Here is a 113,451-nt window from a genome sequence, read left to right on the forward strand (position 1 = left end):
TCAGGTCCATATCATTCTGGGCCACCATAGCGCCGATCTGCTGATCCCCGCCCAGCGGGCCTGACATGTAGCGGTGAATTTTCAGGTTTGTAGCTTCCATAATCCGCTGCCCTGTAGTTCCGGTCGAATACAGCTGATGGTCCTTGAACACACGCTCGTATGCGGTTACGAAGTTCACCATTTCGTCCTTTTTGCGGTCATGGGCAATGAATGATATTTTTAACATATTCGTCTCTCCCCAATCAGATGTATGCGTACGATTTGTTTTTCTTCCGCTTTTGCCAAAATTTAATCAATAAAGTGTTCAAATCCGTAGACAAGCCCCGTATGGCCCATTACTTTCTCAATTGCGAGCCTCACACCAGGCATATAACCCGCACGTTCATAGGAGTCGTGACGGATTTTGAGGCATTGCCCATAACCGCCGAATACGACTTCCTGCTGGGCAAATACGCCCGGCAGCCGCATACTGTGAATGCGGAAGCCTTGATAATACCCGCCCCGCGCTCCCTCGATTGTCTCTTCTTCGGCCGGATTGCCTTGGCGAAGCTCCTCACGGTTCTGTGCAATCAGCTCCGCCGTTTTGATCGCAGTTCCGGAAGGCGCATCCAGCTTGTGGTCACCATGAGTCTCGATAATCTCCAGATGAGGAAAAAATTTGGCTGCCTGGGCAGCAAACTTCATCATCAGGATGACGCCGATCGAGAAATTGGGGGCAATCAGGCCGCCGATGCCGCGAAGCTGGCACTGCTTGTCCAGCTCTTCGATTTGCTCCGGCGTAAAGCCAGTGGTCCCCATGACCGGCCTGACGCCAAGCTCGATGGCCAGCGCAGTATGGGCATACGCCGATTGAGGTGCGGTAAAGTCCACCATCACATCGGACTGGCTTTCCCTAAGAGCTCTTTCAAGGTCTGCGGTTATGTTGATTCCCGCTTCCGGCAGACCCACCAGCAGACCTGCATCCATTCCCGTATGGGAACGGTTCACGGCGGCAGCCAGCTCCAGCCCTTCATCCTGAAGTACCAGCTTCAGAACCTCCCGGCCCATTCTTCCTCCGGCGCCAACGACTGCTACTCTGATCTTATCAGTCATGAAAACAACTCCTTATGCTGCGAAAATGGCAGTCTATTTCTGTGAATCCCGGTAATTTTTTTTGCGTCCCAGCAGCTCCAGCTGCAATTCTATAAGCTGCCCTTCCTGCGGCAAAAGATCTATCGCTTCCCCTACGGCTGCCAGAGCCTCGTCGAACTGGTTGAGCTCGCTATGCGCAAGGGCCAATAGAACATAGGCATCCGCGCACAGCGGATCCAGCTTTACCGCTTCATGAAGCATATCTATCGCCTTTGCACGCGTCTGATCCTCTGGCGTGCCGCCGCCGGACAGCATTCTCCGCACTTCCCCGGTCAGACGCTTGGCTTCAAGAGAGTTCAGGTGAAGCTTATACTCATCCTGTCCCGGTGCCAGCTTGACAGCATATTTTGCATGCTCCAAAGCCTGATCCAGGCGGCTGCTGCGCGCATAGGTAATAGAGCAGCGGTAGCGGTAATCCGCATTGTCGGGCTCGGCTGCGATTGCCTGCTCAAACCAACGGATAGCCTCTTCAAAATCGTTGCTCAAGATACTGAAATATGCTTTCTGGACATATTCTTCCGCCTTCAAGATGCTGCACCTCCGTGCGATACCCCGTTTGGTACAGCATATGTATGGACTGCCTAATCGGTGTCCTTCCTGGTCCAGCGGTCTGCATCCCGCGTATTGAATTTATGCATGATCTTGTTATGGGCTTCCGTCAGATCAATGCCCAGTGAATTGGCAAAGCAGATGGTAATAAAAAGAATATCCCCAAGCTCCAGTTCAATGGAATTGTCAGCCTCGTCTTTCTTCTTGGGCTTCTCGCCGAAGGAATGATTGACCTCACGGGCCAGTTCGCCGACCTCCTCCGACATTCTTGCCAGCATGGCCAACGGGCTGAAGTATCCTTCCTTGAATTGCGATATGTATTGATCGACTTCACGCTGGAGCTCAGCAAGCGTCTTTTCCATAAAAAGCCTTTCCCCTTTATTGTGAAGGTTTATTCATATGTTATCGTAAAGGAACTTTGAAAACAAATATTTTTTAATCGTCTCGGAACAAGGTATACTAGGGGAAGATTGCCAATGGGATTCATGCTAAACAAAAACTACGATTGCTGCGAGGGGTAACATTGAAAACGTTTAATTTCGGCTTTCAACTTAAACAAATCATTCCAATCCTGCTGGGAACCGCAGTGTATGCGTTCGGTTTGCTTTATTTTATTATTCCCAACCAGTTGATGGAAGGAGGCGTAACAGGCGTCACTGTCCTGCTCAATTACGCTTTCTCCATTCCGCCTTCACTTTCCACTCTCGTGTTGAATATCCCCTTATTCCTGCTTGGGTGGAAAATACTAGGTGGACGCCAGATTATATATACAGGTGTCGGCATCGGGGCTTTAACTTTTTTTCTGTGGCTGTTTGAAAAGCTGATTGATTCGGGCTGGATCGAACCGTTCGCCACGGAGCATGATTTTATTCTGGCGGCGCTTTATGCCGGAGTCACGCTTGGAGCCGGTCTTGGCATCGTATTTCGCTTCGGCGGCACCACCGGGGGTTCGGACATCATTGCTCGAATCCTCAACCGCAGATTCGGCTGGAGCATGGGACAGATTCTTCTCGGCATCGATATTCTTATTATCGGCCTGTCCCTGCTGTATATCCCGAAGGAAAAAATCCTCTATACTCTGGTCGCAGTGTTTATCGCCTCCAAGATGATCGATTTTATTCAGGAGGGGGCATATTCGGCAAGGGCCTTCATGATCATCAGCGATTACGCCCAACAGATCGCAGAGATCGTGACGAGGGACATGGACCGGGGCGTGACGATCATCCCGGCCATCGGCGCTTATTCCAAACAGGCCAAATATGTGGCTTATTGCGTTGTATCCAGACAGGAAATGCGCCGGCTTCATCAGATTGTTAAATCCGTCGATCCCAAAGCTTTTGTCATTATCAACGACGTGCACGACGTTCATGGCGAGGGCTTTCGTGAGGAGTAGACGCTCCGAGAACGAAGCATTCCTCCAATCGCTGTTGACCCTTCGGGCCAAAGGCGAACGCTACGCTTTTCCGGAATCGCTTCGTCCCCTCTGCTGCTGCGTGCATATCTGCCAAGCTCCTGCGATAAAATCACCTTGTGCCATATAGCAAAAGCGAAAGAAAAGAGCAAAGCATGGGTGGACATCTGACCACCCATACTTGCTCTTTTCTTTCAATATGCGCCTTTGAGCCTAAACAGGCGCGCAACTCAGCGGGCAGGCGGAAAAAAACTGTGCTCCCCACGGTACTTCCGGATAGCGGCATAAACCAGGGCTGCCAAAATAACGCATCCGATCAGCCACTCCAGAGCTTCATCATCCGCTGCCAGCATGAACGGGCCAAAGGCGGCAGCATCCTTCTCGCGGCCGAACAATACGTTCAGCGTTTCGCGTCCGGCGGTAAGAGCGGACTTTACGGCAGCCGGGTCGGTGTTGGGATTCCCGCCAGCTCCTTTAACAAAGGATAACCATGAATCGGTCCTGTTCACGGAGGACGGCGGCATGCTGATGATCACAGCCGGCCTGATCGTATCATAATGATCCTGCAGCCTTGCTACAGCTGCGGCAAATCCTGAAGCGCTTCCTTTGGCGAACTGGTTCTCCGCTTCTTTTAAATCTTCATATAATATTTTGTAATACTGCTGCCACAGCGGCTCCTTTGGATGGGCGAGCACATCCGCCGCCAGCCGCAAGCCCGCGGCAGCTTGAATGACGCCCTCAGGGGACATTCCTGCTGCGTTCACTGCTTCCTGAACGTCCAGAATGGCTCCGGAAAAGGCATGAATACCTTCCACAGACATGGCCTTCTGAACGTTTCCGCTGCCGAACAGCTGTACGACCTCTGCAAGACGGCGGCGCACTTCTATGATATTTCCTTCCTTGGCATGCTTATACAAAGCAGCCGCTGCCTGATCAAGGGCAAGCTGCTGTTTCTGATCGGCGGTTTGTGCCGGGGCCGCTTCATACGCACCGTAAACCGCCTGCGGGAGCAAGGCAAACAGAAGCGCCGCACACAGCAGCGCCCGGATGGTACCGGCAACACCGTTCATTGGACATCCCTCCTACCCTATCTGTATGGCACGGACGGATAGCCTAGAACTGAAAGAGGTTATTCAAAAAGTCAACTTTTGATCACGAAGTAAATCAGGAAGCGGACTCGACATCGAATCTTGAATTCAGCCGGGCCTAAGCGGATGCTTCCGAAGCATGTTTCCTGCGGAAACATTTCAGGTGCTCACGTACCCAAACGTACGCTCCGCTCCTCAGTCCCTAGCTTTATTCAACCTTCTCGGTGCTGAAAACCTGACTTTTTGAACTTGCACTGAAAGCTGAGAAGCGGCTACCGAAAGTCAGTTGCCGGTGGCCCGCCTTCGTGACAGGGCCATTACCAGCCAGCAGGCTGCAGCGCTGGCCAGGGTAAGAGCTACCGTAAAATTGCGGACGGCAGGCACATCGTCAAACAGCTCGCGCGGCAGCCAGGGATTGATCCCATAGGTATAATCCATCAGATCGTTCAGCAGCGTCCACAAGAGAGCGACGGTCAAACCTGCGGATCGCACTGCAAAAAAGCGGATATATACCAATGCTTCCACCGCCATAATCGTATGGGAAGCCACAAGCATCCAATCAAGCGGACCGATAGTTCCCCCTTGTGACGCTCCGGCGAAGATGATGGCTGAAGCCCAAATCCCGTACTTTACACTGGTTACGACAGCCAGTCCCTCAACCAAATGTCTAAGAACCGTCCAGCCCCTGCTGACAGGGGGGAACAGCAGAAACAGCAAAGCAATGGTAAAAAACAAGCTTGCTGTGGGACTGTCGGGAACGAAGACAATCAGCCAATGAGGATAGTGCTCCCACGTATACGCAAGCTGGTCATCGTACCACACATAACCTCCCACGGTCCCCAACAGATTGCACCAGAAGAGCAGCCACAAAAAATAGCGGTTTAACAGCAGCTCTCTGCTCCACAAAAAGGTTATGGACAAATTACATCAGGCCTCCAGTCACTCAAGCGGTGTACGAATTGATCTATGTACCAAAAGAAACCTAACCGCATGAGCGATCAGGTTTCATAACCACTTTATTTTACTGTGACTGGCCCCGAATCGCAAGCACATGGCTGCGGCGGCCATTAAGTCAGCGTTTTCAGTTCATCCGTAAGAGATCGGAAAGCTACCTCATCCTTGGAAGCAAGCGCCTCGTCAATTTCGCGGTACAGCTTATCGCTTTTGTATTTGCGCAATGCTTCATCCAGCACCAACTCCGCCGACAGACCAAGCATGACTTCATAAGTAACCTTCATTTTATCCATAGGATGCACCTCCAAACAAGGGTTCTCAAGTGTTTTTAAGATATCAGAAAGTATAAACTTCCTGGAATAAGCCTCCTGATATCTCAAGAAAAACTTCCGCTAAACGCGGTCTGTCTTCTGTGGATTACGTCGATAGACGTTTTTCTTATATTCTCTGCCTTTTGCCACATAGTTTAACGTCGTGTCAGACATCCGCTTCAAATCGGACTCCGTTAATTCTCTTACAACTTTTGCCGGAGTTCCCACCGAAAGCGTGTAGGGAGGAATACGGGTATTTTCGGTGACCAGCGATCCTGCTCCTATTAAAGCATATTCACCGATATCCGCGCCGTTCAGTACAATAGCCCCCATTCCAATCAATGTGCCCCTGCCGATAGAGCAGCCATGAATAATGGCTCCATGGCCGACAGATACGTCCTCAGACACGATCAGCGGCTGGTTGGTATTGACATGACCGATGACCCCATCCTGAATGTTGCTGCGGTCGCCAATCGTAATTGGCGCCATATCACCGCGCAGAACGGCATTGAACCATATCGAGCAATCCTCACCGATCGTAACATCACCGATAATTTGTACTCCTTCAGCGGTATAAACCGACGGATGAAGCGAAGGCCATTTCCCCTGATAAGCGATCATATTGAATCCACCCTTTTCGTTTTGGGTGTGATTCTAGCAATGTGCCGCACCATTGTCAAACCTTCTTTTGTCCTGTCCCGCCTGACGGGCTGCAGAAGCCCGCCGTCTTCATGCCCCATGCCGTCATCTGCAAAACGGTTCCGGTTACCGGGTGTTCACCCACGCGCAGCATCCCGAAATGCATGAGCATGCGGATGATTCTTTTATCAAAGACGGCTTCAGGGCTGTCGTAGTAAAAAGGCTTGATGAATGGTCCGATTTGTTCAAACAAGGAAGGCTGTGGTACCCAGGATTTTGCGCAAACGGAGGTCCAATATATGAGAGATGATATATTGGGAACCGCCCCTTTATACAGTCTTAACCAAAACCTGAATAACTGTATCAGCTCTTCCTCTGTCGGACTTTCAAGCGCTTCCTCCCCTTTTGACGTCAATACGAGGGGGCCGTTTGCTTCAGCGATCCACTTGCGGTAAAAGGCGTAATCATACAGCAGGGCCAAACGGTCCGGGTAGTGTTTGAAAAATCGCCCGTAGCCGAAACGCCAGCCTCCTTTACCGAGCAGAGGTTCAGCAACATGCAGATGCTCCATCAGTTGCTGCTGGTTGCGGCGGTACATTACGCCTTCCGGGTTCAGTACAATCTCGTGGGAGCCAATGAAGCGCAGCATCAGCTTTAAATCATCCCCGAGCAGATGCCCCTCGTCTCTGTACACCGCAGGCTCGTCCGTGCTTTCGATCATTTCCCGCATATGCTGTCCGGTCACTTCACTCAGACGCTGTTTTAAATCGGCAGGCACCTGAAACAGATACCGGGTATGATGTGTGGAGCCGTTGAACAGCCAGCCTGCGCTACGAAGACGTGTGACGATTTCCCGCGGCGTAATGTCCGCATCATCATCCAGAGCGTGTCTGGCGGCCGCGATCAGCTCTTCCATGCTGAAATATGGCCGTTCATCAAAAAGCAGCGTGTTCAGAAACCTGCGGTACGGCAGTGGCAAAGTACGCACCTGCTGTTCAAAAAATTCGCGCTGCCCCAGCTTTGTGAGAATGCCTTGAATTAATTCATGCTTGGAGTTCGGTTTACATTCGCATTCATAGTGGCTGGCAATCCTATTCAGTTGGCCGATGTCGGCATAAGTAAGCATATCCGCCAGATTCATGGGTTCATCGCCCCGCCGCCCTTCTGATGGGTTTCTGCCAAACTCCGGTAATTCTTGAGCTGTCTAAAATCATCTTTGACGGATTGCAGGCTTTCTAAACCTAAATTTATCCATAAAACCCGAAGTCCAAAAAAAGGGGATGCCCCCGCAGCAGAAAAAATCCGCTTTGGGGCACCCCCGATCATTCAAACACCTGTAAAGAAAATCAGTTTGCCATTTATCTTTAAAGAAGGTGCTTGGTGCAGTTATAAAGTACAGGAGACCATTCGATATCCTGCCTCTCCAGAATCGTCAGTGAAAGATTGCCGATTCTTTCGGTATGCTTGTCCTCATAGAGCGCTGTGAACAGCTGGGCAAGAAAAGCCCCGTGGGAGACCACGAGCAAATTGCGGTCACGGTTCTCTTCCCACACGGCCTTCAAAAATTCCAACCCTCTCTGTCGCATCGCCTCTTCATTTTCCTGGCCCAGCTCCAGCAGATGCCAGTCTGCGCCCCATCTGCTTTCCCGCTCCGCCTGGGTAAGTCCCTCAACCTGGCCGAAAGACCTTTCATTCAGACGGACATCCGGCTCCAGCAGCTCGATCCCCAGCATGGAAGCGATAATTTCTCCCGTCTCCCGCGCGCGGGACAAACCGCTCGTCACCACCGCATCCCATTGATACGACTCCTGCTGCAGGCGGGCGCCGAGCAGTCTTGCCTGCTTCCGGCCTTCCTCATTTAAAGGAATATCGCTCTGGCCCTGAATTCTCCCGAGCACATTCCAATCCGTCAAGCCATGTCTGATCAATCCTAACAGCATGCTCTTCCCTCACGTTCCCGTTTCTTGTAGTCTTTGGTGCGGGTCTATCTCTTTTATCTTCTTACCCGGTGCACCCATCCGATGGACAGCAGCGCCAGAGCTACCGCAAGAAAGGACAATACCATCCAATATTGCGGATAGGCCGGAACAATATTTCCGATCAGCGGCTCCATAATACCGTATGTCGGCTCCGGAATAACCACCTGAAAGCTATCAGACACAGAATCCGACCCTGCCACTCCCGTCGGCAGTATCCCTGATTGCTGTGCTCCGATCGAAGCGTGACCATGGCTTTTCCCCGCCGGGCTGCTGCTCATCGTCAAAACCAAAAAACTGCATAGAAACACGGCCAGGAAACCAGCGATCCAAGCCGAAATGGTTTTTCGCAACGCCGGACTGATACGGGAGCGGCGGTTTTCACCCGGCACAAGCCAGGGTGACTCTGCATAGATCCGCTCCATTACCCGGCGGTTGACGTTCTCCGCCTGTTCTTCTGTCACCTCATCGGAAATTTGAAGCATAGCTGAGCGGCTTAGCTGCAAGCCCGACCATTCCGCCGAACAGCGCTCGCAGTGCGCATTATGGTCTTCCACCATTTTGCGCCGCGGGTCTTGTTCGGGCAGATCATTCAAAACACCGAACAATTCCTTAGCCTCTCTGCATTTCATCGGCTGTTCATTCCTTCCCTTTCCTCAAATAGCGGCTCATAAAGATAAGGTTCCAACTGATTTTTTACACTTGAGCGGGCCCGGAACAAAAGCGACTTGACGGCGCTCACCGTCTGTCCGAGCACCTTGGCAATCTCCTGGTAATCCAGCTGGTCATATTCCCGCAGAATTAACGCGGAGCGCTGCTTTTCCGGCAGATTCTTGATCGCCTCACGCACCATTTCAACCTGCTCCGTCCTTAATATCGCCTGCTCCGGAATGGCATCCGGAGGAGCGATTGGCGTATACCCGCTTTCCTCGAGCGGCACGCTGCCGCTGCGCTGCTTGCGCAGCTCGCTTAGCACCGTATTCCGCGCAATGGTATACAACCAGGTTGAGAAAGAAGCGTCCACTTCCCGAAAGGAGTGAAGGCTGCGATATGCCTTGTAAAAGGTTTCCGAGCATAAATCCTCGGCCATCATTTCAAGCCCGGAGCTTTTTAACATGTGGTACACGAAAGCCAGAATCTTCCGCTGATACCTTCTCATTAAATGTGAGTATAATTCAACATTCCCCTGCTTAATTTCCTGAATCAACTGGGAATCCGTCATCATCCGAGTGAGACCCTCCTCGCCCATGTGCCTCTTCCCCGTTCGACTCTCTTAGTATGTATTACCGAACAGGTTTATAAAAGTTGCGCTCTCTTGTCTCTACGCGCCAAATAAATTAAAGCTTCCGTCTATGTTCAAAATTCACCTCACCCATTGTACCATATATTAGCTGTAATCTAAAAGTTCCAAAATGGTTCACCCATTTGAAATAAAAAAAAGACCACTCAGGCCAGAACCCAAGTGGTTACTACTATGTTGCAAGTAGTGCAGTTAAAGGATAGGAGTGGAGAGAAACCATACTGTACTTTAAGTATATGTATCCGTTTTCATTTTGTCAACGGTTTTTTTAAAGCGTTTTCTTTTTTTATGAAAAAACAGCCGGACTGCAGCTGCAAGCGCTGCAGTCCGGCTATTTCACTTCGTTTAAACAACCACATGGTAGCGCTGCTCGCTGAGCAGCTTCTTTGCTTTCTCCCAATCCTCTTCCTGTCTGAACGACAGCCTCAGAATGCCCGGCACATCCTCTCTGCTCTCGATAATCTGCATATTGCTGAGGTTGATGCGGTGATCGCCAAGCTGGGTAGCGATTTGACCGATAATGCCGGGCGTGTCCGGAACATCGATATACAGGTCGAATAATGGAGTGATCATTCCCTTGCGCCGTTCAGGAAGCTCGCTGCGAAACGCGCCGGCCGCCCTGAACTCGTCCGCGATGCCTTCCCCGTCCCGTTCCACCAGCAGACGGGTAAAACGCTCAATCTGCTGATTCCATTCCTGCAGCAGATTCAGCAGCACATCGCGGTTGCTGAGCAGAATATCGCGCCATACAATCGGGTCGCTGGACGCAATGCGCGTTATGTCTCTGAAGCCGCCCGCGGCAAGCACGCGGTAGAGGCCGTTCTCTTCATTATGCGTGCGCACCTGATTTACCAGGGAAGCGGCGATAATATGCGGGAGATGGCTGATCGCCCCCACAATATCGTCATGCATTCCCGGCTCCACCCTTACAACCTGTGCACCGGTATACTTCAGCAGCTTCTCAAGCGAATGGCATACTCCTTCGGGAACTCCTGCCGCCGGAGACAGCACATAATAGGCGTTTTCGAATAAAACGGCTGACGCGGCCGTAATGCCCGAGCGCTCCGAGCCTGCCATGGGATGCCCGCCGATAAAATATACGCCGTCCCATTGAATCTGCTTCGCGAGCGAGGTAATGGACTGCTTTGTGCTTCCCACATCGCTGATGATACAGCCTTTTTTCAGCGGAAGCTTGCTCAGCAGCAGCAGGTAGTGCTCAAGCTGCCCTACAGGCACGCACAAAAATATAAAATCGGCGTCCAGCGCCGCTTCCTCGACGGACAAAGTCGCGGAGTCGACGACTCCGCGGCTGACCATCGGTTCCAATAATTCCGGTAGATGGGCGTGGCCCACGACCGAGATCCCCGGTTTGCCTTTAAAGCAAAGCGCGAGCGACCCTCCGATCAGGCCCACCCCGAATATAGCAATTTTCATGAATATCGTTCCTATCCGCGTTATTAAGGCTGCACCTGCGCCTTTTCCAGGCCCAGCACCTGTTCAAGCGCGCTGATGAAAATTTCGTTCTGTGACTGGGAACCGACGGTTACGCGTATGTAGGTCGGATACTTCTCAAATCCTGCGCGAACAATGACCCCTTTTTGCAGAAGCGATTGGAACACTTCTTTGCAAGGCCGGCCGGCATCAACCAAAATAAAGTTCCCGTGCGCCGGAAAAGCGGCAAGGCCCAGTCTCTTGAATTCTTTTTGCAAATATTCAATGCCTGCGGCGTTTTTGGCCTGGCATTCCTTCACAAAGGCCTGATCCCCGAGCGCTGCAACAGCAGCGGCCTGACCGATCCGCGACGTGTTGAAAGGCTCGCGCACCTGGTTAATCAGACGAATTACCTCCGGCTGGGCGATTCCATAGCCGACCCGCAGGGAAGCGATGCCGTAAATTTTGGAGAAGGTGCGCAGCACAACCAGATTACTGAATCTGGACAGCAACGGGATACTGTTCGGATACGAGTTGTCTGTAACGTATTCGAAATAGGCTTCATCCAGAACAACCATAACATGACCCGGAACCCGGTCCAGGAAAGTGGTCAGCTTTTCCTCCGATACAATGGTGCCTGTCGGATTATTCGGATTGCATACCCAGATTATTTTTGTCTTGTCATTGACATGGGAGAGCATGGCGCTCAGATCATGCGTCCCATCCACAAGCGGAACCTCGACTGAGACGGCGCCTTCAATATCCGCATTGCTTTTGTAAACCGAGAAGGTCTGGTCAGCCATAATATTCTCGTCTCCAGGCATCAGGAAGGCTCTTGCAATCAGCGCGATGATCTCGTCCGAGCCGCAGCCGAAAATAATCTGATCCTCCTGCACGCCCGCATGACGCGCGAGCGCCTTGGTCAGCTCTACGGCGCTTCCGTCCGGATAGAGGCTCAAGTTGGATAGTTCCGCCTGAATGGCCTCCTTGACTGCTGGAGAGCTCCCGTACGGATTTTCATTGGATGCCAGCTTGATGACTTGATCCAATCCGAGCTCGCGCTTGACCTCCTCGATCGGTTTGCCTGGCTGGTACACCGGCAAATTGCCAATTTGCGGTTTAGGCTGCACAGCCCTCGCCTCCTTGTCTGCTAAATAGGTTATGCCCTTAATTGTGCCACAAAGCTGCGAATTTGCAACAATCCCTCCTGGCGGCGGGAAGGGTCCTCCAACAGCGGAATCGCCTCTTCCACCTGGCGCACAATCGCGCTGCCTACAACAACGCCGTCGCAAATCCGCGAGAAGCGCTTAACCTGTTCGCCGTTGGAAATTCCGAAGCCGATAGCAACAGGAAGATCCGTATGGCGCTTTACGCTTTCGATAAACTGCTCTACACCTTCAAAAAAGGAAGCTCTTTCCCCCGTTACTCCCAGAGAGGAAACGCAGTATATAAAACCGCGCGCGTTCCGCACAATCCGCTCGATGCGCGTATCCGAGGTCGGCGCGACGAGCGGCACGAGATTTACGCCGGCCTGCTCCGCCAGCCGTCCAAGCTCCTCGGCTTCTTCAACCGGCAGGTCAGGGATGATGATACCGCTGATGCCATGCTGCTGCAAAGCGGCAAAGAACGTCTCCATTCCCATTTGCAGCACCGGATTGTAATACGTGAAGAGAATAAAAGGCATCTGCACCCCGGCTTCCCTTGCCTTATCCGCCGCCTCCAGACAGGTGCGGATGGTAATCCGGTTCTTCAAAGCCCGCTCCGAGGCACGCTGAATGACCGGCCCGTCCGCCAGCGGGTCAGAGTACGGAACGCCCAGCTCCAGCATATCCGCGCCGGCTTCCTCCAGCTCGCGGATGATATCCACCGTCGTCTCCACATCCGGATCGCCGACCGTCAAAAAGGGAATCAGTGCCGTCTTTTTTTCCTCACGGAGGCGATTAAACGTTGCATCCATCAAGTTCACGACTGCTCGCCTCCCGTGTATTTCATAATCGACTCCACGTCCTTGTCTCCACGTCCGGACAGACAGATCACGATAACATCATCCTTGGACATGCCGGGAGCCATTTTGACCACTTCAGCCACCGCATGGGAAGACTCCAGGGCAGGCAGTATGCCTTCCGTTTTGCACAGCAGTTGCAGTGCATCCAGCGCCTCGGCATCGGTAATGGGCACATATTTGGCCCGCTGAATATCCTTCAGGTAAGAATGCTCCGGACCGACGCCCGGATAATCAAGGCCCGCCGAAATGGAATGAGCCGGCTGCACCTGCCCGTACTCGTCCTGCAGCAGATAGCTCATGGAGCCCTGGAAGACGCCGTGCGTGCCCTTGCTCATCGTTGCCGCATGCAGGTCGGTATCCATGCCCTTGCCCGCCGCTTCAACACCGACCAGAGCCACTTCCTTATCGTCGATAAAAGGATAGAACATGCCGATAGCGTTGCTGCCGCCGCCAATGGCCGCGACGACGACATCCGGCAGCCGTCCTTCGCTCTCGAGAATCTGCCGCCGGGTCTCGTCCCCGATCACACGCTGGAAATTGCGGACGATCATCGGGTACGGATGCGGACCTACCGCAGAACCGAGAATGTAGAACGTATCATGCACATGGCTGACCCAGTAGCGTAACGCCTCGTTACCGGCATCTTTCAGCGTTCTGGACCCTGAGGTTACAGGGATCACCTCCGCTCCGAGCAGCTTCATGCGGAACACGTTCAGCTGCTGGCGGACTGTGTCCTCCTCGCCCATGAAGACCTTGCATTCCAATCCCAGCAAGGCGGCTACCGTAGCGGTGGCAACACCGTGCTGCCCCGCGCCTGTCTCGGCGATGACCTTATGCTTGCCTATTCTTTTGGCAAGCAGTCCCTGACCCAGCGCATTGTTGATTTTGTGCGCCCCCGTATGGTTCAAATCCTCGCGCTTCAGATATATTTTTGCTCCGCCCAGATGCTTCGTGAGCCGCTCTGCATAATAAAGGGGTGTCTCCCTGCCGGAGTACTGCTTCAGCAGATAGTTCAACTCTTCATTAAATTCCGGATCGTCCGCATATTTCCGGTAGGATTCCTCCAGCTCGATCAGAGCGTTCATCAGTGTCTCAGGTACGAATCGTCCCCCGAAAACGCCGAAACGGCCGTTATGATCAGGCAGTTGTGCCATGACGCTTCACCCTTTCCACGAATGCTGTAATTTTTGCTATGTCTTTGACACCGTCCGTCTCCACACCACTGGATACGTCGAGTCCCTCCGGGCCATAGACCGATATGAGATCGCCCGCGTTGTTGGGGGTGAGACCGCCTGCAATAAATAAAGGAATGCCGTGCTTCCCCGCACGCTCTTGATATGCAGGGATGGCCGCCCAGGCGAAGGTGTGGCCAGTTCCTCCCCCGTAGCGGGGATCATAGGTGTCCAGCAGGAAAGCATCAACGTACCCTCCATAGGGGTTCAGCCGCTCAGCACCAGCTGCTGCATCATCAGCACCTCCCTGAACCGGAAGCGCCTTGATCACCGATGTTCCGAACCGTTCCTTGACAGAAGCGCAGAAAGCAGGGCTTTCCTGGCCGTGAAGCTGGATCACATCCAGCGGAGCCAGGTTCATGACCTCCTGCAGCTGATCGATGTCCGGGTTGACAAACACGCCAACGCTGCGGGGGCGGCGGTCCGTTTTCCAATCCCCAAGCACCTTTATAAGCTCAGCCGCCTGCTCCGGGTCGATGCGGCGCTTGCTCTTCGCAAATACAAATCCGATATAGTCGATATTTAAATGTACCATCGATTTTAGCACTTCAACGCTTTGAAGTCCACAAATTTTTACTGCTGTTTCCGACACCGAGCTGTCCCTCCTCTCTTCCTGCACGCATCGTAAATCTTGCTATATTCAGCCTTCCATCAAATGATGGACGGCCTGGCCTACGTCCTGCTGCCGCATCAGATATTCACCGACAAGCACGCCCTTTGCCCCTTTGCTGTACAGATACTCAATATCCTGCGGACCGGCAATGCCGCTCTCGCTGATCAGCGTGACGCCTTCTGTGACCAGCTCAGCCAGCTCCTCCGTTGTCTGCAGACGCGTCTCAAACGTCTTGAGATCACGGTTATTGACACCGATCAAGGTTGCTCCAAGCTCAAGCACCATTTCCATTTCCGCCCTGTCATGCACTTCCACCAGCGCATCCAGCCCCGTTTCACGAGCAGCGTTCAGGAAACGGCGCATGCGCTCCTTATCCAGGATGGCGGCGATGAGCAACACGGCATCCGCTCCAAGGAGGCGGGCTTCGTAAATTTGTGTTTCGTCGATGACGAAATCCTTCCGCAGCAGCGGAAGTCCGACCGTCTGTCTGATTTCCCGCAAATAATCAGGACTTCCCTGAAAATAATCCACATCCGTCAGCACCGAAATACAGTCCGCCCCCGCAGCCTCATAGGCACGGGCGATCTGGACCGGGTCGAAGTCAGGCCGGATCAGTCCCTTGGAGGGAGACGCCTTTTTCACCTCAGCAATCAGCCCCAGCCCCCGTTTGGGACGATTGGCCAGCGCATCCTCGAAGCCGCGCGCCGGCGGCATATCCGCTATCTTACGCTCCGCTTCAAGAAGGGAAAAACGCTCTTTCAGCGCAGAAGTTTCCTTTTGCTTCGTGACCACAATTTTATCAAGATACATATTCATATTCCCCCGTTGCCTGAATTAACTGATCCAGCTTCTCCAGCGCCCTGCCTGAATCAATCGCCTTTGCCGCTCGGTGAACTCCTTCCTGGAGTGAAGAAGCCCTGCCTGCCACATAGATGCAGGCGCCCGCATTTGCTAATACGACATCCCTGTAAGGCCCCTTTTCGCCGTTCAGAATTCTGCGGATGATGTACGCGTTGTCTGAGGCGTCCCCGCCGAGCACATGCTCAAGCGAATGGCTGCGCAGGCCCAAATCCGAAGGGGTGATTTCATAAGTTGTTACCGCTCCGTCCTTCAGCTCGGACACCGTTGTCGATCCCGAAATGCTGATTTCGTCCAGCCCCTCGGCGCTGCTGACGACCAGCGCGCGCTTGGATCCCAGCTGGTTCAGCACCGATGCGATGACTTCCGTCTTGCTGTTATCATAGATGCCGAGCAGCTGGCGGTCGGCCCCCGCCGGATTGGTAAGCGGGCCCAGCATGTTGAATACGGTGCGGACCCCCAATTCACGGCGCGGCGCGGCTGCGTATTTCATGGAAGGATGATACACCTGCGCGAATAGGAAGCAGATTCCAATTCTGTCCAGACAGTGTCTCGCCTGCTCTCCGGTCAAATGTATATTGACCCCCAAAGCCTCCAGCACGTCGGCGCTGCCCGCCCGTCCACTGGCGGAGCGGTTGCCGTGCTTGGCAACCCGAACCGATTCCGCAGCGGCAATGATGGCCGATATTGTGGAAATATTGAATTTATGAATGCCCGAGCCCCCGGTGCCGCAGGTATCCAGCAGTTGCTCGCCGCTGACGGCTATCTTGCCTGCATAGCTGCGCATCGCCTCCGCAAAGCCCGTAATTTCCTCAACCGTCTCGCCTTTCATACGCAGCGCCGCCAGCAGACCCCCGATTTGCGCCGGTGTCGCTTCGCCGGTCATAATGCGTTCCATGATAGCACGCGCCTCTGAACGGGACAAATCCGCTCCCTGCAATACCTGATTCAGTCCTGCCTGTATTAGATGCTGTCGTTCCACTGGTTTTCCTCCTTATCGTCCACAAAATTCTGATGGCCAGCCGATCCTGCTCATTATCGGGAGCTATACAGATAATCCTGGTTCAGGACATCGCTGTCCCGCTTCGGCTGTGCGAACATGGATTCTGCCGTACGGATCGCCTTCAGCATAGCTTTGGCTTTATTGACCGTCTCCTGATACTCGTTTTCCGCTACAGAATCCCAGACGATACCTGCTCCGGCCTGGACATAAGCACGGCCTTTTCTGAACACGATTGTCCGGATCGTAATGCAGGAGTCCATATTTCCGGAAAAGCCAAGATAGCCGATCGCGCCTGCATACGCGCCGCGCGCTTCCCGTTCAAGCTCGGCGATAATTTCCATCGCCCGCAGCTTCGGCGCTCCCGATACCGTCCCCGCAGGAAGACAGGACAGGAAGGCGTCGAAGAAATCTTTATCCTCGGCCAGATGCCCGGAGACGTTGGAGACGATATGCATCACATGCGAATAACGCTCAATTTCCATGAACGAGTCGCATTTAACCGACCCGAACTCGGAGACGCGGCCAAGATCATTGCGGCCCAAATCCACGAGCATGAGATGCTCGGCCCGCTCCTTCTCATCCTGCAGCAGCTCCTCCGCCAAGGCCCGGTCCTCGGCTTCACTGGCCCCGCGCGGACGCGTACCCGCGATCGGTCTCGTCTCGACCCGCCCATTCTCCACCTTCACCAAGGCCTCGGGAGATGTGCCCACGATGATTTCTTCGTCCATTTTCAAATAATACATGTAGGGCGACGGATTCATGGTACGAAGGGTCCGATACACCTGCAGCGGCGATACCTCCGTGTCAATGTGAAAACGCTGGGACAGCACCACCTGAAAAATATCCCCGGCCCGGATGTAGTCCTTCGCCTGTTCTACATTGCTGATGAACTGCTCCTTTGTCAGGTTGGAGTGGATTTCTCCAAGCTCAACATCACCAGGCACGGTGGCCGCACCGCCAAAATCTCCCGCTACCGGTTCCCGTAGCCGCTCGGCCATCACCTCCAGCTTCCGCTCTACCCCGGCGTAGGCAAGTCTGATCTCCTCATCTGAAGCTCCCTGGCGCACATGGACATTGCCCACGAGCATCATCTGCTGCTTGACATGATCAAAGACGATAATCTGATCACAGAACATAAAGCGGATATCGTCCATATTCAGGTCGTCGACGGCATGCTCCGGCAGCTTCTCATAATATTGGAGTAAATCATAACCGAAAAAACCGATGGCGCCGCCTGTAAAAGGTGGCATATCCTCAAGGCGCGGACTGCGGTAGCCGCGCAGCAGAGCTTTCAGGGATTCCACCGGCTTCCCTTCCAGCACCCGCTTCTCTCCGTTCTGTTCAAGGGTAATCCGCCCCTTTTTGCCGGAAATCATAAGAAAAGGATCTGTCCCGATAAAAGAATAGCGGGCCCACTGTGCCCCTCCTTCCACGCTTTCCAGCAGAAAGGCTCTGTCTCTGTCCGCGCAGCGGCGGAAAATCCGGATCGGTGTTTCCATATCTGCAAGTACCTTCTTGTATACCGGAATCAGATTGAATTCAGCGGACATGGAAATCACTTGTTCAACATTCGGGGTTAACATGGGCTCACTTCCTCTCAAGTTTGGGAGCAGAATGAACTAAAATCAAAAAAGCCTCTACCGGCCGGTAGAGGCTTGATCATCATTGAAATAATAAGAATGCTGCCATATGTACGGTATCCAGATACCGTGTACACGAAAGAAACTTCCCGCTGCAGAGCAACTCGTGCTTTCGCAAGCAGAATTTTCCCTGCGCCAAAGAAAATATGCCTATGCTCCTCTCTAGGGCAAAACAGCACACTGTTTCTTTCTGTCTTATGCATATGGACTCGGCTCTAATCTGCACTCTTCTCAATCTCAACTCAAACTCACTCTACTCTGGCTCATCTACTGAAACCACTATATCCTATTTGCATGCATCTGGCAACCTTGAAGTTGGTTACACATCCGACCGGGAGGCAGCCGCCAAATCGGGACGCAGCACCTGGGCTCCGTTCAAATACACATGCTTCATCTCATGCTGCGATTTTTCTGTGTTCACCTGCACCAGCAGCCGGATGCACTTGGCCAGACCGCCTTCGACGTCAATTTCGACCGCACACATCAGCGGCACCAGTTCCCAGCCTTCCAGTCGGCGGATTGCCTTGGCGGGAAAGGTGGCATCCAGGTCCTGAGTCATCGTAATCCAGATATTCGATATATATTCCGGGTCCAGATCGTTCCGCTTCACAATCTCGGACAGCAGCTGCGCGGTAGCTTCAAGAATTTCCTGCTCATCATTTTGCGTGACGGTTGTCGCCCCGCGGATTCCTCGGTTGTACACGGCTTACACCTCCTCCTTCAGCTGTTCCACGATTTCCCTGACAAGGGAGGCTGGAATGTCCTTCCGAATCTCCACCTGTCCGATGGAAAGGGGCACTACAAACGTGATGCTGCCCTCTTTAAACTTCTTGTCATGCATCATCGCGCTCATTATGGCATCGGTCTCCAGCTCATGGGGCAGAACGACCGGAAGGCGCAGCGACTGCAGCATGGCTCTCGTTTCTTGCACAAGGGACGGATCCGCGCCAAGACGGACGCCAAGCATGGCGGAGCCGACCATGCCGATAGAAATCGCTTCACCGTGCAAAAACGTGCCATAACCGGCAATCGCCTCGATCGCGTGGCCGATGGTATGCCCGAGATTCAAAATCGCGCGAAGTCCGTTCTCCTTCTCATCCTGGGATACAACCTTCGCTTTCACCGCACAGCCCATCTCCAGTCCATACTCCAGCACTTCAGGCTCAAGCGCAAGCAGCCTTTCCGCATTTTTCTGGCACCAGCGGGCAAAGTCGGCATCCCAGATCAAGCCATGCTTGAGCATTTCCGCCAGGCCCGCGGATACCTCACGCGGAGGCAGCGTAAGCAGAGTATCCACATCATACAAAACTAACTCCGGCTGGTGGAAAGCACCAATCATATTTTTCGCCAGGGGATGGTTAATGCCTACTTTGCCGCCGACACTGCTGTCATGGGCAAGAATCGTGGTCGGGACCTGTACGAAGCGGATGCCGCGCATATAACTTGCCGCTGCAAAACCCGCAAGATCCCCGACAACCCCGCCGCCCAGCGCAATGATGGAGGAGCTTCTATCCAGACCGCCTTCTATGGCGGCTGTGATGACCTCTTCATACACGGACAAAGATTTGGACTTTTCCCCCGCTTCCACCATAAATGAAAGCATTTTGTACCCTGCACTTGCGAGACTCTCGGTCAATTTGTGCAAATAAAGCGGCGCCGAATTGCCGTCGCTTATAATCAAATGAGGGCTCTTCTTGGATAGTCCGCGCTGTTCAAAATAGACCCCCGCCTGCGCCAGCAGATCCTGCCCGATATAAATCGGGTAGGATCTTTCGCCCAGCTCAACAGTCAATGTGCCCATAGTCAGTACCTTTCCAGCTGCGCCTGGTAGGCTTCCATGTTGGCACGGATTTCCTCAATGGAATCCCCGCCGAACTTCTCAAGCAGCGCCTTCGCAATTTCCCATGCGACCACATGCTCCATGACCACGCTGGCAGCCGGCACAGCGCAGGCGTCCGAACGTTCTACCTGAGCCGTGAACGCTTCTTTTGTGTCTATATCCACGCTCTGGAGCGGTTTGTACAGTGTAGGAATCGGCTTCATGACTCCGCGCACGACCACCGGCATTCCGTTCGTCATACCGCCTTCAAAGCCGCCGAGGCGGTTCGTCCGGCGGTGATAACCGCGCTCCTCTGTATACAGAATCTCGTCATGTACCTGGGAGCCGCGCAGCTTGCCCGCTTCAAAGCCGATGCCGATTTCCACACCCTTGAAGGCGTTGATGGACATCACCCCTTGGGCAATTCGTCCATCCAGCTTGCGGTCATACTGCACATGGCTGCCGAGGCCGATTGGCACACCTTCCACAATGCATTCCACGATGCCGCCGACGGAATCTCCTTCCTTTTTGATCTCGTCGATATAAGCTTCCATTTTCTTCTCAGTCTCCGGATCGGTTACACGAACGGAAGATGCCTCGGTTACGGCGATCAGCTCGTCAATCGGCATTTCCTTGTAAGGAGCCTCGATTTCCCCGATACGGATGACCTGTCCGGCCACCTTGATCCCGAATTCGGCCAGCAGCTGGCGGGCCAGCGCACCGCAGGCGACACGAATCGCCGTTTCCCGGGCGCTTGAGCGTTCCAGCACATTGCGCAGATCCTTCAGATTGTATTTCAACCCGCCGTTCAGGTCCGCATGACCGGGACGCGGACGATGCACCCGCCGCTTCTCCTCATCAGTGCCCTCGATCGGCTCAATGTTCATAATGTTCCGCCAGTGCGTCCAGTCCTTGTTCTCTACGACAATGGCGACAGGCGCTCCTGTAGTATATCCGTGCCGTACACCACCAACGATATTGGCCGTATCTGTCTCAATCTGCATCCGGCGTCCGCGGCCGTAGCCTTTCTGGCGTCTGTGCAGCTGAAAATTAATTTCCTCAAAATTCAAGCGCAAATTGCTTGGCAGACCCTCCACAATAGCCGTCAATTGGGGTCCGTGCGTTTCCCCTGCTGTTAAGTAGCGTAAACTCATGCTGCGTTCCCCCTTTAAACTGTTAAACTGCGCATCGCTAAAATCCGTTAACTCATTATAGTACAGGGTATGCACTTTGACAAGAAATGCACTTGTTATGCAAAAAAAATCACCCCTCCCTCCAGTTGCTGGAAAAGAGGCGTGATTCGCATTCGGCATTACGATTTTTTGCGGTAAAAAAACGTCTCCGTCGCTTCAAGATGATACTGCCCCGGCGAGAAAATCTGCTCTGTGCTGCCTACGAACAGCACTCCTCCCGGACGGAGGCTTGCCGCAAACTTGTGATACAGCTGATGCTTTGCTTCTTCAGTAAAATAGATCATGACATTTCTGCAAATAATCAGATCATACCCATTCTCGAACTTGTCCAGCAGCAGGTTCTGCTTCTGGAAGCGGATCGCCCGCTTGAGCCGCTCATCGACCCGGAACATCTGTCCGTCTTGCTTGAAATACTTGTCGGCCACGTCCTTGGGCACATCCTTCAGCGAACGCTCCAGATATCTGCCCTCTTTGGCTTTGGCCAAGGCGCCTTCATCGAGATCCGATGCCAGAATGGTGCAGTCCCCCAGAATGCCTTTGCCGTCAAGCACCATCGCCAGACTGTACGGCTCCTCGCCGGTGGAGCATGCCGCGCTCCACAGCTTCAGCTTGCGATTATTTGCCAGCAGGCCGGGAAGGACAATATCCCTGAGCACCTCCCAGCGATTGGGGTTGCGCCAGAATTCCGATACATTGATCGTCATGCGGTCCAGAAATTCATAAAACAGCGTCTTTTCCTTCATCATGGCGTCATAAAACGAAACAAAGCTGGTAAACCCGTTCTTGTTGCGGAGTGTCGTTAGCCGGCGCTTCATCTGCGCTTCCTTGTATTGTGCGAGATCAATGCCTGTGCTGTCTTTGATGCTGCGGATAAATGCGCTATAGTCAGGGTCCGGCTGACCGTGTTCCAGCTCACTCATGATACCATTCCTTTGTGCAATAAGTTTTGCTTAGATCCAGGCCGCCACGCTTTTATCGTATTGAACCTCTTCATCAGGACCAAAAAAGTTGGCAATCTCCCGTTCGGCACTTTGAGGCGAGTCTGAACCGTGAATCAGGTTAAAAGGGGTGTGCGCGGCAAAGTCTCCCCGAATCGTACCGGGAAGCGCTTCACTGACCGACGTTTTGCCGATCAAAGTGCGCGAAAGAGTGATAATGTCATCCCCCTCCCAAACCATGGCGAGAACCGGTCCGGATGTAATGAAATTGACCAGATTTTCGAAAAAGGGTTTTCCCTTATGCTCCTCATAGTGTCGTTCGGCCTGCTCCCGGGTGACTTGCACAAACTTGGCGGCCGTTAATTTGAAGCCTTTGTCTTCCAGACGGCTGATAATTCTGCCGATCAGTCCGCGCTGAACACCGTCAGGTTTTACCATCAAAAACGTACGATCCATTGGCTCACTCCCTATCGCAAATACAGTTTTGGCTAGATCAACGATATTTTAACAGAAAGTTTGCAAACGTTTAAGGAATTTTTGTCACACCGAGCCCTTTTCCGGAGCATATAGGTATCCTCAGTAGGAACGGCGGGTTACGAAATGAGCAATGTCGCGCAGCGTTTTTTTGGTTTTGACCTCAGGCAGAAGATCAAGTGAATCTAAAGCTTTCTTAATATATCGGTCGGCAAGATTTTCCGCTTTAGCGATTCCATCACTTTTTTTAATCAGCTCGATGGCTGCACGCGGACTATGCCTATCTTCACACTCCCGGATCAAACTGATTTCCGCAAGCAGGGCTTCGCGCAATTCCGGCTGCTGCATGGCGTAAATAACGGGAAGCGTAATATTTCCCTGTCTCATATCGCTGCCTGGAGGTTTTCCGATCTGTTTTTCCGTGCCCAGCAAATCCAGGATATCGTCATGGATCTGAAAAGCCATTCCTACATTGTAGCCGAATGAATAGAGCAGGGAACTTATGTGCCCCGGGGCATCCGCCGCCATCGCCCCTAGCTCGCAGCTGACCGCAATGAGCAATGCCGTCTTGCGCCGGATACGAAGAAGATAATTGCGCACACTCTGATCAACATTAAAAAAGTCGCGGATCTGCTCCATCTCGCCTATGGACATCTGTACCAGCGCTTTGGACAGCACATGATGAATGGCTGGATTCGGGAGCTCTGCCACAATACTCAGCGCCCGTGCATATATGTAATCACCGGTATACATTGCAATCCGGTTGTCCCATTTCGATTTTACGGTCGGCTGCCCGCGCCGTGTCTCGGCATCGTCAATCACATCATCATGAACGAGTGAGGCCGAGTGTATCAATTCAAGCGGGACGGCGACCCGCTTGAGCTTGTGCAGATCATATTCCCCAAACTTCCCGCCAAGCAGGACAAATACAGGCCGCAGCCGCTTGCCCCCTGCCTTGAGCAGGTGCAGCGAAGTATCGTTAATCAATTCTTCCCGGCTGTCGATGCTGCGGTACAGCTCATCCTCTATGAAGTTCATATCCTTCTTCAGCAACCCGAATAGTTCCAATCGATTCATTCCTTCACCCGTGTCAGCGTATTGTCACTCCAGATTTGCAGTTTAATCTCGTGCTGCAGCAGGCCCAATTCATGAGCATATTTAAAGTACAACTCAAGACCCTGCTGCTGCCTCATTCCGAAATCATAACATAAATTTGAAAAATATCCGTGCCAATAATGCTCACTGCCTCCGATTTCCCGCACAGCCTGGTTGATGAGCGGCGTCAAGTTGCTGCGGCTGCGCTCCTTGCTTGATCGGAAGGCTTGTACAATTTCGCTGATCGCCTCCGGATCGGAAGCGGCCGCCTCGCGGCGCACAGCCCAGACGGCAAAAGTCATGCTGAAACCGGTCCACTGTTTCCACAGCTGGCCGAGATCTGTTACATAATACCCCTCGTTCTCCCAGGAAGCCTTGATCGCATGGTCTCCGATCAGCAAGCCGGCGTCGGCACGCTGCATCATTTCCGTCAAATCCGGCTCGCACGTGAAGTATTCCGGTTTTCCCTTCAAAAATTTCTCAACGAGAATTTTGAGCAAATTGACCGACGTTGCGGATGTATTGGTCAGGGCGATGGTGCCGTTGACCGCTTTTTCAAGCGGCTCGCGCGAAAACAGTAAAATCGATTTCACGGGACCGTCCGCGCTGACGGACAGATCCGGCAGCAGCATAAAGTGATCCGAGCCCTGCGCATAAGCGAAGGAAGACATTGCGCTGACCTCCAGACCTCCGTCCAGCATACGCCGGTTCAGCAAGGCCGGAACTTCTGTGACCATTTCTACAGAATGCTGTAACTGCTCCGGATGAAAATAATGAAAAACGGGCCAGGCGTTTGTATATTTAATTTTACCCACCCGTGTGGTGCGGCTGATCTCCGTCTCCATTTGTATCCCCCCATCTCGTAAACAGATGATGTTCAATTCGAAGGCTGTCAAGCACTTTGCCCACGAGAAACAACACGATGTCTTCCAGACTGCGCGGCTTGAAATAGAAAGCCGGCATGGCCGGTATGATTTTGACGCCCAGTTGCGCCAGCTTGAGCATATTTTCCAGATGGATCGCATGCAGCGGCGTTTCCCGGGGGACCAGCACGAGCGGCCGCCCTTCCTTCAGCATGACATCCGCCGCCCGGGCCATCAAATTGTCCGAGGAACCGTGGGCTACAGCAGACAGTGTTCCCATAGAACAGGGCATGATAATCATACCCTCCGCCAAATAAGAGCCGCTGGCAATCGTAGCCCCGATGTCCGTAACCGGATGGTAGACAAGAGAACCGGGACGGTCTCCGAACTTGTCGTTCAGTATGCCTTCCCGGTCAGTAACATTCCAGTCCAATTCTTCTTTCAGCACCCGCCATCCTGCGTTCGACACCACGAGATGAACCTCGAAGCCCATCGACAGCAGAACCTCTGTAAGCCTTACACCGTATATGGAGCCGCTGGCCCCTGTAATTCCGACGACAATACGTTTCCCGGCATAATAAGTCATACGTAATGGCGCACCACCAAATCAATAAGAGTGAACACGAAAACGACGATGCTTAAAATGCTGTTCATATTGAAAAAGGCGGTCTGCAAACGGCTGAGGTCGTTCGGTGTTACAATATAGTGCTCATAGAACAGTATGATATATGAAATTATCATTCCGGCCAAATACCACCAGCTCAGATCAGCCGCGAAGAACAGCAGGATAAACCCGATCGCCGTAATCACATGAAACGCGCGGGCAATTTTCAGCGCTCTGGCCACGCCAAAGCGGGCCGGAATGGAATATACGCCTTCTTTTTGATCAAAATCAACGTCCTGACAAGCGTAAATAATATCAAAACCGGCTGTCCAGAATACAATCGTAATGTACAGCACCAAAGCCGCCGTATCAAATCTTCCCGTTACTGCGATCCAGCCCCCTAACGGGGCAAGACCGAGGGTCAGGCCCAGCACAATGTGGCAAAGCCACGTGAAACGCTTCGTGTAAGAGTAAAAAACAAGCATAAAAAGTGCGACTGGAAACAGCTTAAGCGCGAGCGGGTTCAAATGGTAGGACGCCCAGAAAAGAAGGGCGAGACAGACAATTATAAAAATGATAACCTCCGACGACTTAAGCAGCCCCGCCGGAATCGCTCTGGATGCCGTCCGGGGATTTTTGCCATCAATCACCCGGTCAATCATGCGGTTAAAGCCGAAAGCGGCGCTGCGCGCCCCGAACATGGCCAGCAGAATCCAGCCGATTTCCGCCCAGGTAGGCAGCGCCCCATTGACCATGAAGGACCCGAGAATAGCCCCCATAAAAGCAAATGGAAGAGCAAATAAAGTATGCTCGATCTTGATCATTTCCGAAAAAACAACGATTTTCCTAATCATGCTGACTCTCCTTGACTCCAATATGCAGTGCTGCAATGCCCCCGGTAAGGGAATAGGCCGTTACATTCTGCAGTCCCGTCTCCCGGAAAATGCCGGCCAGCTCCTCCCTTCCCGGAAAAAGCGCCAACGAGTCCGGGAGCCATTTGTACTGCTCATATCGTTTGGCGAACAATTTGCCAAGCCTCGGCAAAATCTGTTCAAAATAAAAATAGTAAATGCCTTTAAACGGCTGCCAGGTCGGCTTGGACAGCTCCAGGCAGACGACCCGCCCGCCCGGCTTGACGACCCGCTGCATCTCCTGCAGGACTCGCCGCAAATCCGGCACATTGCGCAAGCCGAAGCCGATGGTTGCATAATCAAACGTATTGTCCGCAAACGGCAGCTCCATGGCATTGCCCTGCACGAGCGTAATCTGGCTTTGTCTTCCTTCCTGCCCGATTTTTTTCTTGCCGACTTCAAGCATGTTTTGGCTAAAATCAAGGCCGTGGATGTGCCCTGTTTCACTTGCACGGGCCATCGCCAGCGTCCAGTCGCATGTGCCGCAGCAAAGGTCGATGGCGGTATCTCCCTTTTGCACATTCATCTTCTTCATCGTAAAACTGCGCCACGCCTTGTGCCTGCGCAGGCTCAGGATGTCATTCATCACGTCGTATTTGCCTGCGATACTCTCAAATACCTCATGCACAAACTGTTCCTTCGGCCGGGCTTCACCTGATTTCATTCATTTCACCTAACCTTCCCTTACGGCAGTCCCGGGCGTATGGATGAGACGCAGGAAGGGCTCTGTCATCCGTCCGAACTCTTCCCGGTCCCTGTCGTCCGCTTCCGACAGAATTCCCCGAATCCGTCCGAGCACAGCATCCAGCTTGTCCAGCAGCAAGTCGCCTACCTTGTATTTCAGCAGCAGCTGGCGCCATGACTTGCCGTCAAGCGTTTCATTCAGCAGCAGATCCTTCTCCTCCGCCGTTCCTTTCTCCAGCAGCCTCCAGAAGGCAAAACTGAATCTGGAACGCTCGGCCGCTTCCAGCCTCGTTAATTCCTCTGCCAGCGTGTCGCACAGGCTGAATTCCTGGAGCAGGCTTTCCCACAGCTTCCGGTCAGACTCGCCAATCCATGGAGTGAAGGAAAGGAAAAGCCTCTTCTTCACGACCGCCATCCCGTTCAAATATTCCTGAGGCGGCATGAGAAGCTTGCACATGCTGCGGTACATGCTCATCTTGCTCTCATTCACATCACAGACCGCTTTGCTCAGAATCGAGACAGCATCGATACTTCCGGCCTGGGCGAGCAGCTGGTAAAAACGCCCGCTAAAATAATCTCCGGCAAGCACCTTGAGCTGCCTGGATCTCATTTTGGACGGGCTGGGCATTTCCTTTGCGGTATCGATCATATCATGGGTATCAAGCCCCATTTGTACCAATGATGTAGCAAGCGGGTACAATTCATCCCGGCCATTCTTCTGCTCGCCGCTCCGGTTGAGGAACGCAAACAGCAGACGGGCGCGGCTGTCAGGAAATGACGGCATGTCCGTGTGCTGCAGTATCATGTCGTATTCCACATATTTTTTTGCCAATTGGGGTACGCGATACGATTTCATCCTTAGCCTCCGAGCCTTTACTAAACTGTCCAATTAACTTATTGCAATACCGCCTATTATAACATAAATCACGTGGACAAGCGACTTAAGGAGCATTAAAGATTTCCTGTGTCTGCCTTTTCAGGCCGGCGGCTCGACATGGTAGCGAGTACGCCACAACTTCGTATCCGAAATACGGAACTGGCTTTTCAGCTCTTCCGGCAATTCGGGCTCTGACCAGCCTCGAAGCGCGCGCAGCGCCTCAGCCGGCCATTCATCACGCCTGATGTCCGCCGCAATAAGCAAATACCTTTTTCCGGTCCAGGGATCCTCCGCCACGATTCTGAGCAGCAGCTGCTGCACATTGCTCGTCCCGTAAAAACAGTAGCTTGCGGCTTCCGCTATATTTTCGTACACCATTGAAGGGGCCGCCGCAGTTTCCGGCATTTTCAAGTCGAGAGTCAACACCGTCTCCTTCCAGCTCACCTTGGCGATGGGCATACTCAACGAAAGCCCATTCAGCTGGTCAACCAGATTATATTCGTTCAGCTCCATCCGCGGCTGTGGCAGCAGCACAGCCCTCGTGTATTCCGCTCTGCCTGCAAAATGGTCGAGCTGCTGCAGGGCGGGAAGAAGCGCGGCCGCGCCAACCGTCAGCAGCAGCGCCCCGGCGAAAACCGTCAACCGTTTCATGACTTGTTGCCCCCTCCGCTCCTTGCCGGCTTATTTTGTCCAAGACAAGGCCTCATACCACATTGTACAACGAAAAAAAGCAGGCTATGCCTGCTTTTTCACTCTTCCGTATCTATAACGCCGTGCTTTGTCATGACAAGAGCCTTGCCACGTACCTTGATGCCGGAGGTATGCTCCGTGAACTGCACGATCAGAATCTCGCCTTTGTCGAGCTTTTCAGAGTGGTGCAGCTTTGTATCATGGCCACGAGTCAGACCGAACACCTGGCATCCGCTGCTCTTGGCTTTAATCACGACATAATCGGCACTGCCGGTTCCTTCTTCCATAACGAGTCCCTCCCGATTTCAATACCTTCATGATGCAGAAGCGCTCCTGTTTTGTCAACCTGGTGCTCAAAATTCACTTTCACATCTGAAAACGAAAGGCCGTGAATGGGATTCACGGCCTTGTCGTGCAACAATGGAAATATGTAAGAAATCTTATTTAATTCCGTCTTTGAGCGCTTTACCTGGTCTGAAAGCCGGGATTTTGCTCGCAGGGATTTCGATTTCTTCACCAGTTTGCGGGTTGCGTCCTTTACGTGCGGAACGTTCACGGACTTCAAAGTTGCCGAAGCCGACGAGTTGTACCTTGTCTCCGGATTGGAGAGCTTCGGAAATCGCGTCGAAAATCGCGTCAACCGCTTTGGTAGCATCCTTCTTGGACAGCTCCGCTTTCTCGGACACCTGATTGATCAAGTCTGTTTTGTTCATTGCCTATTCACCTCCTGAACCTAGTATGTTTTTAGAGTAATATTATCTCTTTCCGTTTTGCCATCAAATATACGTATAACCGCTTATTTTTCATCAGCATCGCCGTTCCTGCCCGCTATGCATGGCATTTCCGACGCGGAACAAGGTTTATAGTAATACATGCCAGCAACAATTTCAAGCCCGGCGGCGATTCAGCACGTAAAATGTGACGGAAAGCGCCAAAACAAGCACAATTCCCTTGATTATGTCGTGAGCGAAATACTGCACGTTCATCATCGTCAGGCCGTTCACGAGCACACCGATCAGAATGGAGCCCACGAAGGTGCCGATTACGTTCGGCTTGCCAGCCCCAAGCACGGAAAATCCTACAAATACGGCGGCTACCGCTTCCATCAGCAACGGAGCGCCCGCATCAATCTGTCCTGAGCCGACGCGCGAAGCATACAAAATGCCGGCAATGGCGGCAAACAGCCCTGAAGCGACATAGGCAAGCGTCCGTACCTTCTTCACCCTGATCCCGGACAGTCTGGCTGCCTCTTCGTTACCACCGGTGACATACATTTGCCGGCCGTATCTGGTATACGTCAAAAAGACATGCACAAGAATAACCGCAGCGATCAGCAGCACAACAGAGAACGGCAGCCCGAACCACCGGCCCTGGCCAAGCAGTAGGAATGAGGTTGGCATTTCACCCGGTGCTTTGGTCCCGTCCGGAAACTGCATATGATTATAGATTGTATAACCCTGCGCATAGGTCTTATGCACCCCGCTGACGATGTACATCACAGCCAAAGTAGCCAGCAGATCGGGAATCCTGAGCTTGACGATCATAAACGCATTCACAAGCCCGATGACAGCACCGATGGCCAGCGATGCCAAAATCACGATATACACCGGCTGCTCATACCAGATCATGAGAGAGGCGGAAGCAACGGTTGTAAGGGAGACCGTCGAGCCTACGGAGAGATCAAAGCCATCCACGATGAGCGACAGGGTCACCCCGATGGCCACAAAGGTAACGATCGCAATCGAACCCAGAATATCGGTCAGGTTATCATAAGTAAAAAAGTATGGCAATGTCAGCGAAAAGTATGCGATTACTCCTATAATGACGACTACAGCCCCATACCGGAACAGCAAATTCAACAATTTATCCTTCATGTCTTACATCCTCTCCACCGCTTGCGTACAACAGCAGCCTCTCCTGATCGGCTTCCCCGCGCGCAAACTCTTTAACGATAACACCGTCATACATGACCGCGATGCGGTCCCCGATTCCCAGCCCTTCCGCTAACTCGCACGTCAGGTAGATGACGGCTTTCCCCTTTGCCGCAAGCTCGCCGATCAGACGGAAAATATCACTTTTGGCTCCGATATCGACACCCTTGGTAGGCTCGTCAAATACGAATACTTCCGCTCCGGAGTTCAGCCATTTCCCGATGGCGATCTTTTGCTGGTTGCCTCCGCTCAGGTATTTGGCCTCCTGCCGGACGGAGGCGGCCTTGATGCGCAGCGCAGATACGAGCTGCTCGGCATGTTCCCGCTCCCTTCTGCCGTTGACGAAACCGAGCGTGCTCAGCTTGTCCAGTAGCGGCAGGCTCAGGTTGCGTTCCACGGACTCCTCGATCAGAATTCCCTGCTTGCGCCTCTCTTCGGGAACGGAGACAATGCCCTGGGCCACTCCGTCCGCCGGCTGCTTCATTTGAACGGCCTTGCCGTGCAGAAGCACAGTCCCTCCTTCCGGCCTGTCCGCTCCAGTCAGCAGCCGGGACAGCTCCGTCTTGCCCGCGCCTACCAGCCCCACGATGGCTAACACTTCACCGCTCCGGGCGTACAGATCCACACCACGCACTCTCGTTCCGCGCCGGAGAGCACGGGTCTCAATTACGATTTCACCCTGCTCGGCCTCCACCTTCGGGAATTCCTCGGCAAACGTTTTGCCAAGCATATGCGTCACGATACCGGCCGCATCAATGGATGCCGCTTCACCGGTAAATACGCGGGTGCCGTCCCGCATTACCGTTACCCGGTCGCAATGCTCCGTTACTTCGGGCAGCCGGTGTGTGATCAAAATGCAGGCGACACCGTCCCGCTTTAATTGATGGACCGTTTCAAACAAACGATTCGTTTCTTCCTGGCTGAGCGGAGCCGTCGGCTCGTCAAAAATGATGACATTTGCCTTTTGGATCAGAATGCGGGCGATCAGCACCATCTGCTTTTCGGCAAGCGTCAGATCCGCAACTTTTGCACGGACATCGATGTCCGCTTTCAGCCGGTTCAACGCTTCCCTTGCCTGAAGGCGCATGCGCGGTCCTCCCGCCCACAGTCCTCCGCCTGGGGTGGAAAGGGTGTCCAGCATAATATTTTCGGCAACAGTCAATTGGGGGACAAGCGCAGAGTCAACCTCCTGGTACACGCAATGGATACCTGCTTTTTTGGCTTCCGCCGGGGAGCCGATTCGCAGCTCGCTGCCGTTCGCATGGATGCTTCCGCTGTCCGGGCTATATGCGCCTGCTAAAATTTTCATCAAGGTGCTTTTGCCGGCCCCGTTCGCTCCTAGCAAAGCATGAATTTCCCCGCCTGATACGGTAAGATCGACATCACGGAGCGCGGCCACCCCCGCAAAGGATTTACAGATGCCGCTCATTTCCAGCCTGTAGGCACCTGAATTCATGGATTTTCCTCCTCACACAACGGAAAGGCGCGCCTTTAGCGCGCCTCCTGTTCATTCTTGAACTGTCAGACCAGTTACTTTGACGTTTCGTATTCTGCCATCCAGTCTTTCTTCCCCTGCTCGCTTTGTCCCCAGCCCTTAACATACTGGGAAAGCTCAGCCGTGGAAATTTGCTGGTCAGGCAGGGAATCGCGGTGTACATAAACCGGCTCCAGCACCACGTTAGCCTCCGGTTCATCGCCATGCAGCTTCTGGTAGGCATAACGCACCTGAACACGTCCGATATCCGTCGGATCGACCGCTGCTGAAGCTACCCATGGGCTGGCCGGATCCTGAATCATCTGCAAATCCTCGTCGCTCATATCGATACCATATACCTTGATTTCATCTCTGCCGGCCTGCTGGATCGCCCGCGCAGCCCCTTTGGCAAATTCATCCCAGGCTGCCCACACCGCCGTAATTTCACCCTTCGGATACTGCTTCAGGACAGCTTCCATTTTGGCCTGTGTATCCAGGGCCGGATTTTGCGCGCTGCCAAAGGAGGCGATCTCCTCGATCCCGGGATTTTCCTCCATAAACTTGGCATAAGACTGCTGGCGTCTTTCCATCGGTGCAAATCCTGCGACCCATATTTTTACGATCTTTCCTTTGCCGTTCAGATCTTTCTTCATCTGTTCCAGCGTAAGCTCCGCCATTTTTTGATCATCCTGGGAAAGGACCGTCGCCCCCGGCACATTAACTGCCGCGTCAAACACGACGACCGGAATGCCGCGCTCCACTGCTTTCTTCAAGCCCGGCTCGAGCAGCGAGTCGCCATGGTCTGTCAAAATGGCGTCAAAATGCTGGTTAACCGCGCTTTCAACCAGGGAGGCCATCTTCGCTTTATCGTTATCGGCTACGAATTTTGTAAGCGTACCGCCAAACTTCTTCACTTCCTCTTCCACGCCCTGTACGTATTGCTGCGAGAAAGTTCCTGTATTGAATTCCATGATCAGGGCAATCCGCTTGCCGCGCAGGTCACCACCGGCTGCAGCGGTACTCTGCTGGCCGCCCTTCGCCTCCTGCTCCGGAAGCTGGACACCGCATGCGCTCAGAAATAGGGCCATGACTGCCAGTACGGATACCATCCACATCGTTTTGGATGCTTTCAATTTCATTCTCTCTGTTCCCCCTCAAGTATGTACAACCTTTTAAATTTGATTATTAATATAGCGCGTTAAACCGACTATGTAAATAGGTTTTATGATTTTTCTTGTCACGCTTGTATACCGAATAGCTGCAAACAAAAAAACCGCAAAGAGTTCAACTCTTCACGGTTTTTCATATACGGGCATATATTACAAGATGATGGCGATCAGGCCGCCGGAGCCTTCATTAATGATACGACCCAGGGTTTCCTGCAGCTTGTAGCGGGCATTGTCCGGCATCATGGCAATTTTGCCCTGAATGCCTTCCCTTACGATCGAATGAAGCGATCTGCCGAAGATGTCGGATTCCCAAATCTTGATCGGATCGTTCTCGAAATCCTGCATCAGATAACGGACCAACTCTTCGCTTTGCTTCTCCGTGCCGATGATCGGAGCGAACTCGGATTCGACATCCACCCGGATCATGTGGATTGATGGAGCCGTCGCTTTCAGGCGGACACCGAAACGGGAGCCCTGGCGGATCAGCTGCGGTTCATCCAGCGCCATTTCAGCCAGCGAAGGAGCGGCTATACCATAACCAGTCGTCTTGACCATTTCCAGCGCTTCCGCAAACCGGTCGTATTCCCGCTTTGCATGGGCGAACTCCTGCATCATCTGCAGCAGATGGTCTTTGCCGCGGATTTCCACCCCGACCACTTCCACGAGGATTTGGTCATACAGCTCGTCAGGCGCATACAGGTCTATTTCGGCCACTCCCTGGCCCATATTCATACCGCTGAGCCCGGCGCGTTCAATAAAGTCATACTCCATGAACTGGCCGACCACCCTGTCCACATCCCGCAGCCTGCGGATATCTTTGACCGTATCTCTGACCGAATTTTCATAGTTCGTACGCAGCCAGTGCCGCTCATTCAGCACCATAACCCAGCTGGGCAGATTGACATTGACTTCGTGAACAGGAAATTCGTACAGCACCTCTCTCAGCACGCCGGTAACATCCTCTTCCGTCATCGTCGAGGCGCTGAGTGTCATCACCGGAATATCATATTTGGCGGCAAGCTCATTGCGCAGCTCAAGCGCTTCCTCGCTGCGCGGCCGGGTGGAGTTAATCACGATGACAAACGGCTTCCCGACCTCCTTAAGCTCCTCAATGACCCGCTCTTCAGCCTCTACATACGAACTGCGCGGGATTTCCGCAATCGTACCGTCAGTCGTCACCACCACGCCCAGCGTGGAGTGCTCCTGAATTACTTTGCGCGTGCCGATTTCAGCCGCTTCCTGGAAAGGGATCGGCTCTTCGAACCATGGCGTCGAAATCATGCGGGGACCGTTTTCGTCCTCATATCCTTTGGCGCCGTCCACGGCATATCCGACACAGTCCACCAGTCTGACATTCACGTCAAGCCCCTCGGCCACCTTGATTTGCACCGCATTGTTTGGTACAAATTTCGGCTCTGTCGTCATGATCGTTTTGCCGGCCGCACTTTGCGGCAGTTCATCGGTGGCCCGCAGCCGTTCAGCTTCGCTGGTAATGTTGGGAAGCACAATGGTTTCCATAAAACGCTTGATGAATGTGGATTTTCCCGTGCGGACTGCACCGACGACTCCCAGATAAATATCTCCCCCGGTGCGCTCGGCAATGTCTTTAAAAATGTCTACTTTCTCCAATGAAATCCCCTCCTCAAAAGTCTCCGAAGGAACAATGCTGCAAGAGCATCCGCTTCGTGTTCAATCAGAAGATTTGATCCCCTGCTGCGGCAGAGCAAGCACGGAAGTCGTCCGCCGCCGAGCATTCCGGCACGGTTCATGTGCTGATCGAATCGGCGTGAGCGGTCTGCACGCGTACATGAATTTGGACTGGTATCATATTATGTATATGCCCTCACGAATATGACTGCATCTATTCTATTGCATCTGGAATGGAAGAATCCCTGTTCGAATGCCCGGGCCGTTACCACAATGTATATGCTGCTTTCCGGCTGCCCATGCCTACCGGAAATGCAAAAAACCGCCCTTGGCGGTTTTGCAATGGTTTATAATTTCAGTTGTTTACCAGAGATCCTCCTCGGCCTGCCGTTCCAATTGCCGCCGTACAGCCGCCTTCAATGGGTCTTCAGGCACAGTGACTTTCGTATTCCCTGTGACCCTGGCCTGGCAGGACAGACGTGTTCCCTTTGCCAGCAGGGGCCCAAGCTTGCGATCCTCCGCGACCGTCGGCAGAGTCATTCCGGCATCTGCGGGATCCACCGTAATCTTGCACATCAGGCATGATGCCTTGCCGGCACAGCGGGTCGGTATGTAAATACCGGCTTTACGAGCAGCTTCAAGCACGGTCGTACCGGTGCGGACAGCTGTTTTCTTTCCGGCCGGAAGAAACACAACTTCATGATTCATACCGTCTTCCTCCCTTGGCCTCGATTTGCTGCCCGGCAATGATATCAGCGGTCCATGGCAGCAGAGCAGCCATCCGGCTTAAATGACTGTCTGACCAGACGTTGGTCTGCAGCAGTCTGCTCACCAGTGGTGCATGAAGGTCCGGACAACCATTCATCACCTGTGCGATGGCTTCATAACGGTCAGGCCTGTCCCGCAGCAGATTGAACATGAGCTCATGGCTTAGCGGAGTAAGCTGCAATTGCTTATCCTCCAGCTCCATAATCGGGGCATGCTCCTGCAGAACATGCTCAACCTCCAGCCTGTACATAGAGCCTCCAGCCATGATTTCAAAGCCCCCAACCAGCTCAAGGCGCAGCACGCCTACCCGGTAATGGCTAAGGAGTGATGTATAAGGGCCGCTGCAATTCAGCTCCTGCCCGTCCTCCGGGGCACCTGGAGCAGCCATGTGCAGCTGTTTGGCAGCAGTAATGTCGGCATACACATCAATATCATTCGGCTGCCGTTCCAATTTCACCTGCTGCAACAGCAGGGAGCAGCTTCCTCCCAGCAGCCATACCGGCCCAAGCCCTGTCCAGGCCTTGGATACATCAAGCAGTGCTGCAGCAAGCACCGGTATATTACGGAGCAGTTCCGACCCCTTTATGATGTTCAAAGCCGTTGCTCCTTTCCCCGCTTTGCCGATCGCCTTGGGAAAAAAGCCCACAAACCTGTCCGGTTTGCGGGCTGAACGAAAAGACAAAACGGCCGTTTATTTCTTAATCATCATCTTCATCAACCCCTCCAGACTGGAAGGATTCATGCCGCTTTTCTTGACCGCAGACACAATGTCCCTGACTGTATCTTCCGACACAGGGATATTGGCCATGGCGGACACTTGTTTGATCAACTGGCGAAGCTTTGCTTCACTTTGCAATGTCTCCGGTTTCACGGTACTGGCCAGTTTTTTGACGGCATTCTCGGATATCGATTTACCGCTTTTTTTGTTGATCGCGTTCAGTGCGTCCTTAGGAAAATTCTTGCTCACTGTCTCCCCTCCTCCGGCAATGCTCCATTCAGTGTATGAATGCCGGAAGTAAAAGGTGAGTATTCTAGGAATGCCATTGCTCCCATGTTTTTAAAGGCATAACTTCCATCTCCGTTTTTGGATCACGCCCCATGAGCGCCTCCACCGCACTGCGTACGTCCTTCTGTTCAAACAACACCTTGTACAGCTGCTCCGCAATGGGCATTTGCACGTTCAGCTTGCGGGACATGGCATAGGCGGCTTTCGTTGTCCGAATTCCCTCAACCACCATGCCCATCGCATCCAGCACCTGATCCAATGGCTGCCCCTGGCCGAGCAGCGAGCCTGCGCGCCAATTTCTGCTGTGCTTGCTTGTGGCCGTTACGACCAGGTCTCCGATGCCCGCAAGCCCGGCAAACGTCAGCGGGTTGGCCCCCATGTCTACGCCTGCTCTTGTAATCTCGGCCAGTCCGCGTGTCAGCAGGGCCGCTTTGGCGTTATCGCCAAAACCAAGACCGTCGGACATGCCTGCTCCTAGGGCAATGATGTTCTTGAGCGCCCCCGCCAGCTCCACGCCAACCTGGTCACGGTTCGTATAAACCCTGAAGTAGGAATTCATAAACAGGTCCCGGGCAGCCTCCGCGCCGTGATCATCCTGAGACGCAACGACAACGGTCGTCGGGCATTTGCGGACAACCTCTTCCGCATGGCTGGGGCCGGACAGCACTACAATTTGACCTTCCGGGCAGCCGAGCTCCTCCGCGATCACGGTCGACATCCGCTTCAGACTCTCGGTCTCAAACCCCTTGGTAGCATGCACAACGATCATACCATCCCTGTAGAACGGCTTGAAATCCGCGCATACCTGCCGCATGGCCGCAGAAGGAGCAACAATAATGACCGCTTTCGCATTCTCGGCCGCCTTGCTCATTTCCGTGACCGCTGCAATGCGGGGAGACAGCTCTGCGCCGGGCAAATACCGGCTGTTCGTGTGCCGTGTATTGATCTCTTCGGCCTGTCCCGCATTACGGGTCCAGATCGCCACCTCATGCCCGTTGTTCGCCAGCACCGAAGCAAGGGCCGTTCCCCAGCTGCCGGCGACCAGTACAGCAACCTTCTCAGCCAAGTCGATCTCCTCCCTTGGAGCCCAGTCTGTTCTCTTTGCCCTGAATCAGCTTGCGAATATTCGATCTATGCCTCCATACAGCGAATACGCAAATGATCAGGCTGCTCCAGAATAGCGGCCACGAATAACCCAGGACAAGAATCATCCATGGTGTCAGAATGACAAAAATTAACGAGCCAAGCGACACGTAACGTGTAATTACAATAGATAAAATAGCGATAATTCCGGCAATAAGCGCCGGGAAGAAGCAGAGTGTGGCAAGCACACCGATGGCCGTGGCGATGCCCTTTCCACCGCGGAAATGAAAATAGAGCGGCCAGTTATGACCGGCGATGGCGGCGATGCCGGCCAGGGCAGCAGTCCATTGCGAACCGCCTCCCAGCCAGTAGCCGAGCCATACGGCTGCAATGCCCTTGCACACATCAAGCAGCAGCACCATAATAGCCGGACCTTTGCCCAAAACGCGCAGCGTGTTGGTCGCCCCCGCATTGCCGCTGCCGTGCTGCCTTACATCTACACCCTTCATAAAACGTCCGATCAAAACACTAAAGCTGACCGAGCCCAAAAGATAGCTGAGCACTACGGCTGCAATCTGTAGAATCAAGCTGCTCTCCCCTAACCTTCATCAGACTTGTGCCGGGTAAATATGCGAATCGGTGTTCCCTCAAAATTGAAAGCGGCACGAATTTTGTTCTCCAGATATCTCTCATAGGAGAAGTGCATCAATTCCGGATCATTGACAAACACCACCATCGTCGGAGGCTTCACCGCCACCTGTGTCGCATAATTAATGCGCAGTCTGCGCCCTTTATCCGTAGGCGGAGGATTGATGGCAACTGCATCGGACACTACGTCATTCAGCAGATGTGTCTGCACTCTCATCGCATGCTGCTGCGATACATGCTGAACGACGGGAAGCAGCTTGTGCAGGCGCTGTTTCGTTTTGGCCGAAAGGAATACTACAGGGGCATAAGTCATAAAGAGAAAATGATCACGGATTTTCGTTTCGAACTGCCGCATCGTCTTGTCATCCTTCTCTACGACGTCCCATTTGTTGACAACGAACAAGGAAGCCTTGCCTGCTTCATAAGCATAACCGGCAATATGCTTATCCTGCTCGATAATGCCTTCTTCGCCGTTGATCACGACCAATACGACATCAGCGCGCTCAATGGCGCGCATCGCGCGCATGACACTGTACTTCTCGGTCGTTTCATACACCTTTCCACGCTTGCGCATACCCGCCGTGTCGATTAGCACATAACGCTGCCCATCCCGTTCAAACGGCGTATCAATCGCGTCTCGTGTCGTACCGGCTACGTCGCTCACGATGACCCGCTCTTCGCCAAGGATCGCGTTGACAAGCGAAGACTTGCCGACATTCGGGCGCCCGATCAGCGCCACGCGAATCACGTCTTCGTCATATTCGTCATCCTCCAGCTCAGGCAGGCTGTCTGTTATGGCATCCAGCAGGTCGCCAATGCCGGTTCCGTGGCTGCCGGAAACACCGATCGGATCCCCGAAGCCGAAAGCATAAAATTCATAAATCAGATCGCTGCGTTCAATATTGTCAACCTTGTTCACAGCCACAACGACCGGTTTGCCGGAACGGTACAAAATTTGCGCGACCTCCTCGTCCGCCTGTGTGACCCCTGTTTTGGCATCACACATAAATACGATGACGTCGGCTTCTTCAATGGCCAGCTCGGCCTGCATACGGATGGATTTAAGAATGACATCCTCTCCGTCAATCTCGATGCCGCCGGTATCGATGATGCTGAAAGGCTTGCCATTCCATTCGGCCACACCGTAAATCCGGTCACGGGTAATTCCGGGCTTGTCCTCAACAATGGCCAAACGATCACCGATGATCCGGTTGAATATCGTTGACTTCCCGACATTCGGACGACCTACAATCGCCACGACGGGTCTTGCCATATTGCCATTCCTCCTGTCCATTTTTCGCTACCTAATCATAGCAAAAAAATGATGTTTGCAACAACAATCGGCGAACCCTCTGGGTCCGCCGATGGTGTACGTTCATGCGTTATATTGCTGCTTGCCCAATCACTTGAACTTGTTCAGCTTATCGCCAAAGCGTTCTCCAAGAGTAACGCTCATGCCTTCATTGTTCAAGGACACATTCGGGTTGTTCAACTGCTCTCTAGGAGCGCGGTCACGCGATCTTTCAGATCTTTCAGCTCTAGGCGATGGTGCAGGCGCTTCTTCCGTTTCCTTGATGCTCAGGCTGACACGCTTCTCAGCCGGATTCATTTCCAGAATCTTCGCTTTCACTTCTTGTCCTTCTTCAAGCACTTCCTGAGGAGTTCCGATATGCTTGTGCGAGATCTGGGAAATGTGAACCAGTCCTTCTACACCTGGTGCGATTTCAACGAAGGCTCCGAAGTTGACGAGACGTCTTACTACGCCTGTCACAATATCTCCGTTGTTGAATTGTCCTGCAGCGGTTTCCCACGGACCTGGTTGAGCTGCTTTCATGCTCAGGCTGATTTTTCCTTTTTCAGGATCAACCTTGAGTACTTTCACCTTAACCTGTTGTCCTTCGGATACGACGTCGGAAGGCTTGTCAACATGAGTCCAGGCAATTTCGGAAACGTGAACCAGTCCGTCTACACCGCCAACATCAACAAAGGCTCCAAACTGGGTCAGGCGCTGAACTGTACCCACAATCTCCTGGCCTTCCTGCAGCCCGGACATCACTTTTTGCTTGTTCGCCTCATATTCAGCTTCCAGCACGTCTTTTTGGGAAAGAATGACCTTGTTGTTTTCACGGTCCAGCTCTTTCACCTTAACGCGTAATGTACGCCCTTTGTAATCGCTGAAATCTTCGACAAAATGACGCTCCACCATGGAAGCTGGAATGAATCCGCGCACACCTACGTCGGCTACAACGCCGCCTTTTACAACATCGGTTACGGTAACCTCGAACACATCCTGGTTATCGAAAAGCTGCTGCAGCTTCTCCCATGCATTCTCGCTGTCAATGGCACGCTTGGACAAAACCAGCTGCTCTTTGTTGTCGTTGATGCTTACAACCTTGGCTTCGATTTCTTGTCCGACCTGCGGTTCTTCTTCAGCGGAAGACAGTTCGCGAACTGGAATTACACCATCGTATTTATATCCAATGCTTACTACCGCTTGGTTATCTTCCAGCTTCACGATTGTCCCCTTGACGGTATCCCCTTTTTTGAGCGATACCATTTGGTCCAGCTCGTCTTGAGTTGCCGCTTCAGCAGCTTCTTGATTTCTTGTTTCTTCCGACATGTCAATACCCTCCTCAATTCAAAAACACCTTTATTCAAACCTGCGTGTAGCAGAGTTCAAAACATTCATGCATGCCCAGACTGTCAAGCTCAGCTCTGTGTCGGCTGGCCGGTCTCTTTCATCGTGCGGATTCTGGACATAATGCCTTCGGTTGCCAGCTCCAAAGGATCGCCTTCCACAGCCGCCTTGTACTGCTCCAGGTCAACCGGCTTTCCGTAAATGACCTTTGTCTTCCGGAACAGCTTATAGTCGCCCACGATCGCTACAGGCACGGCGGCGGCACCGCTGCGAAGCGCAAAGCTTGCAGCCCCTTTCTTGCCCATTCCCTGGGCATTCCGCGACCCTTCCGGAAATATGCCCATAACCTCTCCATCACGTAAAATCGTGAGGGCCAGCTTGATCGATTCCTTGCTCACTCCGCCCCGCTTTACCGGAAAAGCTCCAAGCTTCGCGATCAGCGGTCCAAGGACCGGAACATCAAAAAGCTCGGCTTTGGCCATAAAGCGAACCTTTCGGTTCAGCAGGATACCAACAGTGGGCGGATCAAGGTTGCTGATATGATTGGAGCAAAGCAGCACACCACCTTCGGCCGGCACATTCTCCTTGCCGATCGCCTCCAGTCTGAATAGGAAACGGTACAGTATGCGCAGAATTCCGCTGCACAATTGATAAATCATTGCTTAATCTCCCCATCCTATCGCCGTTTTGCAGTAGGATACGATCGTATCGACAACCTCGTCAATACCCATATGCGTCGTATCCAGCATAATGGCATCTTCGCTGCGACGAAGGGGCGAAACTTCCCTTTCTTCGTCCAATTTGTCCCGAGCCGCAATATCGCGTTCGAGCTGCTCCAGCGTGATGTCAGCCGCTTCCCGCAATTCTTTGAATCGGCGAAGAGCACGTTCCTTGACGCTGGCGGTCATGAATACTTTCAACTCTGCGTCTGGCAGCACGGTCGTACCGATATCACGGCCGTCCATGACTACACCCTTGCGTTCCGCCATCCGGCGCTGGCCTGACGTTAAATGCTCCCGCAGACCCGCGATACTGGCATACCTGGATACGTTGCCGGTGACGTCCAGCGAACGAATCTCCACGGTGACATCCACTCCGTTGCAGATCACCTTTTGCCCGGACGGGTCCGGTTTTAATTCAATCACCATTTTGGGTACATGTTGAAGCACTTCCCGGACATTTTCCGGAGAAATCTTATGTTTCATCAAATACCAAGTCGCTGCCCGGTACATGGCGCCAGTGTCCACATATACATAAGATAATGCTTCAGCTACCCTGCGGGCAACCGTACTTTTGCCTGCCCCGGCAGGCCCGTCAATGGCGATGTTGATTTTCCCGTTCGATGCCGTACTCTGCCTTGCCAACGGGGCACCCTCCTCAACCCTGAGCCTCAATAAAAAAGCAGGCATTGCCTGCGACGTGAAAATTATACCACACCTAGCACGATGATGCAAAAACAGGCCTCTTGAAAAAACCTGTCAAAAGTCACAGGAAATGCTTGATTATAGCCCGTTTGCGTCAAGCGGCCATCCTTCCATGTCGGAAATAGGCGAGATATGCCTCGCGGCAGCGGGGATGTGAAGCAGCAGTTGAGCGCACAGCATAACAACGGTTAGCAGCGCCAGTAGACCCAGCAATCCCAGCGGCAAAAGCCGATACAACTTCTGGGCAATCCGGCGCATATTGTTCTTATTCAATGGGCCACCTTCCGTTTTTTGCTTTTATTTTTCCTCCATCCCGGAAAATTACTCTCCCCACCCGCTCATTTTTACTACCGCTGCTCCAGCTGCTGTTCAAAGCAGTACCTGATGACCTTCTGCCGTTCATGGTCCGGGATTTTTTTGTAGGCCGCCATGATCTGGCTTGTCCCGTTCTCCTGCCCGACGACCCTCACAATTTCCGCATCAAAGCTAACGTGCTCCCTTGTGCCGTTCCTGTAAGGCACCAGCAGCCAGCATTTGAGGATCCAGCCTGCCTGCATTGCAATGTCGGGCCTGGTGTAAAAAGATACGCCGCCCCCGCCTACGTCAATCGTATGAGCCAGGAAATGAACGGCTTGCTCCTTGGACTGAACTGCGATTTCCAGTGAGGCCGGAACCCGTAAATAGCTGCGCCGCTGGACCTTTGTGATTTCATGTTCCAGCGGCTTGCGAATATGAATCAACTGCACCCTGTCTTTTCCAAAGCCGGTAACATGGGAATTAAAATAATGCCTCAGCCCATTCTCATTTACATACACGACGGACAGCTCGTCACCGAGATGCAGCATCTTCATCTTTCCGGTTTCCACATGGATCGGTATTTCGATCAGATAGTTGTCTTCTTTCATATCCATGATTCTGGATCTATAATCAAATGTCTCCGTCTTGTCGTCTGAAGAAGCCAACTGAAAAAACAGCATATCCGTTATTTTGGGCAACATCCCTGCCACCATCCTCATCCTGCGATAATCTTCATCGTTGATATAACCCCGCCATTATACCATGACTTTTTTACCGGCAGATGAAATTTTTCACGAAACGGACGGCTTGCAAAATAAACAGCCCCCTGAACGATCAGGAGGCTGCCGGAAATGAATGAAAGGCCTAGCTTACACGCTGTTTATTATGCTGATCCTTTGTAAAATTGTCATCCGCATCCTTGACTTCCTCGATCTTCTCTTCTTCCCCCGTATTCGCATTAATGTAAATCCGGTACACCGAGCCGTTGATCCGACCGCCGAATTCATAACAGAGAACGTGCTTGGACAGCTCATTTTCAATGACGGCCTTCCGGTGATACATCTCCTTGAAACCGGGATTGAGGAATTTGCGGGCTTGAGCCAGACTCAGCTTTGCTTTCTGCGGTTTCTCGGCATTTTGATGCTCATAGATATAATCGCTTGCCTGCAGACCGATCACTTCTCCATTGTCCAGAGCCGAGCGGACCGTAACTTTTTCCGGGTAAATGAGCGTATCCCCTTCGGTCGGCGCAAAAGTGATGTTGGCCATATTATCGTATTCATCATAAGCAACAGGCTTCATTCCCTTATAGCCTTTCTGGCTAAGGAAGGAATTCGCCTTGGTAATCGCCTGCTTGCGATCCGTTGCTTTTTTGCCTACAGGCCGCTGATCGCTGTAGGAAATGAGCAGACCGCCGTTGTGAGTAAAATCCATGCTCTTTCCGCCGCCGTTTTTTGCATTAACAACAGCGGTGTAGGAAGGCCACTCTGTATTCTTGCCGTTTTCAACGACCTTCACCTCTTCCGGTCTGGAGGCGGCAAACCTGGCCGCTTTTGCCCGGATATCCTGCGGCGAGGTCGGCTTCAGATTTAGCATTTTAACGGACCGCTTATCATACATACTGGCAATGGAGGGTCCCCAGTCGAGCTCGGAGTACTGCTCCACCTTTTTATCCACCGTCTTGAAGCCGTCAATAATGGTATTGTCCGCAGGCTGCTTCTCTGTGGCGATGGCCGACTCCACATCCATCCAGCGCAGGTTGTGGGCCAGCACCTTGCTCTGCATTGCATGCAGATCCTTCGAAATGTCCTTGGAATTTTCATAGAGCACTTTGAGGTTTTTCAGCTCCTTCTCGCTCAGCGGCTCCTTGCTCAAATCCCGGACAGAGGTCTGGTAAGCAAAATTGGACATCCGTGAAAGCAGGTCCTCCGCGTGATTGAACGAGGCCAGCGACAGCGGGAGCTGGTTGACCTCATTCTGCGCTTCGCTTGTGAGCCTCCATACGTTAACCAGGCTTTTACGATGCATTCCTTTAGAGGTTGAATTCACCGCAATGGCATTGCCAAGCTGGGAATGCAGCTGGTCCATATGGTATGACAAATCATGAAAAGCGCGCTGATACTGGTTCTCCGCCTTGATCAGCAGCGAATTCTTCTCCTGATTCTCCTGATATCCCCATACTAATGCTCCAACCAGCAAAACAGCTGCAACAGGGAACAAAAAAGCGCTTATTCGCTTATACATCGTGAGAGTCTCCTTTCATCAGGTACACTAACCATAGTGTGACAAGATGACAGGACTCTTATGCATGGGCTTTGGGCAGCCTACAATGCCTCTTCTTCGATGATGAATTCATCCACATTATCGCACAGACAGCGCTTGAATCCGGTTTCAATCCGATCCGTTTCTCTGCGTCCGCGCAGCACAAACTTTTCTCCACACCGCTTGCAGTAAATTCTTACTTTAACACGCATAAAAAAACACACCTCCGTCATCAGGCTCAGAGCCCATATGTCAGACAAGTGTGTCCAATTTTGTTACAAATTAACCTCTTCCTCAGGTTTAATCAACCGGAACGGGGAGCGGCTGTTCGCTCTTGCGAGTTTGCCCATGCCCAAAAACCAGAGCAGCAGCATCAGAGGCACAATGAACCAGATCCAATCGTGGGTCAGCGTATTCAGGATAATATCGTAAAGACCGTGCCAAAACCACGGGAACAGCAGCGAAAGCGCAAGAAAGAGCTTGCTGCTTCGGCCTGTCGAGAACTTGGCCCGGCCGAGATAATAGCCCATAATGATGCCGAACATGGCGTGCCCTGACACCGGCAGCAGCGAACGGATGATCAGCGTGCCGATGGATGAATAACCAGCCCAGGCATACAGCAGGTTCTCTACGGTCGCAAATCCAAGCGAAACGGCTGCGGCATAGACGATCCCGTCATAAGGCTCATCAAATTCTGTATGATTATAAATGATGTGATACACAACAAACCACTTCAGAAACTCTTCGACCCCGGCCGATATGCCAAAGGAAGCAAGCAGCGTATGGTCGCCGAGCCAGATCGTCAGCCCCCGTTGAAAGATCATGACCGGAAGCACGACGAGAAAGCCCAGCAGAAACACCTTGATTACCATATGCAGCGGCTCGGAGTCATATTTGTCCTTGAGATAAATATACGTCAGTAGAGCGATACCCGGCGCAATCGCTGCCGCCAGTACCGATAACAGGAGCACCGTCATCCCTCCAAAAAAAACTGCAGCCGGCCCGTTTGTCCCAGGGCCGGCTGTCGTTCAATAATACTGCAGCAAACGGACCGTCAGGGTCTTCTGCTGCAGCTTACCGGAGTACCGGATTAGCCGCGGCTGTCAAAATGCGAGCAGATGGTTTCCACTGCATTCTCAGCCATGACCAGCTTGCCATACTCTTCAAGCACCGCCGGAGTAAGGGAAGAGGCTTCCCCGAATTCTGCCAGCACCGCAATGAGCGCGGCATGCCGGTCTTCATCCACTTCCTCCGGCTCCAGATATAGAACCCATTTTCCTTTATAGTGATACAGCTTACCTGCCTCCGTAATATTGCTGCGGAGCATGTGAGCCGCTTCAATTAGCACCTCGAAATCGCTGAAGGCGTAAATGATGGAATCACTTTGTTCAAGGGTGACCTCCATCTCATATACTTCTTCAGGCAGCTCATCATCGGATCCCGAAACGTATTGCTGGTGATCGTATTTCCCCCGGGTTACGATAACGACCATGCCTTGAGCTGGAAGCGCGAATACTTCAACGGCTAACGGACCCGTGGCGTCAAAGCCGAGCTCGCTGTATGCCTGATCCATCATTTCAGTGAACAGCTCATGCACCTTCGGAATCTCCTGCCACATGTCCTCCCTCTGTATGCCACGCTCGCTCAGATCGTCAAATGTAAGGAAAATCCGTATCTTGTCCTGGCTTAATCTTTCTATTTTCATACTGGATCCTCCTCTGCAACCGAGTATTATAAACAGAATATGATGCAACAAAGACACCTGTGATGAAAATGGTTCTATGTAGATATGTTATCATTTTATACCCTCAAATGCACGCAATAAAAACGACAAAAAAAGAATCATTTGCACAGCCCGAAAAAAAGCCGCGGAAATGATTCTTTAACAGGCATGCGGTTTATATTCCCGGTACCGCTGTATGAGTTTCTTTAAGGATCTGCTCGACCTCACGCTTGACATCAGGACTGTTGCGGATAAACTCCTTCAGCATTTTAATGTTTTCCGCTTTTTCGCTGCTGGAGTAGCCTGTTTTCTTGGCCTTGTCCCCATCATGCTTTTCTTGCTTGGTCAATGAAGCTCCCAGATCTGTCCCCCCAATACCGGGAAAAGCCGCATCCATCAGTTTGTGTCTTGCCCTTTCCATCATCCTGCCGGCATTGCCTCCATTGCGGTTCATGCCCAGCATAGCGGATCCGCCGTTTCTGGACATCAGCGAGGTGGCGGCTGCTCCCAGAAGCACACCCAGAAAAAATGAAGAAGTTTTCACAATATGGACCTCCTTTTGTGATAAGATCGTCCATAGTGTTCTCTGGAGCCAGGGAACTCATGCGGTATAAATACAGGAAAGAGTGATGCACACATGAGCATGAAAGCGGCAGCAGTACTGCTGACCTCCAGCCTTTTGCTCGGGGCTTGCGCTTCCACTGCGGAATCACCTGCCCCGGCCGATTCTGCACCGCCATCCGCCCGGAATGAAACGAGCAAATCTGATGCGGCAGAGCAGACACCCCCCTCATCCGGAACGGATGCATCTGCCGGCAGCGGAGCACCCGTACAGGGGAAGGATAAGCCGACAAAAGAAGGCACCGGCAGCGAGGCTGTTCCTGGCGCCGATGAACAGCCTCAGAAGCTGTACCGGATGAACAGCGCCTATAATATCGTCCCCATCAAGGAAGACGGCACGGAGAAAAAAGTCGTGCTTCTGACCTTCGATGACGGACCGAAAGACCAGGCCATGGTTGATTCCCTGCTGAATACCCTCGATAAGCATAAAGCAAAGGCCATATTTTTTGTGAACGGGTATAGGGTTAAGGAGCACCCCGAGCTGCTGAAGCAGATTTTTGAACGGGGCCACATGATCGGAAATCACAGTTATGACCACATTATCCTGAAAAATGAGCCGATAGCCAAGGTGCGGAAACAGGTTAAAGACGTTCAGGAACTGGTGAAGGATACCATTGGGACTGCACCGGTCTTTTTCCGTCCTCCCAACGGAGCCGGCGGAGATGTGGGACATCAGGTGGCCAAGGAGGAGAACCTCCTGTATATGACCTGGTCCAACGGCTCCCTGGACTGGACCATGAAAAAAAGCGATCCGAACAAAAAACAGGCCATTATCAAGAATGTGATGGATCAGCTTCATCCGGGAAGCAATATTCTGATGCACGAGCTGCCCTGGACCGTGGAAACGCTGGACGAGCTGCTGACCAAGCTCGAGCAGAAGGGATATTCCTTCGTGGACCCCGGCAGCATTGACACAGAGGCGTCTGAATAACGCTTATCTGCAAATGTCTGGCAAAACGTCCATCGTCGTACAAAGAACCAGCCAGCTTTTACTGACATCTTCAAACGAAAGAACCCCGCTCTATACGAGACGGGGTTTTTCTGTAATGTATTCAGGCATCAGGGTTTGCTCGACAAGGATGACATAATGACCCGCAATGGGGGGGCGCCCTCGATACCCCACCAAAGAAGCGCCGCTGTGATAAGTATGAATAAAATGCTCAAAAAGTTCATAAACCACTTGCTTACACGGATGCGTCGTGACGGAAACAGCTCCGTCCGGGAAACATGCACTTCCCCCCCGGCAGCTTCCTCTTCCGTAAGAGGCACCGTGTCCGTATAAGCGGCAGTGTATGCTTCCGCCTTGGCTGGCTGCTGCTTTGTTTCCTTTTGAGCTTTTTTCGGCTTCCTGTTGCGGCGTTTCCCGTATTTTTCTACTCTGCTTAGTTCCTTGTTCATGACTCCCTCCGAAAACGCAGCGCCAGGCCGGATATAAGGTCTATAACAAAATGGCACACGATCGGCGCCCACAGGCTCCCGGTCTGTATATAGATGTAACCCAAGCCATAGCTGCTTAAAAACACCCACCCGGTCGGAATCCAATGCTTTAGGTAGCGGATATGAATCAGGGCAAATATGATGCTCGTCCAGTACGGACCGAATGCGTATTGGATCGCTCCCCTGAAGAGAAGCTCCTCACAAACGGCAACAACAGCTGCAATACATACGATATGCCAGACCGGCCTGTTGCGGAACAGCATGCGATTGATTCCCCCGTCGTCCATGGCGTCTTCCGGCATCACAGACGAAATCAGCAAATCAACCAGCAGCATCAGTGCGGCAAGGCCCAGCCCCCACCATAAAAAGCCCATGCTTGGAGGTAAAGCCAGCACTGCAGGAACGCTGCGTCCCTGTAAAAAAATCCACACCGCTCCGATCACAAGGGTCAGCAATTGGGTGAGATAAAGATTGAACAACAGCAGACGGTCATTAAGCTCCTGCGTTTCCGCTTTTCTGAGCCTCAGCTTCTTGATGTTCTTCAGGTTTAGTTTTTTCATTATTTCCTTCTCGGTCCTCTGCTATTTATTCATTTAGCATCATAGCCAATTTCCCATAATGATTCAAGGCATCGCTATACCTGATCTGTCGTGCCGACATGCACTCCAGAGCCCTCAGGCGGCAAGTCTTTTTGCCTATTGACATGCTCATGTAAGCCATGATACATTATGAAAAAATTTATTTGTAAGCATAGACTTTGACGGAGAGAAGGCGCTGCAGGTTCTTTCAGAGAGCCGGTGGATTGGTGCAAACCGGCGGCAGGCGGCATCCCTTTAGCGCTCCTGAGTTATTGCTTCGAAATTTTCGGCTTCTGCTGAAAATAGTAGGCGCAATCGGCGGAAGGCCGTTATCCTTCAGGTCATTCAGACCGTTAAGGCTGTCCGTTGCGAAACGGCTGCGAATTAGGGTGGTACCACGATAACTCTCGTCCCTTACTATGGATATAGTATGCGGATTGGGAGTTTTTTTAATGCCTTGGCATCCCCGTGCCGTATCTACAGCGCCGTCAGCCGGGTAACCGCCCTTCGATCCTTTGGTACTGTAATGCGCCAATGTATCTCACAGCAATATCATTTGAGGAGGAAACGCGAAATGTACAAAGTGCTAGTATCGGATCCGATCAGCGACATGGGGATTCAGCAGTTGATGGACGCAAGTGATGTGACAGTGGATAAAAACACAGGCTTGACCGAAGATGAGCTTGTTGCCATCATCGGGGAGTACGACGCGCTGCTTGTCCGCAGCCAGACGAAGGTTACCGAGCGTATCATGTCCGCAGGCACCAGACTTAAAGTGATCGGCAGAGCCGGCGTCGGGGTCGATAACATTGATCTGGAAGCCGCCACTCAGCGCGGCATTATCGTCATCAACGCCCCGGACGGCAACACCATCACGACGTGCGAGCATACCTTTGCCATGATGATGGCCCTGGCCCGCCATATTCCGCAGGCCTATGCGAAGACGGTCGGCGGCACCTGGGACCGCAAATCCTTCCTCGGGGTCGAGCTGCGCAACAAGACGCTGGGCGTTCTGGGCATGGGTCGGATCGGCAGCGAGGTGGCCAAGCGCGCCAAAGCGTTCGGAATGAACATTCTCGGCTATGATCCTTTCCTGACTGAAGAGCGTGCCGAGAAGCAAGGAGTCAAGCTGGCGAGTGTTGATGATATTGTCCGCAATGCCGACTTCATTACCGTTCACACGCCTTTGACACCGGAGACACGCCATATGATCTCCAGACCGCAGTTTGAGGTCATGAAAAAAGGAATGCGGATCATCAACTGCGCGCGCGGTGGTGTAATCGATGAACTCGCGCTTGTGGAGGCCATCAATGAAGGCATCGTCGCCGGTGCGGCATTTGACGTATTCGAATCCGAGCCGCCTGCTCAGGATCATCCATTCCTGAATCATCCGAACATCATCGTAACTCCGCACCTTGGCGCATCAACGGTGGAGGCACAGGAAAATGTAGCTATTGATGTGTCCGAACAGGTTCTTCATATCCTGCGAGACGAGCCGTTTAAAAATGCGGTCAACATGCCGCCTGTCGCACCTAGCGTGATGAACAAGCTGCAGCCTTATTTCAGTCTCGGTGAGAAGCTCGGCAGCTTTGCCGCCCAGATCACCACACAGGCTGTGCGCGAAATTCATATCGAGTATGCCGGCGACCTGTCCGAGGACGACACCCAGCCGTTGACACGTTATATCCTCAAGGGCGTGCTGCGCCGCCACCTGGGCAGCGATGTGAATATCGTCAACTCGATGCATCTGGCCAAATCGCGAGATGTCGGCTTTGTGGTGACCAAGGCTCCCGCAACCAAAGGTTTTACGAACCTGATCAGCGTTACCCTGAAAACCCAGCCCGGTGAAGAACGCCGTGTGGCAGGCACCCTGCTTGCCGGTTATGGCGAGCGTATCGTCAGACTGGACCAATTCCCGGTCGATGTCGCGCCGGAAGCTCATCAGGTGCTGGTCTCTCACAATGACAAGCCAGGCATTATCGGCCGCGTCGGAACCCTGCTCGGACAAAATGATGTCAACATTGCATCGATGCAGGTCGGCCGGAAAGTGATCGGCGGCGAAGCCATCATGATGCTGACCGTGGACAAAGCCGTCCCTAAGCAAGTGCTCATCGAGCTCGCCGGCCTGTCTGATGTGAATTCCGCTCAGGAGATCGTGCTGGAGTAGTTGTTGTTTGTTATTTCATTAACTAAAGGTCGAGAACCGGAGCTATCGGTTCTCGACCTTTTCTACTACCCCAATCAAATGGCAAATGAAATGGCCACTTGACCCTCATGAGGGAATATGCAGCACGTAGCAGCGGAGAGGACGAAGCAATCCCGAAAAAGCGAAGCGTTCGCCTTTGGCCCGAAGGGTCAACAGCGATTGTAGGGATGCTTCGTTCTCGGAGCGCATCCCAAGCGCAAAAGAACCTCTCCAGGTCAACGGATCTTTCATTCTGCCATGTTCCACGATGAACAATTTTTTATTTTAAATTTCAACAAAAAAATCGGATTTCGGCATTTTCAGATCTATTTCCGCGTCTTTCTTACTTCACAGGCAGAGTAATGGTAAACTCAGAGCCCTGTCCGATGACACTCTCAGCGGTAATGGTGCCATGATGCGCCTCCACGATATTACGGACAATCGCAAGGCCAAGCCCCGTTCCGCTTTCCTCGCCACGTACCCGCGCTTTATCCGCTTTATAGAAGCGTTCGAAGATATAGGGCAAATCCTCGCTTGGTATGCCCACACCCTCGTCCCGAATACGGATGATGATGGATTCTCCATCGGCAGTCCGCCCGGCATGCATATAGATGTGCTTGCCGCCCGGCGTATGTCTGAACGCATTATCAAGCAGATTGGTCAGCACCTGCTCCAGCCTGTCCTCGTCCGCAGCAGGCAGCAGAAGGGGAGCACCCGTGATACGGTATTCAAGCAGCAGGTCCCGTTCTTTGGAACGAACGGCAAATTTGCGGTGAACACGTTCCATCAGCTCATCCACCCGGACCGGACTGCGGTCAATGTCGATGTGTCCGGCCTCCATTCTCGTCAAATCCAGCAAATCCTTAACAAGCCTGCCCATCCGCAGCGACTCGTCATGGATAACCTGGATCAATTCCTCTGTTTCTTCCGGCGAACCAGCCATACCGTCCAGCAATGCTTCACTGTAGCCCTGCATCATGGACAGCGGCGTACGGATTTCGTGAGAGACATTGGCCACGAAATCGGCGCGTACCTTTTCCATTCGTTCCTCTTCGGTTACATCGCGCAGAACGGCCACCGCCCCCCGGATCATATCATCCGTATACAGAGGAGCCATCTGAACGGACCACACTCCTTGCTTCACATGCACCTTCGCCCCCGCATCCTCGCCGCTCTCCATCACCTGCTCAAACAGCGGCTGCAGCGGCTTGGGAACAGCATACCGCCCTTCCTCATTCCCGCCGTCCTCCCATTTCACTCCCCGCCAGCTGGCGACGGTCTGCTGTCCGGGAGGGTTGGTCAGTATAATTTCTCCGTTACGGTTAAAGGTAAGCACAGCATCGGTCATGCTGCGCAGCACACTGGACAAGTGGTTCTTCTCCGCATTCAGGCTGCGGACGGTCGATTCCATTTCGGCGGCCATATGATTGAATGTGGTAGCCAGAGCGCCTATTTCATCGCTGCTGACCACCGATACCCGTCTATCATACCGGCCCTTGCGGATCGCATCTGCCGCTTGAATGAGCTGCTGCATGGGCTGCGTAATTTTGGTGAATAAAAACAGGGCGAAAAACGTCGTCAATAGAAAACCGACAATGCAGGCGTACGTAAATAACCGTTTAATGTCCGACGATTCCGCAGCGGCGAAATTGGTATCAATATAAGGAAGCAAAAATAATCCCAGGAAAATAAGCACACAGCCGACCAGGCATATGATCGTGATCCACAATTTGCCGACGAGCGATCTCCAGAAGCTCAATTTATTTCGGGACCTCCAGTTTATAGCCTACTCCCCAGACGGTTGTGATCATGCCTGCCGCCTCCGGCGATACTTTGTTCAATTTTTCACGCAGACGTTTAACATGGGTGTCCACGGTTCGTAAATCACCGAAAAATTCATAATTCCACACATCTTTCAGCAGCTCTTCCCGGGAAAACACCTTATCAGGTGAAATGGCCAAATAATGAAGCAGCTCATATTCCTTGGGCGTAAGACTGACTTCCCTCCCTCCGGCCGTTACACGGTGGGCGTCATTCTCAATCACGAGATAAGGAAAAACGATGCTGTTGCTTGGCGTCGTCTCTTTCGTTAAAAACGCCGTTTCCGATGATCTCCGCAAAATGGCCTTGACCCGGAAGATGACTTCGCGCGGGCTGAATGGCTTTACGACATAATCATCGGCGCCTACCTCAAAGCCCTGTACACGATTAGCTTCTTCACCCTTCGCTGTCAGCATAAGAACGGGAGTAGCTTTTACCTGCCGCAATCGGCTGCACACCTCTACCCCATCCATGCCTGGCAGCATGACGTCAAGCAAAATGATACTGTAATCGCTCGCTGTCGCTTTACGCAATGCGGTCTCGCCATCCTCAGCCTCATCAATGGCGTAGCCTTCTTTCTCAAGATACATGCGCAGCAGCCTTCTGATCCGTTCCTCATCATCAACAACCAGAATGCGGTTATTTTCTTCCGACATATCCAACAACCCCTTATTATGGTAAATGCCTGCATGGGCAGTTTACAAACCACTTTCTCTATTGTACTATTTTCCGGGATTAGGTCAAATTCAAAAGAAAACAGAGGCTGTTCGCCTCTGTTCTGCCTTTTTTATCACAAAAATACGCTACTTCGTTCTCTGACGCTTTTTTTCTGATTTAGCCAGCTGAGTAAGTCGGTTTACCTCGTCTTTGGTTAGCGGCCTGGTCAGTCCCCGCTTCAGATTTTGCAAAAGAAGATCCCCGAAGGCAATCCGCTTCAGCCGGATGACCGGATGGGAAATCGCTTCAAACATCCGTCTGACCTGACGGTTGCGGCCTTCATAGATGGTGATCTGAATCACGGATTCTTTGCCGTCCGGATCCACATCCTTGTACTCCACTTCGGCCGGGGCGGTCATTCCGTCCTCAAGCTGAATCCCCTGCCTCAGTTTGTCCAGCTCCGTTCCGTGCGGAACTCCTTTCACGGTCGCTAAATACGTTTTGGGCACATGGTGCCGCGGATGCGTAAGCAGGTTGGCGAATTCTCCGTCATTGGTCAGCAGCAGCAGCCCTTCAGTGTCATAATCCAGTCTGCCTACAGGGTAAACCCGTTCTTTGATACCCTTTAAATAATCTGACACAATTTTGCGCCCTTCCGGATCGGAAGCGCTCGTAATGACGCCTTTAGGCTTGTTTATCATCAGGTATACTTTCTGTTCCGTTTTAATCGGCTTGCCGTTTACCGTTATGATATCCTGAGCGGGGTCCGCTTTCGTGCCGAGCTCCGTAACGGTCTCCCCGTTAACCTCCACTTTGCCCGCAAGAATGAGCTCTTCGCATTTGCGCCGGGACGCCACGCCTGCCTGGGCAAGAATTTTCTGTAATCTCTCCATGTTCGTGATTTCACCTCATGCTAATGATACCCAGTAGGACCCAAAATCACAAGCTGAAATCCGGAAGGAGCTTGACAGCGCTCAAAATACGAGCAGACATACGGCAATCGCCGCCGCAAAACCCACAAAATCCGAAAACAATCCGACCTTCAGCGCATACCGCCCGTTGCGGATGCCGACAGCTCCAAAATAAACAGCGATAACATATAAAGTTGTATCCGTGCTGCCCTGAATGGTGGAAGCCATGCGCCCGATCATGGAGTCGGGGCCATAGATGCGAATTAAATCTGTCGTGTAAGCAAGGGAGCCGGAGCCTGTCAGCGGCCGGAGCAGACCAAGCGGCAGCACCTCAGGAGGAATATCCCATAAGCGGAACAGTGGCGTAAACCAGCCCAATATAAAATCAAGCGCTCCCGATGCCCGAAAAACGCTGATCGCCACCATCATGCCGACCAGAGGGGGAATAATGCCGATGGCCGTCGAGAAACCGTCCTTGGCTCCTTCTGTAAAGGATTCGTAGACCGGTACCTTCCTCATATATGCGTAAAGGGGAATGAACGCCAGAATGATAGGAATGGCCCAGACAGAAATCAGATTTATGAATTCGAGCATGGAGGCTTCCCCTTTCACATAGACTTGCCTGTCGGCTGTGTTGGAACAGGCGGTTGTCGCCGCAGCCGTTTACGGAACCAGCGGTCTGCGGCGACCGCCGCAAAGGTAGCAATGGCTGTAGCTATAAGCGTGGTGCCGACAATTTCAGCGGGCTGTGCCGAATGGTAATTCATCCGGATCGCAATGAGTGTTGTCGGTATGAGCGTAATACTGGCCGTATTCAAAGCAAGCAGGGTACACATGGCAGGAGTGGCCGTATGTTTGTCCGGATTAAGCTTCTGCAGCTCCTGCATCGCTTTAAGCCCCATGGGAGTCGCCGCATTCCCCAGTCCGAGCAGATTGGCGCTCATATTGGATAAAATATAACCCATCGCCGGATGATTCCGCGGCACATCCGGGAACAGAAAGCCTATGACTGGCGCAAGCATCCTGGACAGCTTCTCCATAAGTCCTGCATCCTCTGCGATCTTCATCATACCCATCCAGAATACCAGGACGCTGATCAGGCCGAAGCATACGGTGACAGCGGAGGCAGCCCCGTCAAAGGCCGCCTTGGTTACAACATCCATCTTTCCCTGCACAGCCGCAAATCCGACGCCAACAACAATCATGGCCATCCAAATCAAATTAACGATGAGATTCACCGCCTTTCAGTTCTTCTGCAGGTTCGCATTATGCAGAAAATAAGCGCTGCATCACTTCAGTCCAAGCGTCCCTCCACAAGCTCTCCCGCACCTTGCCGGACGCGGGAGCGGGAAGCGTTTCTTTGGCCCGGGGAATATAACTGCCCTTCTCGTACACAGGCACGGAGCCGATCAGCTTTCCGTCAAGCAGCATGTCAATTCTGCCGCGAAGGCCGAAGGAGGACCGGTCTGTTGTGATACTTCCGGACGCAGTTTTGGTCAGTACCAGCTTCTTGGTCAGCAGACGTTCCTCCCCCTCGGCAAGCGGATAGGAGAAGGAAGCGCCTGTGACAAAATTATACCCGCTTAGAGGCATGTTTTTCCTCGTGACTTCCACGATCGGATAATAACGGAAGCCATAATCCAACATCCGGCCATGATCATTCCAATCGTCTCCGTCGTTCAAAGTAACGGCGGCAAGCTGTCGTCCGTCCCGAGTGGCTGAGCTGACCAGACAGCGAAAAGCTTTTTTCGTATAGCCGGTCTTCACCCCGTCAGCCCCCTCGTACAGCCGCAGCATCTTATTTTTGTTATGCCAGGAATAGTCCCACTGCTCGTTTGGATTGGGAGCCTTCTTGTTTTCTGTTTTGACAATTTCCCGGAACACCGGATTCCGGAGCGCATATGCTGTAAGCTTCGCCATATCATTGGCTGTGGAATAATGGCCTTCTGCATCCAGACCGTGCGGATTGGCAAAATGGGTATGCTCAAGCCCCAACTGCTCAGCTTTGGCGTTCATCAGAAACACAAATCCTTCCTCAGAACCACCGACATGCTCGGCGATCGCTGTGGCGGCGTCGTTGCCGGAACGAAGCATCAGTCCATACAGCATATCTTCCAGCTTCATCTGCTCTCCCAGCTTCAAAAACAGGGAGGAGCCTTCTTTGGCAAAAGCGTTCCGGGACACGCTAACCTTGTCTTTAAGGCTGCCATGCTCTATAGCCACGATGGCGGTCATGATTTTGGTCAGGCTGGCAATTCGCATTTGCTTGTCGCCCTCTTTTTCATACAATATACGTCCTGAAGAAACATCGATCAGCGCTGCAGCTTCCGCGTGATTGGCCGGCTCGGGCGGAAGTTCTGCTTCCGGAGCGGCCGCGGCCGCTGCGGATTCGAAGAGAAGGACGATGGATATGAGCAGGCTTATTGAGGCAATCCTGTGACGTATTAACATGGCAATCCTCCGGTTCGCGAATGGTCTTGTACCATTTTATGTACTTGCTGTCGAAAGTATGTCCTTTGCAAAGCCGAAAAATCCTTCCCGTTCAGACATTCACCGGCTGACCCGGAGAAAGCTTGTACGGAAAGGATTAAAAATCGGCTCAATACAGATTACAGGTAGGATGTTGTGTTACGATCCGTGCTGTTGACTGGAACTTGAGGCGGCATTTGGTTTTCGGTCATTCCGGCTGCTGCAGTCGCTCCGGACACACCCGTCCGTCCCATCATGGTCTGGATTTTATCAATCAGTTGTGGCGTGGAATCGATAATCTTCTCAAACAGATGGGTCTGATTATCAAGTGGCACGATCTGAACTCCTTGACGGCCGACAACGAGGAATGCGATCGGCTGAATGGACACGCCTCCCCCGCTACCGCCGCCAAACGGGTGCCCGGCTTTCACACCGGAAGTTCCTGAATGATCCGCTACGTCGTCCATTACGTTAAAATCGCTGCCCCCTGCCGCAAAGCCGAAACCTACCCTGCTTATAGGCAAAATGACGGTTCCGTCCGGCGTTTCCACCGCTTCCCCTACGATGGTGTTGACATCCACCATGCCTTTAATATTCTCCATCGCCGTTTGCATGAGTCCTTGAATCGGATGATCGGACATATAAGCTCCCTCCAGTCGTTAAGCTTGGTTTTTTTCTTCACTTATCATCCCCAAATGCATTTGAGTTATGTAGCTCAATTATGGGTTGATTACCGTCTTTCTCTGGAGAGGAGCCATTTAATTCGTTCAACAGGAGAAGTTATGCCTGTGCAGTCGGGCGCACAATCAATTCGTTAATATCCACATCGGCAGGCTGCTCTATCGCGAACACAATCGCACGGGCAATTGCTTCCGGTGAAATCGCCTCCTTGTCACGGAACCTCTCAAGCTCCCCCCTGATCTCCTGATTGGGAATTGCTTCTACAAAATCCGTTTTCACGAACCCGGGAGAAATAATAGTAACGCGCAGTTTATCGCCAGCCTCTTGACGCAGCCCTTCGGAGATCGCCCGCACCGCAAACTTGGTGCCTGAGTAGACCGCCATGTTCGGGGTCGTCTTAAGTCCTGCCGTAGAAGCAATGTTGATGAAATGTCCAAAGCCCTGCTTGCGAAAAACCGACAGCCCAGCCGCAATGCCATACAGAACACCTTTTATGTTGACATCAATCATATCCTCCCAATCCTCCACGCGGAGTTCATCAAGAGGGGATATGGGCCCAATTCCGGCATTGTTGAGGAGGACGTCCACTTTACCATATCGTTCACATGCCAGCTTGACGAGATGGGTCAGGTCTTCACGCTGCTTCACATCTGTACGGGCATAGACAGCTTCGCCGCCAACCGCGTCAATACGGGCTGCAAGTGTTTCAAGACGCTCCACCCTGCGCGCTCCCAGAACGATTTTGGCTCCTTTTTCGGCGAGAAGAAGTGCTGTCGCCTCACCAATTCCACTGCTTGCACCAGTAATGACAACGACCTTGTCTTTGATCATATCAGGTTCCTTCTTTCGTTTTATTTTAGCTAGCTCATTCACCCCGCCCTGCTTGAAGCGGTAATCCGGCTTGTCAGACTGCTCTATACACCCGGCGATATTGAGGCCCTTGCACCGCTCATCATCCGTGAAATTTTATATAGGGTCATGCAAGGCGAGCAGGGTGAGATCATCAGACAATTCGCCCTGATTGGCACTCAGGCGCAGCGCATCGCCAAGGTGATTCACATGATCAACCGTGACTATGCCAAGCCTTTCCTGATTGAAGAATTGGCGAAGGAAGTTAACATGAGTCCCTCTGCCCTGCATAAGCAGTTTAAAAAAGTAACCGCCATGAGCCCGCTGCAGTATCAAAAAGCCATCCGGCTGCAGGCAGCACGGCGCCTGCTCCTTACCGAAGACCTGGAAGCCGCTGAAGCCGCATTTCGTGTCGGTTACGAAAGCCCTACTCAGTTCAGCCGGGAATATGCACGCCGGTTTGGACGGCCGCCAATGTCCGATATGAAGCATCTGCGGGCCTCCATCAAAGAGGAAACAAAAAAGGCGGATCTTTAACAAGACCAGCCTGACTCCATTTTTTTTGCTTTTGTATCGAAAATATGTAACGTTTCCGAGTCGTACCGTTTTAATGTTCCGGTATATGATCGGACGGTTCCCTGGTGAACACTTTTTTCCATGTTTTAAAGCCTCCTGGCACTTTTAAAATGCTGGCCAGCAGCCTGAACAGCGAAAGAATCACATAACCCATGGATATGGAGGCACTGCATACCACATTCGTGGAAAAATAATTCCGTTCATCCCATGAAGGAATGACAGATAAAGCCGGTATGCAGTCATATCGCACATGAGCGGTGGTCCAACCCACGACAGAGCTTTTTAGGGCCCAAACAACTCCGGTCAAAACAGCCGTCTGCGAGCAATCCCGTACACCTAGCTTGGTTGCCCATTTCAGATGGGAGAGGCTCAAGTGGGCGACTGTTTTATTTACCCACTGCTTCAGGAAGACCGTATTTTCAAGGAGAAGGCGGTAATTGCTGAGCAGCTCCTCGATTTTGCTCTTGTCAACAACGGCGTCTTCCTTATCCGCTCTATCCTCCCCAAGGTTCGCGTATCTGTCGAGCCTTACCAAGATCCCCTTGCGGAACCGGTCGATCACGACGGAAGGCAGTTCATATTGGAAGCGGACGAGCCCATAAAGCATGTGAATCTGCAAACGGGCATAATCATTATTAGCCTGTTTTAGCACCTCGGCGCGAATCTTAATTCTGGAGAGCAGAACGGCCAGAACCAAAAAAATCAAAGCCGCAATAACTATCCATATCCACACAGCCGGCTTCACAGCTTACCTCCTTCCCCGTCCATACATCTGGATGTACATTATGTCGTTTAGTATAGCCTTGGAAGAGGAAAACATTCGTTGCAGCTCCGCTCTATGGGCAAAACAAAACAGGGACTCCGCACAGCCGTAACACTGCTCGGGCATCCCTGTCATAAATGAATTTATTCTTCTCTATTCTCCATATCATCAATGGTCAGCTGCTGCTGCTCGTCCAGCTTGCTGAACAGAAGCTGCGTTTCTTCCTCCAGTTGATCCGCATCCTCAAACAGCTCAGGCTGTGGCAGCTCGTCAAGGCTGCCGAGCCCAAAGTACTCCATAAACGCTTTGGTCGTACCATAAAGAATCGGTCTGCCAATGGCGTCTGCCCGTCCTGTCTCTTCGATCAATTCTTTGCTGACAAGCGTATGAATGGCACGCTCAGATTTCACTCCGCGTATTTCCTCAATCTCGACCCTGGTGATGGGCTGCCGGTAGGCAATAATCGCCAGCGTTTCCAGAGCAGCCTGGGAAAGGGATACACGAGCCGGGGAATAAGCCAGTTTCTCGAAATAAGGGGCATGCTCGGAAAGAGTGGCGAGCTGATATCTGCCGGCCAATTTCAGCATTTGCAGCCCTCTCCCCTCCTTTTGCATGTCGTTCTTCATGTCCTCAAGACAATCCGTGACCAGTTCAGGACGCTGCTCGGTAATTTCGGCAATTTGCTTCACGGTCAAACCTTCTTCACCCGCGAGAAACAGCAGCCCCTCAATAATCGATTTCAGCGTCGGATAATCCATCAACACGTATATCCCCTCTCCACTCCATCACAATATCATCAAAAACTCTCTCCTGATAACATACAATCTGCTTCATCTTCATCAGCTCCAGAATGGCGAGAAAGGTCACAACGATCTCATGCCGCTGCATGTCGTCATGCATCAGCCGCGAGAACAGCAGCCTGCTGCCCGACCCAGCCTTCTCGAACACGGTCAGGACCTGCCGTATCCGGTCCTTTACGGAGATTTCATCCCGATGGATCCGGGCCACCGTCGTTCTCCGCTCGGCCCTGCGCAAAGCCCGTTTAAAGGCAGCGATTAAATCTGCCGTATGCAGCCCCTGCACCGGGTTAGCCGGCTCGCTTGGAGCAAAAGAGCTCAGATCCTCAGGCTCCTTGCTGAAGATCAGGCTGCGCTCCCATTCCTTTTCGCTGAGATGGCGGGCAATTCCCTTATACTTACGGTATTCTATCAGCTTCTGCACCAGCTCTTCGCGCGGATCGTAATCCTCGTCCTCGTACATGTCATATTCGTCCATGTCGATGACCGGTGGCTTAGGAAGCAGCAGCTTGCTTTTGATCGACAAAAGGGTCGCCGCCATCACCAGAAATTCGCTTGTAACGTCCAGCTCCAGCTCCTGCATCGTATGAATATAGTCCATATACTGATCCGTGATTTCACTGATCGGTATATCCTGAATGTCAATCTCGGCTTTTTCGATCAGATGCAGAAGCAAATCAAGCGGCCCCTCAAACGTTTCCAGTTTATAAGTTACTACCGTCAAAGCATTTTTCCTCCCGCCAAATTCACAAACTGCATTGTATCAGAATATCAGAGCTTCTGATAGCCCGAGTCAGAACTGTTTTGTCAAATTAACCATTTCAATCGCGGCTACCGCCGAATCCCAGCCTTTGTTGCCAGCCTTCGTTCCTGCGCGTTCGATAGCCTGTTCAATGTTTTCCGTGGTGACGATACCGAAAATAACCGGCACGCCTGTTTTGAGATTAATAGCCGCTACACCCTTGGCAACCTCATTGCACACATAGTCGTAATGGGTTGTGGAGCCGCGGATGACTGTTCCGAGCGTTATGACGGCGTCGAATTTTCCGCTTTCCGCCATTTTTTGGGCAATCAGAGGAATTTCAAAAGCTCCCGGCACCCATGCTACAGAAATCTCATCATCGGCAACACCGTGCCGCTTCAGGGCATCAAGCGCTCCGCTCAGCAGCTTGTTCGTAATAAATTCATTGAATCTTCCAACTACAATACCATATTTTAATCCGGAGGATACAAGATTTCCTTCAAAATAATTCGCCATTCTGATCATCAGCCTTTCCGAGTTTGGTTTGGTTTTAGGTATTATCCGACTACATCAACGCTCATTCTGCTCAAGCGTTTCGAACGTAAGAAGATGCCCCAGCTTCACCTGTTTTGTATGAAGATAATTCGAATTGTCCTCGTTCTCCGGAATTTGAATGGGCACACGTTCGACCACTTCAAGACCGTAACCCTCCAGCCCTTTTATCTTTCTGGGGTTATTGGTCAGCAGCCGGATTTGGCGCACTCCTAAATCCCTGAGCATTTGGGCACCAATGCCGTAATCGCGCAGGTCAGCCGAAAAACCAAGCTTCAGATTGGCGTCTACCGTATCAAGACCTTCTTCCTGAAGTTTATAGGCTTTCAGCTTATTTATCAACCCGATGCCTCTGCCTTCCTGCCTCATATAAAGGAGAATGCCGGCGCCCTCTTCTTCAATTTGGCTTAAAGCAGCCGCGAATTGCGGCCCGCAGTCACAGCGGTGCGAATGGAACACATCCCCCGTGAGACATTCGGAGTGGACCCGGACCAGAACGGGCTTCGAGGGATCAATCTCGCCCTTGACAAGCGCTACATGCTCCTTGTTGTCCACCTCATTGGAATAGGCCACGGCCTGAAACACTCCGAAATCGGTTGGCATGCGCACCGCCACCTCCCGCTTTACCAGCTGTTCGCTGGCGATCCGGTAGCTGATCAGACTTTTAATGCTGATCAGCTTCAGACCATGCTGGGCGGCGATGATCGCCAGGTCCGGCAGCCGGGCCATCGTACCGTCTTCCTTGATCACTTCACAGATTACACCAGCCGGTGCAGCGCCGCTCAGCTTGGCGAGGTCCACGGCAGCTTCCGTGTGGCCTGCCCGTCTTAATACGCCGCCTTTCTTGGCGATCAGCGGAAACATATGGCCCGGTTTGCGGAAATCGCCTGCTGACGCTGCTGGATCGACGAGCGCCTTGGCCGTCATGGAGCGCTCCACAGCGGAAATACCTGTCGTTGTTTGACCATGGTCCACTGACACGGTGAAAGCCGTGCCGTGAAAATCCGTATTCTGCGCCACCATCGGCTTAAGCTCAAGCTCATCGGCCCGCTCCTGTGTAATAGCCACACATACGAGACCGCGTCCCTGGGTAATCATAAAGTTGATCGCTTCGGGGCTTGCCTTGTCTGCGAGCACCACAAAATCTCCTTCATTCTCACGATCCTCGTCATCCACCACGATCACAATCTTGCCCTGCTTGAGATCGGTTATGGCATCCTCAATCGAATCAAAAACGATATCCTGTCCCATGTCTTTTCCCTCCTTGTTTATACAGTGCTGATACCGGGCTTGCCTCAGGAGAACCCGTGCTCGGCCAGAAACTCAAGATCAAGCTGCTTTGGGGCTTGTGTCTGCCGATCTTTCCTGTTGAAGAACAGCAGATGCTCCACATATTTACCGAGAATATCGCATTCGATATTGACAGTATTCCCCGCCCGCTTGCCGCGCAAAGCCGTCGCTTCCAGCGTGTGGGGAATAATGGACACAGCAAAGGACGAATCATAAAGCTGAGCCACCGTGAGGCTGATTCCGTCAATAGTCACAGAGCCTCTCGGCACCAGATATTTGAACAGCGCATCGTCATCGGGAATGATCTCGTATACGACTGCATTCTGGTCCCGGGTGATACGGGCAATCCGGCCGGTGCCATCCACGTGCCCCTGCACGATATGTCCGCCAAACCTGCCGCCCGCCGCCATGGCCCGCTCCAGATTCAGGGGGTTGCCGGACTGAAGCTCGCTTAAATTGCTGTGCCGGTACGTCTGGGGCATCACATCCACCGTGAAGCTTCGTTCGCCGATTTTGGTTGCGGTCAGGCATACGCCGTTTACGGACACGCTGTCGCCGATCTTGAGATCCTCAAGCACCACCGCGGCGGAAATCTCCAGCTCCATCGCTTCCCCGCTGCGTGTTGCCTTGCGGAGAATACCCACCTCTTCAATAAGACCTGTAAACAACGGCTTCTTCCTCCTTTCTTGTGATGCAAGACCATGATCGGCCCGTATTCTTACAACCGGAATGTTCAGAACAGTAAAAAAAGCGTCTATCGATTAAAAAAACCCCCGGCGATTAGATCGCCAGGGGCAGGGATTACAGAGTGAATCAGCTTTCATAGGCATAACACGAAGCATCAAAAGTTCAGATCTATGTACTATAGAGGCTACAACAAAACAAACCTCCGTACGCCTGCAAATGGCTTTAGACGGACTGAACATTTTGAAAATGTGTATGCGAAAGTCAGCGCTCCATTACTGGTGCGCACGTCCACGATCCTTCTCCCATCCAGACTATACTGTCGGTCCCGGATTCGCACCAGGTCCACCATCAACCGCTTGTCGCAAGCAGTATCCGGGTCACGGACTGAGCCGCCTGATATGAACCATGCCCATCAAGCGTCATCACCGCCGGTAGGGAATTTCACCCTGCCCCGAAGGATAGATATTCGATTATTTCCATAAGTCGGTTGTAATTGAGCAAATCGTAACACTTTGAAACACAAAAAGCAAGCGGCAAGATCCTGAACCCGCCGCTTGTCCGTCTAACTTTAATCAAGCCAATTATGCCTGAAGCTCCATATATTTTTGCGAAAGCTCCTCAAACCACACCTTATCATTCATCTGCAGCGCCAGGTCGATTAAATCCGCCAGCTCTTCTCTCTCCAGTTCAACATCATCATCAAAGGAAACGACAGCCGTAGCCACCGGGTTATGCTCCGAGCTTTTACGAAAATCATAATCCAGCCGAAGATCGATAACCCCGTCAATATACTCACACTTCAGGAAATATATGATTTCACACATCAGTACGGGACGCACTTCATTTTCCAGGATGCAGTCCATTACTTTTGCGGAATAATGCTGATTGGTAAGACTGAATTTATGGTCGGCCGCCGGTCTTTCTCTGCCAAAATCGTCGGTGAATTTCAGCTCAACCGGGTACAGGTTCATCACTTTGCCCATCTGCTTTTTTGTTATTTCAATTATTTCACTTGTATCCAGGGTAATCATGCGGCACCTCTCCATATTTTTCTTATTTCATGCAAATAACGCCGTTGTTTCAGGCCGTATGCCTTTACACCTATATCGGATGCTAGTCCATAATTTTTAACCCTTAGTTTAGCACTGTTTATTGCATTATTCAAAATTAATGTTTCCAAAACAAACGAGGCGATCTATCCCCGATGGAGTACCGGGAACAGATCGCCTCTTAAAACTCATTTTATATTACGCTTCAAACACCGTAACTTCCTTCATTTTGTCACCCTGCTTCACGGCATCAATGTGCTCCATGCCGCTGATCACTTTGCCAAAAACGGTATGCACACCATCCAGATGCGGTTGCGGCTCGTAAACGATAAAGAACTGGCTGCCGCCCGTGTTGCGTCCGGCATGCGCCATGGAGAGCGCGCCTTTTTCGTGTTTGGTCGTGTTAGTAGCTGTTTCGCAATCGATGGTGTAGCCAGGACCGCCTGTGCCGTTGCCGACCGGACAGCCGCCCTGGGCTACGAAGCCCGGAATCACACGGTGGAAGCTCAGACCGTTATAAAACCCGCTGTTTGCCAGCTTTTCAAAATTTGCTACCGTATTTGGAGCTTCTTCAGGGAGAAATTGAATCTCAACAACTCCGCCGTTTTCAAGCACGATTTTGCCCTTTTTCATTTATTGAACACCCCGTCCATCAAATTTGGCGCCCGGTGGATGTTAATGCTCCGTCCGGACTGCTGTCAGAAGAGACATCAGACTACAGTGTACTATGAATCCCCGCACTTGGCAAAGTCTTCTGTTTTCTTTACACAAGTGTGCGGCTGCTCACACGCTCAGGGATCAGATCGTTGCGCACCAGGTCTTCATAGCTCTCGCGGCGCACGACAAGATCTGCCTTGCCGTTTGTCGTAAACACGACGGCAGGACGGCGAATCCGGTTGTAATTGCTTGCCATGGAGTAGTTATAAGCTCCAGTGGATGCCACAGCGAGCAGGTCACCGCTCTTCACCTTCGGCAGCTCGACATCCCAAATCAGCATATCGCCGCTCTCGCAGGCCTTGCCGGCGATGGATACCGTTTCCTCGGCCGGATCATGCGCGCGGTTGGCCAGCATCGCCTCATATTTCGCCTGATACAGGGCCGGTCTCGGATTATCCGACATGCCTCCATCGACTGAAACATATTTGCGCACCCCGGGAATATCCTTAATGCTTCCGACCGTATAGAGCGTGGTGCCCGCATCACCGACAATGCTGCGGCCCGGTTCAATCCAGATTTCCGGCAGTGTGGAGCTGATTCCTGCAAAATGGGTTTTGACCGCTTTGGCTATGGCTTCCACGTAACGGGACAGCGGCAGCGGTGTATCCTCGTCCGTATAACGGATCCCGAAACCGCCGCCAAGATTAATGACCTTAAATTCCGCCCCGAGCTCTTCTTTTACGGACCTTGTGAATGCAGCCACACGCTCAGCGGCTACCTGGAAGCCGTCCACCTCGAAAATTTGGGAGCCGATATGGGAATGGACGCCGAGCAGATTCAGCTGACTTTGCTGAAGCGCCAGCTTAACGGCCTCCATGGCGGCTCCGTTGCCGATATCAAATCCGAATTTGGAATCAGTCTGGCCTGTAGAGATATATTCATGCGTATGGGCTTCTACGCCCGGCGTCACGCGCAGCAGAATATTGGTCCGCATCTTCCGCTCAGCCGCAAGCGACTGCAGCAGGTGCAGCTCAGTCAGACTATCCACAACAAAGCAGCCGATCTTGGCATCCAGTGCCATTTCCAGCTCGGCGGGCGTTTTATTATTTCCGTGGAAATGAATCCGCTCAACGGGAAACCCTGCTTGAAGAGCAGTATACAGCTCACCGTCCGACACTACATCCAGGGACATTCCTTCTTCTGCAGCAAGGGCGCACATTGCCACTACGCAGAATGCTTTGCTTGCGTAGGCTACCTGAAAAGAAAGCCCCGTCGCGCGGAAGGCTTCGATAAATTCACGGCAGCGGCGGCGAACCAACTGCTCGTCGACAACATAAAGCGGTGTGCCGAACTGCTCGCCAAGCGCAGTCGCATCACAGCCGCCTATTTCCAAATGCCCTTTGGCATTGATTTTGCTGGTACCATGTAAATACATTTCCTGGGGCCTCTCTTTCTGGAACAGCTCTAATTCCAAAGAATGTTTACATAAGTATAGCAAAAAATGCGCAGCGGGCAACGGATTTTTGTGCGGAAACCATCCTGATCTTAGCCTATCCTTCAGGTGCCGCCTTGATGCTCCGGCATGCGTGTGGAATCGCGCGGCTTGTTATACGACGGCCTCCTTTCATCCTCCATCACCGATTTACGGATAAGGATGGACAGCATACCCTTGGCGCTGAAAGGAATAAAGGGCCACATATACGAGGAATTGTAGGAACGGTGTACCGTAAGCAGCACAAGAATGGCGGTGACGCCGATCACAAACCCTTTTACTTTAAAGGCGGCCACCAGCACCAGCAGCACCAGCCGTATCAAACGGTTGGCCAGCCCCAGCTCATAGCTTGGCGTTGCAAACATCCCGATTGCCGCGATAGCCATATACAGAACCACCTCATTAACGAACAGTCCGGTCTGGACGGCAACATCGCCGATCAGAATCGCTGCGATCAGTCCCATGGCGCTGGCAAGAGGTGTCGGCGTATGTACAGCCGCCATTCTCATCAGATCCACCCCGAACTCAATCAGCAGAAACTGAAGGATCAGGGGCAGCTTTGCGGCCTTCTGAGGACCGATAAAATCGAGCATAGGCGGCTTCAGCTCAGGGCTGATCACCATGAGCATCCAGAGCGGAAGCAAGAACAACGAGGCAATAATGCCCGCAAAGCGGATCCACCGCAAATAACTTCCCATAAACGGAGACTGCCTGTTTTCCTCCGCATGCTGGCACAGATCGAAAAAGGTCGTTGGCAAAATCATAACGCTGGGGGATGTATCGACAAACAGAACCACCCTTCCCTCAAGCAAATGGGAAGCCACCACGTCCGGGCGCTCCGAATAGCGCACGAGCGGGTACGGGTTCCATTTTTTGTCGGTCATCGCCTCCTCAAGCTGCTTGTCAGCCAGCGGAATACCGTCAATGACAATCTTTTTGACTTTGGCTCTGACCGATTCAACCAGCTTTTTATCCGCAATATCATCAATATAAGCAAGGCATACATCAGTGCGTGTGCGGCGGCCAACCTGCATGATTTCATATTTAAGTCCCGGGTCTCTCAGACGCCGCCTGACCAGCGCAATGTTCGTCATCAGTGTCTCCGTGAAGCCGTCTCTTGCTCCCCGCACAACTTTTTCAATGGTCGGCTCCTCGGGTCCTCTTACGGGATACGAACGGGTATCGACGAGAATCGCCTTGTGCTCTCCTTCGATAAAAAAAGCGCTCACTCCGGTCAGCACTGTATTAATGACAGCAGACATCTTGTCCTCCAGCTCCACCTGAACGTGCGGGATAAAACGTTCAAAGTATGACTCCAGAGTATTGGATGATATGTCACTTGGTGTCACATAACTGAGCCGGTCAAGCACTTCGGACAGAAGCAGGGAATTTGCAAATCCATTTATAAAGAAAATGCCTACCTTTCTGCCCCCAAAGTTCATTTCGCGCAGAATCACATCAAAGGATTGTCCAAGCCCCACAGTATCCTGCAGCGTCTGCTTAATATCCTCCATTGTGACAGGAATCGTATCCTCTTCCTGCCAATACAGCACGGATTCTTTGACATTATTGGAGATTTCGTTTTCAACCTTCTCCTGATGCCGCTTGCGGGCCTCAGCATCCTCCCCGTGTCCGCTCTCCCCGGTTGGCGGGTGCTGTACAGCCTCTGTATCTCCTTCATGCTGTGTAGTATGATTCATTCGCTCTATTTCCCTCCTCAGCTGTCCATTAAAGTTAGTATGAGGAAGCTGACGGATTTTATCCTTACCACAATAGCTCTTTTCGTGTACATGGATTGTTATAGTGATAGTTTCTACTACAATCTCTGTACCAAGCGGAAAATTCCTGTGTTAACATTGGTGGACGCCAAAAGAGATGATGTTTTCAGAAAGTGTTAAGCCAAGTAACGACACACTGGAAGAGTTAAAGAACAGGCTGGTAAAAGAACTGAAGAAAATCGTATGACCCTGAGCCATTAAAAAAAAACATGTGCACACCCGCGGCAAGCCGCGGGTGTGCACATGTTCGGAAATATAATATTTAACTGCAGCGCTTGTATTATTGGGCAATCTGGTCCTTGATGGACTGCAGTATTTTTTTTTCGAGACGCGATACCTGAACCTGTGATATGCCAAGCCTGCTGGCAACCTCGGACTGGGTCTGATCCCGGAAATACCGAAGATATACGATGAGCCGTTCCCGTTCGGTCAGCCCCCCGATCGCTTCATTCAAAGCAAGCTTGTCAAACCAGCGTTCCTGGGAATCGTCCGCAATCTGGTCCATGAGCGTAATAGGGTCGCCGTCGTTTTCAAAGACGGTTTCATGAATGGATGTAGGCTGTTTGTTGGCTTCCTGGGCGAATACGACATCCTCCGGCGACACCCCGAGCTCTTCGGCAACCTCCTTGATCGTCGGCAGACGGTTCAGCTGCTTGGAGAGCTCATCCCTTTTTTTGCGGACCTTGTTGGCCATTTCCTTCAGGGAACGGCTTACCTTCAGCGTTCCGTCATCTCTGAGAAAGCGCTGAATTTCGCCAATGATCATAGGCACGGCGTAAGTGGAAAATTTGACATCATAGCTGAGATCAAACTTGTCCACCGATTTCAGAAGGCCGATGCATCCGATCTGAAACAAATCCTCCGGTTCATACCCGCGGTTCATGAAACGCTGCACCACAGACCATACCAGCCGGATGTTGCTGTTCACCAGCTTGTCACGGGCGCTGTTATCACCCGTCTGGCTTAAGGCAATCAGTTTTTTGACTTCCCCATCATCCAGATAAGTGTTAGTACCACGCTTGATTTCAGCATTCATAGGCCCAACCCCTACCTAATTATATAAAGCTTTCTTGGATTCGATCCTTTTCTTCATCCGAATGACCGTTCCCCCGTTCAGCTCGCTGGTCACTTCAAACTCGTCCATAAAGTTTTCCATGATGGTGAAGCCCATGCCAGACCGTTCCAGCTCCGGCTTGGAGGTGTACAGCGGCTGCTGCGCAAGCTCCAGGTCCTCAATTCCCTGACCCGAATCCTCGATCACCAGCGTAACTGAATCCCCGTCGATGCTCGCCCTGATCGTTACAATGCCTGCAGGATCATTATTGTATCCGTGGATAATACAATTGGTTACCGCCTCGGAGACGACCGTTTTCAGATCACTCAGCTCATCCATGGTAGGATCGAGCTGAGAAATAAAGGCCGCTACTGTTACACGCGCAAAGGACTCATTTTCCGATTTGGCCGCAAACTGCAGCGTCATGAAATTGCTTCCACCCGTTTCTGTCATGACACGACCTCCATTCCCGAAAGAGCCACCTCTTCGTTCTCGTAACAAGTCATGATTTTGAACAGTCCTGACATTTCAAGCAACCTGTATACTGCAGGAGTTGCATCACATACCGCCATTTTGCCGTTTTTTTGCTTGAGGAGCTTATACCGGCCAAGAATGACTCCCAGCCCAGAACTGTCCATGAACACCAAATCTTTAAAATTCAGAACAAGATGCTCGCATTGCTGGCGCATAATCGCCTCATCCAGCTGTGCCCGCACCTGATCCGAGGTATGATGATCCAGCTCACCGGCCAGTCTGGCAATCAGAACCCCTCGCTGATAATCCATCTCCACTTTAAGCTTCATGTTTGTTTCACTCTCCTCCCTGACTTGGACAAGGATTTCTACGAGTCAATGATAGAATCCTGCCCTGCGACAAAACTAGAAGAAAACTGTGCTCAATCTACAAAAGTAACCCCCACGGGCGATTCATGTCAGGAAAACAGTTTGGAGGTGGTGCGTTTAAACAATCTCCACCAGCCTGCCTTCTCTACAGCCACCGGGGACTGCAGTTCGAATTCCTTCAGCTTGGCATTATTTTGATAAACAATCAGCTTGCCAATCACCTCTCCTTTTTTGAGCGGTGCTTTGATCCCGCTGTTCAGCTGGACTTCGTGACGGATCTCCTCTTGACGGCCACCTTTTTTGACAAGAACGCTGTAAGGCTTATCCGCTTTAATCGTTAATTCCGGAACAACCCCTTTTTCAATGCTCAGCTTGCCGATCACGTCATCCTGGTTATACAACGATTTCATGGCATATTGGGAAAACGCGTAATCAAACATGGAGGCAATCTCACTGTTGCGGGTTTTGGTATTAGGCTCCCCGAGCACTACTGCCACAACGCGCATTCCGTCACGCATTGCGGTAGCGGAAAGGCAGAATTTCGCTTCAGACGTATAACCTGTCTTCAAGCCGTCGGCTCCTGTATAGAACCGGACCAGCTTGTTGGTATTGACCAGCCAGAACGGTTTTTCGCTGCTTTTGCGCAAATAATCCTGATAAGCTCCGGTATATTTCGTAATCTGCGGATATTTCAGCAACTCGCGGCTCATCAATGCAATATCGTGTGCAGAGGAATAATGATCCTTGGCCGGCAGGCCGTTGCAGTTGGCAAAATGTGTGTCATTCATGCCTAGCTCCTTGGCTTTGTCATTCATCAAACGCACAAATGCCTGCTCTGACCCCGCGATCTTTTCCGCCATCGCTACGGAAGCGTCATTACCGGAAGCCATCGCGATCCCCTTGATCATTTCCTCAACACTCATTTCCTCGCCCGGCTCCAGAAAAATCTGCGAACCACCCATGGAAGCCGCATATTCACTGGCCCGGACAGGGTCCGTCAGCTTCAGCTTCCCATTCTCCAGCGCTTCCATCGTAAGCAGCATCGTCATGATTTTCGTGATGCTTGCCGGAGGCAACTTGTCATGGCTGTTTTTCTCGTAAATGATCGTGCCGGTGTACGCATCCAACAGGATAGCGGAGCCGGATTGAGGCGCCAGGGACACGTCGGCTTGCTGTACGCCTCCTTTCTCTTCGGCAGAAGCTGGCGGCAGCAGACCGGCGCTGATGCTGAATACGAGCAATAAAGATAGACTGATTTTCTTCATGTTCGGTACCTCCCTACTAACTTTGCGGAAGAACGCCGGTTGTCGGAATCGGACGGCGTCTGCCGTATACTGCTATCCATTGTCGTCAATCGTGCAGTAAATTATTCCAGCCAAACGGGAATGCGCACAAAAAAAGTAAGGACAATCAAAGGACACAGAGAAAGTCTAGCAAAGTCAAAAGCACACAACTTTTTGAGCAACATGGACAAGGGCCAACACTTTTATAAAAAAGCGAGAATAGATTACTACGTGGAACTTTTATAGCAAGAAAAATGTCTGGCGGCGTACTTTCACAGCAACAGCCTGCTTTCAAGCTGATATTTTTCAACATATAGCCATCAATAGAATGCTTCAGCTTCACTGAAACTTAGCCATTCTTCAAGTCTTAAATATAGCAATGTACCCAGAGACTTGCTTGCAGTTATAAAGAGTTCCACATTATTGCTTAGTACTCACGGGCAATTCTAATTTTTTGTGACAAAGGGTGGTGAGCGATAAAGCTAAAAAATCGCTTCGGCTGATCTTTATCTCCCACTGTTTAGATCAATAGAGCAATGAAAGTGCCCTCTAACTTCGGAAGAGGCAGTCAAGAAGTCCTCTTCTGTTAACCTCGAAGAACTCACTTGACGAAAAGGGGGACAAGCAAATGTCGCAATCCAATCTTCCCAATATAACCCCGGATATATCTGTCACCAGAGATGATGCTTTTAATCTGCTGTTAGCTTCGATTGCTCTCGAAGAGCTTGGTTTAAGCCACATTCTTAATGCCGAAGGCGAAAAAATACAGTACGTGCTGGGAACGCTGCCTGGCATTACCGGAACGTCACCTACGGTGAGCGAGCTATTGGCTATCAACGAGAGTGTCAGAAGCACGCTTAAGGAAGCAACTAATAAAGAATGGATCCTTCAAAACAAGCTGGAAACTATAATGTCCAAGCTTCCGGGAGAGCTCTTCTTTAAGGTGAATGGACCAAACGGTTCAGCTACGGTGACAAACGGAGAAAGCATTAACTTTTTCTCTGATACGCTGCAAATCGAGGTCACGAAAGGTTCGGCGAATGTCCGCATAGAAGCGCCATTATCGGTGACCGGGGCGACTGGTGCCACGGGCGATACGGGAGCCACTGGAGCCACAGGCGACACTGGGGCGACCGGGGCGACCGGGGCCACAGGCGATACCGGAGCTACGGGGGCCACGGGCGACACCGGAGCCACCGGCTCAACAGGGGCGACAGGACCTACGGGCGACACGGGCGCTGCTGGAGCCACAGGCGATACCGGAGCGACTGGAGCTACAGGCGATACCGGGGCCACTGGAGCCACTGGCGATACCGGAGCCACTGGCGATACCGGAGCCACTGGCGATACCGGAGCCACTGGCGATACCGGAGCCACTGGCGACACCGGGGCGACCGGAGCCACAGGCGACACTGGCGCTACTGGAGCCACTGGAGCCACTGGAGCCACTGGAGCCACTGGAGCCACTGGAGCCACTGGAGCCACTGGAGCCACTGGAGCCACTGGAGCCACCGGCGATACTGGGGCTACGGGGGCTACGGGCGACACGGGCGCTGCTGGAGCCACAGGCGACACTGGCGCTACTGGGGCCACGGGCGATACGGGAGCCACTGGAGCCACGGGCGATACCGGAGCTACTGGAGCTACAGGCGACACCGGGGCGACCGGAGCCACAGGCGATACCGGAGCGACGGGATCCACAGGCGATACTGGAGCGACCGGAGCCACGGGTGATACCGGAGCTACTGGAGCTACGGGCGACACTGGAGCCACCGGGGCCACGGGCGCCGGAGCGACCGGAGCCACAGGCGACACTGGGGCGACCGGGGCCACAGGCGATACCGGCGCGACGGGAGCTACGGGCGATACCGGAGCTACTGGAGCTACTGGCGATACCGGAGCTACTGGAGCTACGGGCGACACTGGAGCGACTGGGGCCACGGGCGACACCGGGGCGACGGGAGCCACGGGCGACACCGGGGCGACTGGAGACATCGGAGCGACCGGACCTACGGGCGATACTGGAGCAACCGGAGCCACGGGCGATACTGGAGCGACCGGAGCCACGGGTGATACTGGCGCGACTGGAGTCACAGGTGACACCGGACCGAACGGAGCCACGGGCGACACTGGGGCCACAGGCGACACTGGAGCGACTGGGGCCACAGGCGATACCGGCGCTACTGGAGCCACGGGCGACACCGGGGCGACTGGGGCCACAGGCGATACCGGAGCGACCGGGGCCACAGGCGATACCGGAGCGACTGGAGCTACAGGCGATACCGGGGCCACTGGAGCCACTGGCGATACCGGAGCCACTGGAGCCACGGGCGATACCGGGGCCACTGGAGCCACTGGCGATACCGGAGCCACTGGAGCCACGGGCGATACCGGGGCCACGGGCGATACCGGAGCGACCGGAGCCACAGGCGATACCGGAGCGACCGGAGCCACAGGCGACACCGGGGCGACCGGAACCACAGGCGACACTGGCGCTACTGGAGCCACTGGAGCCACGGGCGATACTGGGGCGACGGGGGCTACGGGCGACACGGGCGCGACCGGATCTACGGGCGACACTGGCGCTGCTGGAGCCACAGGCGATACAGGGGCCACTGGAGCCACCGGCGACACTGGGGCGACCGGGGCCACAGGCGATACCGGCGCTACTGGAGCCACGGGCGATACCGGGGCCACTGGAGCCACTGGAGCGACCGGACCTACGGGCGACACGGGCGCTGCTGGAGCCACTGGCGATACCGGCGCTACTGGAGCTACGGGCGACACTGGAGCCACTGGAGCCACTGGCGATACGGGCGCGACGGGAGCTACGGGCGATACGGGCGCGACGGGAGCCACGGGCGCTGCTGGAGCCACGGGCGCTGCTGGAGCCACGGGCGCTGCTGGAGCCACGGGCGACACCGGGGCGACCGGAGCCACGGGCGATACTGGGGCGACCGGAGCCACGGGCGATACCGGCGCGACGGGAGCGACGGGCGATACCGGAGCTACTGGAGCCACGGGCGACACTGGAGCCACTGGAGCCACGGGCGATACTGGGGCGACCGGAGTCACGGGCGACACGGGCGCGACTGGAGCCACAGGCGATACCGGAGCGACTGGAGCTACAGGCGACACTGGAGCGACGGGGGTCACGGGTGATACTGGCGCGACTGGAGTCACAGGCGACACCGGACCTACCGGGGCCACGGGCGATACGGGAGCTACGGGCGACACTGGAGCCACCGGAGCCACGGGCGACACCGGGGCGACGGGGGCCACGGGCGATACGGGCACGACGGGAGCTACGGGCGATACCGGAGCTACTGGAGCTACGGGCGACACTGGAGCCACTGGAGCCACGGGCGATACTGGGGCGACCGGAGCCACGGGCGACACTGGAGCCACAGGGGCCACAGGCGATACCGGCGCGACGGGAGCTACGGGCGATACCGGAGCTACTGGAGCCACGGGCGACACTGGAGCCACTGGAGCCACTGGCGATACCGGGGCGACTGGACCTTTGGTGGCAGCGAATGGGTTCTCTGCTTTTGTAGGTTCTATTAGTGGAATATTGACCGATACTCAAATCAGTGGTTTTACAGTGACCAGCCCTTATTACTCCAATACTGGATTTAACCCTGCCACAGGCACGTTCACAGTCCCGCAAACAGGAAGATACAGCATTAAGGCGACTATTAACTATTCAACCACCGCAGCTCTTTCTCTATCTCTTGGCCCAGGGATCAATCCGGCATTTGTCGTAAGAAGAACATCGCCTTCCACTTCGAATCTGGTAGCCGGACTTTTCCCAATATTAAATATTAGCGTGACTTTGCTGACACTGCGGGCTGTGCTGGGAAGCGGCACGGTAACACTCACCGGAGATGTCCAGCTGAATCAGAATGATGTACTTGGGCTGTTCTATGTTTCATCAGGGCTTACCATCGGGTTAAATTTAGGCGGCAGCTCCTCAGCGGGCGTCGTTTGGTCCATTCATCAGATAGCCTAATCATTTTGAGCATTTGAATTGGACGGCGGTTAATCCGCCGTTTTTTACCTTCCGGAATTATTTTCAATTGCTCGTCTCAAAGTAGATTCTTTCACAGACGAATCACCCTCCGTTCTCTTCTCCTAATAGAAAGCGCAGAAAGTTCCTTTTGATTAGCGATTCTTTCTTGAGGTTTAAGTAGGGATATGTTCGATGCAGCGGAGAGGACGAAGCAATTCCGGAAAAGCGGAGCGTTCGCCTTTGGCCCGGAGGGTCAACAGCGATTGGAGGAATGGTTCGTTCTCGGAGCGTCTCACAACATGCAAAGGGAGTGCCCCAGGTCAATAGACCTTGCGGACACTCCCAAACTTGCAAATGCTGTATTCGTTTTTGCTACATACTTGGAATGACTCCAAGTATCAGACTCAGAAACTGTCCCCGCACCCGCTCAGCAGTTTCCATAACTTCGTTGTGCGACAGCGGCTGATCCAGAATGCCGGCAGCCATGTTCGTAATACAGGAGAAGCCGAGTACTTCAAGCCCTGCGTGGCGGGCTACAATAACCTCCGACACCGTGGACATACCAACCGCATCCGCTCCCAGCGTGCGCAGCATCACGATTTCTGCAGGTGTCTCGTAAGTAGGCCCCAGCAAGCCTGCATAGACGCCCTCACGAAGCTGCAGTCCTTGTCCTTCCGCTACCTCCTTGGCAATGGAGCGCAATCGTTTGCTGTACGCCTCCGTCATATCCGGAAAACGTAGCCCAAGCGCATTGTCATTTGGGCCAACCAGCGGATTTCTGCCGGTCAGGTTCAGGTGATCGGTAATGAGCATCAGATCACCTGCCGCAAAAGAAGTATTCACTCCGCCGGCGGCATTCGTAACGAGCAGGCTTTTGACGCCAAGCTCCTTCATCACACGCACCGGAAAAGCGGTTACTTCAGGGCCGTAGCCTTCATACATATGGAAGCGTCCCTTCATCATCACGACCGGACGTCCATGAACGGTGCCCAGCAGCAGCTCCCCTTCATGTCCTTCCACTGTAGACACCGGAAAATGCGGGATATCCTGATAAGGAATGCTGACCCCTTCTTCGATAAGATCTGCCAATATCCCAAGCCCTGATCCGAGGATCAAGCCGATCTCCGGGACCATTTTGGTTTTCGAACGGATGTAGGCTGCTGCCCGCTGGATCATTCCCAGACTGATTGTATTCATGTTCTCTTCTCTCCTGACTTATCGCTATATTGCTATTTCAGCAAATTCAAAAAGCTTTTTCCATGGGTCGGCGTCTGCACGCCGAAATTCTCTGCTATAGTGGCGCCAAGATCCGCATAAGTGTCCCGTACGCCTATGCTTGCAGGTGTCTGCAGCGAAGGGCTGTAGATCAGGACAGGCACATACTCCCTCGTATGATCCGTTCCGCTGTGCACAGGGTCATTCCCATGATCCGCCGATATGATCAGCAGATCATCCGGTCCGATTTTGGCCATAAGGTCAGGGACGGCTTGGTCAAACACCTCAAGCGCGTGTGCGTAGCCTTCTGGATCGCGCCGATGTCCGTACAGGGAGTCAAAATCAACGAGGTTGGTGAACAGCAGACCGTTATAATCCCGGCTTAGCTGCTCCAAAGTTACTTCGATTCCGTGCTCATTGCTTTTGGTCGGATAAGCTTCCGTTACTCCTTCGCCGTCGAAAATATCATTGATTTTCCCCACAGCAATTACGTCATGGCCGGCATTAGCCAGCATATTCATGACGGTCGGCTCCGGCGGCTTGACCGCGTAATCATGGCGGTTCGGTGTACGCTTGAAGCTGCCGGGTTGTCCGACATACGGACGGGCAATGACCCGACCCACGGAATACTCCGGTGCGAGCGTCAACTTGCGTGCGATTTTGCAGGCTTCATAAAGCTCCTCCAGCGGAATGATATCCTCGTGAGCGGCAATTTGGAAAACACTGTCGGCGGACGTATATACGATCCACGCTCCTGTCTTCATCTGCTCTTCCCCGTACTCCACCAGCACCTCGGTTCCGGAAGCCGGCTTATTGCACAGTACCTTGCGTCCGGTCTGCTTTTCAAATTCATGAATCAGACCCGCCGGAAATCCTTCCGGATAAGTATTGAAAGGCGTATTAATCTTCAGCCCCATCAGCTCCCAGTGGCCGGTCATCGTATCCTTGCCGACAGACACCTCATTCATCTTGCCATAATAACCCGCGGGCTTGTCCACCGGCTGCAAATGAGGCAGCTCTGCAATATTGCCCAGTCCAAGCTTTTGCATATTCGGCAGCTTTGTTTGAGGCACCCGCTCCAGGATATGGCCCAGTGTATGGGCACCTTCATCGCCGAACTTGGCGGCATCCGGCAGCTCACCGATGCCCACGCTGTCCAGTACGATAAATGCGACGCGTTTGAAGCGGTGTGAAGAACGTTCAGTCATAACTGCTGTCACTCCTTGGCTGTGATAAATTGGTCATTTCCAGGGAGGCTCTGTTACCGGCCCTGGGATGAAAATTTTCGTATACTTCTTTCATGCTTTTCTTTGGCGAACCCAGGTACATTCTTGCTGCGGAAATCTCAGAGTGGCCCAGCATCTCCTGCACCGACCGGAAATCGGCTCCATTCTCCAGCAGATGGGCGGCAAAAGAATGCCGCAGTGTATGCGGTGTAATATCCGTTTGAATCCCGGCCTCGGCGCCATACTTTTTCAGCAGTTTCCAGAAGCCCTGGCGGCTCAGACGCTTGCCCGAGCTGTTTAGAAACAGCGCTTCCTCCTGCGCAACGGAGTCCCGTGATCTCAGCAAGGCTACCCGGGATTCGCTTATATACAGCTTTAACCATTCAGCGGCCTGTACACTCATGGGGACGACACGCTCTTTGCCTCCCGCACCATGACAGTGCACAAACCTCATATCCGTCCGTACATCCTCCACATTCAGGGTAACCAGCTCCGACACCCTCAATCCTGCCGCGTACAGCAGTTCCAGCATGGCCTTGTCACGCATGCCTGCAGGTGTTGATGTATCCGGCGCTTCCAGAAGCCTGTCCATCTCTTCCTGTGTTAATACGGAAGGAGGCTTCTTCTCCTGTTTGGGCAGCTCCAGCAGCAGGGAAGGGTCCTGGGAAGCCTTTCCTTCACGGATTAAATAATGAAAAAAGGAGCGAATTGCGATCATACAGCGTGTAATTGTCGCCGGCGCCTTGTTCAGCTCCTGCAAATGGCCCGTATAAATGACCAGATGTGTCCGTTTGACGTCATCCGGCACCATCACCTGCTGACAGTTCACAAACTCGGCGAACTGTTCAACATCACGCCGGTAAGCTTCCAATGTACTTGGCGATAATCCCTTCTCGTCTTCCAAATAGCGGATAAAGGGCGTTATATAATGCTTCATAAGAGCAAATCGCTCCTTTGTCTTCCGTATTTGGGCAGAAGCCCATATTACAACATTCTACGCCACTCAAATGTTATCCTGCCCCGCCGTCACTCTCCATACCAGTAAAAAAAGCGCAGCCTCTGCCAGAAGCCACTCTCCGGCTGTTCCTCAAGGGAGCTGCCTTCGACCTTTACCGCGTTTCCTGCGGGAATTTTATATTGCTGGATCGGGGTCACCCAGGAAGACAGCCTTTCGAGCACGGAATAGAGCAAAAAAACCAGTACACAGAACAGGACGATAAAACAGATAAATCTCCAGCCCTTTCTCAGAGAGAATATCACGCCGCCACTTCCCTTTCTGTTAAAAGAGGTCATATACAGCTCATTGTATGACAGGCTGTCCTTAACTATGTACCACCGGGGCAGGTTCGGCACCAAAAAAGCTCTCTCCGCAGAATACGCGGGGAGAGCTTGTCTATTCTATTCGTTTTCAAAAATGCAGGAAGAATCAATCCTCCTGCCCCGCCTGGTCATTCTTGGCCTTGCAGCGGTAGCAAATGCCGTGGAAATCAAGCCGATGATCCAGCACCGTGAAGTCAAATTCTCTCTCCAGGCGTTCCTCCAGGGGACCAAGCCAATCTTCCCTGATTTCATCCATGCTTCCGCACTGAACACATATCAAATGATGATGATGGTGCTTGGAGGTATCGCCCCGCAAATCATAACGGGCAACTCCGTCACCAAAGTTGATTTTCTCCACCACGTGCAGTTCGCTCAGCAGTTCAAGGGTACGGTATACGGTTGCCAGACCGATTTCAGGAGCTTTTTCTTTCACGAGCATGAAAACATCTTCCGCACTCAGATGGTCTTCTTCATTCTCCAGCAAAACTCTTACGGTGGCTTCCCGCTGAGGCGTCAACTTATAGCCCTGGGACTGTAGCTGCTGCTTAATCTTGTCGATCCGCGCTTCCATTTTATCCCTCCCCCTCAGGATTCTCTGCGCACTGCCCCAATTTCACTTCTATCATTATAGGGGGAATTCTCAAATAAAGTCAAACATTTTGCATGAAGCTCAAACCGCTCCCGCAGACATCAGCAGCGGTGTTACCCATCGCATCATTACCGGGGTGACCCAGGTTTCAAACGAAGCGCTACCGAGCAGAAACAGCATCATGACGGCCGTCAAGCCGGCGTAGGATATAAACGGTTTGACAAATCCGGAAGGACGCCGTGTAAGCAGCATTCGGTCCTTGATCATCTGTATCGAAAAAGTCATGGCAGCCACGCTGCACACGAGCAGCACCGGGATCACCACAACATTGTGGGGAGCAACGGAAACGAGCGCAAACAACAACCCTTTCCAGGAATACTGCCCAACCACAAACCCGACCGAGAAGCCGATCAGCACTCCTTTCAGGAAATTCAGCACCAAAATACCGGGCAGGCCAATGACCGATAGTCCGCATATCCATATCAATGCCGCCCATTTTAAATGAAGCGATGCAATTTCCCAAAACTTCGTTAACGTGGGATCGGCCGCACCACCATCCTGACCGACCGATACAAAAAAGTTGTTCAGATACCGCCCCAGCTCCTGCTGCTGCTCCAGTGTAAGCGCATTGACCATCAATGCGCCGAATACGACCCCGACCAGGAACAATACACCCAGAAATACATATAGCGGCATCCGGTGGGCAAGTGAATGGCGTAAAAGCTGCATCAGCAAGTCGGCCTCCTTCATTAGCATGTTTCTATCCTATGAAGGAGATCATTCGCCTATGACAGCATGTACGAAGTCTGCTGCCGCCTTGTCCGCTGCGCTTTTCCTGCTTACCCTTTCCTGTCAATCCTGCCGTAGGTTCCTCCCCCTCCGGCAACCAGCTGCAGCCGTCCTTCTCTAGCCATGACGATGGACCGCGCCAGCTCCCCGCCGACCTCGGCGGCAATCGCCTCCTCGTCCGCTTGATGAAGAATATTCATTTCCGTACCGAACCGTTCAAGCAGCCGGTTCAGCTTGGCCTTGCCCAGACCTGGAATAAACTCCAGCGGCACCTGGTAAATATAAGGCGGCCTGTGATCAGGAAGGAAGGGCTCAGCCCGGTCGGCAATATCCAGAATACGGTCGAACACCCCGCGCACCAGCTTTGCATGCCCGCATGCCTGGCAGCGGTCCGCTGCAATCTCCTGCTCGTCAAGAATCGTGCCGCAGCCCGTGCAGAAGGAGCGGTGATACTTGCCGAGGCGGGGGTTCAATCCATAGTTGCCGGTCACTTTTCTGCCTTCGCTACGCTCCATGGCCAGCCTCAGCTCGGTAAAATTCGGAGCTTTCAACAACAGCTCGTTGTATTCGCGTCCGATTTTGCCCAGGGAGTGGGCATCGGAATTCGTAAGAAAGCTGAAGCTGTCAAGCTCGGAAATATAACCCGCCATTTCCGAATCCGCGCTCAGACCGAGCTCGACGGCGCTGATTTTGTCAAGATCCAGCAGCTCGGCCATCCGCCTCGCGGAGCTGCCGTAGATCCCTTTATGAGGTGTAAATACATGAGCGGGAATCATGATGCCTCCCCGCCCGTAAATTTCTGCCTGCAGCTCCCGCGGTGGAGCATAAAGCCTCTGGGAGCTCAAATTGACATTTTTCATATGTCTGCCCATCCATCCGCTAAAGTCCGTCATGATGTCCAAATCCGGAAAAAAGGCCAGCACATGCGCCTCAGGCCGGGCTCCTTCCCGGATCTCAATTTCTGATCCCAGCAGAATGACCGTATTTTTGTACGCTATTCCCCCACCCTCAATTTCGGTCATACTGCCGTCGGCAAGATGGCGCCTGATATCCTCCTGCACGTTGGGCGCATGGCAGTCGATAACACCCGTCAGCTGGATTCCTTTCCGTTCCGATGCCTCCCTGGCAATATTGGCAAAGGTTAAATTCCTGCTGCCGCTGATTTTGACCGCCGCGCCCTTCTCCGTCTGCCCAATGTGAATATGCAAATCCGCATAATACTTATGCAGTGGTGCCTGTAGCCGATCCGTCATCAGAAGCTCCCGGTAAATTGCTGAAGATGCCAGGCATATACCGCCATGATCGTTTTCGCATCACTGATTCTTCCTTCACGAATCCAGGCGTAGGCCTCCTGCATCGTCAGCTCGGACAGCTCCAGAAACTCGTCGGCATCCGGGTTCATTTCGCCGGCTTCCAGCTCCTCAGCTACGTACAAATGAATGATTTCATCGGCAAAACCGGGTGATGTATAAAACGATTGCAGCAGCCTAAGAGATTTGGCGGTATAGCCTGTTTCTTCCCGCAGCTCGCGTGCAGCCGCTTCTATCGGATCTTCTCCTGCCTCAAGCTTGCCTGCCGGGATTTCCACCTCGCAGCGTCCGAGCGGCTGTCGGTATTGATCCACTACAAGCATTTTGCCGTTGTGGATGGCCAATACCGCAACAGCACCCGGGTGACGGACAATCTCCCGCGTTCCCGTGCTGCCGTCCGGCAGACGGACCGTGTCCACCTGCAGGGAAATTACCTTCCCGGCAAAGATAGAATTCGTAGATATCGTTGTTTCCTCCAAAGCTGGATTGGAATAAGGTTTGCTGGTGCTCATGTGCTGCCTCCTCTTGGCCGAACCTCATTAGGGGCCGGGTATAGTTTGTCTCTTTAATACATAGGCTGTAAATAATTCATGCCTGTGGGCAAAAGGGAGATATCCATAATGAAAAGCTATCGAACAGACAACTCGCTCTGCATTACAGGAAAGGCCTGGCAGGTACGCCTGCTGCTCCGGCAATGGCTGAAAGACAATAAGGCCGACACGAAGATGATTGATCTGATTCAGCCCCACGGTAAACAGGCCTGACGGCTGGAATGCCGCTGCAGGCCCGTACAACGGCAGTCTCTGCAATTCAAATTCTCTTTAAGACAGCAGAAAGTTAAATTTCGAAACAAGGACTTCCTACTATCGCAAGATAAATTTCTGCCAGATGCAGTCTGTCTTCCATGAAAGTACTCCGATAGATGTTATGCTTGCGGAGATTCGGCAGCCTCGCGAATGATCGCCACAACAACTTCGGCCAGTTTTGCCAGATCCTCTGCCTTGATTCGCTCCTGTGTAGTATGGATCTGCTCATAACCGACCGCTAGATTCACCGTAGGAATGCCGAAGCCGTTAAAAATATTCGCGTCAGAGCCGCCTCCCGAAGTGAAGGTAGGGCTCGCAAGTCCCACCTTGCTGATAGCACGCTGCGCAAATTTGACGACATCGTCATGCTCCAAGAAGCTGAAGCCTGGATAAACAATCTCGCTGCGGAATTCGCCCTGTGCGCCGAAATCCCGGCATGTCGTCTCCAGTGCATCGCGCATTTGCTGAATCTGATGCTCCACCTTTTCCTGGACAATGCTGCGGGCTTCGGCGAATAACTGCACAAAATCGCACACAATATTGGTCGGACCGCCGCCTTCAAATCTGCCGATATTCGCTGTCGTTTCCTTGTCGATGCGGCCAAGCTTCATGGCGCTGATCGCCTTCGAGGCTACCTGTATCGCGCTGATTCCGTCTTCCGGATTGACGCCGGCATGTGCGGATTTTCCTGTGATTTTCATTTCAACTTTAGCCTGGGTTGGGGCCGACACGCAGATCGAGCCAACAGCTCCATTGGAATCCAGGGCATAGCCGAAATCCGCGTCTATATCGTCCGGATTCATGGCTCTGGCCCCCGCCAGACTGGATTCTTCCCCGACCGTAATGACAAACTGTATCTGGCCGTGCGGAATGCTCTGCTCCTTGACAGTGCGGATCGCTTCCAGCATCGCCGCAACCCCCGCTTTGTCATCCGCTCCCAAAATCGTCGTTCCGTCACTGCGGATCCAGCCGTCATCACCAAGCTGCGGTTTGACGCCTTGGCCGGGAGTTACCGTGTCCATGTGAGAGGTAAAATAGATTTTTGGGGCTTGTTCCGCGCCTTCCGCCTCCCATGTAATAATCAGGTTGCCCGCTCCGTGCCCGGAACGCTCCTGCGAATCATCTTCCTTTACAATTAAACCAAGCGAGCCGAATTTCTCTTTCAGCACCCCGGAAATTTCCTGTTCATGCTTTGTTTCGCTGTCTACCTGCACCAGTTCCATAAATTCAGTAATCAACCGATCCTTTGTAATCATCGAAACTTTCATCTCCCTCCGGATTGCGATACAATAAAGATGCACGTTTTGTTTTTCAAATCTAATTTTCATTATAAAGGAGTTGCCCATGCAGCACAAAAAATGGTTCCGCATATTTGTATATGTCATGCTTATTGCGATGATTGGCTCAACCCTGTTGGCTGTACTTGAGCCTTTACTTTTTTAATAAATTAACCATACCGCTTGACTAATACGCATTCTAAATCGTCCGGACAACCCTAACGATTCTCCACAACGTTCCTCTCCTTTCCAAATAAAAAAGGTTATTAAAATAGGCCGGCCACATGGGCCGGCCTTGCTCTATTCTTTTAACACAGGCTCATAATCAAACAGCTCCGCGAAATAAGGAACAATCCCTTTGGCCACCTGCTCCACTGTAAATGACTGCCCTGTGCAATCCTCCAGCGAGGTGACACCATATTCCTGGATGCCGCATGGTATAATGCCGCTAAAGCCTTCATGCTGAATGCCTGACTTGATATTAAAAGCGAAGCCATGGCTGGTGATAAAGCCTTTGCGTTGCCTGCATCTGTTAAATTTCACGCCGATGGCGGCAATTTTCAATTCGCCGACCCATACCCCGGTATATTCGGGTTTGCGGCTGCCTTCAATGCCGAAGCTTGCCAGATAATTGATAATCACCTGCTCCAGGCTGCGCAAATACCCGTGCAGATCAAGGCCCTTACCATATCCCAGCATCAGCAGCGGATAACCGACAAGCTGACCGGGCCCATGATAAGTGATGTCCCCGCCCCGGTCGATTTGGAACACGGTGATTCCGCGCTGCTCAAGCTCCTTCGGGCTGAGCAGCAAATGCTCCGGATGGCGCTGCGAGCCAATGGTATATGTAGGGGGATGCTGAAGCAGCAGCAGGGCTTCCCGCCGCTCCCCGGCATCCAGCTTGGCCACAATTTCCTTTTGCAAATCCCATGCTTCGGCATAAGGCATCATCGGTGTGTACGACACGTCGAACAATCGTCTGTTCACAACCTGCTCTCTCCCTCCAGCCGGACATCGTGGCCGGCATAGAATCAGTAAAGCTTGGTGTCTAGCGAATAACCTTCCAGGTTTTCCTTCACACGCTGCAGAAATCTTCCGCAGATGACTCCGTCCAGAATCCGGTGATCAAGCGACAGACAGAGATTAGCCATCGAACGAACGGCAATCATGTCGTTAATGACGACTGGCCGCTTCACAATGGACTCGAACGTGAGAATGGCCGCCTGCGGGTAATTGACGATCGGATAGGACAAAATAGAGCCGAAGGAACCGGTGTTGTTGACCGTGAACGTGCCGCCCTGCATATCGTCCAGCTTCAGCTTGCCCTCGCGCGTTTTGCGGGCAAGATCATCGATCTCGCGGGCCAGACCCGCAATATTTTTCTGATCCGCCTTCTGAATGACAGGAGTCAGTACAGAATCCTCCGTGCCTACAGCCAGGGAAATATTAATGTCCCGCTTCACAACGATTTTGTCCACAGCCCAGAAGGAATTCATGATCGGATAATCTTTGATCGCATTGACTACCGCTTTAAGCAGGAAAGCCAAATAAGTAATATTAATTCCTTCCTTGCTTTTGAATTCATCCTTGATTTTGTTGCGCAGCATGACCAAATTGGTTACGTCCACCTCAATCATCGTCCATGCATGCGGGATTTCCGTCACACTCTGCCGCATGTTGCGGGCAATCGTGTTGCGGATTGGCGTGACATCAATATAATATTCCGAACGTCCCGAAGCATCTCCCTCCACTTCAATGGCAGGTATCTTCGGAGACTCTGTCAAATGAATGCCGCTGTTTCGCACAGGCGGGATACTCTGAGTAGGAACGGCCGCAGGCTCATTCGCCTTGCTCTCCGCAGTTATGCCGGAGGCAGTCTGTACGGCTTCCTGGCCTCCCGTGCCTGAAGCCCCGCCTGCAGCTACATAAGCCAATACGTCTTTGCGCGTAATGCGCCCTCCCAGCCCGGTGCCCGGCACACGGCTTAAATCGACCTGATGCTGTGCGGCAAGCGTCTGCACAGCCGGTGAATAACGGCCGCGCATGGATTGATCCCCCTGCTGAGCCGTCTGAGCCGTCTGGGCCGCAGCAGGCAACTCGGCTCCGGCAGAGGAAGCAGGCGCTGCATCTGCGTGTCCGGCTTCTACGGCAGTCTGAATACGACAGATCAATTCGCCGACAGCCACCGTCTGCCCTTCCTGAGCCAGCAGCTCGCCCATGACTCCGTCCACCGTTGAAGGGATTTCCGCATTTACTTTATCAGTAATGACTTCACAGATGGGCTCGAACTGCTCCACGCTTTCCCCTGGCTGCTTAAGCCACTTGGCAATGGTTGCGGAAACGAGCGATTCCGCAAGCTGCGGCATGGTAACATTGGTCCATTGCGTATTATTCTGTGTCATTGGTTCAACTCCTTGACTGCGCAGCTACATTAATACAAGGCAAGCTGACGCATGGCTTCTTTCACTTTGTCCTTGTTGAGCAAAAAGAATTTCTCCATCGGAGGGCTGATCGGCATGGCCGGCACATCCGGACCGCACAGGCGCGCAATCGGCGCATCCAGCTCAAACAGGCACTCCTCGCTTATAATTGCGGACACCTCCGCTCCGACACCGCCGGTTTTATTATCTTCATGCACAATCAGAACCTTGCCGGTGCGACGGGCGGCTGCAATGATCGCCTCCCTGTCCAGCGGCTGCAAAGTCCGCAAATCAAGCACATGGGCGGTAATGCCTTCCTCACGCTCTAGCTCCTCAGCGGCCTGCATGACAAAATGCAGCGGCTGGCTGTAGCCGATAACGGTGATATCGTCGCCCTCACGCAGCAGATTGGCCTTGCCAATTGGGACTACATAGTCCTCTTCAGGAACTTCCCCTTTAATCAACTTGTAGCTCTTCTTATTCTCAAAATACAGCACAGGATCAGGATCACGGATCGCTGCCTTCAGCAGTCCCTTGGCATCGTATGGAGAATACGGTGCCACAATCTTGAGACCAGGTGTTCCGAAGAAAATCGACTCAGGGCACTGGGAGTGATACAGCCCGCCGAAAATGCCGCCCCCGATCGGAGCGCGGATGACGACAGGACAGCTCCAGTCATTATTGGATCGGTATCTGATTTTGGCCGCTTCGCTGATAATCTGGTTCGTCGCCGGCAGCATAAAGTCCGAGTACTGCATTTCGGCAATCGGCTTCATGCCGTACATGGCTGCCCCGATTGCCACTCCGGCGATAGCGGATTCCGCCAGTGGGGTATCCATTACGCGCATTTCGCCGAACTGGTCCATCAGCCCCTTGGTGGTGGTAAAAACACCGCCTTTGACACCTACGTCCTCTCCGAGAACAAACACGGTGTCATCCTGCTCCATTTCTTCCTTCATCGCCAGACGTATGGCGTCGATGTATTCCATAACCGCCATGATTAACGGACCTCCCCGCTGCTGTCCGCGTACACATGCAGCAGCGTATCCTCAGGCTTTGGATAAGGCGCACGGTCAGCATATTCAATTGCTTCTTTGATTTCCTGGATGAGCTCGGCGGAAAGCATTGCGTCCTTGTCTTCATCCCAAATGCCGCATTCAATCAAATAATTTTTCATGCGTTGCACACCGTCTTTTTTCCAGTTCTCTTCGACTTCTTCCTTGGTCCGGTATGCCAGATCATTGTCAGAAGTCGAGTGTGGAGACAGGCGGTACATCATCGCTTCGATCAGAGTTGGGCCCTCCCCGCGAACAGCGCGTTCGCGTGCTTCCTTCACGGCGGCGTACACGGCAAGCACGTCGTTGCCGTCCACCCGTATTCCGGGAAATCCGTAACCGAGCGCACGGTCGCTTACCTTCCCGCTGAGCTGCTTGTGCACAGGGACGGAAATAGCGTACTGGTTGTTCTCGCACATAATGATGACTGGCAACTTGTGCACTCCCGCAAAGTTGCAGCCTTCATGAAAATCACCCTGATTGCTCGATCCTTCCCCGAAGGTTACAAAAGAAACGATACGCTTCTTCTGCATCTTCGCGGCCAGCGCCACGCCAACGGCATGCGGCACCTGTGTCGTCACGGGGCTTGAGCCTGTAACGATCCGCAGCTTTTTGCTGCCAAAATGCCCCGGCATCTGACGGCCGCCGCTGTTCGGGTCCTCTGCCTTGGCGAAGGCCGACAGCATCAGTTCGCGCGGAGTCATGCCGACGGACAGCACAAAACCGTAATCGCGGTAATAGGGAAGAAAATAATCGTTATCCCTGTCAAGGGCAAACGCTGCACCAACCTGGGCTGCCTCCTGCCCGACTCCGGATACGTGAAAATTAATTTTACCGGCACGCTGGAGCAGCAGATTCCGCTCATCAAACGTTCTTGCCAGCAGCATATATCTGTACATTTCTATGACCTGGTTATTGCTCAGACCCAGTTCTTCATGCCTGAGCTGCGCGTCGACAGCGCTTTTTGCGTTCATCGAGGCACCTCCTTGTTATAAAAGCCATATTTAATTATACCATCTTGTCTTAAAACCTGGTACTAAAACTTGGCTTAACCTTATTAAAACACTTTCACACCGAAAAGGAAAGCGCGACTCTTATATCCCGATCGCTTTTCCGTCCACCGCCAGCATCGCTTCGCCCAAAATCTCGGACAGCGTCGGGTGTGGATAAGCAAGCTGGCCCACTTCCCATGGGGTAGCGTCCAGCAGCTGTGCCAATGCCGCCTCGCTGATCAGGTCGGTGACATGCGTGCCGATCATATGAACGCCGAGAATATCATTTGTCTTCCCGTCCGCAACCACCTTCACAAAACCGTCCCTGCTGCCATACACGAGCGATTTGCCGATCGCCTGAAAAGGAAATTTGCCTGTTTTCACCTCATACCCCCGAGTTCTTGCCTCCTGCTCGGTCAGGCCAACGCTGGCTGCTTCCGGTCTTGTATAAATGCAGCGCGGGATCTGATGAGAAGGAAGCATATGAACTTCCTCGCCGCAAATATGGTTTACAGCCGCTAGCCCTTCATGGCTGGCGGCATGTGCAAGCTGAACGCCGCCGATACAGTCGCCGATGGCATAGATATGAGGCTCAGCCGTCTGATAATGGGCGTTAACTGCTATTACCCCGTTTTCAATCCGGATATCCGTATTTTCCAGTCCGATATTTTCCACATTAGCCTGTCTGCCTACAGATAAAAGTAGCTGTGAAGCGGTAAGTGTGCTTGTTTCAGTTTCCCGGCGCACATCGATTTGTATTCCTTCCTCATCCTTGCCGAGGCTTTCCGGCAGCACCTGGGAGCCTGTCAGGATCTTCACGCCTCTTTTCGTCAATAGCCTTTGCAGCTCACGGGAAATCTCTTCATCCTCAAGCGGGATCAGCCTGTCCGCCGTCTCCACCACGGTCACTTCCACGCCGAAGTCGTTCAGCATGGAGGCCCACTCCACGCCAATCACACCGCCGCCGACAATGATGATTGAAGCAGGGAGCTTGTCCAGCTGAAGTGCCTCGTCACTTGTCAAAATAAACCTGCCGTCAGGCTCGAGGCCCGGAATATAGCGCGGACGCGACCCTGTCGCAATAATCAGATGCGCAGGCACGACCGTCTCCATTTCCCCATCTTCCAGCTCGACGGCAACCGCGCCGCTTTTCGGCGAGAATATGGACGGCCCAATAACTCTCCCTGTGCCGTGCAAAACCTTGATTTTATTTTTGCGCATCAAATACTGAACACCCTGGTGCAGCTGCTCCACGACCTGCTCCTTGCGTTCCTGCACCTTTGGGAACAACAGCCTGGTCCCGGACGTCTCAACACCGTAGGATTCGCTTTCCTTGACAGTTGCATACACTTCCGCGCTTCTAAGCAGTGATTTGCTGGGAATACAGCCGCGATGCAAGCAGGTGCCTCCCAATTTATCACGCTCAATGATGACTACATCCTTGCCCAACTGGGCAGCCCGGATCGCGGCCACATAACCTCCCGTTCCTCCGCCAAGTATCGCTATATCACATGTAATTGCCATATTAACCTCCACTATCGCTGCATGATTATTTAAAGTCTATTTTACTCTCTTTGAACGGCATTACAAATAAGCCGGCAGCCTCGGCTGAACCCCGGCCCGTTCTTGATCAGAGCGCCCGATTTGGCAGCTTATTCGTAAAGCGCATCCTTCAGCTTGCTGGACATACGCGGTGTTTTTGATGAGTTGCGAAGCGATCGGCGAAGCGCCGTATTCCGCTGCTCCAGCATATCAAGCTGTTCCAGCATGTCATTCACCAGCGCCTCTGCCTCAGAGCTGAGCAGACCGAGCCGTGCCAATTCGGCCTTTCTCTGCTTGAAGCGAGAGTTGACATCATCCATCCGGATTCCTCTTTTCTGCTATGTAATCCCGTCTTTCTACAGTAACAGACTTGACGGCTTCGGGCAATGAAGCGGCTGCGTATCCTGTCAAAATTCAAGCATTTGTCTCTGGCCTGTCTCCCTTAACATATGGTACTCTATAGTGGCGTTTTCTTTAAAGAAAGAGGGGAATTGCTTTGTCTACAGGGCGTATTACCGTAATTACAGGTCCTATGTTCAGTGAAAAATCAGGGGAGCTCATCCGCCGTTGCCAAAAATTAATGAAATACGGCCGCCGCAAGGTGGTCGCCTATAAACCTGCCGAGGACAACCGTTTTGCCAAGGACGAGATCGTCAGCCGCATCGGATATCGTCTCCCTGCCATCTCCATACCGCGCAAGCTGACGGAAGAGACAGTAGCCAAAATTATGGAGCAGACCCGTGACGCGGACGTTGTCGCTTTTGATGAGGTGCAATTTTTCAACCGTCCAATCATGAACCTCATTCAGGAGCTAGCTTATTGCGGAAAGCATGTCATTGTCGACGGCTTGAATATGGATTACCGCGGAGAGGAATTCGGATATATCGGAGGCCTGCTGGCCATGGCAGACGATATCGAAAAGCTGAGCGCCTTCTGTGCCGTTTGCGGCAGTGCCGAGGGCAATTTCACGCAGAGAATCATCAACGGTGAGCCCGTTAAAGTGGGCCCGATCGTCATGATCGGGGATTCCGAGGCGTATGAGCCGCGCTGTCGGCGCTGTTTTGTACCGCCTCACAAAGTGGATTGCGAATAAAAAGCCCTTGTGGGCTTTTTTAGGTTTTATAAAGTTCGTCATATTTTTTTATTTCGTCGTTGTTACAGAAACCTTGCCGCTCCTCCCCACGTATACTCCTGTATCATACATATCCTTTAGGAGGTTCTTACCATGTCTTTTTTTAACAAAATGCTTGCAAGTGTAGGAATTGGGGCTGCGGAAATTGACACGCATCTCGAAAAAGCCTCATACCATCCAGGCGAGGAAATTCGAGGAATGGTACATATCAGGGGTGGCAATGTCGAACAGAAGGTAGATCATATTTATATCAAAGTAATGACAGAGTATATCAGAGAGCATGATGACAAAAAGGTAAGGGAAACCTACACCATCGCCAAATACCATGTGGCTGACCGAGTGCTCGTCCGTCAGGGAGAGAGACTGGAAATCCCGTTCTCATTCCCGCTTCCATTGGAAACGCCGATGACGCTGTCTCGACAGCCTGTCTGGATTCATACCGGCCTTGATATTGATAATGCCATGGATCCTAACGACCGCGACTACATCGAGGTGACCCCGCATCCTTATGCCACCGTCGTATTACAGGCTGCCCAGGAGCTTGGATTTCGATTCAAGGAGGCCACCTGTGAATATCATCCACGACTTGGACGCGGCGTTCCGTTTGTACAGGAAATTGAATTCTACCCGGGCCGGGAATTTTCCAGCAGGGTCGAAGAGCTCGAATTTATTTTCAACCTTGAGCGTGACGGCATTCATGTGCTGGTTGAGGTTGACCGCCGCGGCAGAGGCTTCTCCGGCTGGCTTGAACGGTCGTTTGACATGGATGAGCGCGCGGCGTGGCTCAGTCTGAGCAGGTCGGATTTGCAAAGAGGAAACCGATATGTAGCAGATGTGCTTGGAGACTTGATCTACAGACAGGCTCGTTAATATAATTTAACCCCGCCATATTGGATGGTGGGGTTATTTTTGCAAGAGAAACTACTGCTAAATGCGGTCTGGCTTCTGTGGATGTACGTCGATAGACATTTCTCTTATGCTTTAATGGCTGTCAGTGCCTGCATGGCTGTCTGCTCATCCTCGGGCCGTACATAAATTTCGTATTGAGTCGTGGAAGAGGGGACTGGATATGCTCCGTCTCTTCTGGAACTGTTGGCGCGAATAAACCGGGTGTGGTGCCGAACGCCCCTGCTTACGAGAACAGATTTGGCCTTCATATAATCCTCTTCGATAAAGGTAGTATAGATTTGCACATTACGGGCAAACAGCCTGCTGAACCAATGTTTAAGCCCTGACACAACAAAAGCTCCTTTCCCTGCATGCGTAATCCAAACCGGCTGCATGGATCTACAGCGGCAGCATATCCCTGCGTTCCGCTTTCGGTTTGCAGTGCTTGCAGACGCCCTTGACGACTCCATTGTCGCCTGCGTAGAAGGTCAACAGCTCTTCTTTGCCGCAAAAGCTGCATTTCTGCGCGGAAGGCTTTCTCGTACTCCCTTTACGCCGGAAAGGGAGTACATTATCTCCCGTAGATCGGGGAATCTGCATTTTTTTGCTGCGTCCCTTATTCAGGCGTAATATAGTGAATACAATAATTCCGGCGGCTGCGGCTCCGGCAACAATCCACAGATACAGCATATGCAATCCCCCTCTGCCATTATGATGCCTGTCAGCTTTGCACCAGCATACCGGAACAAACGAACCCAATAAATCGCTGATTTATTGGGCTGGCTTCCGGGCATATGATTGTTGTGGCTTATGATACTTTATGCTCGATCCGCAGCTTGTCGGCGACCATAGCAATGAATTCGGAATTTGTAGGTTTCGACTTGCTGATGTTGATCGTATAGCCAAATAGGTGGCTGATGCTGTCAATATTGCCGCGGGTCCATGCCACTTCAATCGCATGGCGGATAGCGCGTTCGACGCGTGATGGCGTTGTTTTAAATTTCTCCGCGATCGCCGGATACAGCGTTTTGGTGATAGCCCCCAATATTTCGATATTATTGTACACCATGGTGATTGCCTCGCGCAGATATTGGTAGCCTTTGATATGTGCTGGCACACCGATTTCATGAATGATGGATGTAATGCTGGCATCCAGATTTTTGACTTTCCCCATTGGAACGACATTTGATTTTGACATGGACATTCCGACCGACGAACTGCTGCTGACTGTCTGCACACCAACCAACTGACGCACGCGGTTAGCCAGCACCTCCATATCGAACGGCTTCAGAATATAGTAGGAAGCTCCAAGCTGCACAGCCCGTTGCGTAATGTTCTCCTGGCCGAAGGCCGTGAGCATAATAATTTTCGGTTGCGCCGGCAAATTCATTTCGCGGAGCCGCTCAAGTACGCCCAGGCCGTCAAGATGAGGCATAATGATGTCTAGGATCAACACATCGGGGATTTTGTGGGAATCAGAAATACGCTGGAGAACCTCTTCACCATTGTAAGCGATTCCGGTAACTTCCATATCCTCCTGGTCTGATATATATTCAGCGAGCAAGTTAGTAAATTCACGGTTATCATCTGCCAAAAGCACTTCAATTTTTTGCAATGGACTTCCTCCTTTAATGGGCGCACTAGATATTTTTTTGATTTGGCAATTTCTTCTCTCGGAAGTATATAATTTCGACACATCGAATTCAATTCCTTCTGTCGAAAAATATTTTTATTTATTTTTTTTATGCTTTCCGATATAATTTTAAGGTTTTGCTCTTTTTCAACTTTATTAGCTAAAATTCTTCATATTGTTTCATAAAACGACACGTCCATATTACAGGAAAACAAAAAAAATCTTAAGGCCGTTAACCGGCCTTAAGATCAGAAGCTTTGCCCTGTTTATGTTGAGTAATCCCGGCGTCCTTCAGCATCCATTCAATGAAGCACCCGTACCCTGATTGAGGATCGTTCACAAACACATGTGTGACCGCTCCGACGAGCTTGCCGTTCTGGATGATGGGGCTACCGCTCATCCCTTGAACAATGCCCCCGGTTTTCTCAATAAGGCGGGGATCCACAATGCGGATAACGAGCCCCTTTGTTGCTGGGACGCTTTGATTGGATACATGCAGAATACGTGCTTTAAAACGCTGGACGGATTGACCGTCAACCACAGTTAATATTTCTGCAGGTCCCTCTTTAATTTCTTCAGCCCATGCAACGGGAATTGGCTTCGAATAAACGCTGTGTTCGGGAAGATCGGTCATTTTGCCAAAAATGCCAAACTTCGTATTGCTTTCGATACTGCCTAAAACTTTATGGTTTTTTGTAAACTGGGCACGCTTCTCTCCTGGTTCGCCATTTTGGCTTTTGGAGATGGAGGTGACGTTGGATTGGACGATATGCCCGCTGCCAACGACGATGGGGGTTTGAGTATTCATGTCCGTGATGACGTGGCCAAGCGCGCCGTATACGCCATGCTGCGGAGCATAAAAGGTCAGTGTTCCAACCCCGGCCGCCGAATCACGGATATACAAACCAAGCCTCCATGCCTTATCCTCGCGGTCATATGCCGGAGTCAGTTTCGTATGAATGGTCTGCTTTCCCCGCTTAAGAGTGATCTCGAGCGGTTTTCCTTCTTTGCCTGCACGTTCCACAGCTTCCGTGACAAGCGACAAATTATCGGGAACAAGGCCGTTAATATGAGTGATGCGGTCTCCCAGCCTGATTCCGGCTGTCTCTCCGGGCGACAAACGGGTCTCCCCATCCTGCACCACAAGGTGGTGACCCACGACAAGGATCCCCGCTGATTTTACCTTTACGCCAATGGTTTGGCCGCCGGGAATGACTTGAATTTCCTGAACAGGATGAACCTCAGACCGGTTGGCAAGCAGAGAAGAAAAAACCGGGCTGCGCTGAACCAGCTCATTCAGCTGTAGAATCGAGCCTTTATAATGGCTGAGGGAGTCACCATGACTCTCCGGCTGTGCTGCCGCGTGCCGGACGAACATAAAAATACTTCCTAGACAAAGAAAGAAGACAAGCAAAAGTCCGGGCAGTTTGTTCCTGGAGTTCACTTTCAATGGCTGTCACGCTCCCTTTGCTTCTTTCGCTTGACGAGTAAAGGTCGTCGCCAATTGCGTACCTATAAGGTAACCTTGCCCCCAGGCTTTTATTACTGTCAATCATTACTCTACCCGCTGTTCTTCCCTCTTCTGCGCCTTTGCCAAATTCAGCATTTCCTGTGCATGATGCAGCGTTTTTTCCGTAATTTCCACACCGCCCAGCATTCTGGCCAGCTCCTTCACCCTGCCCTCATCCGACAATTCCTCCACCTGTGTCATGGTGCGGCCGTCATGCACGGTTTTCTCGATGAGATACTGGCTGTCAGCCATGCAGGCCACCTGCGGAAGGTGGGTAATCGAAAATACCTGGCAGACAGAGGAGAGCCTGTACAGCTTCTCGGCAATGGACTGTGCTGCTCGTCCGCTGACCCCGGTATCCACTTCATCAAAAATGAGCACCGGAATCTGATCATGGCGGGCAAAGATGCTTTTGAGTGCCAGCATCACACGGGACATTTCGCCCCCTGATGCGATTTTGCCCAGCGGGCGGAGCGGCTCGCCTGGATTGGCTGAAATTAAAAATTCTGCATTATCGATGCCCTGCTTGGTCGGCCGGATTTTGCGTCCGTTCCACTCGTAGCCGCGCGGATCTTCCAGCGGATCGATACGCACCCGCAGGGAGGTTCGCCCCATCTGCAAATCCTTGAGCTCCCTTTCCACCTGTACGGCAAGATCCTCTGCGCATTGCTTCCGTGCGGCAGACAGCTCGTCGGCCGCTGCAAGCAGCCCGGCAAGCAGTTTGTCACGCTGTGCGGTAAGCTTCTCCAGACGCTCATCCTTGTTTTCCAGCTTATCCGTTTCATGCTCAATTTTTTTGTAATATTCCAGGATTTGCTCAACACTGTCTCCGTATTTACGGCGCAGGCCGGCAATCAGAGCGAGTCGCTGCTCGACATCCTGAAGGCGTTCCGGATTAAACTCAATCTGCTCCCTGTAAGAGCGGAGCTGAAAAGCGGCGTCCTCCAGCTGGTAATACGCGGACTGAATCTGTTCAGTGATGGGTTGCAGTTGCTTGCTGTCGTAATGAGAGATGTCCTCCAGCATGGCGGCCGCGCTGCTTACGGCATCCAGCCCATGCTGGCTTTGCAGCAGCTCATATGCCCCGGCAACGGCATCCATCATTTTCTCGCTGTGGGATAGTTTGACCCGTTCTTCCGCCAATAATTCATCCTCGCCGGACTGCAATCTTGCGGAGGCGATCTCCTCTAACTGAAAGCGGTACATATCAAGCATTTGATACGATTTCTGGCTTGATTCCTGCAGCTCTCTCAGTTCCTTCTCGGCTTTGACAAAAGCGCTGTATTTTTCGCGGTAGCGGGATTTTACAGGTCCGATGATGCCGTCGCCGTATGTATCCAGCAGCGCCAGATGCCGGTCGGTCCGCAGCAGGTTCTGCGGTTCATGCTGTCCATGGATGTTGACAATGTGCTCGCCGACTTCACGCAGCATGCTTAAATTGACAAGCTGACCGTTAATTCTTGAGGTGCTTTTGCCGCTCGAGGCAAGCTCTCTGCGAATTAGCAGGTGCTCATCCGCATTGCCCTGAATACCCAGCTTGGCAAGCACCTCCCACACCGGGTGTCCGGCGGGAAGCTCGAAGAGAGCTTCCATCTCGGCTTTGTCGCAGCCGTAACGCACCAGATCCGCGGCTCCTCTGCCGCCCGAGATCAGCACAAGAGCATCGATGATAATGGATTTTCCTGCCCCTGTTTCCCCTGTCAGCACATGAAAGCCCTGGTGGAAATGAACATCCACCGATTCAACCACTGCCAGATTTCTTATCGATAGTGAAACCAGCACCGCTGCTACACCTCCAACATCATACGGTAATTCATCAGGATATATAGGACATAATCTGTTTCACGACGTCCGTGCTGTTCTCATGGGTGCGGCAAATGATCAGGATGGTATCGTCACCACTGATCGTGCCCATGATCTCCGGCCATTCGATGCTGTCCAGCAAAGCTGCAATGGAATTCGCTGTCCCCGGTAGACATTTCATGACAATGAGGTTGCCCGTGCTGTCAATTTGCAAAAAATTATCCACCAGCGCCCGCTTTAATTTGTGAACCGGATTGTAGCGCTGGTCGCTCGGCAGCGAATATTTATATCTTCCGTCATCCATGGGCACCTTAATTAAGAGCAGTTCCTTAATGTCCCTGGATACGGTTGCCTGCGTCACCTGAAAGCCCGCTTCGCGCAGCGCCTCCACCAGCTCGTCCTGTGTTTCTATATCTTGATGTGTAATAATCTCCCTGATTTTGATATGCCTTTGACCCTTCATAAAGTCCTCCTTGTAAATTGGTTAATCATGGTTCCAATCATCTGCATTCAGCTCGATCCGGCGAACCGTCCCCTCTTCCGTGTCCACATAGAGAACCCCCGCAACCTCGGGGTAAAGCAGCAGCAGAGGCAAAAATTTGTCTCTGATTTCCGAGCCGCTCCACTCTATCGGCTTACGGCGCCGCGAGGTTCTGACAATATAGACTCCTTCATCCCGCTCTGCTATGTAATCAATATATAAACCGCTGTTTATAGTTTCCCCATTGATGTCAAATGAAAGAGGAACGCGCAGCCGGCCCCCGATCACTTCGTAGCCGTTCTCCTCCAGTATGGCCGAGGCGGGTCCTTCTTCGATCTCCTCATTCAGCTTAATGGCATGAAGCCTGGGATGCTCCGGCCTGCGCAGCCAGGAACGGAACGCGTATAATGCCCAAATGGCCAAAACGACACCAATCGCCGCAACCAAAAACGTATCATACCGTGTATCCATCCAGATTCCCGCCCTTATTGTTCTGACGTTCAGTTTGTTATTTCGAGATCGTTCCCGGAAACTCCTTTACCCTTCTTTCAATATTATAGGCGAACGTTAGTTCGTTAATCAATATTACCTTGCTTTTCGAAAAAAAGGTTCCCATAGTTCTTGTGAAGAACTCATGAGAACCTCTTGCCTATCTGCCACCAAATGTCTGTCCCGCCTCCGCAACGATACGATCAATGAGTTGATCAAGGTTGTGCTCCGTCCCCTCATCAGGCAAGACCGGGTCGTTCAGCCGCAAGTGGGCCAGGAATTCAATATTACCCTCGCCTCCTGTGATCGGTGAAAAGGTCAGGCCCTGCAAAGAAAGTCCAAGCTCCCTGGCAAAAGTAAGCACCGTATGCAGCACCTCTTTATGTGTTGCGGATTCCCTTACAACTCCTGATTTGCCGACTTTCTCCCGTCCCGCTTCAAACTGCGGCTTGATGAGGACGGCAATGTCGGCCGGGCGTTTGAGCAATGCAACCAACGGTGGCAGGATGATGCGCAGCGATATGAACGACACGTCAATGCTTGCAAAATCAGGCGCTGGGCCTTTCAAATCCTCCGGGGTCATATAGCGGAAATTCGTCCGTTCCATCACACAGACTCTTTCATCATTGCGGAGCGACCAATCGAGCTGATTGTAACCGACATCTATTGCATACACATAGGCTGCTCCATGCTGCAGTGCACAGTCCGTAAAACCTCCGGTAGAGGAACCGATATCAAGCATCGTGCGGCCCTGCATATCCAGGCCAAATTCCCGGATTGCTTTTTCCAGCTTCAGCCCCCCGCGGCTGACATAGGGATGCACAGAGCCCTTTACCTTCAGCTCGCTGCTGCGGGGAACCTTCATTCCCGCTTTTTCAATCCGTTCACCGTCCGCGAGCACCAGACCGGCCATAATGGCTGCTTTGGCCTTCTCCCGGCTTTCGTAAAATCCCTGCTCCACGAGCAATACATCTATTCTTTCTTTCGGGTCAGACATGTTGTTCTCCTATCTCTATACCGACCGGCCATAGCCGAAAGTAGGTTGGGCAGCCATCCTGCGCAGCTCCGCAGTGACCGCCTCGGCGGTTAAGCCGACCTGCGCGCACTGCTCCTTAATGGAGCCGTGCTCTACAAAAATATCGGGAATGCCCATCAAATGCACATGCATATCATGTACGCCTTCACGGGCGTAAAATTCAAGCACCGCACTGCCAAGGCTGCCCGCCTCGGACGTTTCCTCCAGCACAATCAGCTTCATCCGCTGCTGGGCAAGCTCGCGCAGCATTTCCTCATCCAGCGGCTTGAGGAAGCGGGCATTGATGACTCCTACCTGAATTCCCTCACGCTTCATCGTGTCAGCAGCTTCACCGGCTACCTGCAGCATCGGGCCGCAAGAGATGACTGCATACTGCTCACCCTTGCGCAGATACTCCCACTTACCGATCGGAATGGCGTGCAGTTCCTCATCGAGCGGAACTCCCGGTACATTGACCCGCGGATATCGGTAAGCAATCGGTCCGTCATTATATTCAAGCGCCGTTTTCATCATATGTCGCAGTTCATTTTCATCCTTAGGCATCATCATAACCAGATTCGGGATATGTCTCATAAAGGCAACATCAAACACACCATGATGTGTCTCACCGTCAGCACCGACAAATCCGGCACGGTCGATAGCAAACATCACATTGGCGTTATGGCGGCAAATATCGTGTACAATCTGGTCATAGGCGCGCTGCATAAAAGTGGAATAGACAGCATAGACCGGCTTCATCCCTTCCATGGCTAAAGCTGCGCACAGCGTGGCCGCATGCTGCTCTGCGATACCGACATCAATCATCCGGTCCGGAAACACCTTGCTGAACGGTATGAGACCTGAGCCGCCCGGCATGGCCGGAGTGACCGCCACGATCCGCTCATCCTCGCGGGCCAGCTCGATCAGGGTCTGCCCGAACACCTCCGTATACATCGGGTTGCCTACGGCCTTCAGCACCTGGCCGGATTCCATCTTATAGGGAGAAATGCCGTGCCATTTATGGGAATCCGCCTCCGCCGGCTTGTAGCCCTTGCCCTTCGTGGTAATCACATGCACCATGACCGGGCCACTCACATTATCCGCCTGGTTGAACGTATCAATCAGCTTTGAAAGATCATGACCGTCAACCGGCCCCAAATACGTAAAGCCCAACTCTTCAAACAATACGCCGGGCACCATCATATATTTCAGGCTGTCCTTCATCCGTCCCGCTGATTTCGCCAACTTGCCGCCGATGGCCGGAATTTTTTTCAGAATCTGCTCCACCTCATCCTTGGCGCGCAAATAATGGCGGTCTGAACGGATTTTGCTCAAATAATTGTGCAAAGCCCCTACATTGGGGGCAATCGACATTTCATTATCGTTCAGGATCACCATCAGATTCTTGCCTTCATGACCGATATGGTTAAGCGCTTCAAAAGCCATTCCGCCTGTCAAAGCGCCATCCCCGATCAGGGCGATGACCTTGTTGTCTTCCCCTTTCAAATCACGTGCGAGCGCCATGCCCATGGCCGCTGACAGCGACGTGCTGCTGTGGCCGGCTTCCCAGACGTCATGCTCGCTTTCATTGCGCTTGACGAACCCGCACAGGCCGTCCTTCTGACGCAGCGTGTCGAACCTTTCCATTCTTCCCGTCAATATTTTATGAACATAAGCCTGATGGCCTACATCGAAAATCATTTTATCCTTAGGGCTGTTATAACAATAATGCAGGGCGACCGTGAGCTCAACCACTCCCAGGTTCGATGCCAAGTGCCCCCCTGTTACCGAGAGCTTCTCAATCAGAAATTTGCGAATTTCTTCGGACAGAGAAGCCAGCTCATCAACAGATAATGTTTTCAAGTCGCTTGGTTGCTTTATTCGTGGAAGCAGCACGCGAATCTCCCCGCTTTCCTTCAAGTAATTAACAAATGAAGCTGCAATTCTATCTGACTCTGCCTGACCTTAAACGTAATAACATTCATTATATCACAGATCGGGTTAGGCAAAAAACAACATGCCTTCGACGGTCAAATCAGTGATCTCTTTTCATCAAGTAGTCAGCAATCTCCATCAATCGCCCGGCATCGGGAATGGCGGCGTCAACAAGCGCCTGCTTGGCGGACTGTGTAAGCCGTTCAACCTCCCGCAATGACGCGTCCATCCCTATAAAATAGGGATAAGTCACCTTCTGCTGCTGCACATCGCTCTGCGTCGCCTTGCCCAGCTTGGCCTCATCGCCGACAAGATCGAGAATATCATCCTGTATCTGAAAAGCCAGACCCAGATCCCTTCCGAAGCGGCGCAGCCCCTCAAGCTGATCGACGGACGCTCCCCCGATACGGCCACCGGCCAGCAGAGAGAAAATGATCAGATCACCTGTTTTATGCAGATGAATGAACTCAAGCTCCTGCAGCTGTGTAATTCCCTGCTCCCCGGCCATATCCGCCGCCTGGCCGCCAACCATTCCGCGCGCCCCAGCCATTTCCGCCAAATCCTCAACAATGCAGAGCAGCCGCTCAGCTGGAACACCATGCCGACGTCCTGCCTGTACAATGCTGTAGAACGCATGCGTCAGCAGCGCGTCCCCCGCCAGAATGGCCGTAGCTTCACCGTATACCTTGTGATTCGTCGGTTTGCCCCGTCGGTAATCATCATCATCCATGGGAGGAAGATCATCATGAATGAGCGAGTACGTATGTACGATTTCAACCGCACAAGCGATCGGCATCGCTGCCGCTCTGCTGCCCCCGAATGCTTCAGCAGCCGCAATTGCCAGCAGCGGGCGCAGCCGCTTGCCGCCGGCCAGCAGCGAGTAGTACATCGAGGACTTGAGCGTTTCCGGAACCTCCCAATGTTCAGGAATGATGCGGGACAGCTCCCCCGACACTTCCGCAGTGATGCTTTCCATATATTCCTTGAAGCCTAACCTGCTGATCAAGCACGTTCACCGCCGTTTTCTTCAAAATCGGCCCCGAACGGCTTCGTTCGGGTTTCACCGTCTTCATCCACGATCATTTCAATTTTGCGCTCCACCTGCTCCAGCTTCTGGCTGCACAACTGCGACAGCTTCATGCCGCGCTGAAAAAGATCTATTGCCTGTTCAAGCGGAACATCCCCATGCTCCAGTTGTCCGACGATATCCTCAAGGGCTGCCATCGCTTCTTCAAAAGTCAGCTCTGTCTCATTCGCCATGCTGCTTGTCGACCTCCTTCATTCCCCACACCTGGCAGTCCAACTGCCCGTCGCTCATTTTTATTTTGATTAAATCCCCGGGCTGAACGTCCCGGAGCGATTTGATAAGCTTGGTCTCCTGCTCATCGTACACCAAACTGTAGCCCCTGGCCATTACCTTCAAGGGGCTGAGCGCATCCAACTGCCGCACCGCAGAGGCAAGCTGCTGCCTGCTGCTCTTGAGCACCCCACCCACCGACGACAGCATCCGGCGCTCTGACTGCTGCAGCTGGCGCCTTGATGCCCGCACCTGCTCCCGCGGATTAAAGCGCTCAAGCGCATGCAGCAGCCGCGCGTTCTGCTCCTTGTGCAGACGCGCGCGGCTCGCTGTGGCTCGCTTCAGCCTGTCGCGCAGCATGTCCAGGCGCTCGGCATGCTGCAGAAGATGGCGCCTTGGATGAACCAGCACCGGAGAGCGCTGCAGCCTGGCCAGGCGCTCCCGTTCGGCAGCGACACGCTGCTTTAGCGCGATCCGCAGCCGCCGCTCGCGCTGCTGTACCTGGTCGATAAGCTCTGCCAGATGCGGCACCGCCAGCTCGGCGGCTGCGGTCGGTGTGGCGGCCCGCAAATCGGCCGTAAAATCGGCTATGGTGAAGTCCGTTTCATGGCCAACGGCCGAAATAACGGGGATCGTGGATGAATAAATGGCACGGGCTACTATTTCCTCGTTAAAGGCCCACAGCTCCTCCAGCGAACCTCCGCCGCGCCCAACAATAAGCACATCCGTCTCCATCATCTCGTTCAGCTTCGCTATCGCTTTTACAATCGAGGCAGCCGCCCCTTTTCCCTGCACCAGCACAGGGTACAATAACACCCGCGCCTGCGGGTAACGGCGCTGCAGCGTTGTTATAATATCGCGGACCGCCGCTCCTGTCGGGGAGGTGACCACTCCGATCGTCCGCGGAAACCGCGGCAGCGCGCGTTTGCGCTCCGGAGCAAACAATCCCTCCGCCTCAAGCTTCTGCTTGAGCTGCTCGTACGCCAGATAGAGACTTCCTATCCCGTCCGGCTGCATATGCGTGGCGTAGAATTGATACTGCCCGTCCCGTTCATAGACCGACACGTTGCCGCGCGCAATCACACGCGAGCCCTCCTTCGGTACAAAAGGCAGGCGCTGGTTATGCGATGCGAACATGATCGATTTGATGCGGCTGCTCTCATCTTTCAAGGTGAAATACATATGCCCGCTGGAATGATGCGTGAAATTTGAAATTTCACCGCGGATCCATACATCGGACAGCACCCGGTCGGACTCCAGCTTCATACGGATATATCTGTTCAATTCCTTGATTGAAAATATTTTTTGCTCCGCCATGGCAGGCCGCCTTATTTCAAGCCGCGAGAGCGTTTGGCCGCGATCAGCGTATTTTTCATCAGCATCGTAATCGTCATCGGCCCGACACCGCCCGGCACAGGCGTGATCGGCCCGGAAACTTCCTGCACGCTTGCAAAGTCAACATCGCCTGCCAGCTTGCCGTTATCCAAGCGGTTCATGCCGACATCGATGACGATGGCACCTGGTTTCACATAGCTGGCATCAATGAAATTGGCTCGGCCGATGGCCACAACGAGAATATCCGCTTGTCTGCACAGCTCGGCCATGTTGGTTGTACGGGAATGACACATCGTCACCGTTGCGTTTTCACGCTGCAGGAGGAGCGAAACCGGCTTTCCCACAATATTGCTCCGGCCGATGACGACGGCATGCTTGCCCGCCATCTCAAGGCCTGTCCGCTTGATCAGCTCAATCACCCCTGCAGGAGTGCACGGCAGCAGGCTGTCGTCCCCGATCACCAGATTGCCTACGTTGACCGGATGAAAACCATCGACATCCTTATGTACGGCAATGGCATCGATAACCGCCTTTTCCTCAATATGAGCGGGAAGCGGCAGCTGCACAAGAATACCGTGAATAGACTCCTGTCGATTCAGCCGGTCCACAAGTGCAAGCAGTTCCTCCTGCCCAGTATCCGCAGGCAGGCGGTGCACCTCGGAATAAAAACCGAGATCAAGGCAGGCCTTTTCCTTGTTTCTGACATAAACCTGGGAAGCGGGATCTTCGCCTACAAGAACAACAGCCAGGCCAGGCACCAGGCCTTGCGCTTTCAATTCCTCAACTTCCTTTCTGATATCCGCACGGATTTCCTGAGAAACTTGTGTACCACTAATCAACGGTGCTGCCATGTTTTACACTCTCCCTCAATTCAGTTAAATATTAGCTGCTCTATTTTAGACAAAACGGGATTTCAGCTGCTCCAATTCCTGAATCATACGTCCGAGGACGCCGTTAACGAATTTTCCGGACTCCTCTGTGCCGAAATGCTTGGACAGCTCAATCGCTTCATTGACGGCCACCTTAGCCGGAATGTCTTCACGGAAAATCATTTCATACGCTGCGAGGCGCAGAATTTGACGGTCCACCCTGGAAAGCCTGCTTACCTGCCAGCCTTTCAAATAATCGGTAAGCAAGGCATCGATGGCAGACCGCTGCTCCCAGGTTCCCGCAACTATACCGAGCACGTATTGCCGCAGTGCAGCTTCATCCTTTACGACAACCTCAGCTTCATTGTCCTCGGCTGCTTCCTGCAGCAGCATGTCCACCGCTTCCTCCGCCTTCACCTCATTCATTTCCATATGGTACATGCTTTGTACCGCCAGTTCCCTTGCTAAACGTCTTTTCATGCAGGCCTCCTACACTCGCTCATAATCATCACTGTCAGAATTGCTTATTATCTTGCCCTAAAACCCTTGCAACCAAGCTGCGTTTTGAAATCTTATACATTCCTTAATCAAAAAAACCCGGTGAACGCAACTCCAAAAACAACGGGCGTAGACAAGCTGCGGCTCTGGTTTTGGAGAAAGCGTATCACAGGGTTCATTTAAAGGGCCGCTTGCGGTTGAAGATCCAGTCCCCGAGCTTTACTAGCGGCTCAAAAACATCGAGCTTGGCATCAAACCTTTTTCCCAGCGTATATCCGATGAACACCAATAATGCAAAGATCAACATATCTACTAAACCTGATACTAAATATACAATACCGAGGCCGATACCGCCCGCGATCCCTAGAATCCGTCCCTTATATTCCAACCATATTTCATACCAGGAAGGCATTCGTACCCCCCCTATTCCACACGGCTCTTAAAGGCCGGTGACGCGGCGACATTCGCAATGTACACCGACACGTTAGACACCGGGATGCCGGTAATTTCCTCCAAATGGTCATGAACAGCCTTCTGCATATCGGAGGTCAGTCCGGGAATGGACGTGTCACCCTCAACCACCGCGCGAATTGTAATATCCAGACCCGATTCCGTTACCTTGACGCGCGATTTTAAATCGCTGACCCCGCGGAACCTGGAGACCGATTTGAGACACAGATTCTCAATCGTCTCCACGGAAATCTGGATGTCTCCGTACTCCGTACGCTGATCAATGGTCGTCTGGTTTTGCCGGTTGCGGCGGAAGGAAACATAAATAAACCGGAGGCTGAGCAGAAACAAAATAATTGCGACCGTCAATGCGGCCGTCCATAGCTTCCCCTCATCCATGTTGCCCAACTGAGGCGGGATAACGCCGCTCAGAAGGAGGATGGCAATAACGGATGCAATTCCGATACTCAAGCTGTACACAAACAGCAAAAGTCTATCCACAATTTTAGCCACGAACTGCACAGCCTCCTTGAAATTAGAGTAAACCCTCGACCCAAAGGTCGGGGGTTTTACGCAGATAGATCTTATTTAACGCGGCCTGAAAGATCGCTCTCTTCCGCAGTGCGTTCTGCGTTCTTGAACTGTACGTCATGAATATGGACGTTCACTTCCACCACATTCAGGCCGGTCATGTTCTCAATGGAACGTTTGACGTTATGCTGAATCTGGGAGGCCACCTCTGGCAGACGATTGCCGTATTCGATAATGACGGATACATCTACAGCCGCCTCGCGCTGTCCTACTTCCACCTTAACACCCTTGGACAGGTTCTTGCGTCCGAGCAGCTCGGCAAAGCCGCCTGCAAAACCGCCGCTCATGCCTGCAACCCCTTTGACCTCAACCGTAGCCAGGCCGGCAATGACTTCGATGACTTCAGGAGCAATCTGAATTTCACCAATTTCCGTTCTTTCAAATTCCGTTGGCATTGTGCCCATAATTTACACACCTTTCGGTTAGCTAGGATCACCGTAAGCCTGCAGACACAGGCGTACTTTTATCCATACTATATCATCTGGAAAACATTATGACAAACCTTTGCAGCAGGCGCTCAGACTTCATTTTCCTCAAGGAATTTAATATCAAAATTACCGTTGATGAACGTCGGATGCTCCAAAAGCCGCTGATGGAAGGAGATCGTCGTTGGAATCCCTTCAACCGCAAACTCCGAGAGCGCGCGCTTCATTTTGGCGATGGCGTCTTCACGCGTCTGTCCCCACACGATCAGCTTTGCGATCATGGAATCGTAATAAGGCGGGATGCTGTAGCCTGGATAAGCTGCACTATCCACCCTTACACCAGGTCCGCCCGGAGGCAGATAAAAACCGATTTTACCTGGCGCCGGCATAAAGTTGCGGGCAGGATCCTCCGCATTGATCCGGCACTCGATGGACCATCCGTTAATGACAACGTCCTCCTGCTTGAATGACAGCTCCTTGCCCTCGGCTACGGAGATCATCTCTTTGATCAGGTCCACTCCCGTGATCATTTCGGTCACTGGATGCTCTACCTGAATCCGGGTATTCATCTCCATGAAATAAAAAGAACTGTCCGGACTCAGCAAAAATTCAAGCGTTCCCGCCCCGGAGTACTGTACAGCCTTGGCCGCACGCACTGCCGCCTCGCCCATCTGCTGACGGACCACTTCAGACAAAACCGGGCAGGGCGCTTCCTCAACAAGCTTTTGCCGGCGGCGCTGCACGGAGCAATCCCGTTCGCCCAGATGGGCAACATTGCCGTGTTTATCCGCAATAACCTGAATTTCAACATGCTTCATGCCTGTCAAATACTTTTCAAGATACACACCCGCATTGCCAAAATTCTTTAGCGCCTCCTGCTGGGCGGTCGTGATCTGCTGGATGAGCATCTCTTCGTTCTCCGCGATGCGGATGCCTTTGCCGCCGCCGCCGGCTGTCGCCTTGATAATGACGGGATAGCCGATATCACGGGCGATCATAACCGCTTCCTCAAGACTTTCCACCAAACCGTCGGAGCCAGGGATAACCGGTACACCGGCCTCCTTCATGGTCTGCTTCGCAACTGCCTTGTCTCCCATCTTCGTAATCGCTTCGGGAGAAGGCCCGATAAAGGTAATATTGCAGGATGCGCAGATTTCGGCAAAGTCCGCATTCTCGGCCAAAAATCCGTAGCCAGGGTGAATGGCATCACATTCAGTCAGCGTAGCCACACTCATAATGTTGGTGAAGTTCAGATAACTGTCCTTGGACAGGGTTGGTCCGATGCAGTATGCTTCATCGGCAAGCTTCACATGAAGAGAGTCCTTATCGGCTTCCGAATAGACCGCTACCGTTGAAATATTCATTTCCCTGCATGCCCGGATGATGCGGACCGCTATTTCTCCGCGGTTGGCAATTAATATTTTATGAAATTTCATGATCATTTATCCTCCTTAGAGAAGCAGCCGTACCAGACTGCGCAAACAGCTTACTCCGGCTTGACCAAGAACAGCGGCTGACCGTATTCCACAAGCTGGCCGTTCTCCGCCAGAACTTCAACGATTTCGCCTTTGACCTCAGCCTCAAGCTCGTTCATCAGCTTCATCGCCTCGATAATGCAGACCGTTGTTTTCTCTCCGACTCTGTCGCCTACGCTGATAAATGGCGCAGTGTCCGGAGAAGACGCTCTGTAAAAGGTCCCTACCATAGGAGACACAATCTTATGTAAATTGGACGCAGGCTCAGCCGCTTGTTCCGCTGCTGCAGCTGCGGGCTGAGGCTGAGCTGCAGGACTGGACACGACCGCCTGCGGAGCCGCAGCATAGACAGGTGCCGCCACCGGCGCCTGAACCGTTACAACCTCGCTCTTTCCGGGCTTGCGGATCATCAGGCGTGCACCTTCATTTTCAATCTCCAATTCCTGAACGGACGTTTCATCCACCAGCTTGATCAATTCCTTAATCTCGCTTAATTTAAACATCGCAATTATTCACTCCTTCAGCATTATGCCGGTTGCAGCGCATCTTTGCAGCATGTCTGCCGGTCATACAGAACCGGGCTCACTGCCGCGTGCGCTGCCCGCATCTGTCGCTTGGACAGCCTGACAGCTTTTTGTATTATATCACAATCGAGTGAAATAGAAAGGGCCTGGAGTATTGTCTGTCCGACAACTCCCGATTAATCTTTATCAATCAGAAACAGGCGTTTAAACCGATTCCTCCCCTGACCAAGGAAAGAAAAATAAAAGATACCGATCAGCTGCCATCGGTATCTTTTATTTTTAACTGTATATGGCGCCCCATTCAGGAGAATGCGCCTGTTACTCGGACACATACTGAACTTTGATTTTGTCCTGTGTTACATTAAGCTCCTTCATGACTTTATCCACGATGCTTACTGCCTGCTTTGCGTCCATTTTGTCGCTCAGCACAACCACTTTGTATACGTCATTATCCTCTTCCTTGACGACCGCGCTGGCAAATTGCTGCTCCAGTTCCTCCTCGATGCCTGTAATTTTCGCCTGTTTGTCTTCAAGCGCCGTCAGTTCCTTCTGAGCCGCCGCCGCTTCCGTGGAGGACTTGTCATTCATAGCTGCCATCAGCTCTTCCTGTTTTTTCTGATTGTTCACCTCGCGCTCGAACAGATAATCGTCGATAACTGCCGCGGCCGTCTCTTTTGCTTCCGGTCCCGCCTCCTGTCCCGCTTGCTGCCCTGCCTTAACCTCTTCCAGCACCTGTTCGTCTGTCTTGGCCACTTCCGTTTGCTGTCCGGCGGACTTAGAAGAGCCCTCCGTTCCAGTCGCAGCGGTTTGCCCCTCTGTCCCCTTGGAAGCATCTCCTTCTGTCGCTGCCTGCCCTGTTCCGGAAGCCGTGTCATTGGATGCTGTATCGTTGGATGCTGCATCGTTTGAGGCTGTATTGTTGGATGCTGTTTCACCAGACGCGGATTCGCCAGATGCTGTTTGACCCGATGCTTCTTGACCGGATGCCGCATCTGCACCTTCTGTGACTACCTCATTGACCGTGAGTTCATCGGAGCCCCCGGTTCCGGGTGCTGCAGTTGTCCCGCCATCCATAACCTGTGTGCTGTCCGCAACCGGATCTGTGACTGTGCCGGTGTCCTCCGTAAACAAATAGTAGGCTGAAAGCACAACCATCAAGCTCAGCATGGAAACAAGCCAAATCGTTTGTCTTTTATTATTCATTCCAATACCCTCCTGCCTTTACTTGTAAATTACTCCTGCTTGCGCGGGACGACCGAGATACGATATGAAGGGACGTTAAGCCCTTTTTGCACGGCATCTGTGATCAATTGTTTGACCACCTGATTCTCCGCCCCCTTGGCGACAACAAGAACGCCTCTGACCTTCGGCTTGATTTTCTTCGTAACAATTGGTGTATTTCCTCCGCTGTTCTCATAAGTCACGATTTCTCCGTCACGGGTATACTGGGTTGTGTGACGCTTGCCGCCGCCGGCGTCCGTCTCTTCCGTCTCCTGCTGGGTGTCCTTCGTGTTGCGCTGCACTACAATCTCCTCTGTTGAATCCACCGTTACCATGACATCTACCGCGCCTACACCGACAATTTGCTCCAGCATCGTCTTCATATTATCCTCAAATGTTTTCTCAACCTGATCGAAGGACCCGGCCTCCTCCGCTGCCTGTTCCAGCACCGGGCTGCTGCCACCCGCCGGCGGCTCCCGCCCGACATTTTCGGGGTCGATTTCCCTGACATTCACGAAGGAATTGAACAGCATGATCGCGACCCCCACCAGCCCCAGAATCAGCAGCCAACGGAACGTATTGAAACGCTTCTGCGCACCGGCCCCCCCGCCGATCCAGCGCTCCCAAATATCCTTCCATTTCCCCAAAATCTCATCACCTCCCGCAGCATGATCATACTGCTTCCTCCGGGTTCAGCACCTGAACCTTATCCCTGCCGATTCCCCATTCCTTATAAAGCAGCTCCGCAATCTCCTCCACTTTCCCGTCTGTCACTGCCTGCTTCGTTTGCGGCGCCACATCCTCCCCGTCTGCCGCTTTTGCATCCTGCCCGATCCGGACCTCGATTTCCGTCTCCGGGACTGTCGGCACGGTGACAGGCTCAATGCCTCCAACTGCCTTTTCCCCATCCGGGGGTTTTGCCAGATCGTCAGCGGCAGTTTGGCCGGCCAGTTTTACCTTGACCGAGGCAATGCTCGTGCCCGTGCTCATTTCGCCTGCCGCCTGCTCATCCTGCGCAAACGCAACCTCCACCGACTGCACCCTTTCCCCTGTTTCCTGTTCGATCTGTCCTTTCATCTGCCGCGCTACCTCGCCTGCTGCATATTGCATCGCAGTCTGCTCCTGCTTCCTCTGCAATTGCTGTCCCTGGGCCAGTATTCGTTCAAGGCTCTGCTGCTGTCCGCTTTCGGCCCGTTCCTGGGCCAGGAAAGCCTGGCGCAGTTCTGCTGCCGGATTGCCGCGGAGCAGCTGTGCGATCGGGGAGATCAATGCGAGCAGAACGAGCAGGCTCAGCACAAGCCTGACGTACCTTTCCATGGAGCGGCTTGGCAGGATCAAATCCACGAACGCGGCCAGCAGCACGACCATGACCAGATGCCTTAACCATTCGCCTAACCACGACATGACCGGTTTCCCCTTTTCCTTCCGCCATCACTTTTCCCGGCTTGAGCCTCAACACTCCTCTTCCAAGCTTGCGGGTTTTCCCTGAATACATTTTCCTCACCTCATCATAACGGTCATATTTCCTGCAGCCAGCATGATTGTAATCGCCAAAAAGGACATCAGCCCCACTGCCGCTACCGCCCCGAACACAAACAGCATGCTTTTCCCGACGGCCTGCAGGCAGCTGACAATGGGTGTATCGCCAAGGGGCTGCATGATGGCTGCGGTCACATTATAGATCAGGGCCAGTGTCAGTATTTTTAAGGCAGGAAAAGCGCATAAAAACAAAATGATGATGACTCCCGCCAGACCGATCGCATTCTTGACCAGCAGTGACGCGGAGATTACGGTGTCCGCCGCATCCGCCAGCGCCCTGCCTACCACCGGTACAAAATTGCTGGCGACAAACTTGGCGGACCGCAGTGTCATGCCGTCGGTAACCGATGATGTCCAGCCCTGTACGGAAATCACCCCGAGGAATACGGTAAGCAGCGTCCCCAGCAGGCCTGCGGCGATGTTGCGGAGCAGATCCGCGAGCTGGGTAAGCTTGTATTTATCGGATATGGAGCTAACCAGGTGCAGCAGCGCCGAGAAAAACAGCAGCGGAAACACGACGGTATGAATAATCGTGCTGATCGTGTGGATCATGAATACAATCAGCGGATGTGTAACCGATACAGTCACGATGTTGCCCATGGAAGCGAGCAGGGTGAAGAGCAGGGGCAGCATGGCCAGCATGAAATCGGTCATGCCGTCGATGGCGCTTTTGGCATATTGGATCGCCACACTAAAGCTGTTGATGGCAATGATGATGATAACCATGTAGCACAGCGCGTAGGCGATTTTACTTACCTGGTTTTTCTCGAACGCCGTCTGCAGCGTTTCCATCACCATGCTGAGAATGCTCAGCATAACAATGGTCACGAGCAGCTTGGCGTTAATCAGGATTTCATTCCACAGAAAACCGCCTAGCGCCCCCATAACGCCCTGTATGCTGAACCCTTCTCCGCCCGGAAGCAGCATATCCATGAAGGAGGGCATCTTCTGCTGCGGAAAAAAACCTCCGTATTGCTTCATAAGACCGTTCCAGTACCGCTCCACCTCATCTTTTGGAAGCTCCTCCGCCTGCTGCTTGATCCAATTATTCGCCGGAGTTTCCGCCAGAATGATTCCCGCCGATGCGAACCAGAAGCAGATCAGCAGAATCCATATGTTTTTCCGGCTCGGCATTACGCTCATTGCTTTCACCCTTTATGCAGGCATCAGCTTCAATATCGTTTCAATGATGATGCCGATAATCGGCAGGGCCAGCACCATGATCAGCACCTTTCCCGCCATTTCTATTTTCGCTGCAATGCTTTCCTGGCCGGCATCCCTGACAATCTGTGCCCCGAATTCGGCGATATAAGCGATGCCGATAATTTTGAGCACGGTTTTGAAATAGATCATGTCCATTCCCGAGGAGCGTGCCAGCCTTTCCAGCATACTGATGACCGAATCTATTTTTCCGATCAGCATCAGGAAGATCAGTATGCCGGTGCCTGCCGCAATGAGAAAAGCGAACATCGGCTTTTGCTCCTTCACGACGAGAATCAGCACCGTTGCGATCAGCCCGAAGCCAACAACCTGAATGATTTCCATATGTTTCACCTACTGGAACAGGAAAATCGATTTGATTTCCTGCAGGAGGTTATCAAGCAGACGAACCACCATAAACAAAACGACAACAAAACCGATGACCGTGACCCAATGCG

General features: G+C 52.6%; 126 protein-coding genes, 1 pseudogene and 1 riboswitch (1 of these 128 cut by a window edge). Of the genes and pseudogenes, 9 read left to right on the plus strand and 118 right to left on the minus strand.

The window, feature by feature from the left end; genetic code table 11:
* The 4 genes from ACI1P2_RS13070 to ACI1P2_RS13085 form a co-directional block, all read right to left on the minus strand.
* On the minus strand, nt 1-226 hold a 226-nt coding region (locus tag ACI1P2_RS13070), incomplete at its 3' end, for a methylglyoxal synthase (protein WP_355320296.1).
* A 62-nt stretch (nt 227-288) separates the two neighbouring features.
* The gene (dapB, locus tag ACI1P2_RS13075) at nt 289-1,092 is read right to left on the minus strand and encodes a 4-hydroxy-tetrahydrodipicolinate reductase (protein WP_355320297.1); all 804 of its coding nucleotides are present in this window, start codon (nt 1,090-1,092) and stop codon (nt 289-291) included.
* A 33-nt stretch (nt 1,093-1,125) separates the two neighbouring features.
* Nucleotides 1,126-1,659 carry a tetratricopeptide repeat protein gene (locus tag ACI1P2_RS13080; RefSeq protein WP_355320298.1) on the minus strand — a complete coding sequence of 178 codons (534 nt, stop codon included), beginning with the start codon at nt 1,657-1,659 and terminating at the stop codon, nt 1,126-1,128.
* Nucleotides 1,660-1,712: 53 nt separating this feature from the next.
* Nucleotides 1,713-2,042: a nucleotide pyrophosphohydrolase gene (locus ACI1P2_RS13085; protein ID WP_355320299.1), complete on the minus strand. Its 330-nt coding sequence runs from the start codon at nt 2,040-2,042 to the stop codon at nt 1,713-1,715.
* Nucleotides 2,043-2,203: 161 nt separating this feature from the next.
* On the opposite strand from ACI1P2_RS13085, the gene ACI1P2_RS13090 reads away from it, so the two are divergent.
* A complete protein-coding gene (locus ACI1P2_RS13090; protein ID WP_355320300.1) occupies nt 2,204-3,073 on the plus strand; it encodes a YitT family protein in 870 nt (289 codons plus the stop codon).
* A 248-nt stretch (nt 3,074-3,321) separates the two neighbouring features.
* Here ACI1P2_RS13090 and ACI1P2_RS13095 read toward each other — a convergent pair whose 3' ends face one another.
* From ACI1P2_RS13095 to ACI1P2_RS13340, 50 genes are all read right to left on the minus strand, one after another.
* Nucleotides 3,322-4,161: a sporulation protein YpjB gene (locus ACI1P2_RS13095; RefSeq protein WP_355320301.1), complete on the minus strand. Its 840-nt coding sequence runs from the start codon at nt 4,159-4,161 to the stop codon at nt 3,322-3,324.
* Between the two features lie 300 nt (nt 4,162-4,461).
* Complete coding sequence (locus ACI1P2_RS13100) at nt 4,462-5,100, minus strand: DUF1405 domain-containing protein (protein WP_355320302.1); 639 nt, start codon at nt 5,098-5,100, stop codon at nt 4,462-4,464.
* 146 nt (nt 5,101-5,246) lie between these two features.
* Nucleotides 5,247-5,426 carry an IDEAL domain-containing protein gene (locus tag ACI1P2_RS13105; protein WP_355320303.1) on the minus strand — a complete coding sequence of 60 codons (180 nt, stop codon included), beginning with the start codon at nt 5,424-5,426 and terminating at the stop codon, nt 5,247-5,249.
* Nucleotides 5,427-5,525: 99 nt separating this feature from the next.
* Nucleotides 5,526-6,065 (minus strand): gamma carbonic anhydrase family protein, encoded by a 540-nt coding sequence (locus ACI1P2_RS13110; protein ID WP_355320304.1) that lies wholly within the window; start codon nt 6,063-6,065, stop codon nt 5,526-5,528.
* A 55-nt stretch (nt 6,066-6,120) separates the two neighbouring features.
* On the minus strand, nt 6,121-7,224 hold the full coding sequence (locus ACI1P2_RS13115) for a hypothetical protein (protein WP_355320305.1): 1,104 nt from the start codon (nt 7,222-7,224) through the stop codon (nt 6,121-6,123).
* Nucleotides 7,225-7,447: 223 nt separating this feature from the next.
* Nucleotides 7,448-8,023, minus strand: coding sequence for a histidine phosphatase family protein (locus ACI1P2_RS13120; RefSeq protein WP_355320306.1), 576 nt, complete (start codon nt 8,021-8,023; stop codon nt 7,448-7,450).
* Nucleotides 8,024-8,076: 53 nt separating this feature from the next.
* On the minus strand, nt 8,077-8,691 hold the full coding sequence (locus ACI1P2_RS13125) for an anti-sigma factor (RefSeq protein WP_355320307.1): 615 nt from the start codon (nt 8,689-8,691) through the stop codon (nt 8,077-8,079).
* Complete coding sequence (locus ACI1P2_RS13130) at nt 8,688-9,284, minus strand: RNA polymerase sigma factor (protein ID WP_355320308.1); 597 nt, start codon at nt 9,282-9,284, stop codon at nt 8,688-8,690. The genes ACI1P2_RS13125 and ACI1P2_RS13130 overlap by 4 nt, the downstream gene beginning before the upstream one ends.
* A gap of 420 nt (nt 9,285-9,704) precedes the next feature.
* Nucleotides 9,705-10,793, minus strand: a complete 1,089-nt coding sequence (locus tag ACI1P2_RS13135) for a prephenate dehydrogenase (protein WP_355320309.1) — start codon at nt 10,791-10,793, stop codon at nt 9,705-9,707.
* 23 nt (nt 10,794-10,816) lie between these two features.
* Nucleotides 10,817-11,920, minus strand: coding sequence for a histidinol-phosphate transaminase (gene hisC / locus ACI1P2_RS13140; RefSeq protein WP_355320310.1), 1,104 nt, complete (start codon nt 11,918-11,920; stop codon nt 10,817-10,819).
* Between the two features lie 29 nt (nt 11,921-11,949).
* On the minus strand, nt 11,950-12,756 hold the full coding sequence (gene trpA, locus ACI1P2_RS13145) for a tryptophan synthase subunit alpha (protein ID WP_355320311.1): 807 nt from the start codon (nt 12,754-12,756) through the stop codon (nt 11,950-11,952).
* Nucleotides 12,753-13,949 carry a tryptophan synthase subunit beta gene (gene trpB / locus ACI1P2_RS13150; RefSeq protein WP_355320312.1) on the minus strand — a complete coding sequence of 399 codons (1,197 nt, stop codon included), beginning with the start codon at nt 13,947-13,949 and terminating at the stop codon, nt 12,753-12,755. The genes trpA and trpB overlap by 4 nt, the downstream gene beginning before the upstream one ends.
* The gene (locus ACI1P2_RS13155) at nt 13,933-14,619 is read right to left on the minus strand and encodes a phosphoribosylanthranilate isomerase (RefSeq protein ID WP_355320313.1); all 687 of its coding nucleotides are present in this window, start codon (nt 14,617-14,619) and stop codon (nt 13,933-13,935) included. Before ACI1P2_RS13155 ends, trpB begins: the two co-directional genes overlap by 17 nt.
* A 48-nt stretch (nt 14,620-14,667) precedes the next feature.
* Entirely contained in the window at nt 14,668-15,450 is a 783-nt protein-coding gene (gene trpC, locus ACI1P2_RS13160) for an indole-3-glycerol phosphate synthase TrpC (protein WP_355320447.1), read from the minus strand.
* Nucleotides 15,440-16,480, minus strand: a complete 1,041-nt coding sequence (gene trpD / locus ACI1P2_RS13165; RefSeq protein ID WP_355320314.1) for an anthranilate phosphoribosyltransferase — start codon at nt 16,478-16,480, stop codon at nt 15,440-15,442. Before trpD ends, trpC begins: the two co-directional genes overlap by 11 nt.
* A gap of 53 nt (nt 16,481-16,533) precedes the next feature.
* The gene (gene trpE / locus ACI1P2_RS13170; protein WP_355320315.1) at nt 16,534-18,084 is read right to left on the minus strand and encodes an anthranilate synthase component I; all 1,551 of its coding nucleotides are present in this window, start codon (nt 18,082-18,084) and stop codon (nt 16,534-16,536) included.
* Between the two features lie 376 nt (nt 18,085-18,460).
* Nucleotides 18,461-18,844 (minus strand): chorismate mutase, encoded by a 384-nt coding sequence (aroH, locus tag ACI1P2_RS13175; protein WP_355320316.1) that lies wholly within the window; start codon nt 18,842-18,844, stop codon nt 18,461-18,463.
* Nucleotides 18,845-18,847: 3 nt separating this feature from the next.
* Nucleotides 18,848-19,942 carry a 3-dehydroquinate synthase gene (aroB, locus tag ACI1P2_RS13180; RefSeq protein ID WP_355320317.1) on the minus strand — a complete coding sequence of 365 codons (1,095 nt, stop codon included), beginning with the start codon at nt 19,940-19,942 and terminating at the stop codon, nt 18,848-18,850.
* A gap of 2 nt (nt 19,943-19,944) precedes the next feature.
* Nucleotides 19,945-21,114: a chorismate synthase gene (aroC, locus tag ACI1P2_RS13185; protein ID WP_355320318.1), complete on the minus strand. Its 1,170-nt coding sequence runs from the start codon at nt 21,112-21,114 to the stop codon at nt 19,945-19,947.
* 158 nt (nt 21,115-21,272) lie between these two features.
* Nucleotides 21,273-22,073 (minus strand): CheR family methyltransferase, encoded by an 801-nt coding sequence (locus ACI1P2_RS13190; protein WP_355320319.1) that lies wholly within the window; start codon nt 22,071-22,073, stop codon nt 21,273-21,275.
* A 30-nt stretch (nt 22,074-22,103) separates the two neighbouring features.
* On the minus strand, nt 22,104-22,547 hold the full coding sequence (gene ndk, locus ACI1P2_RS13195) for a nucleoside-diphosphate kinase (protein WP_355320320.1): 444 nt from the start codon (nt 22,545-22,547) through the stop codon (nt 22,104-22,106).
* Nucleotides 22,548-22,667: 120 nt separating this feature from the next.
* Complete coding sequence (locus ACI1P2_RS13200) at nt 22,668-23,642, minus strand: polyprenyl synthetase family protein (RefSeq protein ID WP_355320321.1); 975 nt, start codon at nt 23,640-23,642, stop codon at nt 22,668-22,670.
* Nucleotides 23,639-24,505, minus strand: coding sequence for a menaquinone biosynthesis protein (locus ACI1P2_RS13205; protein ID WP_355320322.1), 867 nt, complete (start codon nt 24,503-24,505; stop codon nt 23,639-23,641). Before ACI1P2_RS13205 ends, ACI1P2_RS13200 begins: the two co-directional genes overlap by 4 nt.
* Complete coding sequence (locus ACI1P2_RS13210) at nt 24,468-25,109, minus strand: UbiX family flavin prenyltransferase (RefSeq protein ID WP_355320323.1); 642 nt, start codon at nt 25,107-25,109, stop codon at nt 24,468-24,470. Before ACI1P2_RS13210 ends, ACI1P2_RS13205 begins: the two co-directional genes overlap by 38 nt.
* Nucleotides 25,106-25,981, minus strand: a complete 876-nt coding sequence (locus ACI1P2_RS13215; protein ID WP_355320324.1) for a UbiA-like polyprenyltransferase — start codon at nt 25,979-25,981, stop codon at nt 25,106-25,108. Before ACI1P2_RS13215 ends, ACI1P2_RS13210 begins: the two co-directional genes overlap by 4 nt.
* Nucleotides 25,974-26,702, minus strand: a complete 729-nt coding sequence (locus tag ACI1P2_RS13220; protein WP_355320325.1) for a demethylmenaquinone methyltransferase — start codon at nt 26,700-26,702, stop codon at nt 25,974-25,976. Before ACI1P2_RS13220 ends, ACI1P2_RS13215 begins: the two co-directional genes overlap by 8 nt.
* 9 nt (nt 26,703-26,711) lie before the next feature.
* Entirely contained in the window at nt 26,712-27,578 is an 867-nt protein-coding gene (locus ACI1P2_RS13225) for a heptaprenyl diphosphate synthase component 1 (protein WP_355320326.1), read from the minus strand.
* Nucleotides 27,579-27,698: 120 nt separating this feature from the next.
* Complete coding sequence (locus ACI1P2_RS13230; RefSeq protein WP_355320327.1) at nt 27,699-28,250, minus strand: hypothetical protein; 552 nt, start codon at nt 28,248-28,250, stop codon at nt 27,699-27,701.
* A gap of 98 nt (nt 28,251-28,348) precedes the next feature.
* Nucleotides 28,349-28,576 (minus strand): trp RNA-binding attenuation protein MtrB, encoded by a 228-nt coding sequence (mtrB, locus tag ACI1P2_RS13235; protein ID WP_355320328.1) that lies wholly within the window; start codon nt 28,574-28,576, stop codon nt 28,349-28,351.
* 153 nt (nt 28,577-28,729) lie between these two features.
* Nucleotides 28,730-29,002, minus strand: a complete 273-nt coding sequence (locus ACI1P2_RS13240; protein WP_355320329.1) for an HU family DNA-binding protein — start codon at nt 29,000-29,002, stop codon at nt 28,730-28,732.
* Between the two features lie 174 nt (nt 29,003-29,176).
* Nucleotides 29,177-30,163, minus strand: coding sequence for an ABC transporter permease (locus ACI1P2_RS13245; RefSeq protein WP_355320330.1), 987 nt, complete (start codon nt 30,161-30,163; stop codon nt 29,177-29,179).
* Complete coding sequence (locus ACI1P2_RS13250) at nt 30,153-31,676, minus strand: sugar ABC transporter ATP-binding protein (protein WP_355320331.1); 1,524 nt, start codon at nt 31,674-31,676, stop codon at nt 30,153-30,155. Before ACI1P2_RS13250 ends, ACI1P2_RS13245 begins: the two co-directional genes overlap by 11 nt.
* A gap of 74 nt (nt 31,677-31,750) precedes the next feature.
* Nucleotides 31,751-32,833, minus strand: coding sequence for a sugar ABC transporter substrate-binding protein (locus ACI1P2_RS13255; RefSeq protein WP_355320332.1), 1,083 nt, complete (start codon nt 32,831-32,833; stop codon nt 31,751-31,753).
* A 180-nt stretch (nt 32,834-33,013) separates the two neighbouring features.
* A complete protein-coding gene (gene spoIVA / locus ACI1P2_RS13260) occupies nt 33,014-34,492 on the minus strand; it encodes a stage IV sporulation protein A (RefSeq protein WP_355320333.1) in 1,479 nt (492 codons plus the stop codon).
* Between the two features lie 381 nt (nt 34,493-34,873).
* Nucleotides 34,874-35,218, minus strand: coding sequence for a 2Fe-2S iron-sulfur cluster-binding protein (locus tag ACI1P2_RS13265; RefSeq protein ID WP_355320334.1), 345 nt, complete (start codon nt 35,216-35,218; stop codon nt 34,874-34,876).
* Nucleotides 35,208-35,960 (minus strand): hypothetical protein, encoded by a 753-nt coding sequence (locus ACI1P2_RS13270; protein WP_355320335.1) that lies wholly within the window; start codon nt 35,958-35,960, stop codon nt 35,208-35,210. Before ACI1P2_RS13270 ends, ACI1P2_RS13265 begins: the two co-directional genes overlap by 11 nt.
* Before the next feature lie 9 nt (nt 35,961-35,969).
* On the minus strand, nt 35,970-36,245 hold the full coding sequence (locus ACI1P2_RS13275) for a stage VI sporulation protein F (RefSeq protein WP_355320336.1): 276 nt from the start codon (nt 36,243-36,245) through the stop codon (nt 35,970-35,972).
* Nucleotides 36,246-36,309: 64 nt separating this feature from the next.
* Nucleotides 36,310-37,350 carry an NAD(P)H-dependent glycerol-3-phosphate dehydrogenase gene (locus ACI1P2_RS13280; RefSeq protein WP_355320337.1) on the minus strand — a complete coding sequence of 347 codons (1,041 nt, stop codon included), beginning with the start codon at nt 37,348-37,350 and terminating at the stop codon, nt 36,310-36,312.
* Nucleotides 37,343-37,954: a glycerol-3-phosphate 1-O-acyltransferase PlsY gene (gene plsY, locus ACI1P2_RS13285; protein WP_355320338.1), complete on the minus strand. Its 612-nt coding sequence runs from the start codon at nt 37,952-37,954 to the stop codon at nt 37,343-37,345. Before plsY ends, ACI1P2_RS13280 begins: the two co-directional genes overlap by 8 nt.
* An 11-nt stretch (nt 37,955-37,965) precedes the next feature.
* Nucleotides 37,966-39,288 carry a ribosome biogenesis GTPase Der gene (gene der / locus ACI1P2_RS13290; protein WP_355320339.1) on the minus strand — a complete coding sequence of 441 codons (1,323 nt, stop codon included), beginning with the start codon at nt 39,286-39,288 and terminating at the stop codon, nt 37,966-37,968.
* A gap of 129 nt (nt 39,289-39,417) precedes the next feature.
* Complete coding sequence (rpsA, locus tag ACI1P2_RS13295) at nt 39,418-40,635, minus strand: 30S ribosomal protein S1 (protein ID WP_355320340.1); 1,218 nt, start codon at nt 40,633-40,635, stop codon at nt 39,418-39,420.
* An 89-nt stretch (nt 40,636-40,724) separates the two neighbouring features.
* Nucleotides 40,725-41,312, minus strand: a complete 588-nt coding sequence (locus ACI1P2_RS13300) for a lysophospholipid acyltransferase family protein (RefSeq protein ID WP_355320341.1) — start codon at nt 41,310-41,312, stop codon at nt 40,725-40,727.
* A 3-nt stretch (nt 41,313-41,315) separates the two neighbouring features.
* Entirely contained in the window at nt 41,316-42,017 is a 702-nt protein-coding gene (gene cmk, locus ACI1P2_RS13305; RefSeq protein ID WP_355320342.1) for a (d)CMP kinase, read from the minus strand.
* Nucleotides 42,018-42,155: 138 nt separating this feature from the next.
* Nucleotides 42,156-42,350, minus strand: a complete 195-nt coding sequence (locus ACI1P2_RS13310) for a hypothetical protein (protein WP_355320343.1) — start codon at nt 42,348-42,350, stop codon at nt 42,156-42,158.
* 74 nt (nt 42,351-42,424) lie between these two features.
* Nucleotides 42,425-43,075 carry a flagellar brake protein gene (locus ACI1P2_RS13315; RefSeq protein ID WP_355320344.1) on the minus strand — a complete coding sequence of 217 codons (651 nt, stop codon included), beginning with the start codon at nt 43,073-43,075 and terminating at the stop codon, nt 42,425-42,427.
* Nucleotides 43,076-43,238: 163 nt separating this feature from the next.
* Nucleotides 43,239-44,618, minus strand: a complete 1,380-nt coding sequence (gene ypeB / locus ACI1P2_RS13320; RefSeq protein ID WP_355320345.1) for a germination protein YpeB — start codon at nt 44,616-44,618, stop codon at nt 43,239-43,241.
* A gap of 80 nt (nt 44,619-44,698) precedes the next feature.
* Complete coding sequence (locus ACI1P2_RS13325; RefSeq protein WP_408976221.1) at nt 44,699-44,896, minus strand: hypothetical protein; 198 nt, start codon at nt 44,894-44,896, stop codon at nt 44,699-44,701.
* A 15-nt stretch (nt 44,897-44,911) separates the two neighbouring features.
* A complete protein-coding gene (gene prsW, locus ACI1P2_RS13330) occupies nt 44,912-45,607 on the minus strand; it encodes a glutamic-type intramembrane protease PrsW (protein ID WP_355320347.1) in 696 nt (231 codons plus the stop codon).
* A 119-nt stretch (nt 45,608-45,726) separates the two neighbouring features.
* Nucleotides 45,727-46,341: a genetic competence negative regulator gene (locus ACI1P2_RS13335; RefSeq protein WP_355320348.1), complete on the minus strand. Its 615-nt coding sequence runs from the start codon at nt 46,339-46,341 to the stop codon at nt 45,727-45,729.
* Nucleotides 46,342-46,534: 193 nt separating this feature from the next.
* Nucleotides 46,535-46,903, minus strand: a complete 369-nt coding sequence (locus ACI1P2_RS13340) for a hypothetical protein (protein WP_355320349.1) — start codon at nt 46,901-46,903, stop codon at nt 46,535-46,537.
* Nucleotides 46,904-46,996: 93 nt separating this feature from the next.
* Here ACI1P2_RS13340 and ACI1P2_RS13345 point away from each other — a divergent pair, with 93 nt between their 5' ends.
* Nucleotides 46,997-47,911 carry a polysaccharide deacetylase family protein gene (locus tag ACI1P2_RS13345; protein WP_355320350.1) on the plus strand — a complete coding sequence of 305 codons (915 nt, stop codon included), beginning with the start codon at nt 46,997-46,999 and terminating at the stop codon, nt 47,909-47,911.
* Nucleotides 47,912-48,039: 128 nt separating this feature from the next.
* Here the strand turns inward: ACI1P2_RS13345 and ACI1P2_RS13350 are convergent, their stop codons facing one another.
* Nucleotides 48,040-48,378: a hypothetical protein gene (locus ACI1P2_RS13350; RefSeq protein WP_355320351.1), complete on the minus strand. Its 339-nt coding sequence runs from the start codon at nt 48,376-48,378 to the stop codon at nt 48,040-48,042.
* Nucleotides 48,375-48,977, minus strand: coding sequence for a type II CAAX endopeptidase family protein (locus ACI1P2_RS13355; protein ID WP_355320352.1), 603 nt, complete (start codon nt 48,975-48,977; stop codon nt 48,375-48,377). The genes ACI1P2_RS13350 and ACI1P2_RS13355 overlap by 4 nt, the downstream gene beginning before the upstream one ends.
* 592 nt (nt 48,978-49,569) lie before the next feature.
* Here ACI1P2_RS13355 and serA point away from each other — a divergent pair.
* Complete coding sequence (serA, locus tag ACI1P2_RS13360) at nt 49,570-51,162, plus strand: phosphoglycerate dehydrogenase (RefSeq protein WP_355320353.1); 1,593 nt, start codon at nt 49,570-49,572, stop codon at nt 51,160-51,162.
* A gap of 361 nt (nt 51,163-51,523) precedes the next feature.
* Here the strand turns inward: serA and ACI1P2_RS13365 are convergent, their stop codons facing one another.
* The 8 genes from ACI1P2_RS13365 to ACI1P2_RS13400 all read right to left on the minus strand — a co-directional run bounded on the left by ACI1P2_RS13365 (nt 51,524) and on the right by ACI1P2_RS13400 (nt 58,550).
* Nucleotides 51,524-52,939 (minus strand): ATP-binding protein, encoded by a 1,416-nt coding sequence (locus ACI1P2_RS13365; RefSeq protein ID WP_355320354.1) that lies wholly within the window; start codon nt 52,937-52,939, stop codon nt 51,524-51,526.
* Between the two features lies 1 nt (nt 52,940).
* Nucleotides 52,941-53,657 carry a response regulator transcription factor gene (locus ACI1P2_RS13370; protein ID WP_355320355.1) on the minus strand — a complete coding sequence of 239 codons (717 nt, stop codon included), beginning with the start codon at nt 53,655-53,657 and terminating at the stop codon, nt 52,941-52,943.
* A gap of 147 nt (nt 53,658-53,804) precedes the next feature.
* A complete protein-coding gene (locus ACI1P2_RS13375; protein WP_355320356.1) occupies nt 53,805-54,551 on the minus strand; it encodes a pseudouridine synthase in 747 nt (248 codons plus the stop codon).
* A gap of 81 nt (nt 54,552-54,632) precedes the next feature.
* Nucleotides 54,633-55,163: a spore maturation protein gene (locus ACI1P2_RS13380; RefSeq protein ID WP_355320357.1), complete on the minus strand. Its 531-nt coding sequence runs from the start codon at nt 55,161-55,163 to the stop codon at nt 54,633-54,635.
* A 14-nt stretch (nt 55,164-55,177) separates the two neighbouring features.
* Nucleotides 55,178-55,798, minus strand: a complete 621-nt coding sequence (locus ACI1P2_RS13385; RefSeq protein WP_355320448.1) for a nucleoside recognition domain-containing protein — start codon at nt 55,796-55,798, stop codon at nt 55,178-55,180.
* A gap of 37 nt (nt 55,799-55,835) precedes the next feature.
* Nucleotides 55,836-57,020: a D-alanyl-D-alanine carboxypeptidase family protein gene (locus tag ACI1P2_RS13390; RefSeq protein WP_355320358.1), complete on the minus strand. Its 1,185-nt coding sequence runs from the start codon at nt 57,018-57,020 to the stop codon at nt 55,836-55,838.
* A 158-nt stretch (nt 57,021-57,178) separates the two neighbouring features.
* Nucleotides 57,179-57,679, minus strand: a complete 501-nt coding sequence (gene ytfJ, locus ACI1P2_RS13395; protein WP_355320359.1) for a GerW family sporulation protein — start codon at nt 57,677-57,679, stop codon at nt 57,179-57,181.
* Nucleotides 57,680-57,818: 139 nt separating this feature from the next.
* Entirely contained in the window at nt 57,819-58,550 is a 732-nt protein-coding gene (locus tag ACI1P2_RS13400; RefSeq protein ID WP_355320360.1) for an SDR family oxidoreductase, read from the minus strand.
* A gap of 45 nt (nt 58,551-58,595) precedes the next feature.
* Here ACI1P2_RS13400 and ACI1P2_RS13405 point away from each other — a divergent pair.
* Nucleotides 58,596-59,105: pseudogene (locus ACI1P2_RS13405) on the plus strand (helix-turn-helix domain-containing protein); the annotation flags it as partial.
* Nucleotides 59,106-59,175: 70 nt separating this feature from the next.
* Here the strand turns inward: ACI1P2_RS13405 and ACI1P2_RS13410 are convergent.
* From ACI1P2_RS13410 to ACI1P2_RS13475, 14 genes are all read right to left on the minus strand, one after another.
* Nucleotides 59,176-59,889 (minus strand): DUF2953 domain-containing protein, encoded by a 714-nt coding sequence (locus tag ACI1P2_RS13410; RefSeq protein WP_355320362.1) that lies wholly within the window; start codon nt 59,887-59,889, stop codon nt 59,176-59,178.
* Between the two features lie 161 nt (nt 59,890-60,050).
* Nucleotides 60,051-60,665: an SMC-Scp complex subunit ScpB gene (gene scpB, locus ACI1P2_RS13415; RefSeq protein ID WP_355320449.1), complete on the minus strand. Its 615-nt coding sequence runs from the start codon at nt 60,663-60,665 to the stop codon at nt 60,051-60,053.
* Nucleotides 60,634-61,428: a segregation and condensation protein A gene (locus ACI1P2_RS13420; protein ID WP_355320363.1), complete on the minus strand. Its 795-nt coding sequence runs from the start codon at nt 61,426-61,428 to the stop codon at nt 60,634-60,636. Before ACI1P2_RS13420 ends, scpB begins: the two co-directional genes overlap by 32 nt.
* 69 nt (nt 61,429-61,497) lie before the next feature.
* Complete coding sequence (gene ribH, locus ACI1P2_RS13425; RefSeq protein ID WP_355320364.1) at nt 61,498-61,962, minus strand: 6,7-dimethyl-8-ribityllumazine synthase; 465 nt, start codon at nt 61,960-61,962, stop codon at nt 61,498-61,500.
* A 54-nt stretch (nt 61,963-62,016) separates the two neighbouring features.
* Nucleotides 62,017-63,249, minus strand: coding sequence for a bifunctional 3,4-dihydroxy-2-butanone-4-phosphate synthase/GTP cyclohydrolase II (locus tag ACI1P2_RS13430; protein WP_355320365.1), 1,233 nt, complete (start codon nt 63,247-63,249; stop codon nt 62,017-62,019).
* A 44-nt stretch (nt 63,250-63,293) separates the two neighbouring features.
* Complete coding sequence (gene ribE, locus ACI1P2_RS13435; protein WP_355320366.1) at nt 63,294-63,956, minus strand: riboflavin synthase; 663 nt, start codon at nt 63,954-63,956, stop codon at nt 63,294-63,296.
* A gap of 309 nt (nt 63,957-64,265) precedes the next feature.
* Nucleotides 64,266-64,438: riboswitch (FMN riboswitch) on the minus strand.
* A 118-nt stretch (nt 64,439-64,556) separates the two neighbouring features.
* Nucleotides 64,557-65,006, minus strand: coding sequence for an IDEAL domain-containing protein (locus tag ACI1P2_RS13440; protein ID WP_355320367.1), 450 nt, complete (start codon nt 65,004-65,006; stop codon nt 64,557-64,559).
* Between the two features lie 216 nt (nt 65,007-65,222).
* On the minus strand, nt 65,223-65,657 hold the full coding sequence (locus tag ACI1P2_RS13445) for a peptidylprolyl isomerase (RefSeq protein ID WP_355320368.1): 435 nt from the start codon (nt 65,655-65,657) through the stop codon (nt 65,223-65,225).
* A 130-nt stretch (nt 65,658-65,787) separates the two neighbouring features.
* The gene (lysA, locus tag ACI1P2_RS13450) at nt 65,788-67,116 is read right to left on the minus strand and encodes a diaminopimelate decarboxylase (protein WP_355320369.1); all 1,329 of its coding nucleotides are present in this window, start codon (nt 67,114-67,116) and stop codon (nt 65,788-65,790) included.
* Nucleotides 67,117-67,238: 122 nt separating this feature from the next.
* The gene (locus ACI1P2_RS13455; protein WP_355320370.1) at nt 67,239-68,873 is read right to left on the minus strand and encodes a spore germination protein; all 1,635 of its coding nucleotides are present in this window, start codon (nt 68,871-68,873) and stop codon (nt 67,239-67,241) included.
* 358 nt (nt 68,874-69,231) lie between these two features.
* Complete coding sequence (gene sigF, locus ACI1P2_RS13460; RefSeq protein ID WP_355320371.1) at nt 69,232-69,987, minus strand: RNA polymerase sporulation sigma factor SigF; 756 nt, start codon at nt 69,985-69,987, stop codon at nt 69,232-69,234.
* Between the two features lie 15 nt (nt 69,988-70,002).
* Nucleotides 70,003-70,458, minus strand: coding sequence for an anti-sigma F factor (gene spoIIAB, locus ACI1P2_RS13465; RefSeq protein ID WP_355320372.1), 456 nt, complete (start codon nt 70,456-70,458; stop codon nt 70,003-70,005).
* Complete coding sequence (gene spoIIAA / locus ACI1P2_RS13470) at nt 70,455-70,808, minus strand: anti-sigma F factor antagonist (RefSeq protein WP_355320373.1); 354 nt, start codon at nt 70,806-70,808, stop codon at nt 70,455-70,457. The genes spoIIAB and spoIIAA overlap by 4 nt, the downstream gene beginning before the upstream one ends.
* Before the next feature lie 128 nt (nt 70,809-70,936).
* A complete protein-coding gene (locus ACI1P2_RS13475; protein ID WP_355320374.1) occupies nt 70,937-72,112 on the minus strand; it encodes a D-alanyl-D-alanine carboxypeptidase family protein in 1,176 nt (391 codons plus the stop codon).
* 646 nt (nt 72,113-72,758) lie between these two features.
* Here ACI1P2_RS13475 and ACI1P2_RS13480 point away from each other — a divergent pair.
* Nucleotides 72,759-76,142, plus strand: coding sequence for a collagen-like triple helix repeat-containing protein (locus ACI1P2_RS13480; RefSeq protein WP_355320375.1), 3,384 nt, complete (start codon nt 72,759-72,761; stop codon nt 76,140-76,142).
* 372 nt (nt 76,143-76,514) lie between these two features.
* Here ACI1P2_RS13480 and ACI1P2_RS13485 read toward each other — a convergent pair whose 3' ends face one another.
* The 8 genes from ACI1P2_RS13485 to ACI1P2_RS13520 form a co-directional block, all read right to left on the minus strand.
* Entirely contained in the window at nt 76,515-77,339 is an 825-nt protein-coding gene (locus ACI1P2_RS13485) for a purine-nucleoside phosphorylase (protein WP_355320376.1), read from the minus strand.
* A gap of 32 nt (nt 77,340-77,371) precedes the next feature.
* Complete coding sequence (gene deoB / locus ACI1P2_RS13490) at nt 77,372-78,565, minus strand: phosphopentomutase (protein WP_355320377.1); 1,194 nt, start codon at nt 78,563-78,565, stop codon at nt 77,372-77,374.
* Nucleotides 78,558-79,520 carry a site-specific tyrosine recombinase XerD gene (xerD, locus tag ACI1P2_RS13495; protein ID WP_355320378.1) on the minus strand — a complete coding sequence of 321 codons (963 nt, stop codon included), beginning with the start codon at nt 79,518-79,520 and terminating at the stop codon, nt 78,558-78,560. Before xerD ends, deoB begins: the two co-directional genes overlap by 8 nt.
* 89 nt (nt 79,521-79,609) lie before the next feature.
* Nucleotides 79,610-79,843 carry a DUF4227 family protein gene (locus ACI1P2_RS13500; protein WP_355320379.1) on the minus strand — a complete coding sequence of 78 codons (234 nt, stop codon included), beginning with the start codon at nt 79,841-79,843 and terminating at the stop codon, nt 79,610-79,612.
* Nucleotides 79,844-80,009: 166 nt separating this feature from the next.
* Nucleotides 80,010-80,474, minus strand: coding sequence for a ferric iron uptake transcriptional regulator (gene fur, locus ACI1P2_RS13505; protein WP_355320380.1), 465 nt, complete (start codon nt 80,472-80,474; stop codon nt 80,010-80,012).
* Between the two features lie 99 nt (nt 80,475-80,573).
* Nucleotides 80,574-81,221, minus strand: a complete 648-nt coding sequence (gene spoIIM, locus ACI1P2_RS13510; RefSeq protein ID WP_355320381.1) for a stage II sporulation protein M — start codon at nt 81,219-81,221, stop codon at nt 80,574-80,576.
* A gap of 110 nt (nt 81,222-81,331) precedes the next feature.
* Entirely contained in the window at nt 81,332-82,534 is a 1,203-nt protein-coding gene (locus ACI1P2_RS13515; RefSeq protein ID WP_355320382.1) for an endonuclease Q family protein, read from the minus strand.
* On the minus strand, nt 82,534-83,103 hold the full coding sequence (locus ACI1P2_RS13520) for an NUDIX hydrolase (RefSeq protein ID WP_355320383.1): 570 nt from the start codon (nt 83,101-83,103) through the stop codon (nt 82,534-82,536). Before ACI1P2_RS13520 ends, ACI1P2_RS13515 begins: the two co-directional genes overlap by 1 nt.
* A 108-nt stretch (nt 83,104-83,211) precedes the next feature.
* Here ACI1P2_RS13520 and mciZ point away from each other — a divergent pair, with 108 nt between their 5' ends.
* A complete protein-coding gene (gene mciZ, locus ACI1P2_RS13525; RefSeq protein ID WP_355320384.1) occupies nt 83,212-83,355 on the plus strand; it encodes a Z-ring formation inhibitor MciZ in 144 nt (47 codons plus the stop codon).
* A 161-nt stretch (nt 83,356-83,516) separates the two neighbouring features.
* Here mciZ and ACI1P2_RS13530 read toward each other — a convergent pair whose 3' ends face one another.
* Nucleotides 83,517-84,653 carry a tripeptidase T gene (locus ACI1P2_RS13530; protein WP_355320385.1) on the minus strand — a complete coding sequence of 379 codons (1,137 nt, stop codon included), beginning with the start codon at nt 84,651-84,653 and terminating at the stop codon, nt 83,517-83,519.
* An 88-nt stretch (nt 84,654-84,741) separates the two neighbouring features.
* Here ACI1P2_RS13530 and prli42 point away from each other — a divergent pair, with 88 nt between their 5' ends.
* Nucleotides 84,742-84,840, plus strand: a complete 99-nt coding sequence (gene prli42 / locus ACI1P2_RS13535; protein ID WP_355320386.1) for a stressosome-associated protein Prli42 — start codon at nt 84,742-84,744, stop codon at nt 84,838-84,840.
* Nucleotides 84,841-84,974: 134 nt separating this feature from the next.
* Here prli42 and lipB read toward each other — a convergent pair whose 3' ends face one another.
* The 6 genes from lipB to ACI1P2_RS13565 all read right to left on the minus strand — a co-directional run bounded on the left by lipB (nt 84,975) and on the right by ACI1P2_RS13565 (nt 91,003).
* Nucleotides 84,975-85,661 carry a lipoyl(octanoyl) transferase LipB gene (gene lipB, locus ACI1P2_RS13540; protein WP_355320387.1) on the minus strand — a complete coding sequence of 229 codons (687 nt, stop codon included), beginning with the start codon at nt 85,659-85,661 and terminating at the stop codon, nt 84,975-84,977.
* 44 nt (nt 85,662-85,705) lie between these two features.
* Nucleotides 85,706-87,076 carry a dihydrolipoamide acetyltransferase family protein gene (locus ACI1P2_RS13545; RefSeq protein ID WP_355320388.1) on the minus strand — a complete coding sequence of 457 codons (1,371 nt, stop codon included), beginning with the start codon at nt 87,074-87,076 and terminating at the stop codon, nt 85,706-85,708.
* Between the two features lie 29 nt (nt 87,077-87,105).
* The gene (locus tag ACI1P2_RS13550; protein ID WP_355320389.1) at nt 87,106-88,092 is read right to left on the minus strand and encodes an alpha-ketoacid dehydrogenase subunit beta; all 987 of its coding nucleotides are present in this window, start codon (nt 88,090-88,092) and stop codon (nt 87,106-87,108) included.
* Nucleotides 88,093-88,094: 2 nt separating this feature from the next.
* Complete coding sequence (locus ACI1P2_RS13555) at nt 88,095-89,123, minus strand: thiamine pyrophosphate-dependent dehydrogenase E1 component subunit alpha (protein WP_355320390.1); 1,029 nt, start codon at nt 89,121-89,123, stop codon at nt 88,095-88,097.
* A gap of 120 nt (nt 89,124-89,243) precedes the next feature.
* Nucleotides 89,244-90,665: a dihydrolipoyl dehydrogenase gene (lpdA, locus tag ACI1P2_RS13560; RefSeq protein ID WP_355320391.1), complete on the minus strand. Its 1,422-nt coding sequence runs from the start codon at nt 90,663-90,665 to the stop codon at nt 89,244-89,246.
* Nucleotides 90,666-90,793: 128 nt separating this feature from the next.
* Entirely contained in the window at nt 90,794-91,003 is a 210-nt protein-coding gene (locus tag ACI1P2_RS13565) for a hypothetical protein (protein WP_355320392.1), read from the minus strand.
* A 176-nt stretch (nt 91,004-91,179) separates the two neighbouring features.
* Here ACI1P2_RS13565 and ACI1P2_RS13570 point away from each other — a divergent pair, with 176 nt between their 5' ends.
* Both ACI1P2_RS13570 and ACI1P2_RS13575 read left to right on the plus strand, forming a co-directional pair.
* The gene (locus tag ACI1P2_RS13570; protein WP_355320393.1) at nt 91,180-91,776 is read left to right on the plus strand and encodes a thymidine kinase; all 597 of its coding nucleotides are present in this window, start codon (nt 91,180-91,182) and stop codon (nt 91,774-91,776) included.
* Nucleotides 91,777-91,908: 132 nt separating this feature from the next.
* The gene (locus ACI1P2_RS13575) at nt 91,909-92,685 is read left to right on the plus strand and encodes a sporulation protein (RefSeq protein ID WP_355320394.1); all 777 of its coding nucleotides are present in this window, start codon (nt 91,909-91,911) and stop codon (nt 92,683-92,685) included.
* A gap of 104 nt (nt 92,686-92,789) precedes the next feature.
* On the opposite strand, the gene ACI1P2_RS13580 is transcribed toward ACI1P2_RS13575, so the two are convergent.
* From ACI1P2_RS13580 to spoIIIAC, 25 genes are all read right to left on the minus strand, one after another.
* A complete protein-coding gene (locus ACI1P2_RS13580; RefSeq protein WP_408976218.1) occupies nt 92,790-93,053 on the minus strand; it encodes a hypothetical protein in 264 nt (87 codons plus the stop codon).
* 49 nt (nt 93,054-93,102) lie between these two features.
* On the minus strand, nt 93,103-93,393 hold the full coding sequence (locus tag ACI1P2_RS13585; protein ID WP_355320396.1) for a hypothetical protein: 291 nt from the start codon (nt 93,391-93,393) through the stop codon (nt 93,103-93,105).
* Nucleotides 93,394-93,511: 118 nt separating this feature from the next.
* On the minus strand, nt 93,512-94,318 hold the full coding sequence (gene spo0A, locus ACI1P2_RS13590; RefSeq protein ID WP_355320397.1) for a sporulation transcription factor Spo0A: 807 nt from the start codon (nt 94,316-94,318) through the stop codon (nt 93,512-93,514).
* Nucleotides 94,319-94,568: 250 nt separating this feature from the next.
* On the minus strand, nt 94,569-95,786 hold the full coding sequence (gene spoIVB, locus ACI1P2_RS13595) for a SpoIVB peptidase (protein ID WP_355320398.1): 1,218 nt from the start codon (nt 95,784-95,786) through the stop codon (nt 94,569-94,571).
* Between the two features lie 105 nt (nt 95,787-95,891).
* Complete coding sequence (gene recN, locus ACI1P2_RS13600) at nt 95,892-97,628, minus strand: DNA repair protein RecN (protein ID WP_355320399.1); 1,737 nt, start codon at nt 97,626-97,628, stop codon at nt 95,892-95,894.
* A 34-nt stretch (nt 97,629-97,662) separates the two neighbouring features.
* Entirely contained in the window at nt 97,663-98,112 is a 450-nt protein-coding gene (ahrC, locus tag ACI1P2_RS13605) for a transcriptional regulator AhrC/ArgR (RefSeq protein WP_355320400.1), read from the minus strand.
* Between the two features lie 21 nt (nt 98,113-98,133).
* Complete coding sequence (locus ACI1P2_RS13610) at nt 98,134-98,601, minus strand: hypothetical protein (protein ID WP_355320401.1); 468 nt, start codon at nt 98,599-98,601, stop codon at nt 98,134-98,136.
* Nucleotides 98,602-98,779: 178 nt separating this feature from the next.
* Complete coding sequence (locus tag ACI1P2_RS13615; RefSeq protein WP_355320402.1) at nt 98,780-99,616, minus strand: TlyA family RNA methyltransferase; 837 nt, start codon at nt 99,614-99,616, stop codon at nt 98,780-98,782.
* Between the two features lie 15 nt (nt 99,617-99,631).
* Nucleotides 99,632-101,530 carry a 1-deoxy-D-xylulose-5-phosphate synthase gene (gene dxs / locus ACI1P2_RS13620; RefSeq protein ID WP_355320450.1) on the minus strand — a complete coding sequence of 633 codons (1,899 nt, stop codon included), beginning with the start codon at nt 101,528-101,530 and terminating at the stop codon, nt 99,632-99,634.
* 139 nt (nt 101,531-101,669) lie between these two features.
* Nucleotides 101,670-102,545, minus strand: coding sequence for a polyprenyl synthetase family protein (locus ACI1P2_RS13625; RefSeq protein WP_355320451.1), 876 nt, complete (start codon nt 102,543-102,545; stop codon nt 101,670-101,672).
* A gap of 26 nt (nt 102,546-102,571) precedes the next feature.
* Complete coding sequence (gene xseB / locus ACI1P2_RS13630) at nt 102,572-102,829, minus strand: exodeoxyribonuclease VII small subunit (RefSeq protein WP_355320403.1); 258 nt, start codon at nt 102,827-102,829, stop codon at nt 102,572-102,574.
* Nucleotides 102,819-104,183: an exodeoxyribonuclease VII large subunit gene (gene xseA, locus ACI1P2_RS13635; RefSeq protein WP_355320404.1), complete on the minus strand. Its 1,365-nt coding sequence runs from the start codon at nt 104,181-104,183 to the stop codon at nt 102,819-102,821. The genes xseB and xseA overlap by 11 nt, the downstream gene beginning before the upstream one ends.
* 11 nt (nt 104,184-104,194) lie before the next feature.
* Nucleotides 104,195-105,052 carry a bifunctional methylenetetrahydrofolate dehydrogenase/methenyltetrahydrofolate cyclohydrolase FolD gene (folD, locus tag ACI1P2_RS13640; RefSeq protein ID WP_355320405.1) on the minus strand — a complete coding sequence of 286 codons (858 nt, stop codon included), beginning with the start codon at nt 105,050-105,052 and terminating at the stop codon, nt 104,195-104,197.
* Between the two features lie 45 nt (nt 105,053-105,097).
* Nucleotides 105,098-105,550 (minus strand): transcription antitermination factor NusB, encoded by a 453-nt coding sequence (nusB, locus tag ACI1P2_RS13645; RefSeq protein WP_355320406.1) that lies wholly within the window; start codon nt 105,548-105,550, stop codon nt 105,098-105,100.
* Between the two features lie 193 nt (nt 105,551-105,743).
* Nucleotides 105,744-105,980, minus strand: coding sequence for a DUF2273 domain-containing protein (locus ACI1P2_RS13650; protein ID WP_355320407.1), 237 nt, complete (start codon nt 105,978-105,980; stop codon nt 105,744-105,746).
* A gap of 11 nt (nt 105,981-105,991) precedes the next feature.
* Complete coding sequence (gene amaP / locus ACI1P2_RS13655; RefSeq protein WP_355320408.1) at nt 105,992-106,531, minus strand: alkaline shock response membrane anchor protein AmaP; 540 nt, start codon at nt 106,529-106,531, stop codon at nt 105,992-105,994.
* A 71-nt stretch (nt 106,532-106,602) separates the two neighbouring features.
* Entirely contained in the window at nt 106,603-107,013 is a 411-nt protein-coding gene (locus ACI1P2_RS13660; protein ID WP_355320409.1) for an Asp23/Gls24 family envelope stress response protein, read from the minus strand.
* Between the two features lie 113 nt (nt 107,014-107,126).
* On the minus strand, nt 107,127-108,470 hold the full coding sequence (accC, locus tag ACI1P2_RS13665; protein ID WP_355320410.1) for an acetyl-CoA carboxylase biotin carboxylase subunit: 1,344 nt from the start codon (nt 108,468-108,470) through the stop codon (nt 107,127-107,129).
* Between the two features lie 50 nt (nt 108,471-108,520).
* Nucleotides 108,521-109,012, minus strand: a complete 492-nt coding sequence (accB, locus tag ACI1P2_RS13670; protein ID WP_355320411.1) for an acetyl-CoA carboxylase biotin carboxyl carrier protein — start codon at nt 109,010-109,012, stop codon at nt 108,521-108,523.
* Between the two features lie 339 nt (nt 109,013-109,351).
* Complete coding sequence (locus tag ACI1P2_RS13675) at nt 109,352-110,236, minus strand: SpoIIIAH-like family protein (protein WP_355320412.1); 885 nt, start codon at nt 110,234-110,236, stop codon at nt 109,352-109,354.
* 29 nt (nt 110,237-110,265) lie between these two features.
* On the minus strand, nt 110,266-110,901 hold the full coding sequence (gene spoIIIAG, locus ACI1P2_RS13680) for a stage III sporulation protein AG (protein ID WP_355320413.1): 636 nt from the start codon (nt 110,899-110,901) through the stop codon (nt 110,266-110,268).
* A 25-nt stretch (nt 110,902-110,926) separates the two neighbouring features.
* Nucleotides 110,927-111,658: a stage III sporulation protein AF gene (gene spoIIIAF / locus ACI1P2_RS13685; protein ID WP_355320414.1), complete on the minus strand. Its 732-nt coding sequence runs from the start codon at nt 111,656-111,658 to the stop codon at nt 110,927-110,929.
* A gap of 96 nt (nt 111,659-111,754) precedes the next feature.
* Nucleotides 111,755-112,936 (minus strand): stage III sporulation protein AE, encoded by a 1,182-nt coding sequence (gene spoIIIAE / locus ACI1P2_RS13690; RefSeq protein WP_408976219.1) that lies wholly within the window; start codon nt 112,934-112,936, stop codon nt 111,755-111,757.
* 12 nt (nt 112,937-112,948) lie between these two features.
* Nucleotides 112,949-113,338, minus strand: a complete 390-nt coding sequence (gene spoIIIAD / locus ACI1P2_RS13695) for a stage III sporulation protein AD (RefSeq protein ID WP_355320416.1) — start codon at nt 113,336-113,338, stop codon at nt 112,949-112,951.
* A gap of 9 nt (nt 113,339-113,347) precedes the next feature.
* Nucleotides 113,348-113,451 carry the 3' portion of a stage III sporulation protein AC gene (gene spoIIIAC, locus ACI1P2_RS13700; protein ID WP_355320417.1) on the minus strand. It continues 100 nt past the right edge of the window, so only the last 104 of its 204 coding nucleotides appear in the window; its start codon lies off the right edge, out of view; its stop codon occupies nt 113,348-113,350.

This window comes from Paenibacillus jiangxiensis (assembly GCF_046098255.1).
In the GTDB taxonomy this organism is placed as follows: domain Bacteria; phylum Bacillota; class Bacilli; order Paenibacillales; family Paenibacillaceae; genus Paenibacillus; species Paenibacillus jiagnxiensis.

Bases quoted from the DNA above. Each gene is read 5' to 3' on its own strand.
- fur (WP_355320380.1), bottom strand. From the start codon at position 80,474: ATGGAAGCGCGGATCGACAAGATTAAGCAGCAGCTACAGTCCCAGGGC.
- rpsA (WP_355320340.1), bottom strand. From the start codon at position 40,635: ATGTCGGAAGAAACAAGAAATCAAGAAGCTGCTGAAGCGGCAACTCAA.
- scpB (WP_355320449.1), bottom strand. From the start codon at position 60,665: ATGGATTATCCGACGCTGAAATCGATTATTGAGGGGCTGCTGTTTCTC.
- ACI1P2_RS13110 (WP_355320304.1), bottom strand. From the start codon at position 6,065: ATGATCGCTTATCAGGGGAAATGGCCTTCGCTTCATCCGTCGGTTTAT.
- ACI1P2_RS13455 (WP_355320370.1), bottom strand. From the start codon at position 68,873: ATGAATCATACTACACAGCATGAAGGAGATACAGAGGCTGTACAGCAC.
- ACI1P2_RS13255 (WP_355320332.1), bottom strand. From the start codon at position 32,833: ATGAAATTGAAAGCATCCAAAACGATGTGGATGGTATCCGTACTGGCA.
- ACI1P2_RS13545 (WP_355320388.1), bottom strand. From the start codon at position 87,076: ATGACACAGAATAATACGCAATGGACCAATGTTACCATGCCGCAGCTT.
- mtrB (WP_355320328.1), bottom strand. From the start codon at position 28,576: ATGGAAGAAGGAACCGGCAGTGCCGATTATGTCGTGATTAAAGCCAAG.
- ACI1P2_RS13095 (WP_355320301.1), bottom strand. From the start codon at position 4,161: ATGAACGGTGTTGCCGGTACCATCCGGGCGCTGCTGTGTGCGGCGCTT.
- ypeB (WP_355320345.1), bottom strand. From the start codon at position 44,618: ATGTATAAGCGAATAAGCGCTTTTTTGTTCCCTGTTGCAGCTGTTTTG.
- ACI1P2_RS13300 (WP_355320341.1), bottom strand. From the start codon at position 41,312: ATGATTTATCAATTGTGCAGCGGAATTCTGCGCATACTGTACCGTTTC.
- aroC (WP_355320318.1), bottom strand. From the start codon at position 21,114: ATGAGTTTACGCTACTTAACAGCAGGGGAAACGCACGGACCCCAATTG.
- spoIIAA (WP_355320373.1), bottom strand. From the start codon at position 70,808: ATGAAGCTTAAAGTGGAGATGGATTATCAGCGAGGGGTTCTGATTGCC.
- ACI1P2_RS13115 (WP_355320305.1), bottom strand. From the start codon at position 7,224: ATGAATCTGGCGGATATGCTTACTTATGCCGACATCGGCCAACTGAAT.
- folD (WP_355320405.1), bottom strand. From the start codon at position 105,052: ATGGCAGCACCGTTGATTAGTGGTACACAAGTTTCTCAGGAAATCCGT.
- ytfJ (WP_355320359.1), bottom strand. From the start codon at position 57,679: ATGTCCGATCATCCGATTCAAGGACTCATGCAAACGGCGATGGAGAAT.
- ACI1P2_RS13210 (WP_355320323.1), bottom strand. From the start codon at position 25,109: ATGACTTATTATGCCGGGAAACGTATTGTCGTCGGAATTACAGGGGCC.
- ACI1P2_RS13550 (WP_355320389.1), bottom strand. From the start codon at position 88,092: ATGGCGGTTATGGAATACATCGACGCCATACGTCTGGCGATGAAGGAA.
- spoIIIAF (WP_355320414.1), bottom strand. From the start codon at position 111,658: ATGTCGTGGTTAGGCGAATGGTTAAGGCATCTGGTCATGGTCGTGCTG.
- ACI1P2_RS13530 (WP_355320385.1), bottom strand. From the start codon at position 84,653: ATGATTACAAAGGATCGGTTGATTACTGAATTTATGGAACTGGTGCAG.
- deoB (WP_355320377.1), bottom strand. From the start codon at position 78,565: ATGACTGAACGTTCTTCACACCGCTTCAAACGCGTCGCATTTATCGTA.
- ACI1P2_RS13480 (WP_355320375.1), top strand. From the start codon at position 72,759: ATGTCGCAATCCAATCTTCCCAATATAACCCCGGATATATCTGTCACC.
- ACI1P2_RS13315 (WP_355320344.1), bottom strand. From the start codon at position 43,075: ATGTTGCCCAAAATAACGGATATGCTGTTTTTTCAGTTGGCTTCTTCA.
- ACI1P2_RS13230 (WP_355320327.1), bottom strand. From the start codon at position 28,250: ATGAAACGGTTGACGGTTTTCGCCGGGGCGCTGCTGCTGACGGTTGGC.
- ACI1P2_RS13650 (WP_355320407.1), bottom strand. From the start codon at position 105,980: ATGCCTTCCTGGTATGAAATATGGTTGGAATATAAGGGACGGATTCTA.
- accB (WP_355320411.1), bottom strand. From the start codon at position 109,012: ATGTTTAAATTAAGCGAGATTAAGGAATTGATCAAGCTGGTGGATGAA.
- ACI1P2_RS13125 (WP_355320307.1), bottom strand. From the start codon at position 8,691: ATGAAATGCAGAGAGGCTAAGGAATTGTTCGGTGTTTTGAATGATCTG.
- ACI1P2_RS13565 (WP_355320392.1), bottom strand. From the start codon at position 91,003: ATGGATGATGTCAACTCTCGCTTCAAGCAGAGAAAGGCCGAATTGGCA.
- ribH (WP_355320364.1), bottom strand. From the start codon at position 61,962: ATGGCGAATTATTTTGAAGGAAATCTTGTATCCTCCGGATTAAAATAT.
- ACI1P2_RS13430 (WP_355320365.1), bottom strand. From the start codon at position 63,249: ATGGGACAGGATATCGTTTTTGATTCGATTGAGGATGCCATAACCGAT.
- ACI1P2_RS13610 (WP_355320401.1), bottom strand. From the start codon at position 98,601: ATGGATACACGGTATGATACGTTTTTGGTTGCGGCGATTGGTGTCGTT.
- ACI1P2_RS13250 (WP_355320331.1), bottom strand. From the start codon at position 31,676: ATGAATTCAGGTGCCTACAGGCTGGAAATGAGCGGCATCTGTAAATCC.
- ACI1P2_RS13345 (WP_355320350.1), top strand. From the start codon at position 46,997: ATGAGCATGAAAGCGGCAGCAGTACTGCTGACCTCCAGCCTTTTGCTC.
- der (WP_355320339.1), bottom strand. From the start codon at position 39,288: ATGGCAAGACCCGTCGTGGCGATTGTAGGTCGTCCGAATGTCGGGAAG.
- xerD (WP_355320378.1), bottom strand. From the start codon at position 79,520: ATGAAGCATTATATAACGCCCTTTATCCGCTATTTGGAAGACGAGAAG.
- ACI1P2_RS13485 (WP_355320376.1), bottom strand. From the start codon at position 77,339: ATGAATACAATCAGTCTGGGAATGATCCAGCGGGCAGCAGCCTACATC.
- ACI1P2_RS13370 (WP_355320355.1), bottom strand. From the start codon at position 53,657: ATGTCGGAAGAAAATAACCGCATTCTGGTTGTTGATGATGAGGAACGG.
- ACI1P2_RS13220 (WP_355320325.1), bottom strand. From the start codon at position 26,702: ATGAAATCAGGTGAAGCCCGGCCGAAGGAACAGTTTGTGCATGAGGTA.
- ahrC (WP_355320400.1), bottom strand. From the start codon at position 98,112: ATGAAGGGTCAAAGGCATATCAAAATCAGGGAGATTATTACACATCAA.
- dapB (WP_355320297.1), bottom strand. From the start codon at position 1,092: ATGACTGATAAGATCAGAGTAGCAGTCGTTGGCGCCGGAGGAAGAATG.
- ACI1P2_RS13445 (WP_355320368.1), bottom strand. From the start codon at position 65,657: ATGAAAAAGGGCAAAATCGTGCTTGAAAACGGCGGAGTTGTTGAGATT.
- ACI1P2_RS13200 (WP_355320321.1), bottom strand. From the start codon at position 23,642: ATGAATCGATTGGAACTATTCGGGTTGCTGAAGAAGGATATGAACTTC.
- sigF (WP_355320371.1), bottom strand. From the start codon at position 69,987: ATGAATGCTGAAATCAAGCGTGGTACTAACACTTATCTGGATGATGGG.
- spoIIM (WP_355320381.1), bottom strand. From the start codon at position 81,221: ATGCAGCTTTTACGCCATTCACTTGCCCACCGGATGCCGCTATATGTA.
- ACI1P2_RS13350 (WP_355320351.1), bottom strand. From the start codon at position 48,378: ATGAACAAGGAACTAAGCAGAGTAGAAAAATACGGGAAACGCCGCAAC.
- serA (WP_355320353.1), top strand. From the start codon at position 49,570: ATGTACAAAGTGCTAGTATCGGATCCGATCAGCGACATGGGGATTCAG.
- xseA (WP_355320404.1), bottom strand. From the start codon at position 104,183: ATGGCGGAGCAAAAAATATTTTCAATCAAGGAATTGAACAGATATATC.
- aroB (WP_355320317.1), bottom strand. From the start codon at position 19,942: ATGGGCACATTGACTGTTGAGCTGGGCGAAAGATCCTACCCGATTTAT.
- spoIIIAE (WP_408976219.1), bottom strand. From the start codon at position 112,936: ATGAGCGTAATGCCGAGCCGGAAAAACATATGGATTCTGCTGATCTGC.
- ACI1P2_RS13440 (WP_355320367.1), bottom strand. From the start codon at position 65,006: ATGATTACCCTGGATACAAGTGAAATAATTGAAATAACAAAAAAGCAG.
- accC (WP_355320410.1), bottom strand. From the start codon at position 108,470: ATGAAATTTCATAAAATATTAATTGCCAACCGCGGAGAAATAGCGGTC.
- xseB (WP_355320403.1), bottom strand. From the start codon at position 102,829: ATGGCGAATGAGACAGAGCTGACTTTTGAAGAAGCGATGGCAGCCCTT.
- ACI1P2_RS13130 (WP_355320308.1), bottom strand. From the start codon at position 9,284: ATGATGACGGATTCCCAGTTGATTCAGGAAATTAAGCAGGGGAATGTT.
- ACI1P2_RS13675 (WP_355320412.1), bottom strand. From the start codon at position 110,236: ATGAATAATAAAAGACAAACGATTTGGCTTGTTTCCATGCTGAGCTTG.
- ACI1P2_RS13585 (WP_355320396.1), bottom strand. From the start codon at position 93,393: ATGCTGTATCTGTGGATTGTTGCCGGAGCCGCAGCCGCCGGAATTATT.
- ACI1P2_RS13555 (WP_355320390.1), bottom strand. From the start codon at position 89,123: ATGAACGCAAAAAGCGCTGTCGACGCGCAGCTCAGGCATGAAGAACTG.
- ACI1P2_RS13475 (WP_355320374.1), bottom strand. From the start codon at position 72,112: ATGAAGAAAATCAGTCTATCTTTATTGCTCGTATTCAGCATCAGCGCC.
- trpC (WP_355320447.1), bottom strand. From the start codon at position 15,450: ATGTATCTTGATAAAATTGTGGTCACGAAGCAAAAGGAAACTTCTGCG.
- ACI1P2_RS13215 (WP_355320324.1), bottom strand. From the start codon at position 25,981: ATGATTAGGAAAATCGTTGTTTTTTCGGAAATGATCAAGATCGAGCAT.
- ACI1P2_RS13135 (WP_355320309.1), bottom strand. From the start codon at position 10,793: ATGAAAATTGCTATATTCGGGGTGGGCCTGATCGGAGGGTCGCTCGCG.
- ACI1P2_RS13355 (WP_355320352.1), bottom strand. From the start codon at position 48,977: ATGAAAAAACTAAACCTGAAGAACATCAAGAAGCTGAGGCTCAGAAAA.
- ACI1P2_RS13120 (WP_355320306.1), bottom strand. From the start codon at position 8,023: ATGCTGTTAGGATTGATCAGACATGGCTTGACGGATTGGAATGTGCTC.
- trpE (WP_355320315.1), bottom strand. From the start codon at position 18,084: ATGTTAACCCCGAATGTTGAACAAGTGATTTCCATGTCCGCTGAATTC.
- ACI1P2_RS13515 (WP_355320382.1), bottom strand. From the start codon at position 82,534: ATGACGGATCGGCTACAGGCACCACTGCATAAGTATTATGCGGATTTG.
- ACI1P2_RS13245 (WP_355320330.1), bottom strand. From the start codon at position 30,163: ATGAAGGATAAATTGTTGAATTTGCTGTTCCGGTATGGGGCTGTAGTC.
- ACI1P2_RS13400 (WP_355320360.1), bottom strand. From the start codon at position 58,550: ATGATCAAAGACAAGGTCGTTGTCATTACTGGTGCAAGCAGTGGAATT.
- ACI1P2_RS13615 (WP_355320402.1), bottom strand. From the start codon at position 99,616: ATGTCTGACCCGAAAGAAAGAATAGATGTATTGCTCGTGGAGCAGGGA.
- ACI1P2_RS13375 (WP_355320356.1), bottom strand. From the start codon at position 54,551: ATGGAGAGATTACAGAAAATTCTTGCCCAGGCAGGCGTGGCGTCCCGG.
- ACI1P2_RS13190 (WP_355320319.1), bottom strand. From the start codon at position 22,073: ATGAGTGAGCTGGAACACGGTCAGCCGGACCCTGACTATAGCGCATTT.
- ACI1P2_RS13660 (WP_355320409.1), bottom strand. From the start codon at position 107,013: ATGGGCACAATGCCAACGGAATTTGAAAGAACGGAAATTGGTGAAATT.
- ACI1P2_RS13520 (WP_355320383.1), bottom strand. From the start codon at position 83,103: ATGAGCACCAGCAAACCTTATTCCAATCCAGCTTTGGAGGAAACAACG.
- spoIIAB (WP_355320372.1), bottom strand. From the start codon at position 70,458: ATGACAGAAACGGGTGGAAGCAATTTCATGACGCTGCAGTTTGCGGCC.
- ACI1P2_RS13085 (WP_355320299.1), bottom strand. From the start codon at position 2,042: ATGGAAAAGACGCTTGCTGAGCTCCAGCGTGAAGTCGATCAATACATA.
- ACI1P2_RS13265 (WP_355320334.1), bottom strand. From the start codon at position 35,218: ATGAATCATGAAGTTGTGTTTCTTCCGGCCGGAAAGAAAACAGCTGTC.
- spoIIIAD (WP_355320416.1), bottom strand. From the start codon at position 113,338: ATGGAAATCATTCAGGTTGTTGGCTTCGGGCTGATCGCAACGGTGCTG.
- lpdA (WP_355320391.1), bottom strand. From the start codon at position 90,665: ATGGCAATTACATGTGATATAGCGATACTTGGCGGAGGAACGGGAGGT.
- ACI1P2_RS13625 (WP_355320451.1), bottom strand. From the start codon at position 102,545: ATGGAAAGCATCACTGCGGAAGTGTCGGGGGAGCTGTCCCGCATCATT.
- ACI1P2_RS13575 (WP_355320394.1), top strand. From the start codon at position 91,909: ATGTCTTTTTTTAACAAAATGCTTGCAAGTGTAGGAATTGGGGCTGCG.
- ACI1P2_RS13390 (WP_355320358.1), bottom strand. From the start codon at position 57,020: ATGTTAATACGTCACAGGATTGCCTCAATAAGCCTGCTCATATCCATC.
- ACI1P2_RS13105 (WP_355320303.1), bottom strand. From the start codon at position 5,426: ATGGATAAAATGAAGGTTACTTATGAAGTCATGCTTGGTCTGTCGGCG.
- prli42 (WP_355320386.1), top strand. From the start codon at position 84,742: ATGCAGCACAAAAAATGGTTCCGCATATTTGTATATGTCATGCTTATT.
- ACI1P2_RS13380 (WP_355320357.1), bottom strand. From the start codon at position 55,163: ATGCTCGAATTCATAAATCTGATTTCTGTCTGGGCCATTCCTATCATT.
- nusB (WP_355320406.1), bottom strand. From the start codon at position 105,550: ATGAAAAGACGTTTAGCAAGGGAACTGGCGGTACAAAGCATGTACCAT.
- ACI1P2_RS13205 (WP_355320322.1), bottom strand. From the start codon at position 24,505: ATGGAGACGGAGATCAGCCGCACCACACGGGTGGGTAAAATTAAATAT.
- mciZ (WP_355320384.1), top strand. From the start codon at position 83,212: ATGAAAAGCTATCGAACAGACAACTCGCTCTGCATTACAGGAAAGGCC.
- ndk (WP_355320320.1), bottom strand. From the start codon at position 22,547: ATGGATCGTACGTTTTTGATGGTAAAACCTGACGGTGTTCAGCGCGGA.
- ACI1P2_RS13335 (WP_355320348.1), bottom strand. From the start codon at position 46,341: ATGAAAATAGAAAGATTAAGCCAGGACAAGATACGGATTTTCCTTACA.
- ACI1P2_RS13225 (WP_355320326.1), bottom strand. From the start codon at position 27,578: ATGAAATCGTATCGCGTACCCCAATTGGCAAAAAAATATGTGGAATAC.
- trpB (WP_355320312.1), bottom strand. From the start codon at position 13,949: ATGGCACAACTGCCTGATCATAACGGCCGTTTCGGCGTTTTCGGGGGA.
- lysA (WP_355320369.1), bottom strand. From the start codon at position 67,116: ATGTATTTACATGGTACCAGCAAAATCAATGCCAAAGGGCATTTGGAA.
- ACI1P2_RS13240 (WP_355320329.1), bottom strand. From the start codon at position 29,002: ATGAACAAAACAGACTTGATCAATCAGGTGTCCGAGAAAGCGGAGCTG.